Source organism: Paenibacillus antri (assembly GCF_005765165.1).
Classification (GTDB): Bacteria; Bacillota; Bacilli; order Paenibacillales; family YIM-B00363; genus Paenibacillus_AE; species Paenibacillus_AE antri.
Genome location: NZ_VCIW01000006.1, coordinates 1 through 115343, shown reverse-complemented (window position 1 = coordinate 115343; position 115343 = coordinate 1). Strand labels below are relative to the sequence as shown.

General features: G+C 54.8%; 104 protein-coding genes and 1 riboswitch. Of the genes, 20 read left to right on the top strand and 84 right to left on the bottom strand.

All coding sequences use genetic code 11. From position 1 onward, the window contains the following. Window positions 1–247 precede the first annotated feature (247 nt). The 9 genes from FE782_RS11715 to FE782_RS11675 form a co-directional block, all read right to left on the bottom strand. Window positions 248–2488, bottom strand: a complete 2241-nt coding sequence (locus FE782_RS11715; RefSeq protein WP_138194281.1) for a Tex family protein — start codon at window positions 2486–2488, stop codon at window positions 248–250. A gap of 67 nt (window positions 2489–2555) precedes the next feature. Then, on the bottom strand, window positions 2556–2906 hold the full coding sequence (locus FE782_RS11710) for a type II toxin-antitoxin system PemK/MazF family toxin (protein ID WP_138194280.1): 351 nt from the start codon (window positions 2904–2906) through the stop codon (window positions 2556–2558). 3 nt (window positions 2907–2909) lie between these two features. Then, the gene (locus tag FE782_RS11705; RefSeq protein ID WP_138194279.1) at window positions 2910–3191 is read right to left on the bottom strand and encodes a CopG family ribbon-helix-helix protein; all 282 of its coding nucleotides are present in this window, start codon (window positions 3189–3191) and stop codon (window positions 2910–2912) included. A 180-nt stretch (window positions 3192–3371) separates the two neighbouring features. Beyond that, on the bottom strand, window positions 3372–4559 hold the full coding sequence (alr, locus tag FE782_RS11700; protein ID WP_138194278.1) for an alanine racemase: 1188 nt from the start codon (window positions 4557–4559) through the stop codon (window positions 3372–3374). Window positions 4560–4682: 123 nt separating this feature from the next. Continuing rightward, a complete protein-coding gene (locus FE782_RS11695) occupies window positions 4683–5744 on the bottom strand; it encodes an outer membrane lipoprotein-sorting protein (protein ID WP_138194277.1) in 1062 nt (353 codons plus the stop codon). A gap of 334 nt (window positions 5745–6078) precedes the next feature. Then, complete coding sequence (locus FE782_RS11690) at window positions 6079–6780, bottom strand: hypothetical protein (RefSeq protein ID WP_138194276.1); 702 nt, start codon at window positions 6778–6780, stop codon at window positions 6079–6081. An 88-nt stretch (window positions 6781–6868) separates the two neighbouring features. Further along, window positions 6869–7135 (bottom strand): hypothetical protein, encoded by a 267-nt coding sequence (locus tag FE782_RS11685; RefSeq protein ID WP_138194275.1) that lies wholly within the window; start codon window positions 7133–7135, stop codon window positions 6869–6871. Window positions 7136–7233: 98 nt separating this feature from the next. Then, a riboswitch (cyclic di-GMP riboswitch) is annotated at window positions 7234–7320 on the bottom strand. 32 nt (window positions 7321–7352) lie between these two features. Next, window positions 7353–7760 (bottom strand): O-methyltransferase, encoded by a 408-nt coding sequence (locus tag FE782_RS11680; protein ID WP_138194274.1) that lies wholly within the window; start codon window positions 7758–7760, stop codon window positions 7353–7355. Window positions 7761–7974: 214 nt separating this feature from the next. Beyond that, entirely contained in the window at window positions 7975–8766 is a 792-nt protein-coding gene (locus tag FE782_RS11675; protein WP_158299354.1) for a copper amine oxidase N-terminal domain-containing protein, read from the bottom strand. Between the two features lie 134 nt (window positions 8767–8900). Here FE782_RS11675 and FE782_RS11670 point away from each other — a divergent pair, with 134 nt between their 5' ends. Together FE782_RS11670 and FE782_RS11665 are read left to right on the top strand one after the other, a co-directional pair. Further along, entirely contained in the window at window positions 8901–9851 is a 951-nt protein-coding gene (locus FE782_RS11670) for a carbohydrate kinase family protein (protein ID WP_138194272.1), read from the top strand. Window positions 9852–9866: 15 nt separating this feature from the next. Beyond that, on the top strand, window positions 9867–11228 hold the full coding sequence (locus FE782_RS11665; RefSeq protein ID WP_138194271.1) for an SEC-C metal-binding domain-containing protein: 1362 nt from the start codon (window positions 9867–9869) through the stop codon (window positions 11226–11228). 48 nt (window positions 11229–11276) lie between these two features. Here the strand turns inward: FE782_RS11665 and FE782_RS11660 are convergent, their stop codons facing one another. The 18 genes from FE782_RS11660 to FE782_RS11580 form a co-directional block, all read right to left on the bottom strand. Then, a complete protein-coding gene (locus FE782_RS11660; protein WP_138194270.1) occupies window positions 11277–13022 on the bottom strand; it encodes an S-layer homology domain-containing protein in 1746 nt (581 codons plus the stop codon). 22 nt (window positions 13023–13044) lie between these two features. Beyond that, a complete protein-coding gene (locus FE782_RS11655; protein WP_158299353.1) occupies window positions 13045–13710 on the bottom strand; it encodes a cohesin domain-containing protein in 666 nt (221 codons plus the stop codon). A 92-nt stretch (window positions 13711–13802) separates the two neighbouring features. Continuing rightward, a complete protein-coding gene (locus FE782_RS11650; RefSeq protein ID WP_158299352.1) occupies window positions 13803–17735 on the bottom strand; it encodes a leucine-rich repeat domain-containing protein in 3933 nt (1310 codons plus the stop codon). A gap of 259 nt (window positions 17736–17994) precedes the next feature. Beyond that, window positions 17995–24825: an OmpL47-type beta-barrel domain-containing protein gene (locus FE782_RS11645; RefSeq protein WP_138194267.1), complete on the bottom strand. Its 6831-nt coding sequence runs from the start codon at window positions 24823–24825 to the stop codon at window positions 17995–17997. Window positions 24826–25069: 244 nt separating this feature from the next. Continuing rightward, window positions 25070–25198 carry a hypothetical protein gene (locus FE782_RS33100; RefSeq protein ID WP_274388711.1) on the bottom strand — a complete coding sequence of 43 codons (129 nt, stop codon included), beginning with the start codon at window positions 25196–25198 and terminating at the stop codon, window positions 25070–25072. Between the two features lie 67 nt (window positions 25199–25265). Further along, window positions 25266–25883 carry a YdcF family protein gene (locus FE782_RS11640; RefSeq protein ID WP_138194266.1) on the bottom strand — a complete coding sequence of 206 codons (618 nt, stop codon included), beginning with the start codon at window positions 25881–25883 and terminating at the stop codon, window positions 25266–25268. A 397-nt stretch (window positions 25884–26280) separates the two neighbouring features. After that, window positions 26281–27426: a hypothetical protein gene (locus FE782_RS32835; RefSeq protein ID WP_238392441.1), complete on the bottom strand. Its 1146-nt coding sequence runs from the start codon at window positions 27424–27426 to the stop codon at window positions 26281–26283. Window positions 27427–27823: 397 nt separating this feature from the next. Continuing rightward, a complete protein-coding gene (locus FE782_RS11630) occupies window positions 27824–28651 on the bottom strand; it encodes a glycosyltransferase (RefSeq protein ID WP_138194265.1) in 828 nt (275 codons plus the stop codon). Next, the gene (locus FE782_RS11625) at window positions 28633–29802 is read right to left on the bottom strand and encodes a glycosyltransferase family 4 protein (RefSeq protein ID WP_158299351.1); all 1170 of its coding nucleotides are present in this window, start codon (window positions 29800–29802) and stop codon (window positions 28633–28635) included. Before FE782_RS11625 ends, FE782_RS11630 begins: the two co-directional genes overlap by 19 nt. Window positions 29803–29804: 2 nt before the next feature. Next, complete coding sequence (locus FE782_RS11620) at window positions 29805–30698, bottom strand: glycosyltransferase family 2 protein (protein ID WP_138194263.1); 894 nt, start codon at window positions 30696–30698, stop codon at window positions 29805–29807. 11 nt (window positions 30699–30709) lie between these two features. Then, complete coding sequence (locus FE782_RS11615; protein WP_138194262.1) at window positions 30710–32311, bottom strand: glycosyltransferase family 4 protein; 1602 nt, start codon at window positions 32309–32311, stop codon at window positions 30710–30712. A 42-nt stretch (window positions 32312–32353) separates the two neighbouring features. After that, entirely contained in the window at window positions 32354–33766 is a 1413-nt protein-coding gene (locus tag FE782_RS11610; RefSeq protein ID WP_158299350.1) for a class I SAM-dependent methyltransferase, read from the bottom strand. Between the two features lie 25 nt (window positions 33767–33791). Further along, on the bottom strand, window positions 33792–35117 hold the full coding sequence (locus tag FE782_RS11605) for an ABC transporter ATP-binding protein (RefSeq protein WP_138194260.1): 1326 nt from the start codon (window positions 35115–35117) through the stop codon (window positions 33792–33794). Continuing rightward, window positions 35118–35903, bottom strand: a complete 786-nt coding sequence (locus FE782_RS11600; protein WP_138194259.1) for an ABC transporter permease — start codon at window positions 35901–35903, stop codon at window positions 35118–35120. 11 nt (window positions 35904–35914) lie between these two features. Further along, the gene (locus tag FE782_RS11595) at window positions 35915–36850 is read right to left on the bottom strand and encodes a GDP-L-fucose synthase family protein (RefSeq protein WP_238392440.1); all 936 of its coding nucleotides are present in this window, start codon (window positions 36848–36850) and stop codon (window positions 35915–35917) included. Next, complete coding sequence (locus FE782_RS11590) at window positions 36831–37775, bottom strand: GDP-mannose 4,6-dehydratase (RefSeq protein ID WP_138194257.1); 945 nt, start codon at window positions 37773–37775, stop codon at window positions 36831–36833. Before FE782_RS11590 ends, FE782_RS11595 begins: the two co-directional genes overlap by 20 nt. Window positions 37776–37796: 21 nt before the next feature. Next, window positions 37797–38774 (bottom strand): GDP-mannose 4,6-dehydratase, encoded by a 978-nt coding sequence (gmd, locus tag FE782_RS11585; protein WP_138194256.1) that lies wholly within the window; start codon window positions 38772–38774, stop codon window positions 37797–37799. 17 nt (window positions 38775–38791) lie between these two features. Beyond that, window positions 38792–39868 carry a mannose-1-phosphate guanylyltransferase gene (locus FE782_RS11580; protein ID WP_202914517.1) on the bottom strand — a complete coding sequence of 359 codons (1077 nt, stop codon included), beginning with the start codon at window positions 39866–39868 and terminating at the stop codon, window positions 38792–38794. A gap of 258 nt (window positions 39869–40126) precedes the next feature. On the opposite strand from FE782_RS11580, the gene FE782_RS11575 reads away from it, so the two are divergent. The 4 genes from FE782_RS11575 to FE782_RS11560 are packed head-to-tail and all read left to right on the top strand — an operon-like array spanning window position 40127 to window position 46308. Continuing rightward, a complete protein-coding gene (locus tag FE782_RS11575) occupies window positions 40127–41608 on the top strand; it encodes a sugar transferase (protein ID WP_238392456.1) in 1482 nt (493 codons plus the stop codon). 2 nt (window positions 41609–41610) lie between these two features. After that, window positions 41611–42741 (top strand): glycosyltransferase family 4 protein, encoded by a 1131-nt coding sequence (locus tag FE782_RS11570; protein ID WP_138194255.1) that lies wholly within the window; start codon window positions 41611–41613, stop codon window positions 42739–42741. Further along, window positions 42738–43868, top strand: a complete 1131-nt coding sequence (locus FE782_RS11565; RefSeq protein ID WP_138194254.1) for a glycosyltransferase — start codon at window positions 42738–42740, stop codon at window positions 43866–43868. Before FE782_RS11570 ends, FE782_RS11565 begins: the two co-directional genes overlap by 4 nt. Further along, on the top strand, window positions 43843–46308 hold the full coding sequence (locus tag FE782_RS11560) for an O-antigen ligase family protein (RefSeq protein WP_138194253.1): 2466 nt from the start codon (window positions 43843–43845) through the stop codon (window positions 46306–46308). Before FE782_RS11565 ends, FE782_RS11560 begins: the two co-directional genes overlap by 26 nt. A gap of 133 nt (window positions 46309–46441) precedes the next feature. On the opposite strand, the gene FE782_RS11555 is transcribed toward FE782_RS11560, so the two are convergent. From FE782_RS11555 to FE782_RS11465, 19 genes are all read right to left on the bottom strand, one after another. Continuing rightward, window positions 46442–47455, bottom strand: a complete 1014-nt coding sequence (locus FE782_RS11555) for a stalk domain-containing protein (protein WP_138194252.1) — start codon at window positions 47453–47455, stop codon at window positions 46442–46444. A gap of 3 nt (window positions 47456–47458) precedes the next feature. Then, a complete protein-coding gene (locus FE782_RS11550) occupies window positions 47459–48112 on the bottom strand; it encodes a hypothetical protein (protein ID WP_138194251.1) in 654 nt (217 codons plus the stop codon). Between the two features lie 15 nt (window positions 48113–48127). Continuing rightward, a complete protein-coding gene (locus FE782_RS11545) occupies window positions 48128–49951 on the bottom strand; it encodes a nucleoside-diphosphate sugar epimerase/dehydratase (RefSeq protein ID WP_138194250.1) in 1824 nt (607 codons plus the stop codon). Window positions 49952–50053: 102 nt separating this feature from the next. Next, entirely contained in the window at window positions 50054–50743 is a 690-nt protein-coding gene (locus tag FE782_RS11540) for a CpsD/CapB family tyrosine-protein kinase (protein ID WP_138194249.1), read from the bottom strand. Then, complete coding sequence (locus tag FE782_RS11535; protein WP_138194248.1) at window positions 50724–51482, bottom strand: YveK family protein; 759 nt, start codon at window positions 51480–51482, stop codon at window positions 50724–50726. The genes FE782_RS11540 and FE782_RS11535 overlap by 20 nt, the downstream gene beginning before the upstream one ends. Before the next feature lie 136 nt (window positions 51483–51618). Continuing rightward, window positions 51619–54057 (bottom strand): S-layer homology domain-containing protein, encoded by a 2439-nt coding sequence (locus FE782_RS11530; RefSeq protein ID WP_138194247.1) that lies wholly within the window; start codon window positions 54055–54057, stop codon window positions 51619–51621. A gap of 120 nt (window positions 54058–54177) precedes the next feature. After that, entirely contained in the window at window positions 54178–54948 is a 771-nt protein-coding gene (locus FE782_RS11525) for a tyrosine-protein phosphatase (RefSeq protein WP_138194246.1), read from the bottom strand. A gap of 4 nt (window positions 54949–54952) precedes the next feature. Further along, window positions 54953–56287: a UDP-glucose dehydrogenase family protein gene (locus tag FE782_RS11520; RefSeq protein WP_138194245.1), complete on the bottom strand. Its 1335-nt coding sequence runs from the start codon at window positions 56285–56287 to the stop codon at window positions 54953–54955. 160 nt (window positions 56288–56447) lie between these two features. Beyond that, the gene (locus FE782_RS11515) at window positions 56448–57869 is read right to left on the bottom strand and encodes a lipopolysaccharide biosynthesis protein (RefSeq protein WP_138194244.1); all 1422 of its coding nucleotides are present in this window, start codon (window positions 57867–57869) and stop codon (window positions 56448–56450) included. After that, the gene (locus FE782_RS11510; RefSeq protein ID WP_138194243.1) at window positions 57866–58936 is read right to left on the bottom strand and encodes a glycosyltransferase family A protein; all 1071 of its coding nucleotides are present in this window, start codon (window positions 58934–58936) and stop codon (window positions 57866–57868) included. Before FE782_RS11510 ends, FE782_RS11515 begins: the two co-directional genes overlap by 4 nt. A 66-nt stretch (window positions 58937–59002) precedes the next feature. Next, window positions 59003–60211, bottom strand: a complete 1209-nt coding sequence (locus FE782_RS11505) for an O-antigen ligase family protein (RefSeq protein WP_138194242.1) — start codon at window positions 60209–60211, stop codon at window positions 59003–59005. 59 nt (window positions 60212–60270) lie between these two features. Continuing rightward, a complete protein-coding gene (locus FE782_RS11500; protein WP_138194241.1) occupies window positions 60271–61050 on the bottom strand; it encodes a glycosyltransferase family 2 protein in 780 nt (259 codons plus the stop codon). 48 nt (window positions 61051–61098) lie between these two features. Further along, a complete protein-coding gene (locus FE782_RS11495; protein WP_238392439.1) occupies window positions 61099–61854 on the bottom strand; it encodes a glycosyltransferase family 2 protein in 756 nt (251 codons plus the stop codon). A gap of 70 nt (window positions 61855–61924) precedes the next feature. Beyond that, window positions 61925–62779: an NAD-dependent epimerase/dehydratase family protein gene (locus tag FE782_RS11490; RefSeq protein WP_138194240.1), complete on the bottom strand. Its 855-nt coding sequence runs from the start codon at window positions 62777–62779 to the stop codon at window positions 61925–61927. Window positions 62780–62785: 6 nt separating this feature from the next. Further along, window positions 62786–63406 (bottom strand): sugar transferase, encoded by a 621-nt coding sequence (locus FE782_RS11485; protein ID WP_138194239.1) that lies wholly within the window; start codon window positions 63404–63406, stop codon window positions 62786–62788. Window positions 63407–63449: 43 nt separating this feature from the next. Further along, window positions 63450–64334 carry a UTP--glucose-1-phosphate uridylyltransferase GalU gene (galU, locus tag FE782_RS11480; protein ID WP_138194238.1) on the bottom strand — a complete coding sequence of 295 codons (885 nt, stop codon included), beginning with the start codon at window positions 64332–64334 and terminating at the stop codon, window positions 63450–63452. 15 nt (window positions 64335–64349) lie between these two features. Further along, the gene (locus tag FE782_RS11475) at window positions 64350–66176 is read right to left on the bottom strand and encodes a polysaccharide biosynthesis protein (protein WP_138194237.1); all 1827 of its coding nucleotides are present in this window, start codon (window positions 66174–66176) and stop codon (window positions 64350–64352) included. A 620-nt stretch (window positions 66177–66796) separates the two neighbouring features. After that, the gene (galE, locus tag FE782_RS11470) at window positions 66797–67810 is read right to left on the bottom strand and encodes a UDP-glucose 4-epimerase GalE (protein ID WP_138194236.1); all 1014 of its coding nucleotides are present in this window, start codon (window positions 67808–67810) and stop codon (window positions 66797–66799) included. An 18-nt stretch (window positions 67811–67828) separates the two neighbouring features. Further along, on the bottom strand, window positions 67829–68482 hold the full coding sequence (locus tag FE782_RS11465) for a hypothetical protein (protein WP_138194235.1): 654 nt from the start codon (window positions 68480–68482) through the stop codon (window positions 67829–67831). A gap of 203 nt (window positions 68483–68685) precedes the next feature. On the opposite strand from FE782_RS11465, the gene FE782_RS11460 reads away from it, so the two are divergent. Continuing rightward, complete coding sequence (locus tag FE782_RS11460) at window positions 68686–70335, top strand: S-layer homology domain-containing protein (RefSeq protein ID WP_238392455.1); 1650 nt, start codon at window positions 68686–68688, stop codon at window positions 70333–70335. Window positions 70336–70366: 31 nt separating this feature from the next. Here FE782_RS11460 and FE782_RS11455 read toward each other — a convergent pair whose 3' ends face one another. Together FE782_RS11455 and FE782_RS11450 are read right to left on the bottom strand one after the other, a co-directional pair. After that, complete coding sequence (locus FE782_RS11455) at window positions 70367–70798, bottom strand: VanZ family protein (RefSeq protein ID WP_158299349.1); 432 nt, start codon at window positions 70796–70798, stop codon at window positions 70367–70369. A gap of 14 nt (window positions 70799–70812) precedes the next feature. Continuing rightward, the gene (locus FE782_RS11450; protein WP_138194232.1) at window positions 70813–71358 is read right to left on the bottom strand and encodes an NUDIX domain-containing protein; all 546 of its coding nucleotides are present in this window, start codon (window positions 71356–71358) and stop codon (window positions 70813–70815) included. Between the two features lie 165 nt (window positions 71359–71523). Between FE782_RS11450 and FE782_RS11445 the strand changes: the two genes are divergently transcribed. Both FE782_RS11445 and FE782_RS11440 read left to right on the top strand, forming a co-directional pair. Continuing rightward, complete coding sequence (locus FE782_RS11445) at window positions 71524–71958, top strand: hypothetical protein (RefSeq protein ID WP_138194231.1); 435 nt, start codon at window positions 71524–71526, stop codon at window positions 71956–71958. Window positions 71959–72045: 87 nt separating this feature from the next. Then, window positions 72046–72333, top strand: coding sequence for a hypothetical protein (locus tag FE782_RS11440; RefSeq protein ID WP_138194230.1), 288 nt, complete (start codon window positions 72046–72048; stop codon window positions 72331–72333). A 76-nt stretch (window positions 72334–72409) separates the two neighbouring features. Here FE782_RS11440 and FE782_RS11435 read toward each other — a convergent pair whose 3' ends face one another. The 3 genes from FE782_RS11435 to FE782_RS11425 form a co-directional block, all read right to left on the bottom strand. Beyond that, on the bottom strand, window positions 72410–72622 hold the full coding sequence (locus tag FE782_RS11435; RefSeq protein WP_138194229.1) for a hypothetical protein: 213 nt from the start codon (window positions 72620–72622) through the stop codon (window positions 72410–72412). A gap of 75 nt (window positions 72623–72697) precedes the next feature. Next, on the bottom strand, window positions 72698–73756 hold the full coding sequence (locus tag FE782_RS11430; protein WP_158299348.1) for a copper amine oxidase N-terminal domain-containing protein: 1059 nt from the start codon (window positions 73754–73756) through the stop codon (window positions 72698–72700). Window positions 73757–73782: 26 nt separating this feature from the next. Continuing rightward, complete coding sequence (locus FE782_RS11425; RefSeq protein WP_138194227.1) at window positions 73783–74877, bottom strand: copper amine oxidase N-terminal domain-containing protein; 1095 nt, start codon at window positions 74875–74877, stop codon at window positions 73783–73785. Window positions 74878–75173: 296 nt separating this feature from the next. Here FE782_RS11425 and FE782_RS11420 point away from each other — a divergent pair, with 296 nt between their 5' ends. Further along, window positions 75174–75614, top strand: a complete 441-nt coding sequence (locus FE782_RS11420) for a hypothetical protein (protein ID WP_138194226.1) — start codon at window positions 75174–75176, stop codon at window positions 75612–75614. Between the two features lie 63 nt (window positions 75615–75677). Then, window positions 75678–75875, top strand: coding sequence for a hypothetical protein (locus FE782_RS11415; protein ID WP_138194225.1), 198 nt, complete (start codon window positions 75678–75680; stop codon window positions 75873–75875). 61 nt (window positions 75876–75936) lie between these two features. Here FE782_RS11415 and FE782_RS11410 read toward each other — a convergent pair whose 3' ends face one another. From FE782_RS11410 to FE782_RS11390, 5 genes are all read right to left on the bottom strand, one after another. Further along, on the bottom strand, window positions 75937–78309 hold the full coding sequence (locus FE782_RS11410; protein WP_138194224.1) for a heavy metal translocating P-type ATPase: 2373 nt from the start codon (window positions 78307–78309) through the stop codon (window positions 75937–75939). Window positions 78310–78324: 15 nt separating this feature from the next. Continuing rightward, on the bottom strand, window positions 78325–78687 hold the full coding sequence (locus FE782_RS11405; RefSeq protein WP_138194223.1) for an ArsR/SmtB family transcription factor: 363 nt from the start codon (window positions 78685–78687) through the stop codon (window positions 78325–78327). 222 nt (window positions 78688–78909) lie between these two features. Next, window positions 78910–80547 (bottom strand): chaperonin GroEL, encoded by a 1638-nt coding sequence (gene groL, locus FE782_RS11400; RefSeq protein WP_138194222.1) that lies wholly within the window; start codon window positions 80545–80547, stop codon window positions 78910–78912. 62 nt (window positions 80548–80609) lie between these two features. After that, on the bottom strand, window positions 80610–80891 hold the full coding sequence (gene groES / locus FE782_RS11395) for a co-chaperone GroES (RefSeq protein ID WP_138194221.1): 282 nt from the start codon (window positions 80889–80891) through the stop codon (window positions 80610–80612). Between the two features lie 184 nt (window positions 80892–81075). After that, window positions 81076–83451, bottom strand: a complete 2376-nt coding sequence (locus FE782_RS11390; RefSeq protein ID WP_138194220.1) for a PAS domain S-box protein — start codon at window positions 83449–83451, stop codon at window positions 81076–81078. A gap of 290 nt (window positions 83452–83741) precedes the next feature. On the opposite strand from FE782_RS11390, the gene FE782_RS11385 reads away from it, so the two are divergent. After that, window positions 83742–84434: a replication-relaxation family protein gene (locus FE782_RS11385; RefSeq protein ID WP_158299347.1), complete on the top strand. Its 693-nt coding sequence runs from the start codon at window positions 83742–83744 to the stop codon at window positions 84432–84434. Here the strand turns inward: FE782_RS11385 and FE782_RS11380 are convergent. The 11 genes from FE782_RS11380 to FE782_RS11330 all read right to left on the bottom strand — a co-directional run bounded on the left by FE782_RS11380 (window position 84408) and on the right by FE782_RS11330 (window position 94139). Next, the gene (locus FE782_RS11380) at window positions 84408–85991 is read right to left on the bottom strand and encodes a glycosyltransferase family 2 protein (protein ID WP_138194218.1); all 1584 of its coding nucleotides are present in this window, start codon (window positions 85989–85991) and stop codon (window positions 84408–84410) included. The genes FE782_RS11385 and FE782_RS11380 overlap by 27 nt on opposite strands. A gap of 5 nt (window positions 85992–85996) precedes the next feature. After that, the gene (locus tag FE782_RS11375) at window positions 85997–86962 is read right to left on the bottom strand and encodes an NAD-dependent epimerase/dehydratase family protein (RefSeq protein ID WP_138194217.1); all 966 of its coding nucleotides are present in this window, start codon (window positions 86960–86962) and stop codon (window positions 85997–85999) included. Next, window positions 86959–88251 (bottom strand): nucleotide sugar dehydrogenase, encoded by a 1293-nt coding sequence (locus tag FE782_RS11370; RefSeq protein ID WP_274388710.1) that lies wholly within the window; start codon window positions 88249–88251, stop codon window positions 86959–86961. The genes FE782_RS11375 and FE782_RS11370 overlap by 4 nt, the downstream gene beginning before the upstream one ends. Beyond that, window positions 88248–89789, bottom strand: a complete 1542-nt coding sequence (locus FE782_RS11365) for a glycosyltransferase family 2 protein (protein ID WP_138194216.1) — start codon at window positions 89787–89789, stop codon at window positions 88248–88250. The genes FE782_RS11370 and FE782_RS11365 overlap by 4 nt, the downstream gene beginning before the upstream one ends. Beyond that, on the bottom strand, window positions 89786–89983 hold the full coding sequence (locus FE782_RS11360; protein ID WP_439116432.1) for a hypothetical protein: 198 nt from the start codon (window positions 89981–89983) through the stop codon (window positions 89786–89788). The genes FE782_RS11365 and FE782_RS11360 overlap by 4 nt, the downstream gene beginning before the upstream one ends. Window positions 89984–90010: 27 nt before the next feature. After that, window positions 90011–90460: a DUF2642 domain-containing protein gene (locus FE782_RS11355; protein WP_138194214.1), complete on the bottom strand. Its 450-nt coding sequence runs from the start codon at window positions 90458–90460 to the stop codon at window positions 90011–90013. Between the two features lie 724 nt (window positions 90461–91184). Next, entirely contained in the window at window positions 91185–91460 is a 276-nt protein-coding gene (gene tatA / locus FE782_RS11350) for a twin-arginine translocase TatA/TatE family subunit (protein ID WP_138194213.1), read from the bottom strand. A gap of 16 nt (window positions 91461–91476) precedes the next feature. Next, window positions 91477–92493, bottom strand: coding sequence for a molybdopterin-binding protein (locus FE782_RS11345; protein ID WP_138194212.1), 1017 nt, complete (start codon window positions 92491–92493; stop codon window positions 91477–91479). Beyond that, window positions 92490–92984, bottom strand: a complete 495-nt coding sequence (locus FE782_RS11340) for a MogA/MoaB family molybdenum cofactor biosynthesis protein (RefSeq protein WP_138194211.1) — start codon at window positions 92982–92984, stop codon at window positions 92490–92492. The genes FE782_RS11345 and FE782_RS11340 overlap by 4 nt, the downstream gene beginning before the upstream one ends. A gap of 46 nt (window positions 92985–93030) precedes the next feature. Continuing rightward, window positions 93031–93462 (bottom strand): cyclic pyranopterin monophosphate synthase MoaC, encoded by a 432-nt coding sequence (gene moaC / locus FE782_RS11335; protein ID WP_238392453.1) that lies wholly within the window; start codon window positions 93460–93462, stop codon window positions 93031–93033. A gap of 29 nt (window positions 93463–93491) precedes the next feature. After that, window positions 93492–94139, bottom strand: coding sequence for a 5-formyltetrahydrofolate cyclo-ligase (locus FE782_RS11330; RefSeq protein WP_158299346.1), 648 nt, complete (start codon window positions 94137–94139; stop codon window positions 93492–93494). A gap of 177 nt (window positions 94140–94316) precedes the next feature. Between FE782_RS11330 and FE782_RS11325 the strand changes: the two genes are divergently transcribed. After that, a complete protein-coding gene (locus FE782_RS11325) occupies window positions 94317–96248 on the top strand; it encodes an ABC-F family ATP-binding cassette domain-containing protein (RefSeq protein ID WP_138194209.1) in 1932 nt (643 codons plus the stop codon). Window positions 96249–97159: 911 nt separating this feature from the next. Here the strand turns inward: FE782_RS11325 and FE782_RS11320 are convergent. From FE782_RS11320 to thiL, 16 genes are all read right to left on the bottom strand, one after another. Then, window positions 97160–97711, bottom strand: a complete 552-nt coding sequence (locus FE782_RS11320) for a hypothetical protein (RefSeq protein ID WP_138194208.1) — start codon at window positions 97709–97711, stop codon at window positions 97160–97162. Then, a complete protein-coding gene (locus tag FE782_RS11315; RefSeq protein WP_238392437.1) occupies window positions 97704–98141 on the bottom strand; it encodes a hypothetical protein in 438 nt (145 codons plus the stop codon). Before FE782_RS11315 ends, FE782_RS11320 begins: the two co-directional genes overlap by 8 nt. 15 nt (window positions 98142–98156) lie before the next feature. Further along, on the bottom strand, window positions 98157–98312 hold the full coding sequence (locus FE782_RS32590) for a hypothetical protein (RefSeq protein WP_202914516.1): 156 nt from the start codon (window positions 98310–98312) through the stop codon (window positions 98157–98159). Then, window positions 98312–98488, bottom strand: coding sequence for a hypothetical protein (locus FE782_RS32270; protein ID WP_158299345.1), 177 nt, complete (start codon window positions 98486–98488; stop codon window positions 98312–98314). The genes FE782_RS32590 and FE782_RS32270 overlap by 1 nt, the downstream gene beginning before the upstream one ends. A 37-nt stretch (window positions 98489–98525) precedes the next feature. Beyond that, window positions 98526–98705 carry a hypothetical protein gene (locus tag FE782_RS11310; protein WP_138194207.1) on the bottom strand — a complete coding sequence of 60 codons (180 nt, stop codon included), beginning with the start codon at window positions 98703–98705 and terminating at the stop codon, window positions 98526–98528. A 62-nt stretch (window positions 98706–98767) separates the two neighbouring features. After that, entirely contained in the window at window positions 98768–98905 is a 138-nt protein-coding gene (locus FE782_RS32265) for a hypothetical protein (protein ID WP_158299344.1), read from the bottom strand. A 45-nt stretch (window positions 98906–98950) separates the two neighbouring features. Then, window positions 98951–99817: a hypothetical protein gene (locus FE782_RS11305; RefSeq protein WP_138194206.1), complete on the bottom strand. Its 867-nt coding sequence runs from the start codon at window positions 99815–99817 to the stop codon at window positions 98951–98953. 18 nt (window positions 99818–99835) lie between these two features. Next, on the bottom strand, window positions 99836–100807 hold the full coding sequence (locus FE782_RS11300) for a type II secretion system F family protein (RefSeq protein WP_238392436.1): 972 nt from the start codon (window positions 100805–100807) through the stop codon (window positions 99836–99838). Next, on the bottom strand, window positions 100804–102207 hold the full coding sequence (locus FE782_RS11295; protein WP_138194205.1) for an ATPase, T2SS/T4P/T4SS family: 1404 nt from the start codon (window positions 102205–102207) through the stop codon (window positions 100804–100806). The genes FE782_RS11300 and FE782_RS11295 overlap by 4 nt, the downstream gene beginning before the upstream one ends. A gap of 18 nt (window positions 102208–102225) precedes the next feature. Next, window positions 102226–103455: a CpaE/TadZ family protein gene (locus tag FE782_RS11290; RefSeq protein WP_138194204.1), complete on the bottom strand. Its 1230-nt coding sequence runs from the start codon at window positions 103453–103455 to the stop codon at window positions 102226–102228. Then, window positions 103452–104225, bottom strand: a complete 774-nt coding sequence (locus FE782_RS11285; RefSeq protein ID WP_138194203.1) for a CpaB family protein — start codon at window positions 104223–104225, stop codon at window positions 103452–103454. Before FE782_RS11285 ends, FE782_RS11290 begins: the two co-directional genes overlap by 4 nt. A 211-nt stretch (window positions 104226–104436) precedes the next feature. Then, window positions 104437–105468 (bottom strand): tRNA (adenosine(37)-N6)-threonylcarbamoyltransferase complex transferase subunit TsaD, encoded by a 1032-nt coding sequence (tsaD, locus tag FE782_RS11280; RefSeq protein WP_138194202.1) that lies wholly within the window; start codon window positions 105466–105468, stop codon window positions 104437–104439. Beyond that, entirely contained in the window at window positions 105465–105962 is a 498-nt protein-coding gene (rimI, locus tag FE782_RS11275; protein ID WP_138194201.1) for a ribosomal protein S18-alanine N-acetyltransferase, read from the bottom strand. Before rimI ends, tsaD begins: the two co-directional genes overlap by 4 nt. A 21-nt stretch (window positions 105963–105983) precedes the next feature. Continuing rightward, on the bottom strand, window positions 105984–106823 hold the full coding sequence (gene tsaB / locus FE782_RS11270; protein ID WP_238392435.1) for a tRNA (adenosine(37)-N6)-threonylcarbamoyltransferase complex dimerization subunit type 1 TsaB: 840 nt from the start codon (window positions 106821–106823) through the stop codon (window positions 105984–105986). After that, window positions 106816–107316: a tRNA (adenosine(37)-N6)-threonylcarbamoyltransferase complex ATPase subunit type 1 TsaE gene (gene tsaE, locus FE782_RS11265; RefSeq protein WP_138194200.1), complete on the bottom strand. Its 501-nt coding sequence runs from the start codon at window positions 107314–107316 to the stop codon at window positions 106816–106818. Before tsaE ends, tsaB begins: the two co-directional genes overlap by 8 nt. 27 nt (window positions 107317–107343) lie before the next feature. Beyond that, complete coding sequence (gene thiL, locus FE782_RS11260; RefSeq protein ID WP_138194199.1) at window positions 107344–108339, bottom strand: thiamine-phosphate kinase; 996 nt, start codon at window positions 108337–108339, stop codon at window positions 107344–107346. Between the two features lie 145 nt (window positions 108340–108484). On the opposite strand from thiL, the gene FE782_RS11255 reads away from it, so the two are divergent. Further along, window positions 108485–109414 (top strand): GNAT family N-acetyltransferase, encoded by a 930-nt coding sequence (locus tag FE782_RS11255; protein WP_138194198.1) that lies wholly within the window; start codon window positions 108485–108487, stop codon window positions 109412–109414. A gap of 95 nt (window positions 109415–109509) precedes the next feature. On the opposite strand, the gene FE782_RS11250 is transcribed toward FE782_RS11255, so the two are convergent. Then, window positions 109510–109713 (bottom strand): H-type small acid-soluble spore protein, encoded by a 204-nt coding sequence (locus FE782_RS11250; protein WP_138194197.1) that lies wholly within the window; start codon window positions 109711–109713, stop codon window positions 109510–109512. A gap of 237 nt (window positions 109714–109950) precedes the next feature. Between FE782_RS11250 and FE782_RS11245 the strand changes: the two genes are divergently transcribed. The 6 genes from FE782_RS11245 to FE782_RS33285 form a co-directional block, all read left to right on the top strand. Beyond that, window positions 109951–110499: a DoxX family protein gene (locus FE782_RS11245; RefSeq protein ID WP_138194196.1), complete on the top strand. Its 549-nt coding sequence runs from the start codon at window positions 109951–109953 to the stop codon at window positions 110497–110499. Window positions 110500–110672: 173 nt separating this feature from the next. After that, window positions 110673–111608, top strand: a complete 936-nt coding sequence (locus tag FE782_RS11240; protein ID WP_138194195.1) for an FMN-binding protein — start codon at window positions 110673–110675, stop codon at window positions 111606–111608. A 30-nt stretch (window positions 111609–111638) separates the two neighbouring features. Further along, complete coding sequence (locus tag FE782_RS11235; RefSeq protein WP_138194194.1) at window positions 111639–113474, top strand: NAD(P)/FAD-dependent oxidoreductase; 1836 nt, start codon at window positions 111639–111641, stop codon at window positions 113472–113474. Window positions 113475–113501: 27 nt separating this feature from the next. Continuing rightward, a complete protein-coding gene (locus FE782_RS11230; protein ID WP_138194193.1) occupies window positions 113502–113963 on the top strand; it encodes a hypothetical protein in 462 nt (153 codons plus the stop codon). Further along, window positions 113950–114936: a polyprenyl synthetase family protein gene (locus FE782_RS11225; protein ID WP_138194192.1), complete on the top strand. Its 987-nt coding sequence runs from the start codon at window positions 113950–113952 to the stop codon at window positions 114934–114936. Before FE782_RS11230 ends, FE782_RS11225 begins: the two co-directional genes overlap by 14 nt. 144 nt (window positions 114937–115080) lie before the next feature. After that, window positions 115081–115343: transposase (locus FE782_RS33285; protein WP_138194191.1), on the top strand; the 263-nt coding region annotated here is incomplete at its 3' end.

Sequence of the window (115343 nt, the reverse complement as noted above, 5' to 3'; positions counted from 1 at the left end):
GGGTTATAAGACTTACGTCGGTCTACCCATCCGTCAGGAAGGAATCAAGGCATGATAGAAAGAAGCAGAAAAAGAAGAAGCTGTCCCAAAAGTCGTTCAAGACTTTGGGACAGCTTCTTCTCTTCCTATAACAGATAGGCCGCATCGCGAATCAGAATGTCCGCTTCCTCGACGGCGATGCGTTTTCCTCTTACAATAAAGCGCACGAACTCATCGAAGTTCGTGCGCTCCATCTTCCCTCTTTCCGTTATCCCCGCGGCTTCTTCATCGTGAGCGACACGCGCCCCTTGTTCGCGTCGACGCCGAGCACCCATACCGTCACGTTGTCGCCGACGGAGACGACGTCCATCGGGTGCTTCACGAACTTGTCCGCCAGCTGCGAGATGTGGACGAGGCCGTCGTTCTTCAGGCCGATGTCCACGAACGCGCCGAAGTCGATGACGTTCCGCACCGTGCCCTGCAGCTCCATCCCGACGCGCAGATCCTCGAGCTGCAGCACGTCGGTCTTGAAGATCGGCGGCGGCAGCTCCTCGCGCGGGTCGCGCCCCGGACGCTTCAGCGAGTCCAGGATGTCGCGCAGCGTCGGCACGCCGACGTCGAGCCGCTCGGCGACCGCCGACGGATCGACGGCGTCCAGCCGCGCGCGCAGCTCCGCGGAGCCGAGCGACGCCAGCTCCAAGCGCAGCTCGCGGAACAGCTTGTCCACGACGCCGTACGACTCGGGGTGGATCGGCGTGTTGTCGAGCGGGTGGCGCGACTCCGGCACGCGGATGAAGCCGATGCACTGCTCGTACGTCTTCGCGCCGAGCCGCGGCACCTTGGACAACTCCTTGCGCGACGTGAACTTGCCGTTCTCCTCGCGATACTTGACGATATTGCGGGCGGTCGTCGCGTTCACGCCCGCGACGTACGACAGCAGCGACGGCGACGCCGTGTTGACGTCGACGCCGACGTGGTTGACCGCCGACTCGACGACGGCGCCGAGCGACGCTTCCAGCCGCTTCGGCGATACGTCGTGCTGGTACTGCCCGACGCCGATCGCCTTCGGCTCGATCTTGACGAGCTCCGCGAGCGGATCCTGCACCCGCCGCGCGATCGAGACGGCGCTGCGCTCCGCCACGTCGAAGTCCGGGAACTCCTCCTGCGCCACCTTGGAGGCGGAATACACCGAGGCGCCCGCCTCGTTGACGATCAAATATTGCAGCTTCTTCCCGCCGTCGGCATGAATCTTCCGAATGACCTCGGCCGTGAACTGCTCCGTCTCGCGCGAGGCGGTGCCGTTGCCGATGACGATCAGGTCGACGTCATGCTTTGCGATGAGTGCCCGAAACGTCTTCTCCGCCTCGGCCGTCTTATGATGCGGCGCCGTCGGATACGTCACCGCGATGTCGAGCACCTTGCCGGTGTCGTCGACGACCGCGAGCTTGCAGCCCGTCCGGAACGCCGGATCGACGCCGAGCACGGCCTTGCCTCGAACCGGCGGCTGAAGCAGCAGGTTTCGCAAATTTTCCGCGAAGATGACGATCGCATGTTCCTCGGCCTTCTCCGTCAGCTCGTTGCGCACCTCCCGCTCCACCGCCGGCGCGATCAGACGCTTGTAAGCGTCCTCCACGGTCGTCAGCATCGCGTCCCGCACGACGCTCCGTTCCGCGACGAATCGCTTCCCGATGTACATATGAATCGCCGCCGGATCGAGCTCGAGCGACACCTTCAGCACGTCTTCCTTCTCGCCGCGGTTGATCGCCAGCGTCCGGTGCGGCGGCAGCCGCTTCACCGGCTCGCGATACGAGTAGTACATCTCGTACACCGACTCGACCGAAGCGTCCTTCGCTTCCGTCGCGATCGTCGCATACTGGAACGTATGCTTGCGCACCCACGCCCGCACGTTCGCGTCGTCGGCGATCGTCTCCGCGATAATGTCCATGGCGCCCTGCGCCGCGTCCTCCGCCGTCGGCACGCCGCGCTCCGCGTCCACGTACCGCGCCGCCTCGCCGAGCAGCGTGCCGCTCGTCGGGCCGCTCAACATCCACAGCGCCAGCGGCTCCAGCCCGCGCTCCTTCGCGACGCTCGCGCGCGTCTTCCGCTTCTGGCGGTACGGCCGATACAGGTCTTCGACCTCCTGCAGCTTCCCCGCCCGCTCGATCGCGCCGCGCAGCTCGGCCGTCAGCTTGCCTTGCTCCGCGATGAGGCGCTGCACCTCGCGCTTCCGCTCTTCCAAGCCGCGCAAATAAGACAGCCGCTCCTCGATCGCGCGCAGCGCGTTTTCGTCGAGCTCGCCCGTCATCTCCTTGCGGTACCGCGCGATGAACGGAATCGTATTGCCTTCGTCGAGCAGACCCACTGTCGTGCCGACCTGCTTCGGGCTCGTCCCCGTCTCGGCCGCGATTTGTTTGACGATGCGGTCCTTCGCCGCGCGCTCCTGCGCGTCCGTCCACGCCAGTTCCTCCGGCGCGATCGTCGCGGCGGCCGTACCATTTTCCGAAACCATATGTATTTATTCCCCTTCCTCTCCACACAAAAAAACGAGGGCTTCGCGCTCCCCCGCTCAGGCACACCTAAAAATCGATCAAGCCCACACTGATCTGCAGCGCGTCGTCGACCTTACGCATCGTTTCTTCGTCCAGGTGCGTAATTTTGTCCGTGAGCCGCTGCTTGTCGATCGTACGGATTTGCTCCAACAAGATGACGGAATCACGGTCGAACCCGTGCGATTCCGCATCGATCTCGACGTGCGTCGGGAGCTTCGCTTTCTGAATTTGCGCCGTGACGGCGGCTACGATGACGGTCGGGCTGAACCGGTTGCCGATGTCGTTCTGAATGACCAATACCGGGCGGACCCCGCCCTGTTCCGATCCCACGACCGGAGAGAGATCCGCAAAGAAAACGTCCCCGCGTTTGACGATCAAGGGCTACACCCCGCTAACTAAGCGGCCTAAAGTGTTGTCGGCTTCTTCTTCGGCCAAGAACGCTTCGGTACACATCGAGAGATTGATCTTCGCCATCTCCATATACCCGCGCTGCATAGTCTCGCGAAGGTGTCGCTTCTTCCGCTCCGTCAAATACAGCTTCATGGCCTGACGAATGAACTCGCTGCGGTTGGAGTTTTCCTTCTCGACGATGCCGTCGACCTCCTGCAGCAGGTGATCCGGTAAGCTTATCATGATTCTCTTGGTGTTGTGAACGTTGGACACCGCGTAACGCACCCCCAGAACATTCCGACCTCTACTCCCATTATGTCGTAAAGGAAGGCAAAATATACAAAACTAAGTATATGCCGCCGGTATATCAATTATGTTGCACCTTCGTAATGTGTAATTGATGGAACCTTTTCTGCGGCTTTATACATATTCGGCAAACGACGGAAAACTCCTCTAAGACCTTATGCTTTTCTCGTTGGTAAAATGCAGCAGCGGGTTATCGAACTCCGTCACCCGACCGCCCTTCACATATACGCGCGGCACGCGGTGCGACACCATACAAGTAATCTCGTAATTGATCGTCCCGAGCTTCGCCGCCAATTCCTCTACCGGAACCGTCTCCTCGCCTTGCGTTCCGAACAACACGACCTCTTCGCCGACCTCGACCTCGCCGTCGTCCACCCGGACCATGCACTGGTCCATGCAGATGTTGCCGACGACCGGCACCCGCTTGCCGCGAATGAGCGCCTCCGCCTTCCCGGTCAGCAGCCGGGAATACCCGTCCGCGTAGCCGATGGGCAGCGTGGCGATCGTCTCGCCGTCCTGCGCCGTCGCGTAATTCGCGCCGTAGCTGACGGTGCTGCCTTGCGGCAGCCGCTTCACCATCACGACGCCCGACTTCAGCGACATGACCGGCTTCAGCCGCACCCGCTCATGGTTGACCTCTTCCGACGGATACAACCCGTACATGCTCACCCCGAGGCGCAGCATATTCCGCGTGTAGTCCGGCGTGTCGATCCCCGTCGCGCTGTTGCCGGCATGCACGTACTTTAACGAAATTCCTTGCTTTTGAAAATGATCCGCGATCCGCGCAAACTTCCGATACTGCTCCGTCACATGCGTCTTGTCGCATTCGTCGGCGCACGCGTAATGCGTGAACAGCCCTTCGACCGCGACGCCGGGCGTCTTGAGCGCCTTCTCGACGAAGCGAATCGCGTCTTGCTCGTCGGTCAGGCCGATGCGGCCCATGCCGGTGTCCACCTTCACGTGGATGTTTAACGTTTTCGTCGGGTGTTGCGACGCTGCGGCTTCCAGCACGTCGTCGTCGAACACCGTAAGCGTAATGCCGCGGTTTCTCGCGACTTCGACGCCGGCCGCCGGCGTATAGCCGAGCACCAGAATCGGCGCTTCGATGCCGAAATGCCTTAGCTCGAGCGCCTCGTCCAGGAAGGCGACCGCCAAATATTCGACGCCGTGGCGGATCGCCTCTTCGGCGACCTTCACCGCGCCATGGCCGTACGCATTCGCTTTCACGACGGCCATAATCTTTATATCGGGGCCGAGGGCGATTCGGAACTGCTCCAAATTGTGGTGCAGCGCATCCAAGTCGACCTCGGCCCGCGTCCATCGGTACGTATCCACAGGGAAGTCACATCCGCAAACAAGTTTTCTCAGAACCTAAGTAGAATCTAAGGGTCTGCCACTGTACTATCTTAGAATCTAAGAATGGCCGTGTCAACGAACCGTGTCATTGGTCCCCCCTGCTTACTTCCCGCTCTGATCGAATACCGATTGCGCTACCTTCACCATCTCTTCATAAGGAAGATTGCCGGTGGAGAGGCGGTAATCGACGCCGTCGTGCGTCCACAGAAGCGTCCGCTGCTCGTTCTCGCCGATCAGGACGCCGACCGTGCGGCCGAGGTCGAGCTCGATGACCGTGCCGATCGAGCTGGACGCCATCCGCTCTTCCGCCGCCTTGGACTCGACGAGCGTGTAGTCGTATTCGCCGACGTACCGGATCATGATCGCGTCGCGCTCGCCGAGCTTGAAGTCCGCCGCCGACCGCTCCTCGACGCCTTCCGGCACGTAGCCCGGATAGATGATGCCGAAGTGTTCGTTCGCTTCCGCCGTTTGTTCGCCTTGGCCTTCGCCTTCGGTCGCCAGCACCGGCACCGACTGGATCGACACGCTCGTCATATTCCGGTTCATATCGAACCAGTTGTCCTCGAAGCTCTTGTCGAACTCGAAGGAGCTGAACGTCACCGTGACCATCTCGTTCGCGTCCGCATCCGTCACGACGACGCGCTGCGGCTTGTAGTCTTCCTTGCTCAGCCAGATTTTCTGGCGGACGAGCGAGGCGTTCTGGTAGTTGGCCAGGACGTCGAAGACGTACGCATTTTCCTCCGCGGTGAATTGGCGCTCGTCGTCGTGGATGATCGATTGCGCCAGCGTCTCGAACAAGTACGCCTGCCCTTGATTGTTCGGCCAGTCGCTCTTGAAGCGGAAGCTCTTATTGAGGTGCGGCGTCAGAACGAACACGCCTTCGTCGTTGCGCAGCACGATCTGCGTAATGTCGTTCGCCTCGTTCGTAAGCGCGATGCGGTAGTACTCCGGCTTCTGATAGCTGACGACGACGCCGTACTCTTGGGGCTCCTGCCCCGTATTCAACACCATGGTGCCTTCCGCGTGATAACTCTCCAGCTTGCCCGTCAACTTCTCGATGTCGCTTACGACACCCGCCGCATCCTTCGCGCCTCCGCACGCCGCCAACAGCAGCGCCACCGCCAACGTCAGCGCCAAGGTCATGACCCACTTGCTACGTCTCATGAGGTCCACCCCTCCGATCGATTTCTTGTACTCGATAACATGTCTATGAGGGGGGTTGGCCATTTATGCAGACTAGCATGACGAGCATGACAAGCGATGGCGGTTGGCGGCGGCGGGCGGGCTCTTCCGTCGGTTTTCCCCAGGACTTGCGCAAAAAGTCATATATTTGTTATGCGGTAGACTCGATTCAAAATCATATCGGCAAAAGTTCTTATATTCCTCCCCCTTCCCACCGGAATCCGGTGGGATTTATGAAGTTTTGCGCATATCGAGGAGATATCGACTCATTCGGATTAAAATATACGCACGATTGCGCAAAAACCCGAACAGGAGACTATCCCTCGTCCCATTGCCACAGTCCGAGCAGCCCCTGCTTCTCCTTGATGACTCGATATTCCGTCACTCGCTCCCCCTTCGCACCGTTTCGCAATGCCTCTAGCACTCCTTTCTCACAGAGCCGTTGCAAATACCGTACCGCCGTCCGATGACTAACGTCTAAGTGCGTTGCAACATCGACGCCTCGCAATACACCCGCGCAACTGAAGGCTAGGAGCATAATTTCCCTCTCGATGAGGGACGGACGAGCCCTAGACTTACGGATCGGTTGAAATCGGCTCAGCACCATGCGCAGCAACGACTGCACGACATCCGGGCGGCTCGCCACGTCGTCGTGCGGAATCGAGATGACGCGGTAGCCGAGCCCTTGCAGGAACGTCTCGCGGTTCAACTCTTCGCAATAACCTCTTCGATCCATCTCCGTCACGTGCGGTCCGAAGCCCTTCACCTCGAAGACGAGCTTCTCCCCCGATCCCGGCAGCCAGACGAAGTCCGCGAAATACGACCTCCCTCGCCAATCCGCCACCTCATACTCCGGGTGAAGCGCATCGAAGCTTCCGAACAACGGCCACCACACCTGCCGCAAGAACAACGTCTCCGCATACCTCTTCCGTGTAAGCCGCCCCCGCCGCTCTCCCGTTCGTCCCTCCAGATGCGACTGCAGCCAGCGTTCGTGCGCGCTCTCGAACGGTTCCGCCACCCCTCGCCCCTCCTCCCCCGGAAAACAAGAAAAGCGCCCCGCCGTCCCGAAAGACGAACGAGGGCGCGCTTCGCCACTCCATAGAAATCTATCGCTTGAACTTCAACATTAATAAATGCGTATTCAGCCGGGACCGCAGCCGGAAGCTGCGCTCCAACACGCCCTTGCCTATCGCGTTCTCCCGCCGGTTCCGCTCCGAGGCGGACTCCGCTTGGTCCGTCGACGACGGCGCCTCGACCGCCTTGAGCCACGCCAACCGCTCTACCGCATGTTCCAGTTCGCCCGGTTGTCCGAAGCGCGTAAGCATCGCCGTCAAAAGCAGGACACACAACATCTTGAATACCATACGCTGCATACCTACCTCCCCAAAGAGACATAGAAAAAGCCCACTCCACAGCTGCTGCTGCAAGTGAGCCGGTACGTGCTTCGTCCGTCACGATGACTGGCCCGGTTTGCGGCAGCTGGCTGGCATGCTTACTCGTAAGCGTAGCCCCTATAGCTTTGCGTCCCCACCTTTCGATGGGTTTGCCTTGAATCAACAAATCGGATATGTAGTTGGTTTCCAAATATCGTTATGCCCCTTCGATCTCGCCGGCGCCGCCCCATCCGCCGCCGAGATCGAACTTCGGCAACAAGTTGGACATATTGTAATTCGATTCGAAGGTGATGCTCAATCTCAGCTTTCCTTGCCTGACGGCGAACTCGAACTGGATCTCGCCGTGCGTCCATCCGACCTTATGGCCCAACGCTTGGATCGCCATTCGGCGGAAATCGTTCCGCTGCGACTCCGTCAACCCGCTCGTGCCTTGGAACGGCCGAGTCTTGCTCGTCTCGAACGGATCGTGCCGGATGCCGAACTTCCCGATCACGTTGCTGCGTATTTGTACGAACACAATGCCGGACGAAAGATTCGCGAGCTCCTCGCTCAGCTTCCCGAACACCATGTTTAACTGCTTCGTTAACGACTCGGTCATCTCCATACATTACATACCCCCTTTCTGTCAACAATAGTTTGCGCGTGTCAACTCTAGTGGGTCGTGTGTCCTATTATAGTAGAATCACCAGTTTGTGACAATAGTAATTTGGCGAAATTGCGAAAAAATTCTACACGATGCGACATCCCTCGGGAAAATGGACCCAGAAACGCAAACGACCGTTCCCGGATTCCCGGGAACGGTCGATCGTCTCGTTCTATTATTCCGTAATAATGACGCTTTGCGTCTCGACATCGAATTCAACGTTCGCATCGAACGCTTCGGCCAAGAAGCGCAGCGGAATGACCGTACGGCCCTCCACCGACTCCGCCGCCACGTCGAGCTTCACGGCAACGTCGTTCACGTATGCCGTGTCGCTGCCGAGCGTCAGCTTCACCGTGACGTCGCCGCGGACGACCGTCACCGTCTGCGTCGCGGCGTCGAACGACACATCGGCCTTCAGCGATGCGGCGATCGCGCGGAACGGCACGAGCGTGCGTCCGTTTTTCGCGAACGGCTTCACGTCAAATTCCGGCTGCTTGCCGTTGACGAACGCCTTGATCCCCTTGTGGCCGGCCTTGTCCAGCAGCTTCGCGAGCTTCTTCACGAGCTTCGCATCGGTCGGGTTTTGCACCGCCGCTTCCTGTTGAGCGACGACCGCCGCTTCGATCTCGCCGTCCGCCTCGAGTTCGAGCGCAAGCGCCTCGGCGTCGACGGTCCGGTCCGCGAGAATCTCGAGAATGACCTCGGCCGCCGGCTTGCCTTCGAGCTTGGAAAGCGCGTTTTCCAACCCATGGGTGTTGCCTTTCCCGTGGTTGCCGTTATTTCCGCCGCCATAGACGTCCGCCGTTACGCTCGTCTCCGCTTGCACGCTCGCCTCGGCCTTCTTCTCAGCGCCTTTGCCCTTGTTGCCATCCGCCGCGCCGACGACCGCGGAGCCGATGCTCATGCTCGCCACCACCGTCGCAAGCGCGAGCAGCGTTACCTTCTTCGAACCTGTCTTCTGATTCATAGAACCCATCCTCCTAAAAAGTATGTAGTCTTGTCTTGATGTCCATATCGTTCGGAAAGGATGGACGGTTTCAGGGGGTCGCGATTTTGGTACAATAAATCAGAACATTATCCAAGGGAGCTTGTCGACCGAAAATGACCCCCACCCTCGTAGTTATCGGCAATGTATTTTTAGATTTGAAGGGGTATGCGTCGCATGCCTACGACCCCATCGGGAAAAACGTCGGCGACGTTCGCTTCGTTCACGGCGGCGTCGGGCGGAACGTCGCCGCCAATCTCGCCGCGCTCGGCGGCGAGACGCGGCTCCTCGCAACGGTCGACGACGGCGCGCCCAGCCGGGAAATCGTCGAGCGGTTGGACGCCCTCGGCGCGGATACCCGCTTTATCCGTCCTGCGGACCGCGGCATGGGCATGTGGATGGCCATTGTGGACGCCGACGGGAATCTGGCCGGTTCGATCTCGCGGCAGCCCGACTTCGCGGGTCTCGCCCGCCTGCTCGAGGACGCCGGCGAGGAGGCGCTTCGGGATGCCACGCACCTCGTCCTGTCGGTCGATCTTACCGAAGCGATCACCCGCCGGGCGATCGAGCTGGCGAAGCGCTTCGGCATCCCCGTCTACGGACTGCCGAACAACCTGCAGGTGATCGGAGAGCATCCCGCGTTGCTCGGCGCGCTCGACTGCTTCGTCTGCAATCATGTCGAAGCCGAGCGGCTCAGCGGCCGCCCCTGGGGCTCGATCTCGAACGAGGAGCGGCTGGCGTCGCTCCGCGCCTTCGTCGACGAACGCGAGCTTCGCGCCATGGTCGTCACCTTGGGAGCCGAAGGCTCCGTGTATTACGACCGCGCCGCCGGCCGCTCCGGCTTCCAGCCCGCGTTCCCCGCGCGGCTCGTCGACTCCAGCGGCGCGGGAGACGCCTTCGCCGCCGGGACGGCGTTCGCCTTGTCGCGCGGACTGCCGCTCGATCGCGCCGTCGTCTGCGGCGCGAAGGTCGCCGGTTGGGTCGTCGAATCCGACCGGAACGAGTGCGCGGACGCGCGGGAGCGGATGGGGCGGGATGACATTTTCGAGAAAATGGGTTTGATATAAGAGGAGGAGAACGGCTTGGCTCTGCCAGGAAGGAACGACCCGTGCCCATGCGGCAGCGGGAAAAAATTCAAGAAGTGTTGCATCGACACGTATCAAGAGGAACGTCCGGAGCGACAGGAGGCGTCGGGGACGACCCGGATCACGCGGGACAAGCTGCCCGGCTGGATCGACCGCGAGCTGAAGTGGGACAACGAGCTGTACCGGCTTCAGGCGCAGCATTACGTCGAGCATGCGGATGCGGCCTTCGACCCGGAGGATTTGCGCGCATTGGTGGGATTTTGGCATGATTTCGCGCATACGACCCGGCCGGTCTTCCAGAAGTTCGGCGCGTTCAGCGCGGCGCTCGAGTACTTCACCCCGGGCGACGAAGGGCGAGGCGTGACGCAGTCTCGACTGGCCGCCAAATACGGAGTCTCTTCGGGGACCGTCTCCAAGCGGTATGCCGAGCTGGCCGAATACGCGGAGACGTTGGACGCGCCTCCCGAAACGGCCGGCGCCTCGCAGCCGAACCTGGAGCGTATGTACCGCGATATCGACCTGCTCTTGAAAGAGCGGCAGATCGAATCGATCGAAGAGGCGGAGGCGTTCGTCCGCGATTACATGGATCGGGCCATGGCCGGGAAGCCGGTGCCGACGCCTCAGGGCGTCTCCGCGCGCGAGCGGGCGCAGGACTTGCTGTTCGACGCGGCCGACGCCGCGACCTCCGCGGAGCGCGTACGTCTCGCTCGGGAAGCGATCGCGTTGTACCCGGACTCGGCGGACGCGTACGTCATCCTCGGCGAGGAAAGCTCGGACCTGGAGCAAGCGCGGGCTTACTTCCGCCAAGGCATAGAGGCCGGCGAGCGGGATCTGGGAGCGGCGTTTTTCGCGGAAAACGAAGGGCATTTCTGGGGCCTCAGCGAAACGCGGCCCTACATGCGGGCGAAATACAACTACGCCGAGTTCAGCTGGTACGCCGACGACGTCGCGGAAGCGGAGCGGCATCTCGAAGAGATGCTGCGGCTGAACGCCGGGGACAACATGGGCGCGCGGTATTTGTTGGCGGCCGCGTATTTGCGGCTCGGGAAGCTCGACGAAGCGGAGGCGTTGTTCGAACGATTCGAGGGCGAAGCGTCCGCCTCCTTCGCGTACGACCGCCTCGTATTAGAATTCTTAAAGAACGGCGCCACTTCTCGCTTGCAGCTGCTGTATCGGGCCGCGACGCAGGCGAACAAACATGTACTTACGTACTTGCTCGGGAAGGAAAAGCTGCCTAAGAGGCTTCCGGAGCACTACGTCGTCGGCGGCCCCGACGAAGCGGTGCACTACGTCACGACGCACGCCTCCCTCTGGGCGCAGCAGCCGAAGCTGCTTCATTGGCTGATGGAGCAGCAATAACGCAAACAAGGTCGTCCGGCGATGTCTCGCTCGGACGACCTTGTTTGTTTATAAGAAATCTACCCATTGCAGCATCCGCTTCAAGACGACGGCCGCCTGCGCCCGCGTGGTCGATTGCTCCCCGCCGAAGCGATCCGCCGCAACCGCGCTCATGATGCCGGCGGACGAAGCTTCCGCGACCGCGCCGCTCGCCCACTCCGGTATGCCGGCCGCATCCGAGTAACGAAGGGTCGGCCCCGACTCCGGCGCCGGCTTGTCGACGAAAGCGAGCGCCCGGGACACGATCACCGCCATCTCCTGCCTCGTGATCGTCCGGTCGGGCTGGAACGTGCCGTCCGCGTACCCGGCGATCAGAACGGCCTTCGCGGCGGCGCCGACCGCGCCGGCATGCCAATCGCCGGGGCGTACGTCGCTGAACGCCGCATGGGCCGGCGCCTCGGACAGGCTTAGCGCCTGCATCAGCATCGCGGCGAATTGCGCCCGGGTGACGGACGCTTCCGGTTCGAACGTCGACGCCGACATCCCCTTGAGGATGAACTTCGACGCGAGCAGCTCGATATCCGCCTTCGCCCAATGGTTCGTCAAATCCTCAAACGATTTCGACATCGAGGCGACGGCATACACGCTGTTGCCGGGGCGTCGCAGCGTCGCCGTCGTCGTGCCGCCTTCGCGGTCGAAGCGTGTCGGGACGAAGCGATAGGAAGCAGTCGCCTCGTCGTACCATACGCCGACCGCGTTCGCGTCGATCTCGCCTGAAGGCAGCGGTAAAGATCGTTCTACGTATTCATTGCCGAAGTCGGCGACCGGCGTCGTTATGCCGCCGGAGGCGACCGCAACCTGGAATTGTACGCCGCCGGTTAGAAGACTCGCTCCGATGCCGTCCGCCGCCTCCCGCATCGAAAGATCCTTATCTGCTTCCACGGCCTCCATCGAGAGGATCAACTCCGTATCCGCCCCGGCTCCGACGCCGAACGTCGACAGCAGGCTCAACGGCAACCGATACGACCCCAGCGGGCTTACGACGTATACGTTCCCTCGGTCGCTCCCGGACGACAGCGCTCCTAACGGCAACCGGACCTCGAGCCGGCTCTCGGCCTCCGGGACCCGCACCGTGATCGTCTCCCCTGCCTTCCGCTGCTCCGCGAACCAGTCTTTATCCACCATCACGCTTGCGGCGGCGTCCTGGCCACCTGTCTCTAGTCCTGCAGGGGGAAGCGCCCCGCCTCCCGGACCTCCCGGAGCGCCGCCCGCCCCTGGCGCAGGTCCGCCCGGTCCCGGCGCGGTCCCGCTCGCGACCGTAATCGTACGCCCTACCTCGGCGTCGGACTGGAACAAGGTCGAGTCGGAATCGGAGTACGAAGCACCCGCGGTCAAGCGGACACGAGCTTCCCCGCTTCCGGACTTCGCCTTCAGTCGAACCGTGAACAGGGGAACGTCGCCGGATACACCTTCGGATTTCCCGAGCCGTACAGCGACGACCCGCAGCTCGCCGCCGGCATCGAATTGCAGGAACGAAGCATTGGAACCGACCGTGCCGAATTCGGACCGCAGCGTCGCATCGACGACTTCCAGGCGATCGGCGTCATACGCTAGCGATGCACTGAAACCTTGTACGTCTTCCCCGCCTTGAACGCCGACGGAAACCGTCACGGTTCCGCCCGGCGCCAGTCGCTCGGCGGATACCCCCATTGTAAATCGGGCAGGTTCGGATGCGGCTGCGCCAACACTCCCGGACGCAATGGTTGCCGACGCGAGAAGGAGGCAGAACGATAACAACATTTTCCTAATAGCCATCGTCTACGATTAATTCCTTTCCTCAGTTGAATCCTCGAGGTTCGACTTGCTGCAGCACGTACACCATGTCCGACTTATCGGCGGTTCCGTCTCCATTAAAATCGACCAAAGCTCCGCCGGTCCCCCGAATAAGACTCATAGCGCTCTTGATCGAAAATTTCGGTTCGTCCGGGGATTTCGGCAGCGCCGGTCCGACCCATACCGAGGCGCTCGCTTGCGTATTTTTTTGAATCGAGCTGGACAAATAATTCATGACCGAAATGTGCTCCAATTGCACCTGCACGCGCTCCGACGTCAAGGGAACGAACGTCACCGTCATGACTCTCGAGTTCACGGGCGCGGAAGCCGTCGGCTTATCGTATAACAATGGATACGCCAACGTCCCCGTCGTTTCGTTGACCGTGCTGCCGCCGAAGAATTGGAAGCCCGACGCGAACTGCACCATCGGTTCGCCGTTCGTCCTCTTCGCAAGCTGCAGCTTCGCGGGGTCATACCGTAGCCGGAAGGAAATCCCTGCAAGATTCGCCGCATCGCTTATCGCAATATGCACGTCGAACGGTTTGCCGACGGTTTGCTGTTGCGCTGCGACGGAGATCCCGACCGTCGCCGTCGACTCGGCGGCGAGCGCCGGAGCGGCTGGCAGCGCCGCTAGACAGAGGGTGACAAGCAGCAGGATCCAATTTTTCATGAATGGAACTCCCCTCCATAAGTTACTGTAAGAAACGACAGCCCACATGCCGTTCGTCGGTGTGGGCTGTCGCAGCTGCACAAGCTATGAAATTATACCGTTTCGGGAACCGGGAACGGGACGACGCTTTCGTCCGGGCGATCCGGGTCGATCTCTCTGAAATGAGCATTAGAAATCAGCACGCGAATATGAACGAAGGTCAGATCCTTCAAGTCGACGATTCCGTCTTCATTGAAATCGAGAAGCTGTTCCGGCGTATATCCGCCGTCTTCCCCGCTTATCTCCCAATCGACGACGGTTCCGAACGCTTTCGCCACTTTCACGAGGTCGGTCACCTCGACGCCGGGATTCTGATCGACATCCGGCCATACGATCGGCACGTAGAAGTCCGCCGGTTCCGCAAGAAGGTGAACGATGCCTTCGACGTCCGTCGTTTGCGCTGCCGTAATCCCGAAGTACAACGGCAAACGCCCGCCCGGTTCGGACGTCGGCTCCGATTCGATCGAAAAACCTCCGAAATCCGGTCCGTCCGAAAATATGTCCCCGGCCTCCGCGTAGATCGTGAAAAGATTCGCCGCGCCTTGGATCGACTGTCCCTCCGCCAGCTCGCCGGAGACGATATACGTATCTCCGAACCAGAAGTAGCCGGGTTCCACATCCAAAACGAGCGAGCCGTCCAACTTCGATGCGATGTCCGCATGAGGTTTGACGCCCAACACATTCCAAAACGGCGCGACTTCGAGTTCGATCCGGAAGCTCCTGGCGTCGTGCTCGAGCGACAGCTTCGACACGGTCGCTTTCACGAATTCGCCCGGTCCGACCATCTCCTTGCTGAACTGAATGTCGAAAGCTTCGTCAATAGCCGCAACTTCGATTAGAATCGAATCCGAAACCGTGCTGATCTGATTCGAACTGACCGTCACTCGGGCCGTTCCCGGTCCGACCGCGGTCAGCCGTCCGTCGGCATCGACCGTGACGACCGATTCGTTATCGGAGGACCACGTCACGGCTTGGTTCGTCGTATCCGCCGGCGTAAACGCGTATCCTAGAGCCATACCGGCGTCACCCTGCTTCATGTTCAAGACATCGACGTTCGGTTCGATCGCGATGGTTGTCGGGAACACCGTAGGCAGTATCGTCTGTACCACGTCGCTAACAGCGACGTAGCGCGCCGACTCCGAATCCGAGAACTTCGCCTTGCCGTGCAAGAGCGCGATGTTTGTGTGCGGCTGGAACGGCTGCAACACATTAAAGTAAACGTCGACGAGCTTCACGCTCTCCCCGTTCGGCGCAAGCCCCGCTTCGGCGTCCTGCAAGGAGCCGACAACGCGGACCGTGCTCTCCGGCGTGATGATATCCATTAGGGCGATCTCCGAGGAGCCGGCTCTAAATTCCGAATTCGCCTGGACGCTCGCCAATTCCAACACGTTCTTGTCGTACGCCAGCTCGAATTCAAAGCCGTACAAGTCCGGTACGTCTTCCACGCTGACCGTCACCGAGAATTGATCTCCTGCCGCGACATGCGTCTTTGATGCTTCGATCGCCGGTGCCGCGCTCCCCGTGAACGGGACTATCGGATCATGGCGAACGTCGATTCCGTACCCCTTAAGCGTTGCGATATCGGCGACCGCTTGGCTGCCTTCCATGAGATCCAAGGGATTGTCGTACATATAAATGAGTGCATACTCCCCTTGGAACGCGCCTGCGCCGTACATATCCAACAAATCGCCAAGATCCGCGATCAGGTTGTTATCTAAATCCAACCCATTCAACGGCATGCCGACCAACGGGCTTAAATCGGAAATCGCGTTATTATACAATCGCAAGTCCGTGACGCTATACGCATACTGCATCCCTTCGAGATTTACGATTTTACTGCCTTCTCCTCCGTACATATACGCGGTCGCTGGAAGGTTCATCATATCCGCGGACGTCAATTCGCCGCTTTCCTTCCCGGTAATCATTCGAATGCGATCGATGAACGCCGGATCCGTATTATTGATCGCGACCGGCAGGTGAGCTTTGAAAATGCCCGTCGGCGCGTTCCGCGACCAATTGTTCGCGGCGTCGACCGCTTCCACCGTATATTTATGCTTCACGCCCGGCGTGGCCGCAGCATCCGTAAACTCCCGTGCCGTGCCAGGCAGCGACGCGATCGGACTGCCGTCGCGCGACACTCGGTATTCGACTACGCCGTTGAAGTCATACGCGCCTTCCCAGTGAATCGTCAGTTGATTCTCGGCGACGCCGGATACGCGAAGCGTCTGTTGATTAAAGAGAGGCGGTTCGGTATCCGCCGGCGGAGCCGGTGCGATGGCGTCGTGACGCACGTCGACGCCTCGGTCTTTCAACGTCTGGATATGATTCGCGTTTCCGGTCCCTTCCACCAAATCCAGGCCGGGAATGTTTTGAATGAATAAGACGTCTCCCGAATTCATGCCCGTATTCGTAACAAGCGGGCTCAAATCCGTGATATGCGTAGAATCCAGATCGACTCTCTCCAGCTTGTTCAAACCGGTTAATGCTTCGATGTTCGTAATCGGGTTTCCGTCCAACATCGCGCCTCTAAGCATCGTCATGCCGCTTAACGCACTGATGTCCGAAATTTCGTTATTCGAGAGATATAAGTAATCCATCGCGGTCATTCCGCTTAACGCGCCGATATCGGCGATCATGTTTCCGGATACATTCAAGGTCCGAATACTCGTCATGCCGCTCAATGAAGCTATGGAGCTTATGCCGTTCCCGCTTACGTTGAGGTCCATCAACATCGGGAAGCTCAGCGGCGTTATGGAAGAGATGTCGGTAATGTAGTTATTATCGAGCGAAAGCTGGCTGATTCGATTTTTGCTGGTCTCCGATAAACCGGTCAGCAACGCCTGCAGTCCGCTGTCCCCCATGTCCAAATCTCTTAGCATGAGGGAACCGATCGTCATCCGATTCACCGCATCGGCCACCAACGACATATCGGTCACATTCGTTCCGGTGAGCTCTAAGAGATAGGTTAAATTAGGCAAATTCCCCAGGTCTCCGGCATCGATCGGAGAACCGAAGGCGTTGAAGCTTTGCAAATTCGCCATCCCGGTCATATCCGGGAGGTCCGCTATCGGATTCGCCGATAACGAGATTGAACTTAGATTGGCAGCGTACTGAATGCCTTCAATATCCGTAATTCCTACTCCCCACGGAAGATGGAAGTTCTGGAGCGCCGATAAATCCGTTACCGTTATGTTAGCTGCCGGGTAAACGCCAATTGCGTGCAATGCGTCGCGTACCGCCGACTCCATGTTGGAGTCGGGGAACGTAACAGCGTCCATCGGCGGCTCTTCACCGGAGTTGAAAGAATGAATCGGACCGTCCGTCGATTCGAGGAACGTGCCCGCCGACGTCTCCCTATAAACCGCCTCGACGCGGTAGTCCGTCACGCCGGGGACGGGATCAGTTATGTACGCTTCTGGGAACTTGTAGAAATCAAGATAAGTCCAACTCGCTTGGTAGTTCGTAGAGTAGTACACATTGTAGCCTATCAAAATCATCCCGCTTGGATCCGCGTTCAACGTCGCGCCGTACCAATCCAAGACGACATGCAACCCCGCTTCGTCTTCGCCGGGACCCATGTTAAGCGCCGTCTCGTCCGGCCATACTTCGCCGCTGTACGTCGCGAACGTCGGCAGGAACATTACCGAGGTCGATTGCGAATACTCCGTCGCCCCATTATCCAAATGAGCCACAACGTAAATGGAGTACTCCCCCGGCTCCGGCGGGAAATAATCGAATGAAGTTTCCGTAACGGTCCCGATTACAGCCCCACTGCCGTACACCGCGTACGAAACGACCGTCGGTTCCCCGATATACGGGCCCCAAGTTACAGCCAGACGATCGCTAGTCGCATTCACGGAGACGCTGTTCTCCCACGCCCCTTCGGCGTTAGCCGCGTCGGGAGCGACCGGGATCGTAAGCCCACTAACAAGCAGCGTAAAGATCAGCATCCGATTGATCCAGTTGTACCATGTCCTTCTTCGCATCAACGTTCCTCTCGCCTCCATCAAACTATTCATATATAAGAAAATGAATAAATCCGCCACATGACCCATCTTCTAGTTCAAAAGTGGCAATTCTTAGTTATTATACATGACTATGGTTAGAAATGGGTTAAAAAAATTCGCCTGAACCGCATTTATCTGTTTCTTTTTTCGACATTTTTCCTGCTTTGAATGAATTAGTTGGAACCTATGGTCGCAACAGAAAGCGGAGCCCCGCATAGGAGCTCCGCCAAGAAAAACATTATTGTACGAAACGCGGATCGATCAGCTTCAACACGAACTCGATGTCGCTCTTATCCATGAGGCCGTCCTGGTTGACGTCGACCAAGACGCCCGTCATCAAGAACGCATACATCTTGCTCATCTCGATTCGGCCGCCGCCGGAGGCCGGGTTGATCGCTTCGATCAGCGCCGCCCGCTTCGCCGGGGTCACGACCCCCAGGCTTTCGACCGCCGGATTGCCGATCCCCGCCGAGGAGTAGACCGCACCGCTCTGAATGAACAGCGCAGCATCTGCCGACCATACGATGCTCGCGTCGTTCCCGTTCGGCGCCAGCGTCAGAACGACCGTCCGTCCGCTGTCGTCCGACGCATCGACCGTCGCCGAAGCGATCAAGGCGTTCGCCCCGCTCAAGACGAAGCCGTTCGCCGGAATCGCTCCCTCGCGATCGAGCGGCGTCGTGAAGACGACCGTTACCTTCGTTCCGCTCGCATCGACCGCGGCGTATTTCGCCCGCGGCACGAGAGCGCCCGGTACGGGCATAATGTTGCCGACGGTAACCGTTCGTACCGCCCGATTGCCGGCGGCGTCTTCCGCGTACACCGTATAGGCGCCGTTCGCCGTCACCTCGAAGTAGCTGCCGAACACCGCTTCTCCGACCGTAGGGAACGCATCGACCGTAAGCTCTCCGGGAGCCCACAATACGCTCGTGAGCATATTCCCCGAGCCGATCGCCTCCGCGGCGACGATCACCTTCACCGCCCCGTAGGTCTGTCCGTCCGGGGAGAGCGCGAGAGCGATAGACGGAGGATTTCGGAAAATGTTACCGATGCCCACCGACTGACTCATCGTATTGCCTGCAGCATCGGTCACTACGATCGTGTACATGCCGTTCTCCTGAACGACCACTTGCTGCTCCGCCACCGCCGGCAGCGCCGTGATTTGATCGCCGACGATCCATTGGATCGATTGAATCGCATTGTCCGCCCCGTACACCGATACGGTTACGCTCACCGTCACATCGCCCGATGTCGGCGCATCCGGGTTTCTAGCGATCGTAATGGTCGGCGACGTCGTGTAAATATTATCCACCGTCGTATATGCGACCGTCTCGTTCCCCGCCCGATCCTTGGCATACACCGTATACGTCCCGTTGGCGCTGACGTCGAAGGCGCGCGTCGTCAAATCGATCGAAGCGCCCGCCGCTGCGAAATGTTCCTTAGGCAGCGCCCCGTAATCCCATTTCAACGTCTCCAGCGCGTTGCCGATGTCCGTCCCGTACACGAATTCGGACACCGACAAAGTTACGCTCTGATTCGTCGGCGCTTCCGTACCCGCACTCAGCGCGAGAACCGGGGATCTCCGTTCGATGTTGCCGATCTCGATCGTCTGCACCGCCTTGTTGCCGGCCAGGTCGGACAAATACACCGTGTACGTCCCGTTCTCCGTCGCCTCGAAGTCGAAGGCGTTGTCCTCGTACGACAGCGTCTCGCCGGCCGAAGCGAAATATTCGATCGCGCGTTCGCCGTACGCCCACTTCAGCGCGCCGAGCCCGTTGCCGGAGCCGATCGCTTGGCCGACGCCGAGCACCGCGACATTGCCGTTCGTAACCGCCGTCGGCGAAACCGTGAACGATGCGGTAGGATTCTCGCGGAAGATGTTATGAATGCCGATGGTTTTAAGCGTCGCGAGTCCCGACGCGTTCGTCGCATAAATCGTATACGTGCCGTTCTCGGTCGCATCGAACGCATACGCTCCGTCCGATCCAAGCGTCAGCGTCGTGCCGCCGGTCGCGAAATCGTCGGCATTCCGGACGCCCGCGGCCCATTTCACGATCGTCTCGTCCGCAGCGGTTACTTGAATCTTCACGTTCCCATTGGTCGGGGCTAGCGTACTCGCCGTCCAAGACAGCTCCGGCGCAGTCGCCGCGACTCGGATGAGGAACGTCTCGATTGTCTCGTTCCCTACGCTGTCCGTCGCGCGGAGCCGAAGCTCGTACTCCCCGGTGGCGCTGAACGGCTGCAGCTCGTTAATCGGCTGCCAGTCTCCCCCGTTAACGGAGAAGTCCGCCATCGGAGCTGCCCCGTTGTTGTCGCTGTAGCGCATCTCCTTCAGCAGCACGGTTTGGTTCGCCAGCTGCCCAGGCGTGTAGTCGGAACCGTCGGCGGTCTTGAAGGAGACGGTCATCGTCGGTCCCGTCCGGTCGATCCGAACCCAAAATGGTATCTCGTCGACGTTGCCCGCCTCGTCAATCGCCCGGAGCGTCACGAGATGCTCGCCTTCTTCGTCGATCTCCAACGCCCCATCGAGCGGAGCCGGAACCGCACCATCGACGGAATACTCCGTCCGCACAGGCGATCCGGCGCCGCCCCCGGCGGAGGCCTCGAGCCGCACGCGCTGCGCCGTCCATTCGCCGCTCTCGTACGGCAATCCGTCTTCCGTCGTCGCCGTCGCCGTCAGCACCGGCGCGATCGTATCGATCCGCACATCGAAGGATGCGGTTTCGGTGACATTTTCCGATTGGTCGTAGGCTCTGAACTTCAACTTATATTCGCCGTCGGCGGACAAGACGATCGACGTGCGCTCCTCCCAAGTCGCCCCGTCATCCACGGACGCCTCGACGCGAGCGATCTCGCTCTCCCCGTCCGTCGGCTCGAACGTCGCTTGGACCGGATGCTTCGTCCAGGCGCCCGGACTATACCCCGTCCCTCCGCTTAGGAAAAACACCGAGTACGTCGGCGGCGTCGCGTCGACCCGGAACGCCTCCGTAACGACATGCGCCGTGTTGCCGCGGTCGTCCCTCGCCTGTAGATGCAAGTACCAGACGCCGTCCGCCGTCCGTTCGATCGTATCTCCGCTGGCGAATGCCGTCCATCCCGACGCCGGCGTCTCCGGCGATGAAGACCAAGCGTACATGAAGCTGTTGGGGGTCAGCGGTCTTCCGTACGTCGTTCGCGCGACCTCGACGATCGCGGAAGCCTTCTTCAGCCAAGCGCCACCGGAGTGATTCGTGGTCGCGGCGATGCGCGGAAGGTCGTACAAACTTGTCGTAAACCAAGCGCTATTGTCTTCCGTCGTTCCGTCATTGCCTCCGGACAACGATGCCGACAGAATGCCCGAGCCCGTCGTCAGTTCGGCCGGCACGTCGACGGAAGCGATGATTGTCTCATAAGCCTCTCCCGCTTCAATCGAATCCGAGCGGGTACAAGCATCGGCAGTACAAGTCCAGCCCTCGCCCGTAAGCGTTAGTCCTTGGAATGCCGACATCGCTTGGAAGCTCACCCGTACCTCGCCCGCCGACGGTCCGCCTTCCACGTTCGACACGGTGAACGCAATGTCTCTGCGTTGACCGGCCAGGAAGTCGCTCGGCTCGGCCGCTGCCGCCGTTATCGTAAGCTGCGGGGCGTATGCCACGTTCACCTCGGCCGCGGACGCGATTTCGAAGCCATCCATCTCCAGCGCGAACGCGAAGGGGCCTTCCTCCGCATACGACGGATTGTAAATCTCCGCCGTCTCCGGGAATTCGACGACGACTTCTTGACCGTACTCGACGTCGGTCGGCAGCAGGATCGCGACCGTACTTTCCATCGGCATGATCTCGGCGGCATAAGGAACGCCGTCCACCTTCACCGTCACGCCCGATTCCGGCGTAAGCGCGCCGGCGTAGAACTCGCTTGGGAACGTCAACCGAACGATTTCCCCTTCGCCCAAGCTGCGGCTCGGCGCGAACGCGATCGACACGCTCGTATTCGCCGATGTATACGGCGTCCCCAACGCGACGCTCATCGACTCCGCGGGCGCTTCCGGGAACGCAAGCTGGTAGGGCTCCGAGATCGTCCCGCTTCCGCCCGCGATCCGGATATTGTCCTGGAGCCGGATGACCGGCTTCGCCGCGAACGGCGTATGGAACAACTCGACCTCGCCGGATCCGTAGTTTTGTACGAAAGCATGGTACTGGTACCAGTCCGGGTTCGATTCCGGCGCGTTCGCGATCGGATTCATGAGGAACCATCGCTCGTCCCATCCCGTCACCGGATCGTCCGGATGCAGCCATCCGCCCGATTGCAGTGCCTTATACTCCGCATACGTGAGTAAGGCGACCTTTTCCCTTGCTATATACGGTTCAATCGATTCGTCGACCTCGACGACGCTTCCCGTCTTGAGCAGGTACGGCGCCTCGATGTCCATCGAGACGAGCCAATATTTCCGGTACGCTTCGCCGTCCAACAAGTTCAAGTAGTTGGTGTTCAGGCGATAGGCGAGCGACGATTCATGCGTCGAGTCGAAGCGGTAGCCGGCATCCGTCCGCGACGACGCCGCGTTATAATCGAACGCGTCATCCCACTCCGTCGGCTCCCCGTAAGGCTCCAGCGCGAGCAGCTTCCCGCTCCCGTCGCCTACCGTCATCCATTCCCGGTCCGCGAACGTAACGATCTCCCCGGCCGGAAGCGCGGCGAAGGCGTCGCCTGACACCGCCAGCTCGGGAAGGATACGAACCGAATACGTCCTCGCTTCGTCGTCGGCATTCACGACCCTTAGTTCCAACTGCGTCTCCGTCCCCGGTTCCAACGGAACCTCCAGCGGAGCCGAACCATCCTCCTGCAGCGCCCCGTTCACGTACAGCCTTGCTCGAGGGTCGTTGAGCGAAGGAAGCAGCTCCACCGTCTCCGCGTTCCTCGGCACCATGAGTACATGGTTCGGCTCTTGCGGCAGGAAGTCCGATAGGAAATACCCGACGTCGGCATGGAGCCCGCTCAACCGGTTCTCGTATTCTAAATCCATACGAAGGACGCGATGGCTGTTCTTATCCGCGACGATCAGATCTCCGGCGGCATCCGTCGCCAGACCGTAAGGATAATCCTCCGCGTCCGGCAAGAAGTGTTGCAAGCCGCCGGCATACGCGCCGTCGGGGGTGAAGGCGTGCAACGTTTGGTTTTCCGAATCTCCCACGAACACTTGCCCGGCCGCGTTCACCGCCAGCCCTGTTATGTAGTCCAATCGGTCGTACGCTCCTGGGTAAACGCCAAGCTCGTAAGCGAACGTTCCGTCCGCCGAGAACACCTGAATCGAGTTGATTCCACTGGACACATAGATGAACCCTTTGCGGTCGGCGGCGATCAGCCGCGGCTGATCCGCCTCGAACAAGTTTGTTTGTTCCAGCGAAGCCCCGCTGTATTCCACTACGTATCCGACCGGCGTCCCCACGTCGTACCGCGTCTCCGTCGCAAGCACATTGCCGTGCTTCGAGAGCGCGATGCCGTGCAGCTCGTTCGGCACCGTAATGTCCGCGTCCTTGGTGCCGTCGGCGAGAAACTTCACGATGCGTCCCGCCCACGCCTCAGCCGCGTACACGACGCCTGTCGGACTGACGGCGACGAGATCCGGGTTGAAGTTCTCGAGTCGGTATGCGGCCATCTTCGTTCCGGCGGCGTCGTACTTCTCGATCTCCCCTTGACCGGAATCGGCTACATATACATTCCCCGCGGCGTCCACGGCCACGTTCGTCGGGTAATCGAAGTAGCCTCGCGCTTCGCCGAAGGCGTTCGCCTTCACGATCGTGCCGTGACCCGTATCCGTCACGTACAGCGTCCCTTGCACGCCGTACAAGAAGTCGTCGCTGACCGCTAGTCCCGCAGGCTGATTCCCGATCCCGCTCCACTCGTCCAACAGCTCGCCGCTCGCTGGATCGAACACCTGAATCTTGTTCTTTGTCTCGTCCAGCAGCAAGAGATTTCCGCCAGCGTCGATCGCGAGGTCTCTCGGCGTCGAACTATTTTCGAAAGGATCTATCATTTCGCCTTGCCCGTCTTCGCTCGTCTCCGGCGGTGCCGGCGTCGTCGGAAACTCGGCCAAGTATTCGCCGTTCGCGCTCACCTTGTAGACGGTGCCGACGCCGATATCGCCGCCCATCATCGGGAATCGCTCGGTCACGTATACGTTGCCCGCCGCATCGACCGCCGCGCCCATCGGATCCGCAAGGGTCCCGTCATTGTCCCAAAACCACGTGCCGCCGCCCACAAGCAGCGCGACAAGTCGGTCGCTCCCGCTGTTCGCTACGTACAGGTTGCCGGCGGCGTCGATCGCGAAGCCTTCGGGCTCGTTCAGCAACCCGACGCCTCGGAATTCCAAGAACGCCCCGTCGGCTCCGAAGACCGCGATCCGGTCGTTCGCCGAGTCCGAGACATAAATCCTGCCTTCGTCGTCCACCCTCACCGCAGTCGGATAGTACAACGACTCCGTGATGCCATTGTTGTCGAACGCGCCGATGGTCAGCAGAACCTCCCCCGTCGGAGACAGCTTGACGACTCGATGACTGCCGAAATCCGCGACATACGTATTCCCGACCGCATCCACATCCATCCCGATCGGGTAATCGAGATCGTACGCGACCGCCGGAATCGACGACATCCCGTTCACGTCGAACGGCCTCCGGATCGCCTTGAGGTAATACGTATTCGCATACTCCTCGCCGATGACGTCGATCTCGATCCAGGTTTCCCCGTACCGGAGAGGTACGGTATACGGTTCTCCATCCGTCGCCTTATGCCCGTTAATTTTCAGCTTTCCGACAAATGGCACGTTCAGCTGCGGCGAAACTTCCAGCGTGTCCGCCGAGCCGGTCATCACCTCGTAGTGATACACGTAAGGGCTGAAGGAAGGCTCCCAGCTTCCATCGACATATCCCATGAGCTCAAGCTCCACGCCATCCGCTCTCACTGTCAGCCCACCGAGCAAATCGTCCCCTTCCGCCGCTTGCGCGACAGGGATGCCTGCCAGAGGGATGCACGACATCAAGGCGATCAGCCCGGCCAGCAGCCACCTGTAAGCCCCCTTGCGAAAATGCTTCCTCACATTCCCACTCTCCCGCTAGTTCTATTAAACTATGATGTTTACTAATATAGGTAATTAAGTATATGAACTGCAGGTAGATTATACCCTCCCAGCCATCTCTTGTATATATTTTTCCAACTCGAAAACGAAGAAAAAAAACCGGTCCCGGGAGTGTCCCGAAACCGGCCGAACGCCGCGGCCCAATGAACAAAAAAACGCCGAGCCGGCTTTCGCCGCGCTCAGCGCATCGGTGCTGCACCTTGAATCAAAACAACCAGAGCCACAACAGCCACAAAATAGCCGCCCACATGCTCGCCCCAAGCAAAATACCGAAGAAGATGCCGCGCCACACGGATAAATCCGTCTCCCGCAAACCTCGATGTTTGTCCCTCATGGCGTTCCCTCCTGATAACCAGTATATGCTATCAGTATGGGAAACTTGCTGAGGCGCTAAACCTGCGTCAGAAGGCGTATTTCGCCCAATAGACGAGCGTCTTCGCCCACTCCATCATCACGACCTGCTGCTTCTCGCCGTCCTTCCACCACTCGTCGAAGTCGCTTCGATCGTCCGGCGTCCCGCAATACGCCAGTTCAATGCCAGAACCCTTATACACCTTCTCGAAAATGAACCGCGACCGCTTCGCATGCCAGTCCGACGTGACGACGACCGCCGAGTCATAGCCGAGTTGCTCCATAAGCTCTCTTGTATACACGGCGTTCTCGTACGTGCTCCGGGACTTCTCCTCTTGCAGGATCGCCTCGGGCGGAACCCCCTCTTGCACCGCGAGCGCGTGCATCTCCTCGTTCGCCGTCGTCCGCCATGACATCTTCGTCCCGTCGGACAGCATCACCTTCGGCGCCACGCCCTCGCGGTACAGCTCCGCGCCCTTGCGCGTCCGCTCGCCGTTCATCTCGCCGCCGAGGACGATGATCGCGTCGCTCGCGGGCGGTGCGGTGCAGGGGAGCTTGAGATAGCCGCCCGCCGCGGACAGAAGCGGTACATGCATCGCGACAAGACATACGACGACGGCAAGTAAGAGCAACAGCAGCTTTGCTTTCCAGTTCAGCAGCTTTAACATAATGGTACTCTCTTCTCGCGAACCCAAGCCGCAAGTTCCTGAGGTTCGCATAACGACGCGTCCATAGCTTGATCGCACAGCATAAGGCCATAATCAAACTCCCACGTGACCGCTGCTTCCAGCACCCCGGGTCTTTTCCAAGCCTTCATGTCTCTCCGCTCGGAGATATACAATAGCTCTCTTTGGGCTAATCCGCCTTTACGCATAAGATTACGTATGCTCCTACTTCGGAATCTTGTGGATGTCAAAAGTGATGGATCTGATCATAATCTCGCTCACATATCTGAAATATGCCGCAGTACTAATCCAAGTCATTCAAAGGGATGCAAAAGTGGCTCACCTAATCGTTGCGCCGCTCTGGATTCGGCAGCCGACTGATCTTCGATGACATAAATAATCACTCTACAACAATCTTTACTTCAGCAGTTTTTGATCCAAAATCACGAAACCACGCAACGGATTCGATCACCAGGTCAAATTCAAGGTAATACACTCCGGGTTTGATCGGGCAAGTGAACGGAAAAATAAGTTTTGTCCCCGCACTTGGTCTAATTTTCCCTGGAATTGAAATTCTTGCGTCATTAAAGAGTACAGTCTGTTTCTTATCGTCTAACCAATGATTCCCCAGATGGAAGGGGTAATCATGTATGAACGGCCAAGAATAATTTCCGATATTCTTTATGTTAATTTCTATCGCATGCATTGATCCGGGAGGACCCGTAACCTCTACTACATCCGTTTGGATTTCCGCTTGGAATGCCGAGGCAGGTAGGTTCTCGGTCTTGGTTCGTTTTGGGTGACCTCCAAAGAAAACACCATATTTCGGTGGATGATAGCATTCCTCTGGCGTTCTTGCACTAAGTGTTTCCGTAAGGAGGTCCGTACGTACAAAAAAAGCATTAACGCCTTGCGATTCAGTACATATCAAAGAATATCCCATTTCGTTAGCTAACTTTGTGTATGATGTTAAACTAGCGCCAAAGTGATCAGTACCGTCCCATACATGATAATCATTGTATTCCATTATCCACTCTATTGGAGGAGCATACGATGCATTATACTCCACAATGACAACGCGAGGTCGATATTCCTCCAAAGATTTCCACACCCAATAGTCATTTCCGTCGATGTCAATACTTAATAAATCAATTTCAACCGGTACCTCATTCTCTTTAAATATTGAAACAATGTTATCCCTCGTAATAAAACTGTTAACTATCGAGACTGGTTTGCCCTGGTAATTAAAAAGGGCTCGTTCATACATATCTCTGTCGCCTTCAATAAGAAGGCCGTTCCAGTGGTTATAGACAGACAAATAAGCTGAGTTACACTGCATGCCGTCCTGCACCCCAAATTCAACGAAGAATTTATTCGTGGTACCTATTCTCCTAAATATCTCCTCTATTATTCCGTCCTCACCATTTTGGGAAGTGATACTTTTTTCATATAAGTTTAGATTATTTCGTTTGCTTATCAAGTCATTATAAAGGTCATTTACTTGTTTAATGAGTCTATTAATTTCAAAACTACTATATATGTTCAATGCTTAGTCCTCCTAATCCAAATCATCTTTAGAAGTATAGCAATCTTTATCTTAAATAAAAAGCGCCGAAGCGGAAGTCCCCACCCTCGACGCTTTACGAAATAATCGATTGCCGATTCCAAAACAAAAATTTAGCTTTTACCAGTAAAGACGTTAGAAATTTCCGCAGTGACTTCCTAATTTCACACTGAAATTCATTCCACAGTCATTAAGATATATTTGCGAAGTGTTCGCTAAAAAAGCCCGGAAAGTGAGTTTTATAATCAGGCTTTGAATTCGATTAATCCATCGGCCATATCAGCTGAGCATATCGGCACAAACCATGAAACAAAGCTATAACCTGCTAAAAAAGATTATAAATATAGTACTAATAAAGGAAATGTTTGGGTCGTCATTCTTAGCCTCTTTTTCCTTTTCTCATCTTCAAATAAAGTATTGATGCTAGAATCCTCTGAAATAACTTGCCGTATAGACTCCCACTTGGGTGTATAATTTCCTTAACTCGACTTATACACCAGTGCCAAGGCACTTGCCCATAATGATTTCTTAAGAGCTCGAACGCCTCTTCAAAATGAGCTTTCTGATTATTCCTTGTTTTCGTTTCATCATGGTCCCGGGAACATGCCACCGGATACTCGAAATAGGCAATATCACCTTGAGCAGCTATTCGCCACCATAGCTCGTAATCCATGCACATATGATATCTTGAGTCAACCCCCTTAACTTTCTGCCAGATATCAGCCCTTACTAAGGTAGCAGGCTGACAAATGATGCATCGCATCGCAAGCGTCTCCCTGCTGAACGGTTCAGTTGGGTATTCGCCAATCTTTTGATTAATCTCATTTGTAATATGTGCTTTCCCGTAAACAGCGACATACTGTTTATTTTTCTCAAGGAATTCGGCCATTTTCGACAAACCGTTGGTCAAAAAAGTATCGTCAGCATTCAACCAACAAACATAATCAACTCTAGGAAAGGCAGCAATCCCCTCGTTGATTGCAGCTGCCTGGCCTTCGTCTTTATGTGAGCGCCAATACTGAATAATATCAATATTTTCGCGAATTATCTCTAAGGAGTTATCCGTGGATCCTGCATCAAGAACAGCGACGTAAATGTCAATGCCCTCTTGTCTCCTGATGCTTTCTAATGCATCCAATAAATACCTTCCTTGATTTAAGTTTGGGACAGCGATTGCGATCTTCGGATTTATTTGCTTCGGTGCCATGGTTCCTGCTCCATAACTTTTTTGTAAACATCTAGGGTTTGTCGTGCTGCACGTTCCCATGAGAATTTCCCAGCCTGTTCTATCGACTTCTCCGCCATTTTCTTTCTTTGATCCTGTTGTTGTACCATTGTTATCATAGCTTTTGTTAAGCTGTCCGAACTGTTTGGATCCATTAAGATTCCCGCATCACCAATTACTTCTGGAATGCTGGTTACATTGCTTGTAATAACCGGAGCTCCAAAGCTCATCGCTTCAAGTACCGGTAATCCAAATCCCTCGTAATGGGAAGGGTAAACAAAAGCAAAACACAAATTGTATAGAACCGAAAGCTCTTCGTCTGAAACATAACCAAGAAAGTTTACTTTGTCCTGGATTCCTAGTTCCTGTACTCTAGCTTGTATGTCATTTTCCAACCAGCCCTTGCCACCTGCGATAAATAATGGACGCGTCTCAGAATATTCTCTTACTATTTTGGCATACGCCTCCAATAAAAGACGGTAATTTTTCCTTGGCTCGACAGTACCGACACCTAACCAAAAACCACTATCTTGAATATTAAATTTTTGAATAACCTTCTTTTTGACCGATTCGCTCAAGTGACTGGTTAGAGTTGGGCGACTACCTAAGTAAATAACCGAAATACGTTCTTCCGGGTAATGAGGGAAATATTTAAGAAAAGACTGTTTTGAGCTTTCCGAGATGGTAACTATATGATCAGCATAGATACTCGACTCGAAAGCCCCGTTGAAACAAACGATCCGGTTTGCTTCGGTTGAAAACTCTGGACGATCTAGATAAACCATGTCATATATCGTAACAATCTTTTTCGCTCGAACATCGATTGGGCAACAAAAATTGTTTGAATGTATAATATCCGGGTGACCGAGAAGTTCATCCCTTTGAAACTCAGAACTATCCCATAATTGGTTTAGTTTAGCCCAAGAAACTTCATGGAAATAATTCTTCGCATTTGGTCTGTCACTTTGGTAAGCCTTTTTGTATTCGGGATGTCTGTAATTGTAAAAGACAGGATAAAGCAAATACTCATTACTAGTATCTACGTCCAGGAGATGACTTATGATTTGCTTTGCAAAGAAAGCGCACCCCGCCATATCCTCTGCGGTTTGACTCACGTCAAAGCCAATTTTCATTGTCATCCCCCTCCTTTAGCTGGCTTTTTTGCCTCACGATACCAGCCGAACATATTTCGAATTTCGTTCAATGGAACTTTTTTGTTATACTTAAGAAAGCACTTCGCAGAAGTCCGGATGAGCGACTTAACGAAACGCAAATTACGTTCTACGTTTTCTCTACTTTCGCCCGACTCTTCAACGATAACATGCGCTAAATTGTATATCCACCTTGCAGGTACTGTTCCGAATTTATCGTTTAACATCGAACAAATTTCTTCATGCACTTTTCTACGGCTGCCTAATGTTTTATTTTCCGCGTAAAGACGAGACCCGGCTACCTTTTGATCAAGAAAATAAAAACCCTTCTTTTGTCCGATCCGTAACCAAAATTCATAGTCCATGCAAAATCGTAATGCAGCATTTAATACACCGTACTTCTCCAATACGCTTCGTCTAAAAAACACAGCGGGTTGGCAAATAAAGCAGATTTCTTTTAATTTTCCATAGTCCCATGATTCTGTGTAATAATCTTCAATATAACCGTCTTCTTCGTCAATGTGGTCGGCTTTTCCATATATCACGTCAACTTCTGGATACTTAGCGAATATCTCTAGAACTGCAGAAATTGAACCCGGGTAATACACATCATCCGAGTTTAACCATCCGATGACATCTCCTCTTGCTTTCAAAAAACCCTTATTAATGGCATCAGATTGACCCTTATCTTTTTCAGAAACATAAAATAGTCGGTCACCGTAGCTTTCCAAAACCTCAACCGTTTCATCCGTACTGCCTCCATCAAATACAATCATTTCTAAACCTTCAATCTCCTGATCAAAGACACTATCAATAGTTCTCTTAATAAACTTCCCTTGGTTATATGAAGGAGTTACAATTGATATTCTAGGATTCAAATATACCGCTCCTAAGGAGTTGAAATAGTATGGAAATTATTGAGGATATTATCTGTGTTTTTATCAACGACGCTTGCATTTAAAACTTGAATACCTAGGATTCTAGAATCTGGAATGCCTATATCTTGTGGAGAAAATAATGATTTCACATGAAAACCTAGCTTTGTAAGTCCTCTATCAATTTCCTCGTTAATCTGAAGTGGCACACCGCTATCAATAGTATAATTCTTTCGTTTCCTTCCGTTAGTAACTATAAGGATTGACGACTTAACTGGCGACACGGGCGGTAAAAGTAAGGATAACCGAACAATCCGCGAACAATCGCTCGGTCCGCAAGTAAACTCAAAGGTCTCCTCAGTCCAATGATCGGGATAAATTCCCCGTGATGAGTAAGCTTCTCTCGCTTGAATTCCGTAGATGGATTCTATTGCTAACGAGTACTCTTCAACCATCCGTTCGCTGTTAAATCTTTTAACGTATTCCAATCCTCTCTTTACACACGTTTGTTGTAATTCAAGGTTAGTAAGAATTTGAAACATTCGTTCTACCATCGTATCCGGCTTTTTCGGATCGAAGTATAGTGCCGCATCGCCGCCTACTTCTGGAAGACTCGTCGTTTCGCTGCAAAGTACCGGTACGCCAAGCGACATCGCTTCGGCCACTGGAATGCCAAATCCTTCAAACAAACTAGGAAAAATAACAAATGCGCTACGGGACATAACGACCGATAATTCCTCATCCGGAACGTATCCTAGGTAATGTACTTTATCTTTAAGACCAAGGACATCAATTGCATCATGCAAGACTTTTTGTTCTTTCCACAAACTCCCTGTTAGACATAAATGAAGGTCGAATTCGGGGTGGTTATGACGAAACATGGAAAGTGCGGTTAGTAACATCTTATGATTCTTATGTGCCCAAAAGTTTGCAGGGTAAAATGCATAGATTTTGCTTCTTATCCCGTACTTATCCAAGACAGCATTGGCTATATTTTCGGACTTAGCAGACATTCGATCCTGGATCGAGATATACACCACTTTTGCTTTTTCCGACGGATACCCATACTTTTCTACAATGGACTGTTTCGTAAACTCCGAAATACATACAACTGAATCAGCTACTTTACAAACCTTTTCATAGAAAGAATTACGGTGAGCCAACTCATCCTGTGAAAAGAATTGCGGGTAGTACTCATGTTGGATATCGTAAATTAAGCTCAGTGTGGGAATTCCCACCTCGGCGTAAGTAACCGCCGTCATTGGGCAAAACAATACATCGACGCCAAGGTCTGAAAGCAAAGATGAATTGGAACGACTTCCGAGATATGGCTTCAGCTTGGATTTCATTTTTGAAATTATCTTGGAAATCAGTGCGTTTGAAGTAATCGAAACATTCCGGTCGTCTGAACTTCCTTGACGAAGAACACAAAACCTCTTCATCCCAAGATCTTCAAAACGTTCGAAGTATTGATGATTCCACTCAGCGGTTAAGAGTAAATATTCATGGTTACGGTTACGTCTCGCCATTCCTTGAAGGAGTTCGAGTACTAGATGGTGAGCCCCACCGTTCTCACCAGTACCCCGTATAGGAACCACATCGATTGCAACTTTCATCAAAGTTTCACCACCAAATGAGTTTCTCTTTCAGTGCTAGTTTTATTTATGTTCAGAGTTTTTCTTTTTTAGTTGTCTTTCTAACTCATGGATGAGTTCCAAACGATTGGATCGATCTTTTTCACTTTCCACAAGTTTCTTCTCAAGTTCTTGAATAATGGAAAGCCGTGCAGCTCGGTCTTCCTCACTTTCAATCAAGCGTTCCTGTATTTCTTGTATGATTCCCAATCGCGCTTGGCGATCGCCCTCGCACTCGGCAATTTGCCTCTGTAAATCATTAATTTTCGCCAAGCTAGCCTGATGGTCTTTTTCGCATACTTCAAGCTTATTTTGAAGCTCTTGAATAATTGATAATCTTGCATTCCGGTCGGATTCACTCTCTTGGAGTCGCTTCTCCAATTCTTTAATAATTCCCAACCGCGCTTCCCGATCGGACTCACTCTCAAGAAGGCGTTTCTCCAAAGCATTAATAATAACTAAACGAGCCTCTCGGTCGGTTTCGCTCTCTTTCAACCATGCTTCTAACTTCTGAACCGATTCCAGACGCAATATCGCTTCTTTTTCCGTATGGACTTGTTTCTTATACAGATCTAACATAGCTAGTACGATCCTACTGTTGGGATTTCCTTCTAAATGAGTAATCACATCATCGTCAGAATTTATCAGAGGTTCTTTCTTTGACGCGACTAGGAACATATCATAACCAAACAAAGGTTCATAAAATTTCACATACTGGAACCCAACAGAACTTATTAACCTCTCGACGCTCTCCTGAGTAAACAAAAACAGATGCTCTTGATCCTTGAATTGCTTTAAAAACATATCATTCGTTTCAAGCAATTCTTCATAACTAAAATGATTAAATCGCGGGGTCTGGATAACAACGATTCCGTTTTCCTTCAATTTATCTGCTACGACCGTCATTGTATGAACGGGATCGGTGAAATGCTCAAGGACGTCCATCATAATAATAAGATCTTGTGATTCGTCAGGGATGGTAGCATCTTCAATTTTCCCATGAATAATATTAACGCCATGGGTGGATTTCCCGTACTCAACCACCCAACGACTAAGTTCCAACCCAGTTGCGTCAAATCCGCATTGCTTCATTAGATGGACAAGCGTTCCTGGTCCACATCCAAGCTCTAAAGAACGTGTAGGAGGCATCTTATATTTTAAAATGGTGTTCAACCAGTATAGACACCTTTGCGTTAGGTCCTCTCGAGATCTTTTTCGAATATCGGGATGACCAAATGATTCTGTCTGATGCTGCAACCAATAGTTTTTTCCGTAAAAATCGTTATTATCATTCTCAACTTCAAAATACTCGGAAACGAATCGTGGACTGTTCAACAGTGTAGAGCAGCTCATACACTTCACATACTGTTCATTATACTTTTGTAAGTCTGTGGAACCACACCAACACTTATCAATCGTAATAACTTGTTTGCCCATGATACCCCTCCTTTTCATCAAGCAATTAGTTCGCTGCGGGTTTTATTAAAGAGGATTCCTCGGCATAGGTGATATTAAAGTGCGTGTCAAGCTGCGCAATGCCATGGAATTCTCGCCGTACAGGTCTCATAATTTCCAGTAGTATTGCACCCTCGATCCAATCATATACATGATTAGTTATATCTGTGTCGCAATCCGTAGCCGCAATAGCAAAAGTGTATAATCCCTGAAACAAACGCATATCGATATCGAATGTCGCCTTCATTATCTGGTTCTTCGTAGCCCTTAGTCTTAATTGATTAACCATGTAGGAATTTTGACCAAAGACTACTGTATTATGCCGATCAGTGATCTGATAACCGAATGTCAGATCTTCAACATCTTCATGAGCGACGGCATATATGTTTAACCGCAGCTTATCTCCCGTCATTGCGGTGTTGATTTCTTGTTGGTCTAAACTGACGATTTCTACACCCAATAACTCGACCTTCTTGTCCCCTCTTCGAATACCTGTTGCTTGGCTAATATTCAGTTTTGCCTGAAGTGGAATAGAGACTTTTTCCTGGACATCCCCATCGAGGATTGTAACTTCATTAGCAACAGACCTTTCTCCCGTTTTCCCCATCGAATAGAATAAGTTAACCATATCGACAGGCGATCCAGAGTGGACGATCCGACCTTTGTCGAAAATCAATACCTTATCGCAAAATTTCATTACAGTTTGCATGTCATGTGTCACTAAAATGATTCCGGTCCCTTTTTCCTTTAAGTCTTTTAAAAAAGAAAAACATTTTTGTTGGAAGAAGATATCCCCTACTGATAACGCTTCGTCAACGATATATATGTCCGGCTTTAGGTTTGCAAATAACGAAAAAGCAAGTCGGACGAACATTCCTGAAGAGTAGGTTTTCACCGGCTGCTTAATAAAATCGCCTAACTCGGCGAAATTTAAAATATCATCGATCTTCTCATTTAAATAGTGTTTATCAAATCCCAGTAACTTCCCACTGTTATATATGTTATCTAATCCAGACAACTCGGGATGAAACCCAGTTCCAAGTTCAAGAAGGGAAACCATGTTTCCCGATACTTTGATTTCCCCTGTCGTTGGCCATAACGCCTTAGACAATATTTTAAGAAGAGTACTCTTGCCGGCACCGTTATGCCCGATAATCCCCAAACATTCCCCTTTATGCAGCTCGAAACTTATGTCTTGAAGCGCCCAAAATTGCTCATGTTTACCTAATGTACCAAAGGTGGCCCATTCTATTAGTCGATGATAAGGATTTTTATAGATTTTATATTTTTTTGAAACATTATGCGCCTGAACCAACAGTTCCTCATTCATCATTTAAATAACATCCCTTATTTCGGCTCTTAATGCTCTAAGAACTAGAGCTCCCAATATAATGGAGACCAACGAACATATTACCATACTAGTCCATAACTGAAGATCGGGTACTTTGGAATACACGATAATTTCGTGAAGGGACGAAATATACCAATAAACCGGATTAATGTCCACAGCCTGTTGGAACCCTTCGGGAAGAATGTCCTTAAAGTACACGATCGGAGTCATCCACATCCAAATTTGCATGGCTGTACCGAGGATTTGACCGATATCCCTGAAAAAAACGTTGATACAACCAAACAATAAAGCTAGTCCAAAAGCAAAGGCCTGGAAGAGTAACAGCATTAACGGAAGTAGGAGCCACGTCACGCTCACTGCCCCGCCCAAAAACGTGACAACAATAAGCAAAATCGAAACAGAAACAAATAATACAATGGTTGATGCAACGACGGATTGACAAATAAAAACGTACTCAGGGACGGGCAATTTCTTCAGAAACGAAGCGTTCTCAAGGAAGGAATTGCTACCCCTTATTACAGTTTCTGAGAATATCCCCCAAGGAATCAACCCGGCGCATAAATATATCGCAAAAGCAGATGTGGACTCCAACCCTGGGATTCTCGCAACCATAATTTGCGAAAAGACGAATGTGAAAATTAATATTTGGAACAATGGCTGAAGCACATTCCACAAAACACCAAAAGAGGAACCGGCGTATCGGTTCCTGAGATCCATAATTGCGTTATTCCATATATAGCCTCGATAGCGCCAAAGCTCAAAGTTCATTGAAATTCCACCTATTTATGAGTTACATACCAATCAATTGTCTTCATCAAGCCTTCTTCGAAAGCCGTTTTCGCTTTGAATCCGAACTCTTCATAGGCCTTAGTTGTATCCAAGCATCTCCGAGGTTGACCATCGGGCTTCGTTTCATCCCATCTGATTTCCCCATCGAAACCTGTTAATTCAGCAATTTTTTCCACTAGGTGCTTGATGCTGATTTCCGTCCCCGCGCCCAAATTCACAGGCTCGCTCTTGTTATATCTTTCGGTAGCCAACAGAATCCCTTCGGCTGCATCCTCTACAAATAAAAACTCGCGAGTTGCTTGTCCTGTACCCCAAACATCAATGTAAGGTAATCCTTGCTCCTTTGCATCAACGCATTTCTTAATAAGTGCAGGAATCACATGAGAGGTTTTTGGGTCGAAATTGTCACGTGGTCCATACAAGTTTACAGGCAACAAGTAAACAGAATTATAGCCATACTGATCTCTGTAGGCTTGGGATTGAACAAGCATCATTTTCTTAGCTAATCCGTACGGAGCGTTCGTTTCTTCAGGGTACCCAATCCAGATATCAGATTCCTTAAATGGTACGGGAGTATATTTAGGGTACGCACAGATCGTACCGATGGCCACAAACTTTTCAACGTTGTGTAGTCTAGATTGCTCTATTAACTGTGTCCCCATCATTAAGTTTTCATAGAAATATTTACCTGGGTTCTCGCGATTTGCTCCAATTCCCCCGACAACCGCGGCCAAATGAATAATAACATCCGGTTTCCAATCCTTCATCATCTGTACGATGCCTTGTTCGGTTCTAAGGTCATAATCCTTACTTCTTGGAACGAAGACATATTCACAATTGCTCCGCTTTAACTTATCCACAACATGAGATCCAAGAAAACCCGCACCACCGGTTACAATAATCCTTTTATTTTTCAAGCTTTTCAAGATTGTCCCTCCAATATTGAAGAAGTTCATGCATTGTATCTTTAATTTTGTACTTCGGGAACCAGCGGGTATCACGAACTAGTGCGTCATGATTACCAACACGGACTGGTGCGTCGACTTTTCTAAGCTTCTCAGGGGCAACAAAGATCTGATGCTGTTGGATCGATGAATTCATAAACAACCAAGATATAATATTTTTTAACGAAGTACATGTTCCCGAGCAAACATTATATACTTCCCCTGGCGTCCCGCACTGCATAAGCAAGTAATAAGCATCCACTACATCACGTACATCTAAGAAGTCCCGTTCCACTTCGATATTCCCAACAGACAATGTGCTTTCTCCATTTTTTTCCATTAGGGCAATCTGCTTTGCAAAATTTGAACAAACAAAATCGACTGATTGATAAGGTCCCGTGTGGTTAAACGGCCTTGCACTAACAATTTGAATGCCGTAGGTATGGTAGAATTGTTTACTGATAATCTCAGCACAAGCTTTTGCACCCGCATAGGGATTCATAGGAACAATAGGGCTCCCCTCGTGAAGAGGGGTCCCATCGCCATGTCCGTACACGTCCGCAGAACCAACATAAAGCACTTTGCACGACAAACGATGTTTTCGGATAATCTCATAAAGATTTAGAGTCCCGTCCACTATCGTTCCATATGCAATATTCGGTTTCTCATAAGACAAGGGTATGAATGCCGGTCCTGCAAGGTGATAAACATGGTCAGGTCGTGAATCCGTAATAATCTTCTCCATCTTACCCCGATCGTTTATATCACATAGAATGTACTCGACACCCGTTGCTTTTCGTTTTGGCTCCGCTCTAGAAATCCCCAGAACGTCATACCCTTCACTTACTAACTTATTGGCCAGGTAATATCCGACAAACCCGCTTATCCCTGTAATAAATGCTTTCACGGCATCACTTCCTAGTAAGAGTTATCGCGGAAGCGTCTTCTCAACTCTCGCCAGGTCGGAATCAACCATCAGTTGTACAAGTTGTTTGAAAGACGTCTTTTGCGGGACCCACCCTAACTGTGAAATGGCTTTCGTCGGGTCGCCTAACAGAAGGTCAACTTCAGCTGCTCTATAAAATTTCGGATCGACCTTTACATAATCTTCATAGTTTAAACCAACATGTCTAAATGCAATTTCACAGAACTCTCTAACGGAGTGCGTTTCGCCTGTCGCAATGACATAATCATCCGGTTTGTCCTGCTGCAGCATCAACCACATGCATTCGACATAATCCTTAGCGTAGCCCCAATCTCGCTTCGCGTCTAAATTCCCTAAACGTAGTTCATCCATTAAGCCAAGTTTGATTCTAGCAACGGCATCTGAAATTTTCCGGGTGACGAACTCAATTCCTCGTCTTGGGGATTCGTGGTTAAATAAGATCCCCGAACAGCCAAAGAAATCGTAACTTTCTCTGTAGTTAACCGTAATCCAATGACCATAAACCTTCGCTACCCCGTAAGGACTTCGCGGGTAGAATGACGTCGTTTCCTTTTGCGGAACCTCTACAACTTTGCCGAACATTTCGCTGCTTGATGCTTGGTAAAATTTAGCCTCGGGCTTTACCAAGCGTACTGCATCCAGCATATTCGTTACGCCGATACCGGTTGCCTGCCCGGTTAAAACGGCTTGATCCCATGAAGTACCTACAAAGGATTGGGCCGCAAGGTTATATACTTCGTCTGGATTGGAGATTTTTACAGCGCGAATTAAAGAATTGACATCCAATAAATCACCGTCAATGAACTCGACTTCGTTCATAAAGTGTTGAATATTTACATAATTTGGCGTGCTCGTCCGACGCTTCAACCCAAATACCTTATATCCCTTTTCTAACAATAATTCCGCTAAGTAAGAGCCATCTTGTCCCGTAATCCCCGTTACTAATGCGTGCTTTGCCATTCCCTCTACTCCCTTATTTATAAGTATTGTTCCAATTTCTGGAGTCTTAATTCTTTAAGTAACTTTTTAACTTCCTGAGCTTTATCTTTAGCGCATATTAACGTTACATCTTCAGTATCCACGATTATTAAGTCCTCCACGCCAAGCGTTGCAATTAATTTCCCATTACTTTCAATAATGCTTCGCTTCGTATCTAAGTTCAAAATGTTACCTCTAATAACATTCCCGTTTTCATCTAATTCGTCAATTCGTTCTAATGCCGTCCAACTGCCTACATCATCCCAACCGAAAATACACGGAATGACATATATGTCGTTGGCCTTCTCCATAATCCCGTAGTCAATGGATTGGTCCGGCATCTTAGGAAATTCATTTCGAATCACTTCAGCCTGAACCTCGGTTTTAAATGCAGCTCTCATCGTTTCGAGGACATCGTCCATCTCCGGCATCAGTTCTTTAATATATTGCCGGATGACACTTGTTTTCCAAATAAAAATACCGCTATTCCAATAAAATCTGCCGCTCGCGACATATTCTTCAGCAAGCTCGTAATTCGGTTTCTCCACGAATCGATTTACCTTGTATACGGAAGCGTCCTTAACTTTCCGTACGTCTTCACCGCTCTCAATATAGCCATAACCTGTTTCTGGATACGTCGGCGAGATCCCCAAAGTGACTAAATTATTCCCTTCCGCACTTATTTGTATAGCCGCTTTCAACACATGTACGAATTCTTTCTCGTCCTTAATGATATGATCCGAGGGCAATACTACCATGGTGCTGTCCGGGAACCGTTCCTCAATAAGAATCGAAGCGACCCCGACGCAAGGCGCAGTGTTCCGTCCAACCGGTTCGATTATAATATTATCAATTGGCAAATTAGGGATTTGAGCATGAATCAGTTCTGCGTATAGTTCATTTGTAACTACGAATATCTGGTTAATATTAATGATGTGTTCAAGGCGTTGTACCGTTTGTTGAATCATCGATTTTGAACCGGAGATATTTAAGAATTGTTTCGGTAAATTGGTACGGCTTTTGGGCCAGAACCGTTCACCTTTTCCCCCAGCCATAATCACTGCTGTTAATGTCACCCCTATACCCTCCCGTTACACTGTACTGCAAGATAATACAGCATTCGACATTATCATAACTATACTATTATATCCTTAGCAAGTTGCGATGCCAACAATAAATGGAAACCAATGAAACCCTTATGTTATAATTCATAGGTAATTTTTTCGCGCTACTAAACGAAACTTAATCGAACTATAATGGTAATTATAATGGAATGAGTATGTGTTCTCTATCAGCATTTCTTCCCACGAGAGGGGTTCCTAAGGTTGCGGCCGATGTTCGTAAATTTGGGGAATTTGTCGTCCCAAACAATAGAAGTCAATCAAAAAATCGAAAAAAAGAAAAATTTGTCGTTATGGCTAGGATTCACATTTACCGCAGTAGAGATGGCATGCCTTGCCTTCATATTTTTAAGCTTATACCAATTACGAATGGCATACGAATTTCAAGCCGACTTTACACTCTTGCAATGGCACGGCCCTAGATTTTTTCAGTACGGTTTGTTTTTTATTGCTTTCGCCGTTTTCTACCTTTTCTTTGTCTACAAAAACAAAATATTCAATTTCAGGGCAAGCCTTGGGTTGATGGATGAGTTATTTAAGACACTCCAAGCCCACTCTTATGCCCTATTGATTTCAATAGGGATTAGCTTCTTATTAAATTTCGACGAGTATTCGAGACTTGTCATCGTGAGTTTTTGGGTTACGGCGCTTATGGGATCGTTTTTGTTGAGAGGATCGAAAAGAATGATCTATTTCTCGCTGGCGCGGAAAGGATATCTCACCAAAAATGTGATTATCGTCGGTGCAGGGAAAATCGGCAAATTAATTATGGACGAATTCGGGGCTCACCCTTGGTTAGGATATCGCGTACTCGGATATGTGGACGATCAAGAAACGAGTTTGTACGATTCACACCAATGTTTAGGTACCACCTCGAGCCTAAAGAGTCTCGTCACTACTAATCATGTAGATGAGATTATCATTACGATCCCTTCGCAAAGAACTCTAGTCGATAGCATCATTAAAGATCTAAGGAAAATCTCAATAAATATTAAAATCGTACCCGATATGTTCAATTTAATGTTCAGTACGGTTCAGATTGGCAATATTAATGCACTGCCTGTAATGACGCTGATACGTACTCCCATGCAAGGACTAGGGTATGCGCTAAAAAGAATATTCGATGTAGTCTTATCCTCCATCGGGTTACTCATTATGTCCCCATTGCTCGGTTTAGTCGCCATATTAATAAAGTTAGAGGATGGCGGCCCTGTTCTTTATAAACAAATACGAATCGGGAAGAACGGGAAAATGTTCGGAATGTACAAGTTTCGTTCTATGGTTCGAAATGCCGAGCAACTGTTACCCCAACTTAGCGACAAGAACGAGATGGACGGGGCCGCTTTCAAAATTAAAAACGATCCAAGGGTAACTCGTATCGGGAGAATTCTGAGAAAATATTCGATCGATGAGCTTCCGCAGTTATTGAACGTTTTGAAGGGCAACATGAGTTTAGTCGGGCCGCGCCCTCCGCTTCCGAACGAAGTCGATTTGTACGGGGATTGGGAATGGAGACGACTCGAAGTCCTTCCCGGAATCACAGGGTTATGGCAAGTCAGCGGCCGGAGCGACCTCTCGTTCCAACAATGGATTAATTTAGACATTTATTATATAGAAAACTGGAGTCTAGGCCTGGATGTCAAAATTATGTTAAAGACGATCCCCGTGGTAATCAAGGGAGAGGGAGCATACTAACCATGAACATACTGGTCGATGCGCAACCGCTCCTCGGTCCTGCTACCGGCATCGCTCGATACGTGAAGAGCATCGGTGAACTCATGCAGGAAGATCCACATATTCAAGCTACGTTTTGGATCAATCGACTGGTGAAGAGCATCCACTTAGATGCGGGATGGCCTGTGCATAACAACCGATATCCATACAAATTAATAAGAAGGTTTATGAAACCGAATTTGCTTTACGATCTTCCAGTCGATGCGTTCGCCCGAACGAAATACGATTTATTTCACGGGACGAACTTTACGATCCAGCCGATCCGGAAGCGTTGCTCCGTCGTCTCGATTCACGACTTAGCATTTTTGAGAAATCCGAATACTACAAGCGCAAAAATATACGCCCATCACTCGAAATGGGTTCCCTACTCGGCACAGCGTGCGGAACGGGTTATCGCGATTTCGGAACAAACGAAAGAGGACATTGTCGAATTGCTTCATATTCCCGAAAGCAAAGTGGATGTGATTCACCTTGCGGCCGATAAAAAATTTAAGCCTGTTCCATCGGAAGCGGTCAGGGACACAATATGCAAATATAATTTGCCTGAAAGTTACTTCTTATTCGTGGGTACTCTGGAACCGAGGAAAAACCTGCTCGGTCTCCTTCAAAGCTTTAACCAATTGAAGAAAACATTCCATTCGGAAGCGAAACTGGTTATTGTCGGAGCGAAGGGCTGGAAGTTTGATCCTATATTTCAGTACGTCCAAGAACATGGGTTGCAACAAGAAATTTGTTTTACCGGATTCATTGCCGACGAGGATCTGCCTGCGATTTACACCGGGGCTCTGGCATTCGTCTTCCCCTCATGGTATGAGGGCTTTGGGATTCCACTCCTAGAAGCCATGGGTTGCGGGGTGCCGGTGATTGCTTCCAACGCCTCGTCGATTCCGGAGGTGGTCGGCGACAACGGGATCTTATTGCCGCCCGATGCATTCGAAGAATGGGCGGATGCTATGCGCCAATTCGAAATCGATTCCCGGCATAGGGATTCATATATCGAAAAATCATTGGAGAGAGCAACGCGATTCGGCTGGGAGCAAACGTACGAAAAGACGAAAAGTACTTATCGAAAGGCATTGGGGGGAAACCGGTGAAGGTCGCGATCGTACATGATTATTTAACGCAATATGGCGGGGCCGAGCGTGTGTTGGAATGCTTTATGGATTTGTTTCCTGACGCGCCTGTCTATACACTAATATGCGACAAGACTAAGATACCTGCACGGTTACAAAACGCCGATGTCCGCACCTCCTTCCTCCAGAAGATCCCGGGAGCAAGACATCATTACAAGAAAATGCTTTCCCTTCTTCCGTTAGCGATCGAGAACTTGGATCTTGGCAACTACGACTTAATCCTAAGTACCTCCAGCGCATTCGCCAAAGGGATCATTACGAACCCAAATCAACTTCATATTTGCTATTGCCATACGCCTATGAGGTATGTTTGGGATCTGTATCACGACTATTTGAAGGAGATTGGGACAAACCCGATCTACCGTTATGTTCTCCCGTTCGTGCTGCACCGTCTTCGGTTGTGGGATCAACTCTCTTCTACGAGAGTTGATCATTACATTGCGAATTCGAACAATGTCGCGAATCGTATTCAGAAATATTACCGCAGAGCGTCCGAGGTCATTCATCCTCCCGTCAATTTCAGCCAATTTACGATTTCGGACAAGCAGGAAGATTATTACTTGATCGTCTCTAGGCTCTTACCTTACAAAAGAGTTGACATTGTCATCGAGTCGATGAATCTCTCGCGTCAGCCTCTGATCATTATCGGCGACGGATACGACCGACAACGTTTGGAAAAGCTGGCCGGTCCGACGGTTACATTCCTTGGGGCACGTTCCGACGAAGAAATTGCGGATTACTATTCCCGTTGTAAAGCCTTTATCATGCCGGGCAACGAGGATTTCGGAATTACTCCGCTCGAGGCGCAAGCCAGCGGGCGACCGGTCATCGCATTCGGGAAAGGCGGAGCCCTCGAGACGGTCAAAGAAGGGGTTACAGGTACTTTCTTTTCGGAACAAACCGCCTCAAGCCTGTCTCAAGCCGTCGAGAAGCTCGATACGATGTCTTTTGACCCGGTAGAAATTCGCAGACATGCCGAATCTTTCGCGGATTATCGTTTTAAACAAAAAATACATGAGTATGTTCGCGGACATTATGAGGCCTTTATAAAAGGAGAAAGCTATGAATTTACAAGCAAACGGTCGTAAAGCGGATGCCAATCCAGAGAAATCATCGATTATCTATTGGCTTAGTTATGGGGTTATGTTTTTATTCTTGTTTTTTATGCCCTATCAGCGAGCACTTTTCAACGGTGCAAGCTCGGAGTTCGACGTCGACATCTTCTTTTCCCAATTGATCACTTGGACGTTGCTCTTACTGTTCAGCGTTTCTCTCTTTTACAACGTGCGAAAGAGAGGGAATGATTTCATAGTTTACTTGTTTCTTTTATTTCCACCATTAGCGTATACAATTTCGCATGTTCTCGGCGTGTCCGATTACTATTCCGGGGCTAGCTTATGGATCAACGTTCAGTATAGCACTATTTTTCTTGTAGGCATGTACCTGTCCCGACCCCATTGGGGGGCTGGACTATTGGAGAAGACGTTCCTACTTTCCGGTTCGGCCATTGTCCTGTTCGGATTTGCTAACTGGTTCGGCGATGCTTCGTTCTGGGGGTTATTTCGCTGGACGAACGAAAACCCGACGCTTTATCGAGATGCCGTGATGTTTACGGAGAACGGGTATCGTCTTACTTCCGCATTCCAATATGCCAACAGCTACGCTGCCTATTTGATCGCTCTCATGATCGGTGCTCTGCTCGTAACCGTACTTTCGAATAAGAGGGCTTGGACCATCTTCAGCTCATTGTTGTTGGTTCCTGCCGCTTTATCGTTCGTATTAACTTTATCGCGCGGAGGATTTATTGTCCTGCCGTTCGTCATTATTCTCGTACTTCCTTTGCTTTCCCTAAAGAAACAGATCATATCGATCATCTTGCTCATCGTTACGTCTATCGCATCGTTCTCCATTGTCCAACCCGTTACTCGGTTGGGAACGGAACTGCAGGCACAGTTCATAGCCCTGGAAGCGACCAAGGGGTGGCTTTTCTTATTGGCTGCTTCCATTGTCGTGATGGTTATCAGCTTATCCATAAGGAAATTTCTCGAACCTAAGCTGGATGTGGTTCTTCAGCGCCTTCATGAACGCAGAAGTTCCCGCATTTATCTACCAGTTCTCGGTGTCGTCGCGGGCATGATCGGTGTGTATTTACTTTTTGGTAACTCCGGATTTTCCTCCTTGCTTCCCGAGAATATCGGAGATCGGATCGAAAACATTAATTTAAATCAACACAGCGTGTTGGAACGGGGGACATTTTACCAAAACGCAGTTTCGCTTTGGAAAGATTATCCGGCATTCGGGGCAGGCGGCGGCGCCTGGCAATCCTTATATGAAAAATATCAATCGAATCCATATGTCAGCCGTCAAGCCCACAACTTTTTCCTACAAACACTTGTGGAAGTTGGAATCGTCGGACTGATTACGGTCTTGATCCTGTTCCTAGGTGTCGTCTACTTTTTCCTCCGGTCTCACTTTAAGAAGAACGAAGAGGAACAAGGAACATATCTGATTTTTTATGTCATCGTCGTCTCGATTCTCGCGCATAGCTTTATTGATTTTAATATGAGCTATGTTTATTTAGGCGCTCTCGTTTATTTATCCCTTGGCGCAATGGTTTCCGGGAGCGATCTCCCCTCCTTCCCGGTTCAGAAAAAGCTGGCGGAAAGCAAGTGGGCTTTCTTCCTGCCCAGTGCTTTGTTAGTGTCGTCGTTACTTTTCATCGTTCTTTCATTTAATGACCTATCAGGAAATCGATTGTACGAGTCTGCTCGCGCTAATGCCTCCTCCGGAACAGGCACTCTGCAGGAAATTTTAAACCCGTTGGATATGGCCATCAATAAGACCGGTCACCCGGAATACGTGGATCTCAAGCTGGCCTTGATGAACCAACTTTACAGTCAAACGAAAGACGAGAACTTCGCTGAACAGGCCGAGAAGCTACTTTCGGAAATGAAGCAAAAAGAGCCGTTCTATAAACCTTTTGTTTTTCGCGAGCTTCAGCTTCAGTTGCTTAAAGGAAAATACGAAGACGGTATCGCATTACTGGAGGCTTCCATCCCTCACTATCCATGGGACATGAGCTTATATGAGCAACTGGCTGCGGTTCACTTTCAATATGGCGTAACTCTCTTGAACGCTCAATCCGTAACCGAAGCCCAAGCACACTGGGATGCCGTGTTCGCAGTTCGGGACCGGGTGGAAGATAAAGCGAAAGAGCTTGAACATTTGCCCGAGGCCCAGCTTCAAGGCCGCGCGTTCGGGATCACCCCGGGGTTAGCATTATCGATGGGGCAAGTATACTTGTACCGAGGCGACGATGCGCAAGCAGAGCAGTATTTAGCAACCGCTCTCGATAAAACTTTTGATCAACAAGAAGATTTCACGGCCGCTATCTATTATTTAGGTTTGTTAAAGAAACAGGGCCGAACGGACCATGAGCTATTATCCGAACTGTTGATGAGAGTCCAAGACCCGCAACAAATCAATCAACAGATCGATGACATTTCAAAACAAGCGCCTATAAACTAGAATATTAGGAAACCCTATACGGTGATCAAACTCGGACTACTACCATAATTGATGACGCTAAGCTCGGCGTACACATACAAGAAAACCCGGAATACCGATTCATCGGCATTCCGGGTTTTCTTGTATGAGGGCTTTATATTCCATATTCAGCTTTCTTATCAGCAACGAGCGCCTCGTACAGAACTATATACGTATCAACAGCGGCTGTATCGTACTGATTGTCTTGAAGCGACTTCCTTAGGTTATCCATAAGGGAGTAGAAGGAGCTATCGCAGGCTGTAAACTCTGCCTCCCCTTGCGCGCGGAGCCTATCCTTTTCGGACTGTTCCGTAGCTGCCTCATATTGATCTTTGATGGTCGTAAGTTTAGCCATACACCCAGCCTGTAAAGCGATGATTTTGCTCTCCGCCTCGGATATGATGGAATCGTAGCTCGGCTTTACGACCCCTGTGCCGCCCCCACCACCGCCTCCGCCCCCGACTACTGGCGTCGGCGTCGGTTGTGTTGGAGCTATCGCTGGCTTCTTATCGCTCGTCTCCGGCTGATTCGTGGTATCCGGCGTCTTGCTCGCCTGCGCCTTCACAGTGACCTTAATCGCGTATGTCTTCGGGTCGAATTGGACCGTCTGACCTACCGAGTCGCTGAAGAAGCGCAACGGTACATAGACTTTGTTGTTATAGATAAACCCGGATTTGTCAGCGGCAGGCGTCTTCTTCACACCGTCGAACACATAAGTAATCGGCTTGGAGAATACTCCAATGGATTGAGTAACGACCGATTCTTGCGTCGGTGCGGTCGAAGACTCTACGGCATAAGCGGCGTTCGATTTCCGGATCGCTTCTTTCTCATTCTTCGACGGCTCGGTAACGTAGACCGTCATCGTGTTGCCATCCCAGGCTACGGATTTCTCGACGGCATTGGACATGAAGCGCAGCGGCACGTAGGTCGTGCCCTCATGGATAAAACCCTCTTCCCCTTTCGCGGGGGCTAATGCTTGTCCATTGAAAGTAAAGCTGATCGGAGCCTTGGCAATGGATATCGATAATTGACCTTCTGCGGCGTCATTCGCTTGTGCGACAGCGAACGCGCTTCCCATAACGATGGCGCTGGCAAGAACCAGCACGCCTCTCTTCAGATGATTCTTCATAATCTACTCCTTCATCGGTTCTGTGCTTTCTTTTACCTCGACATAGCTCTTTCCCTGGCTTAATCCGTATTTGGCGGCGATCGCGATGAGCTCGTTATACTCCTCTTCGCTTAAACGCGATAAAAAGGTGTCTCGAGCGGCTTTCTTCTCTTCGACTGTAATGCCGCCGGCAGCGATCGACGCGAATTCTCGCAGCTCCGCCGCGCTAAAATTGTCCATCAACACGCCTGCTACGGTCAGTTTCTCCCTAGCCGTTACGTTTTCCTGTACGCTTGCCGCCTGTTCCGAGCTGATATTCGGATCATAACCGACAGCCTCCTGCGGCTTGTCATTGTCCGACTTCCCTTGGGCCGGCTCAGGAGCTTGCGTCGCCGGTGAGGCCGCACCAGCCCCCGCCTCTGACTCCGAATCAGCGACGTTACTGGACGATGCCTCCAGGGGCATATCAGACGACTCTTCTTGCGAGACAACAGAGTCCGCCGTTCCCGGCTCCTCCAATGCCCCCTCTGTTGCGATCGGATCCGAAGGGACGACAGCAGTCATCTGCTTCAACGTATACGACACGGCCATATCCATGGCAACATACGCGCCGACGCCAACAATGAGCAAGGAGCCCGAGAGGATCCACACCCATCGGAATCTGCGCTTCCTTTTCATCGCTTCCCCTCCTGATTAAGATACATTCCCATAAGTCGGGACAATCGTCTTCAACAGCGAACGGATACTCTGTTGATCCTCCCCGAGCACTTGCTCTAATCGCTTTAGCTCGAACTCCATCTCGGTGCGACTAATGTTCGCGGGCCGACCGATAAATATCCGGTTATGCTTCGTCGAAGTAAGACCCTCTTCATCGGTTAACAACTCTTCGAATAACTTCTCTCCCGGACGAATGCCCGTAAACTCGATCTTAATATCCACATGAGGCTCCAAACCGGAGAAGCGAATGAGATCCTCCGCCAACGTGACGATCTTCACCGGCTTCCCCATGTCGAGAATAAACACCTCGCCACCCTCGGCGTAAGCGCCAGCTTGGATCACCAGTTGTACAGCTTCCGGGATCGTCATGAAGTAACGAACCATATCCGGGTGCGTTACTGTGACCGGCCCGCCTGCCGCGATCTGCTCCTTAAACCTTGGGATGACGCTCCCCCGACTGCCTAACACATTCCCAAACCGTACAGCGGAAAACTTCGTCTTGCTATGTACATTCATACACTGGATGACCATCTCAGCGATCCGCTTCGTGACCCCCATGATGCTCGTCGGGTTTACGGCTTTATCGGAAGAGATAAGAACGAATCGTTCGACACTGTAGAGATCGGCATACTCCGCAACGTTCCTCGTACCGAAGACATTGTTCTTAATGGATTCCGACGGGTTGCGTTCCATTAACGGAACGTGCTTATGGGCAGCTGCATGGAAAACAACCTGTGGGCGAAATTGGTTGAAGATCGTGTCGAGTCTCTTTCGATCTTGAACGTCCGCGATGATCGTCTCAATCGGACAGGCGACTTTCAGCCGCAAGAGCTCCGACTCGATCTGATAGATGCTATTTTCCCCGTGACCAAGGAGAAGGAGCTTCTTTGGTTGGAAGAAGGCGATCTGACGGCACAACTCCGACCCGATCGAGCCCCCGGCTCCGGTAACGAGTACCGTCTTATCCCGTATATAATCCGTAATTCCTGCCAGATCCACACTGACCGGATCCCTGCCCAATAGGTCCTCGACCTGAACATCTCTAATCGAGCTTAAGCTTACCTTCCCGGCCAAAATAGCGGAGAGTGCCGGAAGCATTTTCAACCGTACTCCTGTGTTTTTACATACCTCAATGACATCGGAGATTTGAGACTTAGATATCGAAGGCATCGCAATAATAATTTCTTCGACATGATATTTCTCGACGGTTGAGACAATAAGCTCACGACCGCCTAGGACCTGAATCCCTTGGACCTGCAAGCCTTTCTTCTTCGGGTCGTCGTCAATGAAGGCAACGGGGTATACCTCAGAAGCCAGGTTATTTTTCAGCTCCTTGACGATCGATGCTCCTCCATCGCCAGCGCCTATAATGAGCGCCGGCTTCTTCATCCGCCTCTGCTTAACGAAGTATGTATCTCGAAACATCCTCCATACAAACCTCGAGCCACCGACGAGAATCAGAACCGTCTGGAACGTACGCGTCAATACAGGGAAGTCTACAACTTCATGCATCGTAACCATCGTTGCAAGATAAGCTAGCAGAATCCCTATCGCTGTTGCCTTGACAATAGAAACGATTTCCCCAATGCTAGCATATCTCCAGGCCCGGTGATAAAGCTTAAAGTAGTAAAAGGATAGTCCCAGGGCGAGTATTGCCGTCATGCTAAACCCTACGACTTCTCCCCACAATGCAATCGGAATGCTCCCGTTGTTTCGAATCAAGTAGGATGAAACTACGGAGCTCCCAACAAAAATGCAGTCCAATGCAACGAGCAGCATAACCCTTACATTGTTATTCATAGGTATTTCGCCGTCCCATCTCTCTTTATGTCCGGACTATTGTACCACAACGGGACTCATTTTTGTTAATAAATAGAAGCAAGTAAAAAAGAGCAGCCGGAGCTACTCTTCTGTTGCACCATAGTAGTAATAGTATGCATCCGCATTTTTCCGGTCCATGTTATTTAAGACGACGCCTAGAATCCGTGCCTTCGCATGTTCCAAGCTGGCCTTCGCCTTCAGTGCCAAATCTCGCTTCGTATTTCCGGAGCTCAGGACTAACAGCACACCATCCGTTAATGTAGAGATGATCTGAGCATCCGCGACCGCCAAGGTCGGAGGCGAATCGATAATGATCGTATCGTATTGACTACGCAGTTCTTCGATCAAGTGGCTCATCCGCTTGGAAGACAACAACTCCGAAGGATTCGGCGGAATCGGGCCCGACGTGAGCACTTGCAAATTCGGCGTAGAGGTATCTCGAACCACGGACTCAAACCTGCTCTGGTTTGTTAAGACACTCGTAAGCCCGCCTCGATTGCTCAACATAAAGTAGTGGTGCATCGTCGGCTTTCGAAGGTCGGCATCGATAATCAGCGTCTTCTTCTCAGCCTGCGCGTATACGACTCCCAAGTTCGATGCTGTCGTCGACTTACCGTCCCCAGGATTGGCCGAAGTCGTCATGATGACTTGGATCGGACTATCCACCGCGGACAATTCGATATTCGTTCTTAGTTTGACATAAGCTTCAGAGATCGGAGACCTCGGGTTGTGTTGGGCAATGATTTTCCGTTTACTGCTCAAGGACGGCACGTTTGTCAGTCACCTTTCGTTTAGAACTTTTCGCCCCGTGGGTGAAATCTTCGTCTGTCGTCTTCGCGATCGCGGTCAAGGTCGGCAATCCGATTACCGTCTCGACATCGCGTTCCGTCTTAATCGTATCGTCCAAATATTCTAACAAGAAGGCGATCCCTAGCATAACCATCAAGGATACTACGAACGCTATCGCGATGTTCAACTTCACGTTGGGCTTCACCGGGGAAGGCGATGCATTCGATGGCGCTTCATTCAAGATGGAGACGTTGTCCACGTTCATGATCGAGGGGATTTCTCTTTGGAACACGATCGAGATTGCATTGACAATGGCTGCCGCGCGTTCATAGGAGCCATCCTCTACAACCAGGGTCATGACCTGCGTGTTATTCACCGAGCTAACACGCACCTTGTCGCTCAACTCGCCCGCGGTAAGTCCGAACTTGGGATGCTCGGACATCACCTTATCCATGATCGCTGGCGTCTTAATGATTTCCTTATATGTATCGATCAAGCGCAAGTTTAAGTTAACGGCATTCAGATCAAGCTGCTGCATTCCGGTCGCGGCTTCGTTCGACTGATTCACGATCAGCTTCGTCGATGCTTCATACACAGGCTTCAAGACATACATGCTTACGACTCCGGCCGCGATGCTGGCCAATACAACGACCGTCAGGATAAGCCACAATCGCTTCCGTACAATCTTTACATAATCCTTCAGTTCTAACTCCAGTTCCATGATGAAATTAACTCCCTTAACAGTCTTGTCCTCTCATTTTACACGATTATCAGATGAATGGATACGGGAATGAATAGGAAAATGCAAGGCCCGTCTCTCTCCGAGAAGAAAGACGGGCCCTCATGTTGGGTTCTACTTATTGTTGCAGCAGGCGATAGATCATAACCGCCGCTTGCGCTCGAGTCGTGTGGGCGTTCGGTGCGAATTCCTCCGTCGGAAGCCCTTGAACGATACCCAGATCAGCCGCGAACGCGACTCCATCCTCGAGCGTTGCAAGGATCTGATCCGCATCCTTGAACTGCGCCAATACGTCTTCATTCGCGATGAAGCTTTGTTCGCCGCGCACTTGCTGCAGTCCGCGAGCGATCATCGTCGCCATCTCCGCACGCGTAATCGGCGCGTTCGGATCGAAGCTCGAAGGCGTTCTGCCGTTCGTAATGCCCCACTTCGAGACAGCCGCGACATACGGTTGGAACCAATCGTCTGCGGACACGTCGGAGAAGCTCTCCTTCGCGCTGCCGCCGGCGATGCCGAGCGCCTTGGAAATCATCTTCGCGAATTCGGCACGCGTCACGTTGGCGTTCGGGTCGAAGTCGCCGGCGCCGCGGCCTTCTACGATGCCCTTCGCCGCAACGACTTTGATTTCCTTACCGGCCCACGCGCCTACCGATGCCGTATCCGCAAATTCGACGTCATTCTCAATGACCGTATACGTCGACAACGTCGAGCGAGGGGCCGTCACCGTACCGTCCTCGTAGGTGCCTCCTACAATCTCAAGACCGTCTTCCGTTACCTTCGCAGCCGTCAGAAGCTCTTCGTCGAAGTCCGCTTCCGGATCCACCGACAGCGTCAGGGATACCGGACGATCGAACTCGTCGATTTCGCCACCTGCCGGGGAGACGAACGTGAACGTTACTACATCGGCAATTTCGCTGACGGAATCATCCGAGGCGTTGCTAATCGTCAGCGTCGTTCCGGCTGCGACCTCCGAAGGAGCGAAGTTGATGCCCGCACCGTTCACCGTAACGTTGATGGATGTTGCGCCTGCCCCAGTTACAGCCGTGAGAAGCGCGCCAACCAACTGAAGGCTGACTTCGTCCGCATCGACGTCGCCAAGGTCAAGCGTCAGCGCCATGTTTACGTTGGCATTGGCGTCGAGCTCCTTCAACGACGCTTTCAACGCTTCTACTTCCGATTTAATTGCGGCAAGCTGCTGCTGCAACTGCCCAACATTCACGTTGGCTGTCGCCTTGCCGTTCGTTACCGTCACCGCGTTGGACAAGGAAACCTTGCCAATCTCCTTAATTGCCTCTTTCACGTTCTTGAGGGCTTCCTTCATAATCTTGCTCTTCTCTTGCGGAGAAGCTTCCGCGAGCTTTGCCTTCGCCTCTTCTACTGCTTTCTTCGCAGCTTGAGCTTGTTCAGCCGCTTGCGGAGGAAGCCCCGTGCTCGGTGCTGGGCCGCCGCCAACCGGACCGGATTCGGAGGCTCTGCGGAGAGTAATATCACCTTTGAAAACCAACTCATCAAATAACTTATCCTTCGCGTATACCGAAGCTGTAACGTTCGTATCCGCCGGTGCGGAGCTGCTCAAGACGAACTTGCCGCCGGTAAAGCTAATAAAGCTATTTGGCGTCTCGACTCCCCAAGTAACCAAGTCCGAGATATCCTTATCAAAGATCGTAAGCCGCGGCGTCAACTCTACGCCTCCCGAGGTAGACGCAAGCTTCGCTTCGGAACGGACGATTCCCTTCAGAATCGCGGTGGTAGCCTTCGTATCGCTGTCGAACTTGTCCAAGTAATTCAGTGCAGTATCCGCAAGCGCTTCAGCCAAGGCCGTTTTCTCGCCAGGCAGGGACGTGTAGTAAGTGAGTGCTTGGGAAAGCTTCAGGCTTGTATTACCAATCACAGTTTCGTAGGCCGCTTTCAGGTCAGCCTTCAAGGCAGCCCGCTGCGTCGTCAACAGTGTCCCGTCTTTATGCGCGTTCAAGTAGGTCAGCGCTTTTGTCAACGTAAATTGGTTGGCAACAGCCGACTGAGATGCATTCAAGAAGGCTACAAAGTCGGAGACTTGGAGTTGATTCTCTCCATCCAGACTCACGCCACTGCCGGCTAAGATCTTGGAGACCCATGTGCGAACGTGTTCGCTTTCGCGGAGCCCGTTTAAGCCCTTGCTAAGCGTCTCTTGATCGCTCGAAAGCGCGATGGAGAATGCCGCGATTATTGGCAGAGTGTCCTGTGCATTAATCTCGTTCTCGCCTTCTTGCTTCGCATTAACGAAATTGATGATCGGTTCTACAAGATATTCATTCTCCGGTACTACGCTTCCACTCAGATCAATACTTAACTGCTTGACTTCCGCTTGTTCTTCCGGAGTCAGTTGGTTGTAGACACGAATCATCCGCTGCAACAATTCATTCGCTTCTACCGGGAGCGGATTTTCCGAGGTTATCGATGCACTTGCAACCGGAGTTCCGAACAGCTCTTGAATTCCCTTATTGCTCAACGGAATCCCAGCAATGGACCCGAAAACCAAGCTTGCTGCCACAGTAGTCTTTAATACTTTCTTCTTCATGGTTTCACCTCGTATGTACTTTATAAGCGACGAACAATTATACCAAATTTAGTAAGGCAGTTAGGGCTAGTCTACCACAGAAATGCTTCTTTTATCAATGATATTAATAGGTTTAAAGATTTACTTGCGCCAAAAGAATAGGGATTTTTTCTTTGTTCTCACGGTTCCCATTCTCCTAATCGGAAGATCCGACAATACATGTTTAGCGTTAGTCTCGTAGTACTGGCGATATGTATCCCCTTGTTCTCTCATAACCCATTCCATTGCTTCCCTCATTAGAAAAGGTCGTGTCGTGATGTTATGCGCATCTGTAGCGATCAGATGAACTAAATTTCTTCGGCAGAGTTCTTCAGCCGTTCTCTGGACCTTCGGACCGAAGCGACCTACAAGAGATTGGGAGGTCACTTGGGCTAGTGCCCCCCACTCGATCAGTTCTTCCATCAAATCCGGCTTCGATGCTATAGCACGATTTCGTTCCGGGTGGGCAATAATTGGAGTGATCCCTAGGATCCCAAGTTCATGAAGCGTATCCTGAATGTTTGACGGTACATCCCCTGAAGGAAACTCCAGCAGCAAATACTTTGAGTTATTGATCGTAAGCAATCGTGACCCATCATACAAATCTTCAATTAAGGACTCATAGTGACGAACTTCTTGGCCTGGAACCACCATTAATGGGATATCCGCTTGTCGAAGAGCATCATTTAATTGTTCCACGGCCTTAAGAATAGCAATTTTCTCATTCACAAAATATCCGTCTTTATGGTGAGGCGTAGCAGCAATTATCTGAATCCCATCTGATACTGCAGCCCGCGCCATCTCCAATGAACCCTCTAAGGAAGGTGATCCGTCGTCGGCGCCGGGGAGAATATGGGAGTGTATGTCAATCATGCAATCACCTCCACTTTATGGTACTCCCAGGTCTGCCAATGGAATAATACTCTACACCAGCGAGTTTCATATCTTTAAGATTGTATATATTCCTTCCATCGTACACCAATGGAGTCCTCATAAGTTTCTTATATAGTTTTGGGGAAACTGCCTTAATCTCCCCCCACTCGGTAAAGATGAAGCATACATTTGCTCCATCCAATGCCGCCTCAATGTTTCCGACGTATGTGATACTTCCTTTTCCATTTGCGCCTTGTGGGTGAACCTTAGCAAAGTTGTTTGACCCAACTGGATCAAAAGCGAAAATTTCCGCACCTTGCTCCAATAATAAAGGTACATTTTCCAACGAGGCCGCTTCGCGTAAATCATCTGTGCCCGGTTTAAAAGTTAAGCCGAGTACAGCTACCTTAAGACCGTGAAACGTAATAAGGCGCTTGCTAGCCTTCCTAAATAAAACTGTTTTTTGATCCTTATTCACATCGATCGCTGATTTTACCGTCCTTAGCTCATAACCATGTTGCTTCGCCAAATATTCCAATGCCTTCGTGTCTTTTGGAAAACAAGAGCCACCAAAACCGATGCCCGCATTCAAAAACTTGCTGCCGATGCGATCATCGAAGCTCATTCCTTTGGCTACGTCTTGAATATCCGCCCCAACAAGCTCACATAAATTAGCAATATCATTCATGTAGGAGATCTTAAGGGCAAGAAAATCATTCGAAGCATATTTTATCATCTCCGCAGACCTTCTACTTACAGAGACGATCGGCAAGTTGAATGGTTCATATATTTTTCTAAGAATCTCCTCTGCCCACTTGCTTTCCGTCCCAATAACGATACGTGCTGCGTGTAATGTATCATTGACAGCCGAGCCTTGGGCTAGAAACTCCGGGTTTGACGCCACCTCAACCCTGACGTCATGGACCAAAAAATCATGAATGAACTGCTCCACCTTATCATTCGTTCCCACAGGAACAGTCGATTTCACTACAACGAGGCAATCTTTCTCAATTGACTCCGCAATTTGCCTAGCGACTGTTGCGATGTACGAGAGGTTCGCAGAACCGTCGGGATGCTCTGGAGTACCGACACCTATAAAGATTGCATCTGCATTCCTGTAGGCTGATTGGAAATCAGTTGTATAGTCGACTCTTCCACATAAGTAATTTTTTTTCATTAACAATTCTAGATCTTTCTCGAAAATAGGCGATACACCTGACTTTAAAAGATTAATTTTATTCTCATCGACATCTACACAGGTTACGCAATGTCCCATTTCGGCAAAGCAAACACCTGCAACTAATCCAACATAGCCAGTACCTGCAACAGAGATATTCATCGCAGCATTTTCCTTATCTTTAAATGATATACTTAATTTTGCCCCTACAAAAAATATCAATTATATTTCAGTGCTTAACTAAGAGAAATTCCAACCGCTTGTTGTACTGCGAATGTACAATAATCTTACAAAAATACAAAAATAGTCAAAATTATAACCACTAATTTGTAATTCTCTTATTCAAACTTGAAGACCATAGTAGTAAAAGATCATCCTTTTTAAGGAAAAAGTATAATGAAATCATTCCAGTATAAACTAGAAATCCAATAAAATTACTTAGTTTCAAAGCAATTATTATAAAAAATACTGAAATCACTAACTCAAAAATAGTGTCTCTATTAAATTTTAATTTTAATAGCCTGCATAATAACTCTTCAGCAAGGACGCATCTGATTGCCAATAACGCTACAATAGAGAATATAGAAAAATAAAGGTTCTTAATTATTAAAGCGTTAGCTAATGTAATAATTAGTGAAGCTACAACAACAATCAAGTTTATAATCAGTATATGTTTTTCTTTCCGAAGTGCTTTAAGAAATGTAGCTATGAGCATATTCATTTTGCTCTCGTAGATGAACATCGGAAAAAGTATGGCCATGAATACTAAACTTTCCCTATATTCTGGCAACCATTGATACAATATACCCTTCAGTGGGAAATATAAAGTTAAGAATGCTGTTAATGGTATCCCTATTAATGGTCTTATTTTCCCATAAAGAGTAGGTAATGAATCATACGCTAACCGACGCAACGTTGGAAATAGAACCAATCCGATTGAATTGATGAACAAAAGCGCCATGCTAGATATACTTAAGGTAAACGAGATTTTTCCAAAGGTTTCAATGCTCCAGCTTCTTTCTATGTATAAACGTACTATCCCTATAATTAACATGCTTGCTAGATTAGCAATCATCAATTTACTTCCCGCGGAAATGTTGACTGCAATTTCCTTTACACTATTTTTAAAGGATTCATACCTTCCGAACACCAAATCCTTACAAACAACGTATGAAAACAATAGTGAGGAAATTTTACCAACGAGATCCGAATATATTAATAACTCAAACCTTTTGTTTCCTGAAGCAAGAATGATTATTATCATCGCGAAATAAACCACTTTCTCAATGATAATAATTATTGAAGATTCTTTTACCTTATTTGTTGTCTGCAACGTAAAAATCAATAATGAACGTGGAACTATTATTACACCATTAAGGCATGCAAGGAAAATTACATTCTTTTTTGAAATATCCAATGCAGAGTAGCTAATAAAAAGCATTATTAAAAACAGTGCAACAACATCAAGAGCCACCAAAAACCAGTACTGGGAAACAAACACCGGTTTATGAAGCTTATGATACTCATATCCTCCGTACCTCAAATAAGCACCGTCTGTCAAGCCAAAGGATAAGTATGCAATAAATGATGTATAAAACATATACAATTGCCAATAGCCATAATCCAATAAACCAATATAAGAGGGCACGACTAGAATTAATATTGTGGATATAAGTAATGAAATCAGATTTGCGCTAAAAGAATAGGATAAATTTTTGATGAAAACCTTGGATTTAACTTTCATTTAGATAAACCTTCTCTAGGTTTTAATAATCTCCTTCCGCTCCTTGTGACGGCGTCCAAAACACTTAATACTGTGTGTAAAAGAAGTGGTGAAACTAAATAACATAAAATTAATAATTTTAATTTTTTATTCCCACCGCTATATTGCTCCATTTTTTTACGGATTTCAAGCAATAGTCCAGGATACGACATTTCTAACTCGGCTTGAATAATCATCTTTTTACCTTTTTGGGGATCTAAATTAGATAATCCCTTTAAACTAGCAGTATAATTGTTAAGAAAATTTATAATGATATGATCGTTGGATAAGTAGTTAGCAATTTCGTTCAGGGATACTGTTTCCATATGTAAAGCGGTTCTTTCAATTGCATTAATTGCATCAAACCGGTTAATATTAAAACTGTTTGATGCTGAACCCGGCCTTCTTACATAGTTTGTAAGAATTCTTTTAGTAAAAAACACACCTTTCGCTTGAGATAATACTTTGAAAGTGAACTCTTGATCTTCTCCATTACTGCAGCCTTCAGTGTAACGTAGACCACTCATTAATAAGTACGTTCGTCTAATTGCAATATTTCCAGTACAAACCCATAGCCTTTTTTCAATAAGTATATTCTTCAAAGCTTCTGGCCCGGTCATTATTTTAACAGGTGGATTATTGTACTTATCGAAGTAGTACTGAAATACCTCTCCATCAGTTGAAACGGTATTATATCCCCAAGAAACAACATCAATCTCGCCATATTCTTTTGTTATACTATTAATACCCTCAAGAAAATTTTCTGAAACAAAATCATCACCATCTAAAAAAACAACGTACTTTCCCTTCGCCTCTTCCAAGCCTTTGTTTCTAGCAACACTTACACCTCCATTCCTAACTTTTATAATCTTATAATCGATTTTACTATTGAACATTATTTGAGAGGCTATGTTGTATGAATTATCAGACGAGCCATCATCTATTATGATTACTTCAAGATTGTATCCATTTTGGTAGATTAACGATGTTAGAGTTTTTCCCACGTATTTCTCGACATTGTACATAGGCACTATAACACTTAATAACACCTATAGTTTCCCCCTATGTTTAAATAGAATCTTTCTCTCCAGTACCTTTTCTAAAGAGCCACATCATTAACGATGTTTAAGGTACGTCTTGTAATACTTAAATAAAACCAGTAACGCAATATAAAAAGATTCGTTGTAAAGGATGGACAAAGAGTTTAACTGTATAAACATCGCAATAAATGTAACTATTAAAAACTTAGAATTTGAATTAATCCTTAGAAGTCTTACGCAACAATGTAGTATGGAGACCCAGAAAGTTAAGTATAACAAAAATCCAATTATTCCAGATTCCGACAACACCTCAAGGAAAGTGTTATGGACATACCCTTCATGGGAATAATGTTCTGTACTGTACTCGATCGTTCCATTTATGCCTATTCCAAAAAGTGGGTTGTCCCAAAAGGTCTTCAAAGCGTTTTCCCATAAGTATAACCTTCCGCTTCCGCCATCATCCTGAATTGAATTAAACCTTTGTTGTATTATCTCAACAGGATTAATATTAAGTCCATCGCTAAAATAATTCCCGGCACCTAAGACTATCGCTGTAAAACCCGAGACGAGAAATAATACTTTTACCTTTCTCTTAAGATTTCCACTAATAAAAAGAGAAACCACCAAACCAAATAATATAGCCAAATATGCCCCTCTTGAAAAGCTTAAAAGGATACAGAGCGAACTTAAAATGAACCCTAATATATTTAGCTTTGATTTAAGATTAAAGAGTGTATAGAAAAAATAGAGTGTTATAAAGTAAACAAAGATATTGGGGTCATTTGATGTAGTACCAATCAATCTTGGCAGGGACCTATCTATTCTTAATCCGTAAACGATACTATTGCCGATAAATGAACCTCCTACTGACAAAACACCTATAGAATAATACGTTAGGGAAGCTAGACATCCCACCAACCCAGAGACCGACAATATTTTCTTTAGGGATTCTATATCACACCACTCAAGTAACCCTCTAGTTATAAAATAGAAGCACAAAATTATTATAAGTGCAAAGATAAATCTTAGGTGAGCTTCTGGGTAGTTGAACTGAAGCGCTGTTGAAGAATAATAGATTATGAAAAATACCATAAACAACTCATACTGAAGGGGATTGCTAAATTTTATATACCTAAAAAATAGCAATAAATTAACAGCAGTAATTATCATGTATGGCTTCAGAGAAAACCCCACATAAAAATTGAAAACACCAAAATATAGCGATATCATTAACATCAGTAAAAAAAAATTTGAAGAAATTATTTTCTTTTGATTTAACTCCATAATTTCAACTCTTCTTCATTTAAGGTTGGGGAGAATGCAGTTGTCGGGGGCATTTTCGATTAGTTGGTGCTCCTCTTATATAAAGAGTATCCCTTCATAAAAGCTTTTAAATTATTCTCCCTTTTTAATAATAAATCTCTAGCCACAACTAGGAATCCGATGAACCAGTTAAAGTGTTTTGCATAAATTGCACCTTTAGCAATCACTCTTTCTTGTCTGTTTTCAATCCTTTTTTTCGGGTGGAATACGGTCACCTCAGGTACATAAAAAAAAGTTTTATTATTATCGAAATTTGTAATTAAAAAATCAATCTCTTCGCAACACGAGAATGTAGCCCCGAGGCCAAACTTTTCGTCAAATAAAAAAGCATCATACCCTTTCTTATAAGCAATTTCTATTGACGATTTTGACAACAAAGAATATTTACTTTTAATTTTTGTTTTTTTGTAACTATATTTTTTGTAAGGAATATCTTGGTCGAAGTCATGGATTTTTGTCAACAAGATATCCAATTCAACGTTTTTTAAAAACTCAGTTACGATAATCTCGAGTGATTTACTATGGTACCAACAATCATCATCTGATAGAAGAATTATCTCTCCGTTTGCTTGAGCAATTCCATGGTTTCTTGCGTAAGATAAACCTCTCTTATCCAATCGAAGATGAACTATTCTTAACTCCCTGAATGCTTTTAAAATTTCACTGACAATCTCGTGATTTTCTTGTGAGATAACTACTACCTCAAAATTCTTATATTGCTGCATTGTCAATGAATTGATAAGCCTTCGGATCTCATCTAACCTGTTACCGAGGGTAGGGACAACGATTGACACCTTCATATTTTGTTATACCCCCACTTTTTTTAGATAATAGTACCATATCAAATGTTATCTCAATTTAAGAACGGTAAAAATAACCCAGTAAAAAACAAGAAAACAGGACTTGAAAAAAGAGAGTTTCTCTATTTCCCTGTATACCTTCCAGTGATATGAAACTAAATCTATTTTTTTACTAGAAATAGAACCGGATCTAACCCTGTGACTTGCCAACGTTTCTTGCAGGCCGTACAACATATTTGCCCGCTTAATCACACTTAACCACATAACATAATCGTTCCTTTTTCTGATATTTGGAATAAAAAACTTTCCAATTTTAACAGCATCGTAAATGACTGTTGAATTTCCAGGACACGTCTTTAAAAGACCATCGTAATCACTACTTACTTTCGCGATAATTTCCCGGTTGAGTTTAACACCATTCTCGTCAATCTTATCGTAGCTTGTACACGTAAATGTATATTGATTCTCTCTCATGAAGTTAATTTGTTTTTCTAGTTTGTAAGTTGACCATACATCATCACTATCGAGAAATGCTATGTATTGTCCTACAGCCATCTCAATTCCCTTGTTACGTGCTTTTGCTGCACCTGAGTTTTCATGGAGTCTATAGTACTTTATTCTATTATCTACTTCAGCATATCTTCTTACTACATCACTTGTGGAATCTTGGGAACAATCATCTACAATTATTACTTCCCATTTCAAATAGGTTTGAGCAAGAATAGATCTGAGTGCATCACCAATATATGCCTCACAATTGTACGCGGGCATAATAATTGAAACTAAACCAAGTTGTTGTTCCACGGTTATTCAATCCTTCCAAAAATCAGAATATTATTATGTAAATACCAATATTAAGAGAAAACCTAACTTACTACTTTTCGGTCAAATAAATGGATTCATAAAAATCTCTGAGTTGATAGTTTTCTTTGTAGTGACTCATTCCCGGATCGTACACCAAGTCACCAAATACTTTATTGAAAATACTGATTTTTCTTATTAACACCCTAATTAAAGGGTTAAATAACCTAGTCAACAGTATTTCTCTTTTATGTGTCTTAGCTATTGAAAGGACAATATCGCATGTACGCACACTCACGCTATTTTGCGGATAAAAGAAACCTCTTTCTTCATTTGCAATAATTAATCTGATAATCTCACAAAGATTATCGATGTGGAGAATACTACGTTTGTTCTCAAATTGCGGAAAAAAAGGGATAATTCTCGCTAATTTGGATAATCTTAGATAATTTCCATTGGAGCCTTTACCATACACCATTGGTGGCCTTAAGACAACTATCTTAAAATCATTATCTTCCAGCGGCAGAATTCCGTATTCAGCTTGAAGCTTGCTGTCTCCGTAAAAATCAAGAGGTTTAGGAACCGTGTCTCTATCTATATCCAAACCTGTTATTGAGTTTCCATAAACAATAATACTACTCATGAAAATAAACTGCTTTACACCTTCAGCCTTTGCTTTTTTCGCAACGTCAATGGTTAGGTCACGATTTACCCTGTAGTATAAATCTTTAAGCCGTTCACTTGACGACGCATGCGCAATACCAGCTAAATGAAGAACAACATCATATTCGGAGAAATCTTTACTTTTCCAAGTCCCTTCCCGAAGACTAATGAAATTAATCGAAAGTTCTCCGGTGTTTTCATTAATCCACTTTTCAAAACTACGACCTATGTAACTATTTGATCCTGTGACAAGTATCTTCTTCATTAACAATCAGTCCTTTTGACTAAAGCCTAATTTTTTCTTGACTCCTAGTCCACCTTCATGAACTCCCTCGCCTTTAATTACTTTAACAATTGTGAACACAAAACACTTGAGATCAAAAAGAACACCAATTTTCGCAACATACTCCCCGTCAAACCTAGCCTTTAGTTCATTGGGAAGCTCATCACGCCCATTTATTTGCGCCCAACCTGTTAGACCTGGCAGAACATTATTTGCACAATATTTATCGCGTTCTGCAATCAAGTCATATTGATTCCACAAAGCTGGTCTCGGACCAATAATGCTCATCTGACCAACGAAAATGTTCCAAATTTGTGGAAGCTCGTCTAATGAGGTCTTCCTTAATATTCTCCCTACTTTTGTAATATATTGTTCCGGATTCTTTAACAGATGCGTCGGCGTGTCCTTAGGTGTATCGACCCTCATAGTACGAAACTTCAATATATTGAAATGAGTTTTATGTATCCCTACCCGTTTTTGCTTAAATAACACTGGGCCTCTGGACTCAAGTTTGATAGCAATGATGATAAAAAGAAAGACCGGCGATAAGACAATGAGTCCAATAAAAGAAAGAACGATATCTATTAATCTTTTTACCTTCAAATACATAATCTTTACTCCCCTTCTCCTGATAACTGCAGCCGAAGGAAACTTACAAAATCCCCGTCATTTCACCTTTCATTAATTCCCTAAGGTAAACCAACAAATCTCCTTTAAGTTTCTCACGCTGCAGCGCAAATTCTAGCGTCGTCTTAATAAACCCAAGCTTCTCGCCTACATCGTATCGAACGCCTTCGAAGTCATAGGCGTACACCGCTTCTCTCTGATTCAGCGCGGCAATCGCATCCGTCAACTGGATCTCCCCGCCGGCGCCAGGCGATTGATTGTCAAGAATTTCAAAAATTTTCGGTGTTAAAATGTAACGCCCCATGATCGCGAGATCGGATGGGGCATGTTCCTTCTTCGGCTTCTCTACTAAGTTGGTGACACTAAACAGACGGTCGTGGAGTTCCTTTCCGTCCACAATGCCGTATCTGGAAACCTCGTCGGTCGGGACGCGCTGCACCCCGATGACGGACGCCCGGTATCGTTCGTATTGCTCGATCATTTGCTTGAGGCACGGCTTCTCGGCCTTCACGATATCATCGCCCAGCAGGACGGCGAACGGCTCGTCCCCGACGAACTTTCGAGCGCACCATACCGCATGGCCGAGGCCTCTCGCTTCCTTTTGTCGTATATAATGTATATCGACCATTTTCGAGGATTTCTGAACCTCGTTGAGAAGGTCGATTTTCCCTTTTTCCAACAAGTTCTGTTCCAGCTCGAAGGAGTTGTCGAAATGATCCTCGATCGCTCGCTTCCCCTTGCCGGTGACGATGATGATGTCCTCGATCCCGGATTCGACGGCTTCTTCGACGATATATTGGATGGTCGGCTTGTCGACGATCGGCAGCATCTCTTTCGGCATCGCCTTCGTCGCCGGTAGAAATCTGGTTCCCAGTCCTGCCGCTGGAATAATCGCTTTACGTACTTTCATTTCTTTTTCTCTCCCTTAACGGACCATAGCCATCTTCTTAACTACGCGGTTATTCGCTAGATCAAGCAATTTTTCGCGCAGTTGCTCGCGATCCATGTTCGGATGGTTGATAAGCTCATGAATTTCTTCCATATATAAGGCTGCGGTTTTCCCGATATAGATCTTGGGATACACCTGCCGTTCCTGGACTTCGTTATCGTTGAGCAGCTCTTCGAACAACTTCTCTCCCGGCCGGATCCCGGTAAACCGAATGCCGATCTGCTCCTCCGTAAATCCGGATAAGCGAATGAGATTCCGAGCGAGGTCCACGATCTTCACCGGTTCGCCCATGTCCAGCACAAAAATTTCGCCGCCTCGAGCGAGCGCCCCCGCTTGGAGCACCAGTCGCGATGCTTCCGGGATCGTCATGAAGTAGCGCGTCATCTCCGGGTGGGTAACGGTCACCGGCCCGCCTTTCTCGATCTGCTGCTTGAAGAGCGGAATGACGCTGCCTCGGCTGCCGAGGACGTTGCCGAACCGGACCGCGACGAATCGTGTTCGGCTTCTCCGGCTTAGATCCTGAATGACCATCTCCGCCACCCGCTTCGTCGCTCCCATGACGTTCGTCGGGTTGACGGCCTTGTCGGAGGAAATCATGACGAACGTCTCGACCCCGCAAGCGTCGGCGGCTTCGGCCACGTTCTTCGTGCCGATGACGTTGTTCTTGACCGCTTCCTCCGGATTATGCTCCATGAGGGGAACATGCTTATGCGCAGCCGCGTGAAAGACGACCTTCGGACGGTGGAGCTCAAGGACTTGAACCATCTTGTTCCGGTCTTGAATGTCGGCGATTTCCGTGATGTACTGAATCTGATTCGGATTATCGCCATTGAGCTCCATGTGGATGGAATAGATGCTGTTCTCCCCGTGCCCTAAGAGTACCACGCTCCGAGGTGCGAACCGGGAAATTTGCCGGCAGATTTCCGAACCGATCGAACCGCCGGCCCCTGTCACTAGAACGACGCTGCCCGTTATGTATTCCGATATGGAAGCTACGTCGAGCTCCACCGGGTCTCTTCCTAATAAATCCTCTACTTGAACGTCGCGTACCGCGCTTAAAGACACCTTGCCGTTCAGGAAGTCTTCGATCATCGGGACGATCTGCGTCTTCGCCTGCGTCTTGCTGCATTCCGCTACGATGCCATTCAATTCCCGCTTGTTCAACTTAGGAATCGCGATGATGATGTTACACACGTCGTGGACTTTCACCGCTTCCTCAATCGTTCCCCTTCCGCCGAGAACCGGGAGTCCCAGCACTTCGAGGTGGTGTTTCGCCGGATCGTCGTCGATGAAGCCGACCGGCCACAATTCCTGCTCGGGGTTGAGTCGAAGCTGCTTCGCGACCATCATGCCTGCCGCGCCGGCGCCGACGATCAGCGTGCGTTTCTTCTCCGAAGCGTTCCCCTTCGGCTTCCCGTGGTAGGAATCCCGGTATAACCTCCAGGCGAAGCGCGTGCCGCCGATGAGGAGAATATGCATCATCCAGGTGACCGTTAACGTCGGGAACAGAACATCATGGATGGCGACGAGTTGAACGACCGCCGTAAATCCAATGGACAAGGAAACCGCTCTGACGATGGAGACTAATTCCCCGACACTCGCGTACTTCCATACTTGTTGATAGAGTCTAAAAAAATAGGCTAATGCGTGGTGACTGACAAGCAGCGCCGCTGAACTTAACAGGATGGCGGCATAGAAAGGATTTTTCGCCGGCATTAAGATAAAGTTACAGATGAAAATGGATGCAAGCACGATGATCGAATCAATTAGAATGAGATAGGCAATTCTCTTGCGGTACGTCAACTTCTACTCCCCCAAGAAACATCGAAACTTTCTAACTATCCAAAGGTTAAAACCTATAATTTTAAAAATCAGTAATTATTTTACATCAACGCAAATCTTACATCAATTATCATTTTATTCTACCAATCGACACACGATCTGTATACAAATATTAGGATTAGGAGACTATTGGAGGGAAGACATTTGGAACGCGTAAAAAAACGATAGGTCCAGACTACTAGGTATTGACATTTCCATTCATGTCTTTCCCATAAATGCGTTCCTAATAACCATTCTCTTTGCCTATTCCAGTCGTTAAAGCGGCATTTCATTAGTTCGTTATGCCTACAAATCGAAAAAAGTCTAGATTTTCAAACTTTTGTTAATATTTTTTATTCAAACTACATATTTTGACAACGTTTTCTGTTTTTCTTTGCTATAATCGGCTGAAGAAGAACATTCTGGGAGGGTGAACGGAGTGCCTTACTATCATTTCGAGGAGAAATGGACGCCATTAAAGTTGATCGGGATACGCAAATTCGTCGATGATGAAGGCAGACTCTGGATTAAAGTGTGGGGTTTCAAGAGAAGAAGAATCGGATGAAACCGGGGCGCTGATGCGCCCCGTTCTTTCTGCTAGATTACCCTTCGTAGCCATTCGGATTTTGGCTTTGCCAACGCCATGAATCGCGGCACATGTCGTCGATCCCCTTTTCCGCGCGCCAACCGAGGGCTTCTTCCGCCTTCGACGAATCCGCGTAACAGGCGGCGACGTCTCCCGGCCTGCGATCGACGATGCGATACGGCACCCGGACCCCTGAAGCCTTCTCGAAGGCGCTAACCAGCTCAAGGACGCTGTACCCACGGCCGGTTCCGAGATTGAACGCTTCGACGCCGGACGCCTCCATCACATAGCGAAGCGCCGCAAGGTGCCCGCGCGCCAAGTCCACGACATGAATGTAATCCCGCACGCCGGTGCCGTCGACGGTTTCGTAATCGTCGCCGTACACCTGCAGCTCCGCGCGTCTCCCTACGGCCACTTGCGTAATGTAAGGCATCAAGTTGTTCGGAATGCCCTTCGGGTCCTCGCCGATCGTCCCGCTCTCGTGCGCCCCGATCGGGTTGAAATACCGCAGCAGCGCGATGCTCCATTGCGGATCGGACCCATGGATATCGCGCAGCACCTGCTCCAGCATCAGCTTCGTCTGCCCGTACGGATTCGTCGCGCTGAGCGGCATATCCTCGGTGATCGGAATCCGCTCCGGCACGCCGTACACGGTCGCGGAGGAACTGAAGACGAATCGCTTGATGCCGCGCCCGCGCATCACATCGCATAAAATCAAGGTTCCGGTAATGTTGTTATGATAGTAAGCGATCGGCATGGCGACCGATTCGCCCACTGACTTCAGCCCGGCCAGGTGGATGACCGCTTCGATCGAATGCTCCTCGAACACGGCCTCGACGGCAGGTCGATCCAACAAATCGACGCGATATGCGATGAGCGGCTTACCGGCGATCCGTTCGATCCGCCTTAATACTTCTTCCCGGCTGTTGGAATAATTGTCGATCACGACGACCTCGTAGCCGGCCGCCAGCAACTCTACGCATACATGGGCGCCGATATATCCGGCTCCTCCCGTGACAAGTATCGCCATGATCCCGTCTCCTTCTGTTTAAGGCTGCGTTTGCTTCTTCGCCAGTTCGATGACGGCCAGCCGCTTCAGGGCTTCGAATTCCTCCGGCGAAATCTTCTCGAGTACTTTCGTCTTGATCTCCTGTTTCTCCTCCGCCGTTAACCCGCCGCCGGCCATCGAGGCGAAGCCGTTCAGTTCCGACATGGAAAACCGGGTAAGCAAAAATTTCGTCGCCTCTTCCCTCGAACCGAAGGTCGCCTTGCTTCCTTCATCGCTCGTCTTGGCGTCAGGTGCCGACTCCGCAGGCGATGTTACCTCGGACACCGCTTCAGCCCCCGCATCGGCTTCCTCGTTAGGCGCCGCCGCCACCGGAACGACCGGGGCTTCCTTGAGCTGCTCCGCCACGATTCGCTGAATCTCAGGCTCCTGAAGAAGATTATTCACTTCCTCCGCCGTTAGCAGCTTATCCGACACCTGTTCCATCACGAGAGAAGATATATAATTCATAGCAGGTTTATATGCGATCATACCCGCAACGGCGAGGAGGAACACCGTGGCGATCGTTCTTCTGGCCCATCTCGGGACGGGAAACCGTCGAATGTCCGAATCGCGGAAGCGGTAATGCAGTACGCCGTTATCGGAACGGTACAAACTGATGATTTTCGTAGACAGAGTTTTCTTTAATTTCGGCATGAACATTCCCCTCCACATTTGCCTTCATTATATATAAATCTCTCTACCCCCACAAACCATTTTGCACTAGCGAAAATTATATGGAAGGAGGTGGATGCCGCGGAAGATCACTGGGATTCAACAGAACACATAGAGACGCCGGCCATCCGGCAAAGGAGATGTAATAAAGGGAAAATCAAGGAGGGAACCTGCACTTGAAACGGATGAAGTTCCATTGGACGGCCAAGCTGTCCGGCGCTACGGCATTGCTGCTCGCGGTTTCCATGGCATTGCCGCTGCTCGCGTTCGCGCAATCGTATATTTATAAAGTTTCGTACAACAAGTCGACCGGGACGGTGACCGCCAGCGTCTACACGGACGAGACGGTGACCGGTAACGTCTATCTGGACATCATGGACGAGCACTCGACCGTCATCGACAGCGTCTATCTGGACAAGCGGAGCGGCACCTATACGGTGGGCGACAGCGTCTACGACCGATATGACTTTACGTACACGGTGACGGCCAACGTCTATGATCGCCTGAAGCTCGCGAGCTGGTATATGGATGCGGAAGACACCGTCACCAGCGACGTGTATGACGTCGAGAGCACAGCGGCGGTAACGCCTCCACCGGTCTACGGCGGCGGCGGCGGCGGGTACGTCCCGACGCCTCCGACGAGCGACGACGCGATTCAAGCGCAGGCGGACGGAACGGTCCCGGCGGACGAGCTGAAGGAGAAGCTGGCCGAGCAGGACGTCGTTAGAATCGTATTCGCAAGCGATATCGCCCTGCTTCCCGCGTCAGTACTAGCGGAAGTATCGAACAAGAAGAAGACGCTCATTCTCGAAAAGGACGGCATCACCCTAGAACTCCCTCTGTCCGTTCTGAACCTGGGGCGACTCGCGGAGCAGTTGGACACCGAACTCGAAGCTCTCGTCATCAAAGCGGAAATCGCGCCGCTTAAGGGTGAAGCGCTCGAAGCCGTCAAGCAAGCCGCGAGCCGCATCGGAGCGGAGCTCCGATCCGACGCCGTCTCGTTCGAACTGACGGCGATCGGCGAGGACGACCGAACGGCACCGATCGACGACTTCGGCGGCGTCTATGTATCCCGCACGCTGCCGGTAGACGCGACGGCCAATCCGTCGTTGCTTACGGGCGCGACGTTCGAGCCGGCGAACGGGACGTTCTCGTTCGCGCCGATGCAGCTTGCGTTCAACGAAGAGAACGGCGACGTCGAAGCCGCCGTCCTCAAGCGACCTAGCAACAGCGTCTACGTCGTGATGGAGCGCTCGAAGTCGTTCGCGGACATCGTCGACCATTGGGCGCAGGCGGACATCGAGAAGATGGCGGGCAAGCTCATCGTCGAGGGCGTTTCGGCGCAGGCGTTCGAGCCGGAGCGATCGATCACGCGCGCGGAGTTCGCTGCGTTGCTGGTGAGAGCTTTAGGCCTCCCAACGAAGGAGCGGAGCGCGGCTGACTTTACCGATGTGGCATCGAGCGATTGGTTCGCGGACGTCGTAGCCACGGCGGCCGAAGCCGAGCTCATCGAAGGTTACCCGGACGGCGCGTTCCGTCCGAACGATACCGTAACGCGCGCGGAGATGGCGGCGATGCTCGTGCGGGCGACCGCCTTCGCGACGGGAACGACGCCGCAGATGACGATCACCCCGGGTCAGATCGAAGCGGCTCTCTCGGGCTTCGCGGATAAGCATCTGCTCGCTTGGGAGAAGACGTACATGGCGATCGTCGTGAAGAACGGCATCGTGGAAGGGATGACGGAGACGACGTTAGCGCCGGACGGCCTGGCCACCCGCGCCCAAGCCGCCGTCATGCTGAAGCGATGGCTGACGAGCGTCGGCTTCTCCTCGTAAGGCAATCCAAAAAAGGGCTCTTCCTTAGAACTTAGGGAAGGGCCCTCTTTTTGCTATTAGCGATCCCCGCGCGCACGGCTTGTACCGCCAGCAAGACGAGTACCGCGGCTCCGGTGCCGGCGCAGTCCACGACGACGTCGAGCGCCCGGCCGCCGCGGGAAAACAACGGCTGCGCAAGCTCCGTCAGCAGCGCCAACGAGACGGCTGCGCCGACGGAAGCGGACCACCTTTTCCAATAATAAAAGAACAATATCTGCAGCACCCCGAAGCCGATGAAATGTCCGACCTTCCTAAGAAACATCTCCCCGAAGAGCGAGTACCCGTTGAAGAAAGCCGTCCAATCGGGCGCCGTCGCCCAAACCGGCGGAGACAACCGCGAGGAGTCCGTAAGCTCCGTCAAATCCCAGATACATGTACATACCACGAGCAGGCATGCCCAACCGAAACACAGAAATCCTCGCATGCCATCCCCCCAATTTATTTCCCCGACCCCATCGCCCACCATCGCGCGACACAAGCGAGCGCCGCGCCGTGGCGCAGCTCGCCGCTCGCGACCATCTCGCGGAACGTCTCCATCGGCACCTCGACTACGTCGAGCTCCTCCCCCGCTTCCAGCCGCTGCTGACCCGAGCGCAAGCCTTCGGCGACGAACAGGTGGATCAGCTGATCCGTAGAGCCGAAGGACGGGTAGAACGACCCAAGCGACGTCCACGCAGCCGCCGAGTAGCCGGTCTCCTCCTCGAGCTCCCTCTTCGCCATCTCGAGCGGCTCCACGCCCGCATCCACCCCGCCGGCCGGCAGCTCCCACTGCCAGGAGCGGATCGCATGCCGGTACTGCCGGATGCACGCGACGGCACGGCCGCCGTCCAGCAGCGGCAGCACGCACACGCCTTCGGGCATGCGGGCGTACTCCATCTCGACGGTGCGGCCTTGGAACGTCTTCACTTCTTCCTGTACAATCTCGAAAAATCGATAACGCGTGCGGCGGCTGCCCAGCACGGTCCAGTTCTCATCGCGTGTCATCGGTACGCTTCCTTCCGCTCATGGAATGAATGTACCTATTGTAACGATTAGACGCCCGAGTTACAAAAATTGTTTCCAATCTGATTCTATCGATTCGTTGATGATTAATATGCCTTATTTTATAATATGCATATCAACATTTTCCATACTGACAGGAGGGTAATAATGTTAACGTATAACGTGCGAGACGCGTTCCAAGTGCTGAAGGAGCGCGGTATCGCCCGAGACAAACAAGAGGTTCGCAAATGGCTCAACGAGGGCTATATCGAAGCGGAACCGCCGGAAAATCGGAGGATCGGTTGGAAGATTCGAGCCGATGCGCTTCAGCGATTCATCGAACGCTATGAGGTCGGCGATTTCCAAGGGCTGATGCAGCGGCGGAAGACGACGATCCCCGCGTTATCGCTCGAAGCGCGCCCGTTGTCGGAAGGAGAGCCTAAGGGCTCGGAGTCGCAGCTGTTTCGGCTCGAGGAGGAGATGACCTCGCTTCGCCAGCAAGTCCGGGCGCTGCGACGGGAGATGAACGACTTGAAGAAGGTGCTCGGCTTCCCCGTGCTGGCGGCGGCGCAGACGAGCGACGAGAAAGCCGCGGATTCCTGACATTCGGATTCATTTTTGACTTTATGGGGTGAAAATGAGTAAACTTATGTAACGGCTATATTTTCTAAGGCAAAGGGGCTATCCGTATTGAGAACAAAGCTTGTGATCGATAACGTCGCGCTGTCGGATCATAACGAGGAGCTCGGCCTGTACCAGTTCATCGTTACGTTCACGGACCGCTCGAAGGCTCGCGTATTTATGCGTCGGGACCCGGAGTGGAAGGTGTCCAGCGTGAACCGGCTCTTGAACATTCCGTGCACGATCTGCCGGAAGGATTACTATTGCAAGTGCTTCGAGAAGCACGCGCCGGACATCGAGAACCAGTTGGTGGAAGGCGAGCATATCCAAGGAGCGTTGGCATCGAAAGCGCAATAACATACGGAATCGAACGGAAGCCCCTCGGATCGAGCGATCCTTGGGGCTTCTTCTTTCGATGTATTAGGGAACGGGATTACGATTCGGACGCTTCCTCCTCGTCATCCTCCGTTGCTTCCTCCGCCGCCTCCTCCTGCGTAATGACGGCCGGTTCCCCGTCCTTCACCTCGATGACGACGACGGGAGAACCGTTGTTTCGGTCCATCGTGATTTTGTTCCCTTCCACGTCGATCGCGGCCCCAGGATTGCAGAGACCTAACAATAGTACGATGAGCGCAATCTTACCCACGCAATTCACATCCTCCTCTATGTATTTCCGCGGTGCGGAGTACATTATATGAGGCGAATGACGAGCGTATACGAATTATTTCTTATACAGCTCCGATTCGAATAACCAGCTCGAACTGCCGTCCGCCCAGGCGCCCCAGCTGGAGAGCAGGCGAATCTTCCCGTTCTGTCCCGGAGCGACCGCCCAATCGTAGTCGCCCGACCCTTGTTGAAGCACGATGGCGAGGATGCGCTCCCCGTTGATTTCCGCCGGGAACGAGAGTCTCCATTCCCCTTCCGCATCGCCCCAGAGCGCATGCTGCATTGCGAACGTTCCGTCGGCGTTGATGGTGACGGTGCCTTGCTCCGCGCCCGCATCGTATATATGGGTCGCATAGTTACCCGTATCCGTATAATACAAGTTCGTCGCGCCGCCCGGCGTCCAGAGATGCCAAGTGCCGTACAGCTGCTCGAAGTCGGTGATGGGCTCTTGGACATGGGCCGCAGGAGCAGACGGTTCATTCCCTGCGCTACCGCCGCCTGTCGGCGAATTCCCGATTTCGATCGTATTCGTCGACGCCGTATGCGTGACCGACAGGTCCAGATTTTCCGCGATGAACCGCAGCGGGACGAGCGTCCGGCCCCCGGAGATGACAGGCGGGGCATCCATCGGTACCGTCCGGCCGTTCACCAAGGCGGAAGACTGGTTCATCTTCAGGACGACGGTGTTGTCCCGCAGCGACAGCGTAATCTGCTCCTTCGCCGCATCCCAGTCGACGGTAGCCCGAAGAGCTTCCCCTAGAAAACGAAACGGCACCATCGTTCGCCCATTGACGGCGGTCGGGGGGGCGTCGAGCGTTACATTTTCGTTCTGGATGACGGCTTGCTTGCTGTCGAGCTTGAGACGAATGTAGATCGAGTCGTCCGACGACTTCGGCGCGGCGGCGGGCGCAGGCGCGGCCTCTTTCGCAGGCGCAGGCGTCGGCGCCTTCTCCTCCGGCTCCACGCTCCATTGCTCCGTATACGTCGGCGACGACCACTGCTCGGTATACGTCGGCGACGTCCATACTTCCGTTGCGCCGGCCGTTGCGGAGCTAACCAATGCGAGCGCAGGAACCGCAAAGAAAACCTTCCTCCAGTGATCCTTCCTCATCATCCCGCTTCCTCTCCCTCTCTGGAAAATTACTCGTCGACTCGGATGCCGAGCGAGTATTCGAACCAAATCTTCAACTCGCCCGTATAGCCATAGTGATATCTGACGCTGACGAGACCGTCCGGCTTCGGGATCAACACCCAATCGACGCCGGTAGGGCCGTCCTCCAAGATCAGCGCATGGTCCTGACCGATCACTTCGTCTTTCGCGGCCCATCGCCACGTCCCCGTAACGACGCCGTTCCCGGCGCTGGCGATCCCGTAGACGCCGTCCTCGCTCACGATCAGCTTCCCCATCGCGATCCCCTTATCGCGTCCTTCCGCTCGAAGCTCCCATGTACCGAAATAATCGAAGCCGATATCTCCGGGCTTCGGCTTCGGCTGCTCCGGATCGGGCGCCGGCTCAGGCGCGGGCTTCGTCGGGTCGACGATCGTGATCTTCTCGGTCGCGCCGTCGTACTCCACCCGATAACCGAAAAATTCGCCCACGAACCGCAGCGGCACTAACGTCGTCCCGTTCAGCACCATCGGCGGAAAATCCAATGCGGCCGTCTTGCCGTCCAAGATCGCCTCCGTCCGGTTGACCCAAAGCTGCGCCTTCTTCCCTTGCAGCTCGAGGGTAACCTTCTGCTCCGCCTCCGACCAAGCGACATCGGCTTGCAGCGCCTCGCCGATGAAGCGCAGCGGAATCATCGCGCGTCCGTTGATCGTGAACGGAGGGACGCTCAGCGCCGTCTCCTTGCCTCGGACGATCGCCGTCGAAGAACCGATCTGCATCGTAATCGTATTCGAGACGTCCGATGGCGCCGGTTGCGGCGGTTCCGCAGGGTCCGGCTTCTCTTCGGGCTCCGCAGGCCGTTGAGGCTCAGGCGCCGGCGCCGGCTTCGGTTCAGGCACCGGCTTCGGGTCGGGCGCCGTCGGCGAAGGCTCGCGCGGCCAGCTCCCGGCGGGCGGCTCCGACCAGAGATCGTCGGACCAGAGCCCCGATCCCGAAGGACTTCCTCCCGCGGGGCCTCCTCCGGGCGATTCTTCCGTCTCCTCCGACCATAACTCCGTAGACCACAGCTCAGCGGCAGATGCCCCGGAGGCAAAGAACAATGACCCCGCAAGCAATACGTTACTCATCGCGAATCCTTTTCCGAAGCGCATACCTTTCCCCTTCCCTACGTGGCGATCCGATAATTCGATCTAACCACGCGGGCCTTACAGAAAACTTACAAAATGCAAGCTTCATGCCTCTTGTTATTGCCTGTTCTTTCTAACCTGATGTCTTTTGCTCAGACGGAAGAGTTGCTCCTGAGCAGAGGAAATCAAATTAGAATAGGCCTGCCGATGAATGCTGTAGAGAATAAAAATCCAACGTAAAGACATATTAAGCAGTAATAGTAAGCTAAATCGAATAAGGAAGGAACCGGCCGACGATGTGGTATCCATATGCATGTATGGGGGTTCTACTCCTGATCTTGTTAGTTATGCCGAAACACCTTACGGCTAAAGAAATGTATTATAGCGCCGGAATCATCGGATTCGGCACTTGGGTTGGAGACGTATTGGTCGGAGACGTGTTCAAAGCCTTTCAAATCGGTCCATCCCCGAAGACGTATCTGATCGACCTTATTTTCGTTTCCATCGTTCCGCCGGCGATCGGTTTAGTGTACCTCAACTTTCTGGCCGTAAAAAAGACCCTCTTATATCGATGGATATGGGTTGTTGTCGCTTTTCTTGGCGAATGGGGAGCAGTTGCATCGGGCTATATGGAAAACAAAGGATGGAGGACATGGTACTCCATCCCTGTATTTATTTTCGTATTCGTCGTCTTTCTACCGTGGCACTTAAGGCTGATGAGAAACGAGCAAGGATAATCCCCCGTCTCGCGGCGAAAGCTAAACGGGATAACTTGCACTCGGAGAGGAGGAAGGAAATCAATGAGCAATCGACTTGAAACGCTGAAGGCCGATCAAGCGAACTTTCTCGACAAGACGGAAGACGAAGTAAAAACCGTAGCTTCGACTGTAAGTTCCGAAGCCATGAACGAGAATCCAGATCTGGAAGCGGTGGCGGCCTTTACGGCTCACGTCAATAAATACGACGTACGCGAGGAAGACGAAGCTTCGCCTGAATGAAACCAGGCTAGCGTGGACACGAAAAAAACCCTTGATTTCTCACGAAATCAGGGGTTTTCTGTCATTTAAGAGAAGGAAGTTTCGCCAACAGCCTCATGCTGTTCAGGATCACAAGGATTGCCGCCCCGGTGTCGCTTAGTACGGCAAGCCACAGCGTGAGCCAACCCGGGAAGATCAATGCGAGCGCAATGAATTTAATGAACAGCGAAAACACGATGTTTTGCTTGATAATGGTCATCGCCTGCCGACTCAGACGAATCGTATGCGGAAGCTTCTCCAGATTATCGGCCATAAGGACAATGTCGGCGGTTTCCATGGCGGTATCGGTGCCCGCCCCTCCCATCGCGATCCCAAGATCTGCCGTTGCAAGCGCGGGAGCATCGTTAATCCCGTCGCCGACCATTGCGATCTTATAGCCTTCCTGCTGCATTTGCTTTACGGCATCCACCTTTTGCTCCGGGAGCAAATCGGCGAAGTACCGGGTAACCCCGGCCTGCCCGGAAATTTTCTTTGCAGTCCCTTCATTATCGCCGGTAAGCATAATGAGCTCCCGGACGCCCGCCCCTTTCAGCTTCGTAACCGCGTTTACCGCAACGTCGCGAATGGTATCCGCAACGGCGATCATACCGAGCAGCGAATCGCGCGTACCGACCAGCACAATCGAATTGCCGTCGGTCTGCAGCTGAGCTGCTTTCTGTTGTATGGACTGGATCTGTACATTCATGTCTTGAAACAACTTCAGGTTGCCGGCGAAATATTCCTTCCCTTCGATCGTAGCTTGCACGCCCTTCCCGACGATGGCTCGAAAACCTTCTCCTTCCCGAAGGGGAACGTTCTTCTCGGCTGCATACTTTACGACCGCTTGCGCGATCGGGTGCTTCGATTCTTCCTCCAGCGTCCGAGCGATCGACATAACCGTTTCCACAGGCGCGCCGTACGCTTCGACGAAGGTCACTTTCGGCTTCCCTTCCGTTAAGGTGCCTGTTTTATCGAACGCGATCGCATCGATCTTGCCTGCAATCTCCAAGAAGGCGCCGCCTTTGATCAATACGCCGTTCCTCGCGGCGTTGCCGATCGCCGACACGATCGCTACAGGCGTAGAAATCACGAGAGCGCATGGGCAGGCAACGACCAGAAGCTCCAAGCCCCGATAAAACCATTCCGCCCACGTCCCCCAACCGATCAATGGAGGAAACACGATGACGAGCAGCGCGACGATAAAGACGACGGGAGTATAGATTCTCGCAAACCGATCGACGAACGCCTCCGTAGGCGCCTTCTTCTCTTGCGCCTCTTCGACAAGCCGAATGATCTTCGCGACCGTCGTATCCTCGACCAGCTTCGTCACTCTGATTTCTAAGGAACCCTCTTCGTTGATCGTACCGGCATACACGGGGTCGCCAGGTTCCTTATCGACAGGAACGGACTCCCCTGTAATCGGCGCCTGGTTTACGGTTGAAGTTCCTTTCCGAACTTCTCCATCCAACGGAATTCTCTCGCCCGGCTTCACGACGACCGCGTGGCCGATGACGACTTCCTCCACCGGGACGCGAACCAACCCTTCCGGCTTGACCAACCAAGCCTCCGGCGGCGTCAAATCCATCAACTTTCGGATGGAGTCCCTTGTTTTATCGATCGATCGGTTTTGCAATACATTCCCGATTGCGAATAACCATACGACCGTAGCGCCCTCGAACCATTCTCCAATCAGCGCCGCCCCGATCGCCGCGGCGCTCATCAAGACGTTCATATCCAAGGATCGGCTCTTCAGCGCATAATAAGCGCTCTTTACCGGCTTATATCCGCCTGCGATCATTGAAACAATATACAGGAATGTCGTAAGGCCGGAGGATACGCCGGTTAGAGATCCGACGAAACCCAAGAGAAGCGTGACGCCAGACCATGCGACCAACCAATTCCCGGATAAACCCGGCGTGTCGGCTTCCGCCGCCGTTTTCCGCTTCCTAGAGGCGGGCGCTGCCTTATAACCGACTTTCGCAACTTCGTTTACGATATCCTCCACCGAATTATCGTGTTCGATGCGCATCTTCCCCGTCGAAAAGTTGACCTCGACTCGTTTTACGTCCGGCAGCTTCTTCAGATGATTCTCGATGGTGAGCGCGCAAGAGCCGCAGTCCATCCCTTCAATCTCGTAGGTCTTCAATGTCGATCCCTGAATACCGGACGAAGACGCCAGCGGATGCTCCGCCTTGCTTCCCGCGTCGCCTGAACAGCAAGACTCCGTCTCTTGTTTCTCTACAGCGCAGCAGGAGCCCTCCCCGGTTTCATCCGAGCAACAAGATGATGCCTGCTTCGCGGACGCATCTTGGGATTGAGAAACCATTGTAAAATCCAAACTTTTATATTTAGGTTTGCTGCTTGCTTCCTTACTCGGAGCGCTGCAGCAATGATCTATCCGATCTTCGCGACTCATTGGACACCGCTCCTTTTACGCAAGCGCTTTTCTCTCTTTACTATGCTCTAAAGCCATCGAAATCAGCTGTTTTATAGGCTCGTCATCCATAGAGTAAAAAACGAGTTTGCCTTCCTTTCGGTATTTCGCTAATCCAAGATTCCGCAGCAATCGTAAATGATGCGATGCATTCGGAATCGTTGTTCCGATGACGTTCGCAACATCGCAAACGCACAGTTCATCCGTTCGACAAAGCATAAGTGCAATTTTCGCGCGCGTATCATCCGCTAAAGCCTTAAAGATCTTCGTCATACTTACCGTATCGTAGGAGGCGAGTTCCAGCTTCAGCTTCGAAACCTTCTCTTCGTCGTAACAAAACACATCGCAAATATCGCTCATGCTTGGCACCACTCATTCTCATATTGATTTGAATATAGGATAGCATACCCCTATACATTATTCAAATATGTATTTAAATGTTCAAACGAAAGAGCTTTCTTATTAAGCGCATTTCTAATGCTTAATAAGAAAGCTCCCATAAAGAAGAGACCTCTCAGCTCAGAGAGGTCTCTTCTTCGCATATGTGGAAACCCATGATGTAATAAGGGCTAGTCGCCCTTATTACATCATGCCGCCCATACCGCCCATGCCGCCCATGTCCGGCATGCCGCCGCCAGCGCCCTTCGGCTCCGGCTTGTCGGCGACGACCGCTTCGGTCGTCAGGAACATTGCTGCAACGGAGGCTGCGTTTTGCAATGCCGAACGCGTAACCTTCGTCGGGTCGACGATGCCGGCTTCGAACATGTTGACCCACTCGCCCGTAGCGGCGTTGAAGCCTACGCCGAGCGCTTCCTTCTTCAGACGCTCGACGATAACGGAGCCTTCGAGGCCCGCGTTGAACGCGATCGTGCGAACCGGCTCTTCCAACGCGCGAAGCACGATGTTGACGCCCGTTTGCTCGTCGACGTTGTCGCCCTTAACGGCTGCTACTGCGTTGTATACGTTCACGAGCGCCGTACCGCCGCCGGACACGATGCCTTCTTCTACCGCTGCGCGAGTAGAGTTCAGGGCGTCCTCGATGCGGAGCTTACGCTCTTTCAATTCGGTTTCCGTCGCCGCGCCGACTTTGATGACGGCTACGCCGCCGGCGAGCTTCGCGAGACGCTCTTGGAGCTTCTCCTTGTCGAACTCGGAAGTCGTCTCTTCCAGTTGCGCGCGGATTTGGTTCACGCGAGCTTGGATGTCGCTCTTGTCGCCTGCGCCGTCGACGATGATCGTGTTTTCCTTGGACACGCGAACTTGACGAGCGGAGCCGAGCTGATCGACGCGAGTGGACTTCAGGTCGAGACCGAGCTCTTCCGTGATCACTTGCGCGCCCGTCAGAGCGGCGATGTCTTGCAGCATCGCCTTGCGGCGGTCGCCGAAGCCAGGCGCCTTAACGGCTACGCAAGTGAACGTACCGCGGAGCTTGTTGACGATGAGCGTCGCTTGCGCTTCGCCTTCGACGTCTTCCGCGATGATGAGCAATTGCTTGCCGGATTGAACGACCTTCTCGAGCACCGGAAGGATCTCTTGGATGTTGGAGATCTTCTTGTCGGTGATCAAGATGTACGGGTTGTCGAGCACGGATTCCATCTTGTCCGTATCCGTGATCATGTACGGCGAGACGTAGCCGCGGTCGAACTGCATGCCTTCTACGACTTCAAGCTCCGTCGTGAAGCCCTTGGACTCTTCGACCGTGATGACGCCGTCGTTGCCGACCTTCTCCATCGCGTCCGCGATCAATTGGCCGACTTCTTCGTCCGCCGAGGAGATCGCCGCGACTTGCGCGATCGATTGCTTGCCTTCGACGCCCTTGGAGATCGCCTTCAACTCTTCTACGGCCGCGCGTACGGCCTTCTCGATGCCCTTGCGAACGACCATCGGGTTTGCGCCCGCGGTAACGTTCTTCAGACCTTCGCGGATCATCGCTTGCGCGAGAACCGTCGCCGTCGTCGTACCGTCGCCCGCGACGTCGTTCGTCTTCGTAGCGACTTCCTTCACGAGCTGCGCGCCCATGTTCTCGAATGCGTCTTCGAGCTCGATTTCCTTCGCGATCGACACGCCGTCGTTCGTGATGAGCGGGCTGCCGAACTTCTTCTCGAGCACGACGTTGCGGCCCTTCGGTCCGAGCGTGACTTTCACTGCGTTCGCAAGCGCGTCCACGCCGCGGAGCATCGAGCGGCGGGCTTCTTCGCTAAACTTGATTTCCTTAGCCATCGTAAATTCTACCTCCTAGATTGTCTTGAAAATGCTTGTCCGTGCGTATGTGTAAACTGCGATCAGCCGAGGACGGCGAGAATGTCGCTCTCCCGCATGATCAACAATTCGCGGCCTTCGAATTTCACTTCCGTGCCTGCGTATTTCGAGAAAATCACACGGTCGCCTTCCTTCACGTCGAGCGGAATGCGCTCGCCGTCTTTGTAGGCGCCAGCGCCGACGGCGACGACTTTGCCTTCTTGCGGCTTCTCTTTCGCCGTCTCCGGCAATACGATTCCGCTAGCCGTCGTCTCTTCTTTCGCGATGGCTTCGATGACTACGCGATCTCCCAAAGGTTTGATCATGACAAAATGGCCTCCTTCAAATATGGTTCTCCAAGGTTTCCCTTTTTGTTAGCACTCGCATGTGGTTAGTGCTAACACTCACGATTCAAATTTTACTCATTTCCCGGACCGATTTCAAGGGGACAGAGCAAAATTTTTTCCCGTCTTTTGACACCTTCACCATTGTATCCTTCCGTTCTATGCTTTAGTCCCGATCGGAAGGACAATCCGGCGGCAGCATCGGCACTTGATTGCGGTCGCTGATGCTGAGCTTCGCGAAAATATTGCTGATATGATTTTTCACCGTGTTTTCGCTGATCGCGAGCTCCGTCGCGATCTCCTTGTTGCTCATCCCGTAGTTGATGAGCCGGATGACTTCCTTTTCCCGCTTCGTCATCTTCGCCGCTTGATCGTCCGCCGCCTCTCCGTCATCTCCCTCCTTCTCGCCGTTCTCCGCCGCGCCTCGGCCGAGGCTGGTCGCATCGATCGAGATGCCGAATACGCCCATCACCTCCGCGCCCTCGACCGCGGGGAAATTCGTCACCTGGAGCGGTACCACTCTCCCGTCCTTCCGTCGAATCCGAATTTCGTAAGACGACGCGCCCCCGTTCGCCGCTTTCTCGACATGAGCTCTCGTCTTCTCTATGTCTCCGGCCCATACGACCTTCTCGAACGATTCCCCCAACAATTCGTCCGAGCGGTATCCCGTCAGGCTCTCCAGCTCCCGGTTCACCTTCAGGAACCGCCCGTCCAATCCGATGCAAACGACGGGGCCCGGATGATGATCGAAGAGGAAGTCGTACTTCTCGTTCTCGTCGTATCGGAAGCCGAACGCCCGCTTCTCCGCCGTCCGCTGCGCCATAAAGACGATTTTCGCATGCTCCTGTCTTACGCTCGCGGCGATGATCATATGAAAGTCGACCCAACTTCCTTCCTTATGCCGCAATCGGACTTGATGCCGGTACGGCGTCTTCAAGTCCTCGGAGCGGCGCACGCGGAGGAGGAACATTTTCAAATCGTCCGGATGATACAGCTCTAGCAGCGAACCGTTCTCCAGTTCTTCCGGTTCATACCCCAGCAGCCTTCCCGCCGTATGGCCGACGTATTCGAACTTCAATTCCTCGTTTACTACCCCCGTTAAGGTGTCGAGGCCGTTGTCCGCCGATTGCGCTCCGTTCTCGCCGGAGATCGAAATCTCGAGCAAATCCGCGCACTTGTCGAGCCATACCTCTTCCATCCCGTCCGGATCGGGCCCTTGTTCGGATTTCCTAGTCAGGGTCAGACGCCCTAGAAGGGTCCCATCCCACAGGATGATCTCTCTGGTTCTTGGGACCGCGCTAGGAATCGGCTCGAACGTTTGCGCCGCCGGCGCCGGGTCGAAGCGAATCGCCGTATGCGGGAACAACGTCGGCGTCAGATGCTGAAGAATAGGGAGCAGCATATCGGAGGGCATGCCGGATATCGTCAGCAGCGACAGCGGCCGGAAGACGCCTGTAATCATCCGCGTCATCCGCAGGCTAGTAATATCCCTAAGGAACGTAACCCGGTATCGGGTAAACTCGTCGATCTCCACTAGGCCGGTAATCGCCTGGGCCAGACGGACGCCGCCTTCCGCCGAAGTCAGATCCCACTCCTCCTCCCTCCCGTGCGGCCCATCGTTCACAAAGCGCCGGGCGTGCTCCGGAACGACTTGTCCCAGCGGCGCTTCCGACAGCTCTTGCTTGGATTTCCCCAGCAGTTTGCATGCTTGGTCGTTGACGTCCGCAATGGTTAACGCGGGATCCGGCCTTAGCACCAAGATCGCATTCATCGCCCCGGCGAAAATGCTGCTGTACAACGTTTCGCTCTCCAACAACGCTTCCAGCCGAATCCCGGCGCGCCTCGCGAAATGGTAGGCCGCGAGCGTCAACGTGAACATGACGCATAACACCACGACGACGGTTCTGAATAAGTTCCCTTCGTCGATTCCCGTCGGCGCCTCGGCGCCCATCGCCCCGATCGGGATCGCCGTAGAGCCCGCGATCGCGAGGAAGTGCATGCCGACCATCGACCCGCCTAACCAGAGGGAGCTCCACGCAATGCGAAACCTCGTGCGACGGAACCGTTCGTAATTGAACAGCCGGAACCCGACATGGCTGGCCGTAAGCGCGAACAAGATGGCGGCCAGCAGCAGCGTGTGGTCGTAAGCCAAGACCGCGTTCATCTGCAAGGCGGACATGCCGATCAAATGCAAGGAGCTGACCCCCATCGTGACGACCACCGTACCGATGAAGCTCCGCACCCCTTCCGACAGCGGCAGCGAGACCGGCACTAACGCAGCGTACGCGGACAGAATGGGGACGAACAAGGAAATAAAGACCAGAGGCGCGCTGTACGTCATCTCCAACCCTTCGAAGCGAACGGTAAGCATCGCTACATAATGCATCGCCCAGCTGCCCGTCCCCATCACCACGGACGCGATCAACATCAGGCCTAAGTTGACGCTGGCCAGCTTGAATGTGCTTTTCGCCGTAATCGAGAGCGCGAAGTACGAGCAGCCGACGGCGAATGCGAAAGAAGCAACGATCATGAGGATCTCCATCGATGTAAGTTCCCTCCCCCGGTAACTACACTATATTTTGATTGACCAGGGGTTATAACAAGGACTTGGCACCATTTTCCGCCGGACGACCCGATGAAAAATGGACCACACGTAGCCTAGCTATGCGGCATATATGTATAGTGTCATCATGAATTTCCTAGGAACACCGGAAGGCGTACTAGGAAATCGCCGATCCGCTTCGCGAATTTCAAGTAGGACGACAGGTGTCGTGGGGTGTGGAAATGGATAAACTATATGCTTCCTCCGGAATACCGGCTGGGAGCTCTCCGATGAGCGAACGCGAGAGCAATATCATGCTCGCCTTGGCGCGGCTTAGGTTTATGACCACCCGCCAAATCCACCAGCTATACGGCTACGCCGGCAGCCACGGCCTCAGCGTGACCCGCAGAAGGCTGCACGAGATGGAGTCGGCCGGTTGGGTGAAATCTTGGCAGCCGTCGAAATACGAACAGAAAATCTATTATTTATCCCGCGGCGGCGCGCTTGAACTGGAATACCGGAATGGTGCGGAAGGCGTGCGGACGTTTCGGAAATCGGAGAGGTCCATTCACTACTCCCTTATCGCCGAAGTGTTCGTCCGGTTGCGGACGGCGGATCCGGGAATCCTCCGCGCGTTCGACGTGGAGCCGAAATTCGAGAAGATCGTTCCCGACGCGTACGTCGAACTCGCGTTGGATTCCCGTCCCTTCGCCCTCTTCCTGGAGCTGGACCGCAATACCGAGAGCGCCGGTTATTTGCGGGATGTGAAGATGGAGAAATACCGGAACTGGTATGCGACGAAAGCCGCGTCCTCCGCGCTCCCTTCGCTCCTGGTCGTAACCAGCACCGAATACCGGAAGACGTTGTTCGACCGGATCATAGAGCACTACGGCTTACCGGCAGCCTGTTATACGATCGATGAATTCGTCCTCTCCCCGGTGCCGTGCGTGAGAAGCTTATCGCGGCTTCGTTCCGAATCCTGACCATCCGGCAGCCCGGAAATTCCGCTCCTGACGAGCGAATAACCCCCGTTCGCCGACCGTCTCCGTCAAATAACGAATGCCTTCCGCATGATCGCCCACGATGCGCTCCACCGCCGGCGGATGACCGCTCGCCGCGAAATGCTCTTCCGGCCGGATCCGATTCATCCGATCCACGTCCGTACGCGCGACGTTGCCCGCGGAACAACCGAGCAGCAGTCCCTTAACCTGCGCCTTCACCGGGGAGAGGAACGTCTCCCGTCCGATCCGGTCGGCCGCCCGTCGATGCACCGCGTGAGGCACCGCGATGAACGAACCGACGCCGAGGTCTTTCCGATTCAGCGTGAGATTGACCCCGTATTTGCAGGCCGTCACGAGGTTATACGGAAATCGGATATCCAAATAATGGTTCAGGTCGTTCAATGCGAGATCGACGCCCGACGACACCGCCTTCGCGTACCGATACAGATGCGCGGCCGGCACCGCGAAGTCGCCGTCGATGAACAACAGAATGTCGCCCGTCGCGGCGAAAGCTCCGACCGCCCTGCCGACATCGTTCCCGAGCCTCTCCGGAAAATGAAGTGTCGTCGCTCCTTCCTCCGCCGCGATGGAAAGCGTTCGGTCGCTCGAGCCGTTGACCACGACGATGATTTCGTAAGGCTCGATCTTCTTCGCCTCGCGGATACACGAACGAATCGTCGCTTCTTCGTTCTGCGCCGGAACGATAACCGACAGACGCTCTCCCCCGTACAGCGCGGAAGAGGGGCGGGGCCGCGGGCGCGACACAATCGGCAGGGGCATGGCGCCCATGCAGAGCCGCTCCGCGATGTCCCTTCTTCTGCCGCCGTCGCCGAAGCCGCCCCGCGGATCCTTCCATACGGCCGACAACGCCGCTAAGTGGTCGCCGATCATTCGCTGCTCGGAGACCGACAGCAGGCCCGGAGGCGCGTCGTGCTCCGCCGGCCGATGCCGGTTGCGCGCGATGACGTCGATGGAACGGGAACGGTCGATGCGGAGCGGGGAGCCGGCCGCCAATAGATGCGCATGGATCGGATTCGCAAGGGTCTCGTAGCCGACGGCGCGGGCCGCCTCCCTCGTCATCGCGTGCGGGACCGAGAGCAGGGAGTCGATCCGGAGATCGTCTCTCCGGATCATGGCGTTCGCCATCTGTCTCCATATCGTCGTGCTGTGCGGCCGCCGCGGGCGAACGAACAACGGATCCATATTATTTAATGCGACATCCGCCTTGCCCGACACGACCGGTTCGAGGAACGCGCGCAGCTCATTGGATGCGATCGGCACGTCGGCGTCGAGAAATAGCAGCGCCTCCCCGCGCGACGCCCCGGCGCCGACCGCTCGCCCGACGTCGTGCCCGAGCGCATGCTCGAACTCCAACACTCGGCAGCCTAATTTCCGCGCGATCGCCGCCGTGTCGTCGGTGCAGCCGTTGGCGACGACGACGATCTCGAGCGGCCGCAGGTTGCTCGCGGCCGTGACGACGTCGTGAATCGTGCCGGCTTCGTTCCTCGCGGGAATGATGACGGATAAGGTTCGCCGCATTTCGATCATCCTCCCTGCTTCCGATTCCCTTGATACCACTGCAAGGTGAGCCCCAAGCCGATGCCTAGATCCACCTTCGGCCGATACCCGAGCAGCGACTTCATTTTGTCGGTCGTCGGCAGACGTCTCGGAATCTCCTCGAAGCCGTGAGGGTATACCGACGCATAGGGGACCCTAACGATCTTCGAGACGCTCTTCGAGATCGACTTCACCAATCGGGCCACTTCCATGATCGGAATTTCGTGCTCCGTGCCGATGTTGACGATCTCGTTGTCGGCTTCCGGACGCAAGGCGCGAATCGTCGCCTCCGCCGCGTCTTCGACGTACGTGAAGCAGCGGGTTTGCGTGCCGTCGCCGTACACCGTGATATCGTCCCCGGCGAGCGCCGCCCGGATGAACTTCGGAATGACGCCTCCGTACGGACCGTCCTTCTGCCCCGGACCGTATACGTTGAAATACCGAACGACGGTCACCGGCAGCCCCTTCCGGCCGTACCCGAGACAGAGGAACTCCTCGAGCAGCTTCGCCGTCGCGTAGCTCCAGCGCAGCCTCTTCGTCGGGCCGTACAGCAGGTCGTCGTCCTCGGAGAACGGCGGGCGGCCTTTGCCGTACACCTCCGAGGAGGATGCGAACACGACCTTCCTGCGAAATTTCAGCGCCGATCGCAGCACGTTCACGGTGCCCTGCACATTGTTCTCGATCATCTCCGCGGGCGCGTCCATCGTCGTCTTCACCCCGAGCATGGCGGCTAAGTGAAACACGGCGTCGTGCTCCGCAACGAGCCGATCGACCAATTCGGCGTTCGTCGCGTTGCCCTTCACATAGCGGACTCCTTCGACCGCGCCGCCGCCGCCGGCGTTCGTATCCAACACCGTGACGTCGCAGCCCGCTTCGAACAGCCGCTTCGCGACGTGGGAGCCGATAAAGCCGGCTCCGCCCGTCACTAAACATCTTCCGGCCGTCAGCGTCATATCGCATCCCTCCGCATCTGGCGGCGCAGGACGCCGCGCGTGTCTACGACCCGCTTCGCGTAACTCTGCACCATCTCCCAATCGATGTCGGAATGGTCCGTCAGAATGACGACCGCATCCGCGGTACGAAGCAGCTCCGGCGTAAGCTTCTTGGAGACGTATTTTTTGCCGCCCGCGGTAACCGACGACACATGCGGATCGCTAAACTCCAACTCGTACCCTTGCGCCGCGAGCAGCGTAAAGACGTCGACCGCCGCCGATTCCCGGATGTCGTTCACGTCCTTCTTGTACGCCAGCCCGATCGCAAGCACCTTCCCCTGGCCCTTGCGCCAATCGGCTTTGCCGTCGCCGACGGCCCGCGCGACCCGTTCGGCGACGCGTCGCGGCATCTCGTCGTTGATCCGGCTGGCCGCGCCGATCAGCTTGCTGGCCGCGCCGAATTGCTTCGCCTTCCATTGGAAGTACAGCGGATCGACCGGGATGCAGTGTCCGCCGATGCCCGGACCCGGCCAATACGGCGTAAACCCGAACGGCTTCGTCGAAGCCGCCTGCAGCGTCTCCCAGAAGTCGATGCCCATCTTCTCGCAGATGCCGTCCAGCTCGTTGACGAGCGAGATGTTGACGAGACGCTGAATGTTCTCGAACAGCTTGCACATCTCGGCGACCCGCGGCCGGCTGACCGGCACCGTCCGACGGAATAAGCGCGAGTAGAGCGCGTTCACCCGTTCCAGGCACGCCTCCGTCAACCCGCTGACGACCTTCGGAATCGATTCGATCGGGAATCGGTCGTTCCCCGGGTCGATGCGTTCCGGCGAATAGCCGAGATAGTAATCGGTCCCCGCTTCCATTCCGCTCTCCTCCATGATCGGCCGGATGACTTCCTCCAGCGTGCCGGGATACGTGGAGCTCTCGAACACGACCGTCTGTCCCCGGCGCAGATGGCGAGCGACGAACGAAGCGGCCCGCTTCATGGCGGTCAGATCGGGGTCTCCCCGCCGATCGAGCGGCGTCGGCACGCTCACGATAATATAGTCGGCCCCGGCGATGACGCCCGTCGGCTCATCCGCCCAGAACGTCTCGGATCGCATCGCATGGCGTACCGCGGATGACGGAACGTCCGGAATATAGCTCTTCCCGGCGCGGAGCATCCGAATTTTTCGTACGTCTTTATCGAATCCCATGACGGGAAATCCCTTCTCGTGAATGTGCATGGCGAGCGGCAGGCCGACGTAGCCTAACCCCACCACGGCAACCTTCCAAGCCGAAGCCGGCTGCGAAGTTGGTTTCAAAGTCGCTCCCCCCCAAGTCGTTCTATAATGTCTCGATTCCGATCCCCGTCGAAGAAGCCGCCTCGAGGGTCGGTCATGCGAAGCACATAATCGATCGCCTCGACATGGTCCCCGACGATGCGCTCGAACGCCGGCACGGTCCCGTTCCGCAACACGTGATCCGGTCGAATGCGGTTCGGCGTCACGACGTCCGTATAATGGACGTTGCGCACGACGAATCCGCCCCGGATCGCCTTCGCCTGCGCGAGCGGCGGAATCATCAGGCTGCGGAAGCCGATCGCGTCGATCACCCGGCGGCGCACCGCGTGGGGCACGGCCGTCATCGAGCCGTTCAGCAGCTCCGGCCGACGCAAGCAGCAATTCAGGATATATTTCGCCGCGCTCACCGCGTCCAGCGGCATGCCTTCGCGGTAACAAAGCGTCGTTAAATCGTTCAGCGCTACGTCCGTCCCGGCTTCCGCCGCCCGGATATACGCTTGTAAATCGTTCGCGGGAACGACGAAGTCGCCGTCGATGAACAGCAAGACGTCTCCCGTGCTGAAGGCGGCGCCGACGGCTCTGCCGACGTTATGCCCCAGCCGCTGCCGGAACGCGAGGACGTTGGCGCCGACGCGCATCGCCTTGTCGACCGTCTCGTCGTCCGCTCCGTTCGCGACGACGATAATTTCGTCGACGCCCGCCCGTCTCGCCTCCCGCACGACCTCTTGGATCGTGCTTCGCTCCTCGCCGACCGGGATGATCGCGCTTCGCTTCGCCTTCCGCGGCCGATCCGGCGCTTCGTACGCCCGAAGGAAGTCGCGGTTGCGGGCGCCGTCCGTCAACCCGGCCCGGGGGCCGAATCGGCGGATCGCATAATGCAGCGCCTCCAGGTGGTCGCCGAGGATGCGCTCCGTCGACTCGGGGAACGGCGAGTTCCCCTGTCTTCGGATGTGCATCGTACGCGGCTTATTCGCATGCACGACGTCGACGGAGCCGGCCATGACGATCGAGAGTCCCCGCTCGATCGCGATCGCCTGTGCGACGACCGGGGCGGCCAGCCGCTTCCAGCCGATCGTCTCGAGCGCCTTCCGGCTCATCGCGTGCGGAATCGCGAGCAGCGAATTGCCGGCTAGATCGATGCGCCGCATGACGCGATTGAACACTTTCTTCGCCAGCGTCGTATAATGCGGTAATCCCGTGGCGTTCAACCACGCCAAGTTATTGAGCGCGATGTCGTGGCCGTTCTCGATCGCCTCGACGAACGGACGCAGCTGCTCGCTTCGGACCGGAATGTCGCCGTCCAGGAACAGCAGCGCGTCGCCGCGGGCGTAGTACGCCCCGACGGCCCGCCCGATGTCGTTGCCGAGCGCGCGCTTGAATTCGTGAACCGTGCAGCCCAGCTCCCTGCACGCCTCGGCCGTTCCGTCCGTCGAACCGTTCGCGACGACGATGATTTCGAGCGGCGACAGCTTCCGGACCTCCCGGATGACGGCGCCGATCGAAGACGCCTCGTTTTGCGCGGGAATGACGACGGATAGCTTCCTGTGCCGGCGGCTCATACGAACAATCTGACGTACGCGATCGCGTCCATCCGCACGGTGACGTCCTCCGCCCCGCCGTAGCCCGGGTATTGGGCGACGCGAACCGTGACGGCCGCGCTCGCGACGCCGACCAGAACGCCGGACACCGTCTCCGCGGACGTGACGACTTGAACGCGTTCGTTCAGGCGGGCGCGCAATTCGTTTTCGAACATAACGATCATCCTCTCCTTAGAAAATGGTTACAGCGGCCGAATCGAGACGACGTTCGCGAACGGCACGAGCAGGATCGTGTTCGCCGACTCCCGAATGACCATATAGTCCTCGCCGACCTCCACCAGCGTCCCGCTCACGGGTCCCGCCGTCGTCTCCGTCCGAACCGCTTCGTTGAGCAGCCCTTGGGCGATCTCGCGGAACGGCTCGCCGCCGGCGGCGGCGGCGCGGAGGAATCTTGCGAACCGATCGGAATACAGCTCCCGATGGATGTCGCGGCGGATGTCGCGGCGCAGCTCCCGGCGGACCTCCCGCAGCTCGCGACGGTGTTTCTTCAGCTCGCGCCGGATGCGGCGGGCGCTTCGGCGGATGTCCTTGCGAAGCGCGCGAACCGTCCGGCCGGGCGGCCGAGAAGTCCCTCTCCCGGCTCCGCGGACGTTCGCTTCGCCGTTCACCTTGCCTTCGAATGTGACTTTCATGCGGCCTCTACTCCTTTACATGCTTGGATTTCGAAGGATCGAGAGCGGCGCGTTCGACGTCTCTCTCGCCTTTCGATAGTCCACCCTATGTCGGGAGAAGCGTTGCGGTATGGGTAAGCGTCGGAGTGCGGAGGAAAATGGGGAAAAGCCCCGGGGAAAATGCCCGACGGACAAGCATTTCACGTGCCGCCGCGGGAGGCGGAACGAGTTGCGGCGGGGATGCGCGACAGGCATGCGAACCGTGAGGAAAATGTGCTGTCGTGCAGCGAACGGTAAAGCTTCTTAACGGTAGCTGCCGCCGAGATGGCTGAGCCGAGAGCGAAGTACGCAAGGCAGGCGGCGGGACGCAGACGGGGTGCGGCGAGGATGTGTGGCAGGCATGCGAACCGTAAAGAAAATATGCTGTCGAGCGGCGAAGGGTAAAGTTTCTTAACGGTAGCTGCCGCCGAGACGGCTGAGCCGAGAGCGAGGTACATAAGGCAGGCGACGGGACGCAGAACGGGTGCGGCGGGATGCGCGGCAGGCATGCGAACCGTAAAGAAAATGTGCTGTCGAGCGGCGAACGGTTAGGCTTCTTAGCTGTAGCTGCCGCTGCTGAGCGAAGGTCAATCCAGGAGAAGGAGCACGGGAACCAGCCCCCCTCCCACGGGTATGCCCTGTGCGCACAATACCTGCCAAAAAAGAAAGACGAGCCTCCGCGGCTCGTCTTCCCATAGAACGACTATTATTCGGGCAATCGTTTGTCTTCCTTCTTCGGCTCCGCGACGATCTCGCCTTCGACGACGTTGCGCGGCGCGGCGGCGGTCGAGGACGCGACGCGGGAATCCTTCCCCGAATCCGTCTTGTCGTCGTCGTCCTTCAGCAGCTCCTTCGTGCCTTCCTTGAACTCGCGCAGCGTCCGTCCGAACGCGCGGCCGAGCTCCGGCAGCTTCTTCGGGCCGAACAGAATGAGCGCGATCAGCACGATCAAGATGATGCCTGGCAATCCTATGCTTTGCATGGCGATACCGCCTCCTCTATTTAATCAACCCGCCGTAGCCGAGCCGGACGATGTCGGATCGCTCGATTCGCTCGCCGGCGCACACGCGGGGCAGCAGGACGTCGAACGACGTGAACGGCTCGTAGATGACGGCGCCGGGCAAGCCGAAGATCGGCGTGCCGCCCGGCAAGTAACCGAACAGCATCATCGAGCCCGGCAGCATCGGGGTGCCGTACGAGACGATGTCGGCGCCGGCTTTCTTGATCGCGCCCGGCGTCCGGTCGTCCGGATCGACGGACATGCCGCCGGTCACGAGGATCAGATCGACGCCGCTCGCCTGATAGTAGCGGATATGTTCGACGATGCTGTCCGTGTCGTCCGGCGAGAAGCGCTGCTCCGCGACCTCCGAGCCGAGCGCCGCCAGCTTGTCCCTCAGCACGGGGCCGAACTTGTCGTCGATGCGGCCGGTGAACACTTCGCCGCCCGTCGTAACGATGCCTGCCTTCAGGCGGCGGAACGGTTTCACCGCGACGATCGGCGCCCCGTTCGTTCGGTAACGATGCTGCTGCGCCGTCGTTTCGAATCGGGAGACGGTCGCCTCCTCCACGACGAGGGGCACGACTCTCGCCGCGGCGAGCGCCTTGCCGGGCTGAACGACCGCGTCGTTCACGATCGTGCTGAACACGACGTGTTCGATGTCGTTGGCCAGGTGGACGAACGTTTCGTCGATTTTCGCCAACCCTAGAATCGTAGATTTCAAGCTGACCTTGCCTTCGCTCGGCTCGGTCGTCTCGATATAATCTCCCGCGGTCGCGCGAGCCATTCGGATCGCGGCGTCCTCCTCGTGCACCCAGCCCTCGGGTACGTCGAGAATGTAAATATGCTCCTTGCCGATATCGAGCAAGAGCGGGATGTCTTCTTCGGCGATCGTATGCCCTTTGCGGAAGGCCCGTCCCTTGAATTCGCCCGGAACGATGCGCGTCAGATCGTGGCCGAGCCGCAGCCCGACCGCGTCCTGCACGCGCACTTCCTTCATCAGATGCTCGGGTTTCATTCCTCCGGCGCCTCCTCTTGTCCCGACAGGCTTCTCATCGCCGCTTCGAGGTCCGCCATGATCGCCATCATCGCCATGCTGACGCCCTTCGGTCGGCTCGGCAGATTGACGATGAGCGTGCTGCCGCGAAGGCCCGCCGTGCCGCGGAACAGCGCGGACGGGATGCGGCGCGACGCCTGGTTCCCGCGTATGAGCTCGCCGAAGCCGGGAATTTCCCGGTCGACGACCTGCCGCGTCGCCTCCGGCGTCACGTCGCGCACCTGCAATCCGGACCCGCCGGTCGTCAAGATGAGGTCGGCTTGATGATATTCGGACATCTCGATCAAGGCGGCCATCACCTCGTCCATCTCGTCGGGCACGACTCGATCCTCGATGATGTCCCCGTGCAGTTCCTCCTCCACCAGCTCCCGGATGACGAGCGCGCTCGTGGACTCCCGCTCCCCTCGGGCGCCGCGGTCGCTGGCGGTCAGAATCGCCACTTTCCATCGCATGGTCTCTCTCCCCCTCGTTCTTGCAGCCCAAAGATGCCGCCGCCGGTCATTCGCGGACGAAATCTCCGCTCTTGCCGCCGGTTTTCCGTTCGAGCCGCGTCGGCCCGATCGTCATCGCCTTGTCCATCGCCTTGCACATATCGTAGACCGTCAGCGCGGCGACGGAGACGGCCGTCAGCGCCTCCATCTCGACGCCCGTGCCGCCCGTCGTCCGCACCGTCGCTTCGATCCGGAGCGTCTCCGCCCCGTCGTCGTCGAAAGCGATGTCGACGCCGGTAATCCGGATCGGGTGGCACATCGGAATGACGTCCGACGTCTTCTTCGCCGCCATGATGCCGGCGACCTGGGCGACCGCGAGCACGTCGCCTTTGGCCGTCTTGCCGGCCTTAATCGCCTGCAGCGTCTCCGGCCGCATGACGACGGCCGACGTCGCCGTCGCCGTCCGTTCGGTGTCGGCTTTACCGGATATATCGACCATCCGGGCGCGGCCTTGTTCGTTGAAATGCGTCAGCTCCACTGATAAGCTCCTCCCGTCTTGCAATCGATGATGCCTTCCTCCGTCAGCAGGAAGCGGACGCGGACGTCGTGCGGCTCCGTCGGCACGACGTCGACGATCTGCGCCGCGAACGCGGGCGCGGCGAGAAGGATCGCGCCGGCGTCGATCGCGGCGCGGTGCGGCGCAAGGAGGCGATCGTAGTAGCCTCCGCCGTAGCCGAGACGCCCGCCGCGGGCGTCGAAGGCAAGCCCGGGGACGAGCGTCAGCGTCCCCGGGGTCAGCGCCGCCAGGGGCGCGTGCGGCGCGGGTTCGAGGATGCCGTACGTCCCCGGCATCAGCTCTTGTTCCCCTGCCACGTCGTGCAGGGTCATCGCCTTCGCGGCGGCGTCCACGCGCGGCGCCGCCACGGGGATGCCGCGCGCCCAGCACCAGCGCGCGAGCCCCGCGGCGTCCGCCTCCGAGCGGAACGCGGCGTACCACGCGAGCCGGCGCGGCCGCTCGCCGTCCGGCGGGGCGCCCCAGGCGAACGCGCCCGCCTCCCAAGCGGCGATCGCGTGCCGCGCGAGCCGCTCGGATCGCGCCGCGCGCTCCTTCGGCGGAATCGCGTCCCGCGCCGCGGTCATCCGCTCGCGCAGCTCGCGTTTGGATTCCGTACTCATTCCCCGCGGACCTCCCGATGACGACAGTCGTCCTGTTCTTTCTACATATTGTAACATACTTGGGGACAGGGACTGCAATCGAACGAGAGTCGCGTTTCTTGCGACTGGCGCGTTCGCGGCGATTCCGATACACTGAAAGTATTGGGTTTTCGCTTATTTTCGCGGAGGGACGTCATCATGTTATTGCAAGCTTCCGGCATCGGGAAACAATACGGCGCCACGGTCATCTTATCGAATATACATCTCCAGGTCGGCGAACGAGAGCGCATCGGGCTCGTCGGCGCCAACGGCGCGGGCAAGTCCACGCTGCTGCGCATCTTGGCCGGCGAGACGTCCTACGACGGCGGCCAGCTGTTCTACGCCAAGGGCGCGACGCTCGGCTACCTCGCGCAGGACAGCGGCTTGCAGTCCGACCGGTCGATCGCGCACGAGATGCGCGCCGTCTTCGCCGACCTACTCGCCGTCGAACGAGAGCTGCGCGACCTCGAAGCGCGCATGGCCGATCCCCGGCTCGCGGACGACGCCGCCGCTTACGAGCAAGTGCTGGCGCGGTACGCTTCGTTGTCCGAGACGTTCCGCGAGCGCGACGGCTACGCGATCGAAGCGACGATCCGCGGCGTCCTCCACGGCATGGGCTTCGGCGACACGCCGCCGGAGACGATCGTCTCCACCCTGAGCGGCGGCCAGAAGACGCGGCTCGCGTTGGCTCGGCTGCTGCTGCAGAAGCCGGATCTGCTCATGCTGGACGAGCCGACCAACTACCTCGACATCGAAACGCTGACGTGGCTCGAACAATACCTGCGCGGCTATCCCGGCGCGGTGCTCGTCGTCTCGCACGACCGGTACTTCCTGGACGCGCTCGTCGACATCATTTACGAAATCGAACGCACTTCTTCCAAGCGCTACGTCGGCAATTACTCCAAATTCGTAGAGCTGAAAGCCGCCGACTACGAACGGAACATGAAATTATACGAGAAGCAGCAGGACGAAATCGCAAGGCTCGAAGACTTCGTCCGCCGCAACATCGTCCGAGCGTCCACGACCAAGCGAGCGCAGAGCCGGCGCAAACAGCTCGAACGCATGGATCGGATCGACCGTCCGGGCGGCGAGCTGAAGCGAGCGTCTTTCAGCTTCGAGGTCGATCGCATCTCAGGCAAGGACGTGCTCGAAGTGCGCGATCTCGCCATGTCGTACGACGGCGGCGAGACGAAGCTGTTCCGCGGCGTCAGCTTCGAGGTGCGGCGCGGCGACTCCGTCGCGATCATCGGACCGAACGGAATCGGCAAGTCGACGCTGCTCAAGGCGCTCGTCGGCGACATGAAGCCGGCCGCCGGCTCGCTGTATTGGGGCGCCAACGTCTCCATCGGGTATTACGACCAGGAGCAAACCGGACTGACGCCGAGCAACACCGTTATGGAGGAGCTCTGGAACGACTACCCGGGTCTCGAGGAAGTTCGCATCCGGACCGTGTTGGGCAACTTTCTGTTCAGCGGCGAGGACGTGACGAAGCGAATTTCCTCCTTAAGCGGCGGGGAAAAGGCTCGCGTCGCCTTAGCGAAGCTCATGCTTAAGAACGCCAACGTGCTGATCCTCGACGAGCCGACGAACCATCTCGACCTCGTGAGCAAGGAAGTGTTAGAGTCCGCCCTGCTCGATTACGAAGGAACGCTGCTGTTCATTTCCCACGACCGTTACTTCCTGAATCGGATGGCGGATCAAGTCGTGGAGCTGCGTCCGGACGGCATTCGACATTTCCTGGGAAATTACGACGATTATCTCGAAAAGCTGCAGGAACTGGCGGAAATCAACAACGCGAAATCCGCCGTTTCGACAAAGTCGAACGCCGCTGTCGTCGAGCCGCCGCCGGCCGCTTCTTACGAAGCCGAGAAGCAAAACAAACGCGAAGAGCGCAACCGCCAACGGCGCATCGAACAGCTCGAAGCGGACATCGCCGCCGCGGAAACCGACATCGCGTCGATGGAAGAGCGCTTGACCGACCCGGCCGTCTATAACGACTATCTGGCGGTACAGCAGCTGCAAGCGGAGATCGACGCCCGGAAGACGCAGCTCTCCGCCAGGTATGCCGAGTGGGAAACGTTAATGCAATAAGTTGCACACGTTATCCACAAATTCGGGGTAACTGCCTGTGGATAATGTGCATAACATATAATTCACGGCGTTAAATTAACAAATTTTCATGTGGATAGATTCGGGGAGAAACTTTCTTTTCCACGTCGGAAAAGAACAACCCCCACGCGCGGGGCGACCGCCAAGGCCGGCTTGCCGACCCGGTGAGTTCCCTTCGGGGCCGTTTAGTCGGACTTTCTCCGACTATCCGCCCCAGCCGGGGGCCCCGAGCTCACGTAGTCGGACATTCTCCGACTATCCGCCCCATCCGGGGGCCCTGAGGTCACATAGTCGGACTTCCTCCGACTATCCGCCCCATCCGGGGGGCCCCGAGCTCACGTAGTCGGACTTCCTCCGACTATCCACCCCATCCGGGGGGCCCCGAGCTCACGTAGTCGGACTTCCTCCGACTATCCGCCCCATCCGGGGGCCCTGAGGTCACGTAGTCGGACTTTCTCCGACTATCCGCCCCATCCGGAGGACCCGAGGTCACGTAGTCGGACATTCTCCGACTATCCACCCAATCCGAGGGCCCCGAGGTCACGTAGTCGGACTTTCTCCGACTATCCGCCCCATCCGGGGAGCCCCGAGGTCACGTAGTCGGACTTTCTCCGACTATCCACCCCATCCGGGGGCCCCGAGGTCACGTAGTCGGACTTTCTCCGACTATCCGCCCCATCCGGGGAGCCCCGAGGTCACGTAGTCGGACTTTCTCCGACTATCCGCCCCATCCGGGGAGCCCCGAGCTCACGTAGTCGGACTTCCTCCGACTATCCGCCCCATCCGGGGGGCCCCGAGGTCACGTAGTCGGACTTCCTCCGACTGCACGCTCCACAGCTACACCATCACAAAGACATCGCCCCTTCCGTCCGCCGGGAGGGGCGATGTCTTTGTCAGCGAAACCGTACGCTTGCGACGCTGGAGAGCACGATCGGCTCCAGGACGCCGCGGACGCGCTGATGCACTTCGACGACGGCCACGACGGACGGTCCGTATACGGTGACGTCCACCCGCCGCGTCGTCTCTTGGCTCGTGCCTTCGCGCGCGACCACCGTTCGCCGCACCGTCGCGGGGTAGGCCGGCGCCGTCACGAACTCTAACCGATGAACGACGGGCGCGGCCTCCAAGCGGCCGCCTTCCGCCGGCTCCCCCGCCTCGTCCAACCCGAAGTTCAAGCGCAGAAATCGCGCGAACTCCGCCCGCCCGGCCGATTCGTCCCAGACCAGCCGACCGAAGGCGGCCTCCTGCATGTCCACGTGCAGCGCCGCCGCATGCGTCGCCCGGTCGAGCGCCAGCTTCGACTTCGTCTTATTCGCGGACTGCAGCATCCAATCGACCGACGTCGCCAGCAGCAGGACGGCGCAGAGCACGCTCAGCAGCGCGAACAATAGCACATGCGCGCCGCCTCGTTCGTCCCGAAGCAACGACGGCGGACGCTTACTCATACGCCTCGCTCTTCCCGTGCAGCACGACGCGGTACAAGCCTTCCTCACCGCCCGTCCCTCCGCCTAACAAGCCCAACAGTCGCGTGACGTTCGGGGCGGGATACGAGATCGTCACCGTCACGACGCCGTCCGGATCGTCGCGCAGCACCTTGCTTACCGTACTGCCGGCGAACGACGGATAGGCGACGCCGTCCCGCGTCGTAGGCTCGAGCCCCAGCTCCGCGAGCCGCGTCGCGGTCGCCGTCATCACTTCCGGACTGACGTAGCCGACCGCTTCCGCTTCTTTCAACGCGTGGTTCGCTACGACGTTCAGGTGGGTGCCCTTCATCAAATACACGAAAAACGGAACGCCCGCAAAGCAAACGAACAACAGCAGCGGAAATACGAATAAGGTCACCAGCAGCGTATCCGCGCCGCCTCTCTCGTTCATGCGCATAGCCTTCTCCTAGTTCGAAACGTAATCGAAGCTTCGTACGCTCTCCAATATCGAATCGTGGCCTTCTCGAACCGCATCGTTCACGCCTGCGCCGCCTTGAAAGACGTACAAGGCGAGACCGAAAATTAACACGAGCATCGACAACGCAACCATCAGCTTCGACATTACGGCGTCGTCGAACGGACGGCGCCGGACGAGTCGACGCCTAGACTGCCGTTCGTCAATGCGGTGCCGATATCTCCTCCTCGATCGACCGCCACCGTCGCGACGCCGTCGCCAACGATCAATACCGCTCCCAACAACAAAACGCATAACGCCAATGCTACGCCGATCTTACTCATTTCCTGTTCCTCCTTCGGTAGGTTGTCCCTCGCGACATTACGGCGTCGTCGAATTCACGGCGCCGGTCGCGTTGTCCACGCCCAGATTGCCGTTCGTCAACGCCGTGCCGATATCCCGTCCCCGGTCGACGACCTGCGTCGCGACGCCGTCGCCCACGATCAGCACCGCCCCTAGCAACAGTACGCATAACGCCAATGCCACGCCGATTTTACTCATATCATGTTCCTCCTTCGATGGGTTGTCCCGCTCCTTGGCGAGAGAAATAAAGTCCTTAGCCTTCAAAACGCCGCCTCGATTTGCGTCGCCGTCGAGCGCCCCGCGCCGCCGGCCGCCGGCACGATCAACTCTCCGAACGTATAGATGGCCGCGCCTAGGATCAACACCGTGAGCGCCAACGTCGTCACCAGCTTCCCCATGATTTCGCCCCCTCTCCGGCTTCGTCGCGATGTCGACCCGAATCCTTACGCCGTAAAGCTAACGGTCAACTGCTCCAACACGGTCAGCATCCACGGATATACGAATAACACCAAACAAACGAGAAACGGGATCATAATGTAGAAGCTAATCCAGATCGGAGCGTTTTCGATCCGTTTGGACAACTCGGCTTCCAGCGTCGCGTCGATGCTCTTCGAATGCTCGGTCAGCAGCCGCTTCACGTCTTTGGATTTCGCCCGGCTGACCGCGGCGAACGCGTTGACGAGCGGGTACGCCTCCGAGATGCCGACCGCGTCTTTGAACGCGAGGATCGCCTCCCGCTGATCGTTCCCCCACTGCGCGGCGAGCTGCTGCAACGCGGGCTTTAACAACCGCATCGGCCGCCCCGCTCGAAGGATCAGCTCCCGCATGTCCGTCTGATCCGTCATGCAGATCGACAGCCGGTGCGCGAACTTCGAGATTTCCCCGAGCACCAGAGCGCGCCTTCGCGCGGCCAAAATCGCGATCGCCGCAGCGGGCGCCAACCATCCGAGCCCGGCGACGGCCGCGCCCCCGAGCATCGCTCGGACCGTCCCCGCGAAGCCGGCGGCGTTCGGCAGCGCCGCCGCGAGCCATAAGTACGCTCCGGCCAACGCCGCGCCGCGCCTCCCCCAACGATAACCGCGATACGTCCAGCCGACGCCCGCGAGACGCGCCTTCTCGAGGAACGCCCGCTCGTCCGCGGACAGCTCCGGGAACGACGGCGCCTCGCCTTCCTGCTCCTTCTCCTTTCGCCAGTACCGCTCGATCAACGCCTTGACCGTATTCGAGCGGCTCCGCGCCAGCGGCTTCAGCAGGGCGCCCCAAGCGAGGGCCGCGCCGACGGCGAAGAGCGACATCCACAGCCATTTCATCCCCGTTCATCCGCCTCCTCAGAACGTTCTCCGACCCGATCTTACGACGAGCACCATCGACGCGAACAGAACGACGCCGGAGAACAGCATGATCCAACGCCCGCCCGGATCGACGAAATAATGCCGGTAATTCGCCCCGTCGGCATACACGTTGAAGAACACGATCCCGAAGGCGAAGGCGACCATCACCGCCGTTCCGATCCGGTAGGCGGTCACCATGGCCAGGCGGCGTTCTTCGTTTTTCCGTGCGCGCTGCATATCGACGACAAGCTTATGCAACGCTTCGATCACGTCGTGTCCGAATTTATGCTTGATCGACAAGATGTCCGCCACGTCTTCGGCCCACTCGTTGTCCGCGCGCCGCGCGAATTCGTATAACGCCTCCTCCAGCGAGCCACCCATATGCGACCGCAGCTCGAGCCGCCTCCACTCCTCCCGGACGTGATCCGGCATCGTCGCGGCCGACCGGCTGATCAGCTCCTGCACGGTGCGGTTGTCGCCGTAGTGACCGACGACGTTCTGCACGAGCTTGATCATATCCAGCGCGATGCGATGGCGCTTCCGCTGCAGCCGGAATTTGACGTAAAAATACGGCAGCGAGCCGAGCAGCCCGCCGGCGACGGTATTGAGCAGCCACGTATCGGCGCCGATCATGCGGTCCGCGTCGAGCGCGTACCGTACCCGCATGGCGTCGACGGAGGCGTCGACCGCGAACCAGCCGACCGCGCCGATGAACAGCATCGCGCCGACGACCGCTTCCACGGGCCACCGCACGTCCGCGATCTCCATATCGTCCGCGAGCCCCCTCACGAACGCCAACTCGCGGAACGCTCCGCTTCGTTCGAGGCGGATCGGTCCGAGCAGCGACGCGCGGAGACGCTTGTCCCGCCACCAAGCGGACAGTCTCGACATCCATGCGACGACGACGATCCCGCTTCCGGCGATCCACATCCCCGCGAAAGCGGCCTCGGCGATCCAGCTCGCCGTCACGACCACACCCCCAATCGGCGAAAAGGCTCCGCTTCCGCCCCCCGCGAAAGCAAATGGTTTCTTAACGGCGCGCTGAACGCCGCGCCGGTGAACGACCACGTCTTCGCTTCGTAATCCCACGACACGAGCGGGCTGGCGACGGGGTCGCCGCATTCATTGACGTACAGCTCCGTCACTTCCGTAACGACGCGCCGCATCCGTTCCCCGTCCCTCACGAGCCGCAGAAACACCAAAATGTTAAACGCCCGCGCCACCCGTCTCTCCGCGGCGGCGACTTCATGCTGACGACCGTCCTGCTTCATCATGTCCACGACGTCCGACAAAAACGACTCGCGATACTTCGTGTGCATCGTGCCCATGACATCGTGACCCCTCAGCGCGCCTTGCACCATCTGAGATACCTCGGCTCCCTTGGCTTCCCCGACGACGATCCATTCCGGGCTCATGACGAGCAGCGGCTTGAAGGCGTCCTCCATCGTCAAATCCGATTCGACCGCCTCCCGGGCCGCCAAGATGTTCCGTCGCTCGCCGAGCCGTTCGCGGAGCGCGATTTCGAACTCCTTCTCCAACGTACGGATGCGTTCTTCCTCCGGAATTTCGGAGACGAGCGCGAACAGGAACGTCGTCTTTCCCGTGTTCGTCCCTCCTCCGATCAGGAAGCTGGCGTGATACCGAACGAGCAATGACAGCAGCTCGGCCGTCGGAGCATCGATGGTGCCGAGCTCGACGAGCCGCTCCAGCGTGACGTCCCGCACGATGAAGTTGCGGATATGAATGCTCGGCACGTCCGTATACGGTTCGCGGGTCATCACGAGACGGGAGCGATTCCATAAATACGATTGCACGAACGGCTGCCGTTCGCTGATCGGCTTCTTCCCGCACAACGCGAGCCGATCTTGGACGAGCCGAACCTCCTCCAGGCTGGTAAACGACCGATGATGCAGCGTCTGCTTCCCGCCGCGGATGACGTAGATCGATCGCCCGATCACTTGCACTTCCTCCACGTCCGGCTGCTGCTTCAAGTCTTCGATGAGCCCGGCGCCGCACGCGGTCGCGAACACGCAGTCGGTCGGGGACAAATCGTCGATCATCGTTCTCGGGTCGATGTCGAGGCGGAACTCCGTTAAGAGCGTGTCGATCATCGCCTTCATGCGGGTCTGCGCCCCGGGTTCTCCTAGCCCGGCGTTCAAAATATCCCGGTACAACGATTCGTCCTGCTTGGATCGCTCCATGAGGTGCTCGTATACGACGCGCGACGCGTCGCGCAAAGACACCCTCCGAAGCTCGCTCCCCTCGCTTCCGGTCCCGGTCCGCGCGACGGCCGAAGCGTCCCTCCGGTATTTGGCCGGATCGAAGCGTCTGCGCGGCAGCGTCGGCACCGCTCTCGGCACAGCGTCCATGCCCTTCTCCTCCTTCCGTCAGAACAATCCGGACAACAACGACACGAGCCCCGATCGGCGGCGCGGCGTCTCCCGCTCCGCGAACGGCTCCCGGCCGGACGCGACGCGAAGCCGGCTCGCGAGCCGATAGACGGCGGCGGCGAATTCGTCCGCCTGCGCCGCGTCGACGAGCGGACGCCCTTCTTCGGCCATCCGAAGGCCGAGGCCGCCCGGCACGTTCGGTACGACCGCGGCCAGCGCCATCCCGAGCGCCGCGGCGGCTTTCTCCGGGGACTCCCCCGCCGGATCGAACCGGTTGCACACGAGCTCGATGTCGGAGGCGGCGAGTCCGCAAAGCTTCCAGTAGCAGGCATACCATTCGGTCCAGCTCCACAAGTACGAATGCGATCGATTGCCCGCCACGAGCCAGCGCACGTCCGCCCCTCTCACCGCGCAGACGGTCGCCGCGTTGTCCGGGAACGACGATACGTCGACGATCGTCGCGTCGAACGTCTGCCGGCACGCCGACAGCAGCGTCTCCATCATCTCGGGGCTGACGTCGGCCGCCGTGTCCCGGCGATGCGTCCCGTACAGAATGCGTAAATTCGGCGTCTTCCGGTACGGAACCGCTGCCTCGCGCAGCTCCGCCGGCGAGAGCGCCCCGGTCTGGAGCTTCGGCCGCAGCGCCGCGTTCGTCCGCCCGACGTCGGGTACGCTGAGGGCGACGCGAAGCTCCGGATTTTTCAAATTCAAATCCAACAATCCGACGCGCAGCGCAGGAGACTCCCGCGCCAGCGTCAACGCGACGTTCCCCGCGATCGTCGTAGCGCCGTCCTTGGCGGCCGCGGACCATACCGTCGCGACGATGCCGCGGTCCGAAGGCGCTTCCTCGCGATCGCGCTCGCCCCCTTGGAGCGCGATCGCGGCGAGCTCCTCCGTTCCCGCCCCCAGCGGAACCCATTCCATCCCGGCCTCCGACGCGAGCCGCTGCGCCGCCTCCAACCAGAGCGTGTCGTACGCCGACTCGCTCGGGATGACGACGATCCTCGCGTCCGGCCGAACGGCCCGCAGCGGACCGATCCATTCCCACGGATACGCGTCCGCGACGAGATCCATATGCAGCACGATCGTCTCGAACGGCTCTCGCGCCGCATGCTGGAACAACGTCTCCTTCTCATGCGCCAACACCCGCCCCCGCGGCCGCTGCGGCATCATGGCCAGCAAGCGGGCCAACGGTTCGCCTTCTTTCATGCCGATCAACAAGCTCATGGCAACGTCGCCTCCTCTTCGACCAACGCTCCCGCGTACGTCGCGAAATCGTCCGTCACGCGCGCTTCTTCCGCTTCCTGCAGCGATGGCTCCGGCAGCGCCAGCTTAATCGAGCCGACGAGCGAGGCGAGCGCATACGCTTCGTAGATCTCTGCGTCCATAATGAATGTGTTCATTCCGGGCTTCCCGTTGGCGCTTGCCCGGACTCGATCTCTCTGGCGGGCCGCGGACTGGAACGGGGCGTCATACGCGGCGGCGTCCGCGACTTCCGCCCCTTCCGCCGACCGGACGCTGGCGACGCGGAGCCCCTCGATCACCTTCAGCGCTCCTCGCGGAGCGCCGCCGAGCGCCACCGGAGCGTCGAACTCGACCCAGACGTCGACGACGTCCCCGCGCCGCAGCATATTCCCCACGTTCGTCACGTCGTCGGTCGGGAAGCTGACGTACCGCTCCCCGGCCCCCGGCGTCAGCTGCCGGTCCGCCAGCTTCCACGACGCGAACGTCTCGTTCGGGCCGATCGGCGCGACCGCCGATCTTCCGACGATGTCGGCTTCGTCCCGCAGCGCGTCGGCCGCGAGCGCGGCTTCCGCGATCCGCACCCGCCGCACCATCGCGGCGTCCACCGTCTCCCCGCTCGCGATGAGCCGCGTCGGCATGATCGCCTCCACCGTCCGCGCGTCCAGCTCCGCTTGTTCGGCGTAACGAGCGAAGCCGTACACCGACGCCGCCATCAGCAGAACGCCGAGCCCCGTCACCAACCATCTCCTCACCTGCTTCTCTCCCCCCGTCGGAAAACAAAAAAACGCCCAGCTGCCGCTTATGTCCTAAGCGGTAACCGGGCGATGCTTTCGCTCCGTAAACGATTCGATTAGTTAAAATTTAGCACGGCGAACGTTCAGCGTCAACAGCCTTTTCGCAAAAGTCGATCGCAGTAGCCCCGCGCCCGCACCAGGCCAACGCCCATGCCATCGCCCGCTTCCGCTACACCGTCCCTGCGCCCCAATCTTCCAACGAAAACAGCGGCTCCGCCTTCAGCCCCAGCCCGGCGAACTCCCCGCGCTTCCACTTCAAGTGGCCGGCCGCCGCGATCATCGCCGCGTTGTCGGTGCACAGCGACATCGGCGGCACGACGAGCGGCACGCCGGCAGCCGCGCACGCCTCGCCGAGCGCTTCGCGCAGCCCGCGGTTCGCCGCCACGCCGCCGCACAGCAACAGCTGACGCGAGCCGAACTCGCGCACCGCGCGCATCGCCTTCGTCACGAGCACGTCGACCGTCGAGCGCTGGAAGCCTAACGCAAGGCCGGCGCGGTTGACGACGTCGCCTTTCATTTTCGCCTGGTTGACCTGCGCCAGCACCGCCGACTTGAGGCCGCTGAAGCTGAAGTCGTACGAATCGTCCTCGAGCCAGGCGCGGGGCAGGACGATTTCCTCGTCCGCCTGCGACGCCAGCTTATCCACGTGCGGACCGCCCGGGTACGGCAGCCCCATCGCGCGCGCGACCTTGTCGTACGCTTCGCCGACCGCGTCGTCCCGCGTGCGGCCGATGATGCGGAATTCGCCCTCGGACGCCACGTGCACAAGCTCCGTATGGCCGCCCGAAGCGACGAGCGCCATCAGCGGATACGTCAGCTCCTGCACGAGCGCGTTCGCGTATATATGGCCCGCGATATGATGCACGCCGATAAGCGGAATTTCCAGCGCGTACGCGAGCGACTTCGCGGCGATGACGCCGACGAGCAGCGAGCCGACGAGGCCCGGCCCTTGCGTGACGGCGATCGCCGACAACTCCCGCAGCTCGACCCCCGCCTCGCGGACCGCCTCCTCGAGAATGCGCGTCATCGATTCCACGTGCTTTCTCGAAGCGATCTCGGGCACGACGCCGCCGAATTTCTTGTGCGTTTCGATTTGGCTGGAGACGACGTTGGATAGAATCGTTACGCCGTTCTCGACGACGGCCGCCGACGTTTCGTCGCAGCTCGTCTCGACCGCGAGAAGGAGCTCCCTTTTCATCATGCCCGCCCCCCTTCGCTCCGCGCGGATCCGAACGGCAGCTCCACCCACATAATAATGGCGTCCTCGCCGTTATCCGAGTAATAACCGGGCCGCAGGCCGACCGCCTCGAAGCCGAACTTCTCGTACATGCGCCGAGCCACCGCGTTGCTGGGGCGCACCTCGAGCGTCATCCGCTGCGCCCCGAGCCGGACCGCGCGGGAGCCGAGCTCCGCCAGCAGCCGCTCGCCGAGCCGCCGGCCGCGGAAATCGCCCGTCACGGCGATATTCGTCACATGCGCCTCGTCGATAATGATCCACATGCCGCCGTAGCCGATCAGCCGGCCCTCGTATTCCATGACGATATATTGAGCGAACTGATTTTGCGTCAGCTCGCTGATGAACGCTTGCTCCGACCAAGGCGTCGCGAACGATTCGACCTCGATCGCGCTGACCTCCGGGATATCCTCGTACCGCATCATGCGGAAAATCACTTCCGGCGCCGTCGCCGCACTCATGCCACCCAAGCCCCTTTCGCGTCAGTTCCGCTCCCGCGCCTTCTCCCGCGCCTCCGCGGCGCTGGCTGCGACGAGCTTCGCCTCCGCCTCCGCCAGCTGGGCGTAGTTCGGAAGCGCGTCGTGCGGGTCCCGCACGCGGATCGTCTCCCCGCGCTGCCGCGCGATGGCCGCGACGTCCAGCGCGGACATCGACCACGGCCGGCGCAGCACGACCGCGTTCGCGCCGGCCGCGGCGGCGTCCAGCATGTCGGCGAAGCCGCCGTCGACCTCGCCGACGAACACGACCGTTCCCGGCCGATCCGCCGCGCGCAGCCACGCCTCCGCCTGCTCGCGGAACATCGTTACCGCATCCGCGCCGACCCGGCGCCAAGCGCCGGCGGCAGGGCCGTCCGCGTCAGCGGAGAACAGCGCCGTGTACGCCTGCCCGCGCCGCGCGTCCAGCGCCGGCACGATCCAAGCCGGCGCGCGCACCGCGTTCGTGCCGGCGCAAGCGTCCCGCCAGCCGCCGAAGGCCAGCGCCTCCAGCGACGACACCGCGTACACGGGCAGCCCGAGCGCCCAGGCGAACGTCTTCGCCATCGTGACGCCGATCCGCACGCCCGTATACGACCCCGGTCCGCAGCCGACCGCCACCGCCCGCACGTCGCGCGGCCGAAGCCCCGCCGATCGCACGAGCTCGTCGATCTCCGGCAGCAGCTTCACCGAATGGTTTCGTTCGGCGTTCGTCGTCCGTTCGGCCAGCACCGTCTCGCCGTCCGTCAGCGCCATCGTCATCGACGCCGTCGACGTGTCGATCGAGAGCAGCGGCCCTTCCGGAATGCCGGCGCCCGCCGCGCCCGTCTCGTTCCCTGTGTCACTCACGCGCCAGCACCCCCTCGTCCGCCATCGCCGCGCAGAACGACGCGTACGGCTCGCCGTGCGGACGGACCGCGAAGACGCGCTCCGACGCGCCCGCCACGCCGATATACAGCTCCAGCCGCTCCGCCGGCAGCAAGTCGGCGATCAAGCTCGCCCACTCCACCGCGCACACCCCGGCGCCGAAAAAATACTCCTCCAGCCCGAGCTCGTCGGCTTCCTCCTGCGAAATCCGATAGACGTCCATATGATAGAAGGGCATGTCCCGCCCCTCGTACTCTTTGATAATCGTAAACGTCGGCGAATTGACCGTCCCCCGCACGCCGAGCGCACGGGCGAGCGCCTGCGAGAACCGCGTCTTCCCCGCTCCCAAATCGCCGTCCAGCGCCAGCACCGCGCCCGGTCCGAGACGCGCGGCGAGCTGGGACGCCAATCGTTCCGTATCCGCCTCGTCCCGCGCCTCGAATCGATATTCCGTCAACCTCGGCAACCCCTTCATATGTAGAAAATGTCCCCAACTCCCCGCTCACTCGAAGTGCGTATACCCCCGGCGCTCGAGCGGCTCCGTCGTCCCGTCCGGCCGCGCCAGATCGACGCCCGGCTCGCCGGCGGCGACGACGCCGACGAGCGCCGGCGACGCGCCGGCCGCCCGCAGCGCGGCGAGCAGCTCGTCCGCCTTCGCCGCCGGCGCCGTGCCGACGAGCTCGTAATCCTCGCCGCCGCCGAGGATGAACTCGAGCGCGTCGCGCCCCGCGAAGGCGGCGTACGCGGCGAGCGCGGCGTCGACCGGGATCGCCGCGCCGTCCAAGACGAGGCGCACGCCGGACGCCTCGGCGATTTCCCGCGCTTCGCCGGCGAGCCCGTCGCTCACGTCGTTGAGCGACGTCGCGAGCCCGAGCAGCGCGCGTCCCGCGGCCGGCCTCGGCCGCGGCCGCCGATGCGCCGCAATGAGCGGCGCCCACGGCTCGCCGCCGCCCGCCTCGCGGCGCAGCAGCCAATCGAGGCCTGCCGCGGACAGGCCGAGCGGCCCCGTCACGAAGACGACGTCGCCGGGGCGCGCGCCCGAGCGCAGCAGCGCTCGGCCCGCCTCGACCTCGCCGATCGCCGTCACCGTGACGCTGACCCGCTCCGGCGACGTCGACATGTCGCCGCCGACGATCGCGACGCCGTATGCGTCCGCACAGGCGTACAACCCCGCGTACAGCGCCTCGAGACGCTCCGCCGGAAACCCCTTCGGCGCGGCCAGCGCGCATAGAGCGTATCGCGGCTCGGCGCCCATCGCCGCCAGATCGCTGACGTTCTGCGCCATCGCCTTCCAGCCGATCGACGCGTCGTCCATCGTCCACGGCAGGAAATCGACGATTTCCACCATCGAATCGCAGGTCAGCACCATCTGCCGGCCCGGCGTCGGCTCCACCACCGCGGCGTCGTCCCCGATCCCTACGACGACGCTCCGGCCGACGGCGCCTTCCTTCCCCGTTCGGCCGCCCGTCAACCGCCGGATCAACGCAAACTCGTCCACACCTACCGCCCGCTTCCGACCAAACTTTTCCCCTCATTATAGCGACCCGATGAGGATACTAGCAAGCTAACCGAACCGAAGGAGGACTTCAAGGCGGCCGCGTAGAAATCTTTAGCAACTTACCTATTAAGGAGAACAATCTTTCATGGCAACAACGAACTTCCGACTCCGCCCCCCGACGATGGACGACGCGCAAGCCGTCTGCGATCTCGTCGCGGCTTGCGACACCGAAGATTTGGGCGCACCCGACATCGTGCTGGACGACGTATTGGACATGTGGTCCCGCTTCGATCTCGACCGCAACGTCTGGGTCGTCGAAGACGACGCCGCCTCATTGATCGGGTACGTTTTCTTGGAAGAAGACAGCGAAGAGAAGCTGTTCAGCTGCGGCTGCGTGCTGCCGTCGGCTCGAGGCCGGGGCGTCGGCTCCGCCCTCGTCGAAGCGCTCGAAGCGCGCGCGGCGGCGCTCCGGAGCGAGTCCGGCGTCGCGAAGCGGCTCCAGAGCATGATTCCGACGCTTTGCGAAGACGCCGTTCGCCTGATGGAGTCCCGCGGATTCTCTCCCGTGCGATACTTCAAGCGCATGAGCGTCCGCTTGGACGAAGCGCCGCCGGAGACGCCGCCCCTCGAAGGCTTCTCGATCGAGACGTTCACCGTCGATCGCGACGAACGAGCCGTGTACGACGCTTACGTTGAATCGTTCGCGGATCATTGGGACTTCGCCTCGCCCCCGTTCGAGAAGTGGGTCGAGAAGACGCGGCTCCCCTCCTTCGATGCCCGATGGTGGTGGATCGCCCGCAACCGGGAAGGCGAGATCGCCGGCTTCGCGCTCGGCCGCATGCGCGAGGACCTGCTGTTCATCGAGCAGGTCGGCGTGCGCCGGCCGTACCGCGGCCGCGGCCTCGCCCTCGCGCTGCTGCGCCGCGCGTTCGAAGCGTCGTACCGGGCCGGCCAGCCGCTCGTGTCGCTCGGCGTCGACGCCGCGAACCCTTCAGGAGCGTACCGCCTGTACGAGAAGGCCGGCATGACGCCCGACCACGAAATCACCATCTACGAGAAGCGTTTCGAAGCGTAACCCGCCGACCGACGCGTTCCCCCAACGCAACGACGAAAGCCCGACAGAAGCGCCCGGCAGGGCGCCCTGTCGGGCCTTTTCGTTGTAGAAACGGTCTACATGCGGTTGTCCGCTTCTCCCAACTCTTTCAGTTGATCTACGCGGACCGTCTTCGATGCCTGATAGTCCCCGCTCCGCTCATGCACGGTCGCCGTCTTCGTCGTCGAATCGACGCTGTCGATCCAGACTTCCTTATTGTTCAGCTGCACGACGAATTCCTTCGGGCTGTCGACGATTTCTTGAGCGCGGTTTACGTCCATATGGAATGTTCCCTCCGTCACGCAATGGTTTCGCCATTAGCTTTCCCTTCGGAGTCGGAATCATTCCATGCGTGGATAGCAGCGATAAAGTTGTTTTTATCACTTTTACAGGTCGTTTCGAAGATGTGATAAACCGCACATCGTCGGTGTGTCCCCGGAGGTAAGATGAAGTCAAGAGGAAGACGACATCGATAACCGATTCGCTCCTCGCAAGTGACAAATTTGGAGGGATTCCACATGTTCAACACGTTCCTCAGAACAAACCGCTACGCAGCCGCAGCGCTCTTCTTCCTTAGATTCTACCTCGGCTATCAATGGTTCACGCACGGTCTCGAGAAGCTGAACGCGCCCGAGCCGTTCAACGCGGCCGGCTTCCTCGCCGGCGCCGTCGGCAAAGCGACCGGCGACCACCCGGCCGTCCAAGGCTGGTGGGCGGACTTCTTGACCGCCTTCGCCATCCCGAACGCCGACGTCTTCTCGTTCCTCGTCCTCTGGGGCGAAATTCTCGCCGGTCTCGGTCTCATGCTCGGCTGCTTCACCACCGTCGCCGCTCTCGGCGCGCTGGCCATGAACTTCGCGTTCCTGCTCTCGGGCACGACGTCGACCAACCCGCAAATGGCGATCATGGGTTTCTTCGTCCTCGTCGCCGGCGCCAACGCAGGCCGCTACGGCGCGGACCGTTGGGTGCTCCCGTACCTCAAGGCCGCCGTCGGCAGCCTGTTCGGCCGCAAGCCGAAGAACGACGGCCGCGGCGAGACGCCTACCCGCGGCGCCTTCGTCGGCTAACCCCAATCGCTTCGACTCTACTGCCCCGCGGCGGGTGTTGCCCGGGGCAGTTCTTTTTTTCTTAAAATGCCGTCCCATATGTATGAAAAATCACAGTCAGTCTCCTCCGCACCGACTATGATAAAATCATAGGTTGTGAATTGTTTCACAATTATAATCGGGAGGAATTGACTATGAAACTCAGAAGTTGGGCCATCTTTACCGCTATTACGTTGCTCGCCGGCGCGCTAACAGCCTGCGGAGGAGGCAATGCGGCAGATCCGGCCGAAGACGCTGTACAAGGCAGCGGAGGAGCCGCCGTCGAACAGCCGGTCGAGGAGCCCGCTCCTGCGGAGCCGGCCGTGGAGGAAGCCAAATACGCCGACGGCGTCTACTACGCCGAAGCGGCGGAATTCGCAGAGAAATCCGGGTGGAAGGAAATCGTCGGACTCAAAGTCGAAGGCGGCAAGATCGTAAGCGTCACCTGGAACGGCTTGCATCGGGACGGCGGTCTCGATAAGAAAACCTCCTCGGAAGAAGGACTATACGGGTTGGTCGCCAAAGGCGGCGCCATCGCCGAGTGGCATGAACAAGCGGCCAAAGCCGAGCAGTTCTTGATCGAGACGCAAGACCCGGCGGCGATCGCGGTGAAAGACGACGGCACGACGGATGCCGTATCCGGCGTCACGGTCGGCGTCGACGAATTCGTAACGCTCGTTACCGAAGCGCTCGAAGCCGGACCGGTCGAAGCAGGTCCTTACAAAGACGGCTCCTACCACACGGAACAAGCCGAATTCGACGCCAATTCCGGCTGGAAGTACATGGTTCACGTCACGGTCCTGAACGGGAAGATCATCGCGGTCAATTGGAACGGCGTTCATAAAGACGGCGGCGACGACAAGAAAACCCAGTCGAAGAACGGCGTATACGCGATGGTCGAGAAAGCCGGCGCTCAGGCCGAGTGGCACGAGCAAGCATTGAAGATGGAGCAATATCTGCTCGAAACGCAAGACCCCGCGAAGATTAACCTAACGGACGAAGAAGGCCATACGGACGCGGTTTCGGGCGTGTCGATCAAAGTCGGCGAGTTCCAGCGACTCGTCGCCGAGGCGCTCGAGCAAGCGAAATAACAATAACAGCAAACCTATGAGGTGATTCGCGTGAAACAGATTATCGTACTGGGCGGCGGATATGGCGGCGTATTGACCGCTAAGAAGCTTGCGATCCGGTTAAAGAACGAACGGGACGTCCGCATTACGCTCATCGACAGAAAGCCGTATCATACCCTGCTGACGGAGCTCCACGAGGTGGCCGCGAAGCGGGTGGACGAAGACTCCATCAAGGTCGACCTGAAGAAAATCTTCGCAGGCATGAAAAACGTCGAAGTCGTATTGGACGAAATCACCGAATTCGACTTCCCGCAACGCCTGCTGCGTTCGGAAGCCCGGACGTACCGGTACGATTACCTGGTCATCGGCACGGGCAGCAAGCCGGCTTTCTTCGGTACGCCCGGCGCCGAGGAGCACGCCTTCACCCTATGGTCTTATGAAGATGCGGTGCTCCTTCGCGAGCGGTTTACGGAGATGTTCCGCCGAGCCGTGAAGGAGCGCGATCCAATCGCCCGCGCCGAGATGCTCAGCTTCGTCGTCGTCGGCGCCGGCTTCACCGGCGTCGAGATGATCGGCGAGCTGGCCGAGCACGTCGAAGAATTGTGCAAGGCATTCTACGTCGACCGCGCGGACGTCCAACTGCATGTCGTCGATATGGCGCCGAAAATTCTCCCGATCCTTCCTGACAGGCTCATTCAGAAGGCGCAGCGCCATCTGGAGAAGCTCGGGGTGAACATCTCGACCGGGCTGAAAATTACCGGCGTGAAGCCGAACGCCGTCTGCCTCGGCGACAAAGAAATCGCCTCCCGCACCGTCATCTGGACGGCCGGCGTCGAAGGCTCCGAGCTCGCGGGCAAGGCCGACGTCGCGCAGCAAGGCCGCAAGCGGCTGCTGACGAACGATAAGCTGCAATCCGTCGATCGTCCGGAAGTCTACGTCGTCGGCGACAACATCTTCTACATCCCGGAAGGCGAGAAGAACCCGGTACCTCAGATGGTGGAAAATGCCGAGCAAGCCGCTCCGATCATCGCGCACAACATCGAAGCGGACATCCGCAACAGGCCGAAGAAGCCGTATAAGCCATCGTTCCACGGCACGATGGTCAGCATCGGCAGCCGCTACGGCGTCGCCAACGTAGGCGTCCCGGGACGCATGTTCCAGATGACCGGATTTTTCGCGATGTTCGTCAAGCACTTCATCAACTTGTTCTACTTGTTCCAAGTCGCGGGCTTCAATAAGTGCTATAGCTATCTCTTGCACGAAATCTTCCACATCGAGCACCGCAGAAGCTTCTTAGGTGGACACTTCTCCAAGCGTTCGCCGAACTTCTGGCTCGTACCGCTGCGCGTCTTCGTCGGCGTCATGTGGTTGATCGAAGGCTGGGAGAAGCTGCTGAAAATTATCGAAGATCCGAACAAAATCTTCCTCATTCCGGCTCCGTGGACCGACGGAACGTCGGGCGCGTCCGTGGCCGCGGACGGCGCGGGGGAAGCGGCGGCCGCCGTACAGGCGCTGCCGGTGCCGGGCTTCATCGACAGCATCGTCAAGGGCTCCATGGACATGATGTTCTACACGAGCGACGGCGGATTCACGGCGCTCGCGTCGATTTTCCAAACCGGCATGGTGCTCGCGGAGCTCGCGTTCGGCCTGATGCTCATCGTCGGATTGTTCACCGCTCCCGCCGCCGTCGCGACCGTCGCCATGGGCGTCATGATCTGGTCGTCCGGCATGGCCGCGCCGGAGATGCTGTGGTACATGTTCGCGGGCGTCGCCCTGATCGGCGGCTCGGGAAGCACGTTCGGTCTCGATTATTATGCGTACCCGATGCTGAAGAAGGTTTGGAAAAGGATTCCGTTCATTCGCCGTTGGTACTTGTACGCCGATTAATTTCACCCGCTCGAAGGAGGAATCGCCATGGTCACCCGTCTCGTGCAAGACACGGTACGCATGCTGCAGCAGCAAATCTCGCCGGATGCCGACATCAGTCTGGAACGCGAACAATCGTTGCTTGAAGAGATGGCCTCCCTCCTTCGCGCGTACGAGCTGGAACGGTCGAGGAAGCTCGCCGTTCTCGGCTGCTACGGCCTGCTCCGACTCGCGCTCGCGAGGCACCGCGAACTCGCGGAGCTCGACGGCAAGACGCTCGCGAAGCGGATTCTCGACGGGGATTATTTGACCGGGGTATACTTCCGCTTCGTCCTCCAATGCAACGAACGGCAGCTTCTGACCTACCTGGCGCCGATCCATAAGAAGCTGCAGATCGGCATCGTGCACGGCGCAACGGCGAACCAGACGATCGCCGAGCTGTTCGAGGCGGTTAAACGATATCTGGACGAACAATGTAAGTCGGGCGGTGACTCCGATGAAGCTGCATGAAGCGCTCGGGATTGATCTCGCCGCCGTCGACGCCGCCATGGTACGCGTCGTAACGGAGGACGCCGATTTGCCGAAGGACTCCCCGATCGCGAACGGCGTATTGGAGCTCGTTCGTTCGGGAGGCAAGCGCCTCCGCCCGATGCTCGTCTTGACGGGCGGCCGCTTCGGCCCTGCGGTGAATGCGCCTGACGCCGCCGACAAGCTGCTGCGACTCGCCGTACTCATGGAGTACCTTCATACGGCCTCCCTCGTGCACGACGACATCATCGACGAAGCCGAGACGCGCCGGGGCGTCATGACGCTTCATCGCAAGACGGACGTAATGACCGCCGTGCACACGGCTAACTACATGACGGCGCGCGCGATCGAGTGGGCCGGCGATGGCGGCGTCGACGCCGCCCATTCGGCCGAGCTGACGTCGCTCGCGGCCCAGCTGTGCATCGGCGAATACGGTCAGCTTCGCAATCGGTTCAACTTCGATGTAACGATGGATGCTTACCTGGAGAAAACCCGGAACAAAACAGCGCTGTTGATCGCCTCCTGCCTGCAAGCGGGAGCCGCGGCCGCCGGCGCGACTCCGGAAGTCGCGAAGACGCTGTACGCCTTCGGCGATGCGCTCGGCATGTCGTTCCAGATCCAGGACGACATCCTCGACTTCTCCGCCTCCGCCGAAGCGCTCGGCAAGCCGGCCGGCGCCGACCTGCGAAGCGGCAATGTCACGCTGCCGACGCTGTTCGCGCTTGACGTGCCGGGCCTCGGCGACGCGATTCGCGGGCTGCGCGAGGATGCGCCGGAATCGGCGTTCCAGGACGTCGTCCGACGCATCGCGGAGAGCGAAGCCATGGAACGCGCCGCCGCCCTGCGCGACGAATACGCGGACCGCGCCCGCCGGCTCGCAGATCGGCTGCGCCGCTTCCCGGCGCACGATTCGCTGCTCGCCATCCTGCGCCACTTCACCGACCGCCGCTCGTAGACGTTAAGGACCGCCAGCCCCCGCCGGCGGTCCTTTCCCTGCGTTCCCCGGTCCCGGTATTCCCTCCCCAGCGCCTTTCTAAGGAGATTCCCTCTGCTCAGGTCCTCCGTGGCGGAGCTCTGTTGACTACCCCTTTCTAACGTGATGTCCCCTAGTCAGGACCAAGGGGCGCCCCCTCTTCGCCGCCTCCTTTCCAAGCTGATTTCCTTTGATCAGGCACCCTGCGAGTTGGAATTTTTCATTGAATACGGAACATATGTTCGGTATAATGAGGAAAAGGAGGCGGCGTTCATGGACCAAGCGGAACAGGTGGCTTATTTCTTTCGGCGGCGGTGGCCGAACGGGTTTTCCTGCCCGAGCTGCGGATATGGGGCGTATTATACGATCACGACGCGGCAGCTCCCGCT

Coding starts and splice junctions, on each gene's coding strand:
- FE782_RS11715 (WP_138194281.1), bottom strand. CDS start 2,488: ATGGTTTCGGAAAATGGTACGGCCGCCGCGACGATCGCGCCGGAGGAA.
- FE782_RS11695 (WP_138194277.1), bottom strand. CDS start 5,744: ATGAGACGTAGCAAGTGGGTCATGACCTTGGCGCTGACGTTGGCGGTG.
- FE782_RS11685 (WP_138194275.1), bottom strand. CDS start 7,135: ATGCAGCGTATGGTATTCAAGATGTTGTGTGTCCTGCTTTTGACGGCG.
- FE782_RS11680 (WP_138194274.1), bottom strand. CDS start 7,760: ATGGAGATGACCGAGTCGTTAACGAAGCAGTTAAACATGGTGTTCGGG.
- FE782_RS11675 (WP_158299354.1), bottom strand. CDS start 8,766: ATGAATCAGAAGACAGGTTCGAAGAAGGTAACGCTGCTCGCGCTTGCG.
- FE782_RS11670 (WP_138194272.1), top strand. CDS start 8,901: ATGACCCCCACCCTCGTAGTTATCGGCAATGTATTTTTAGATTTGAAG.
- FE782_RS11660 (WP_138194270.1), bottom strand. CDS start 13,022: ATGGCTATTAGGAAAATGTTGTTATCGTTCTGCCTCCTTCTCGCGTCG.
- FE782_RS11655 (WP_158299353.1), bottom strand. CDS start 13,710: ATGAAAAATTGGATCCTGCTGCTTGTCACCCTCTGTCTAGCGGCGCTG.
- FE782_RS11650 (WP_158299352.1), bottom strand. CDS start 17,735: ATGCGAAGAAGGACATGGTACAACTGGATCAATCGGATGCTGATCTTT.
- FE782_RS33100 (WP_274388711.1), bottom strand. CDS start 25,198: ATGAGGGACAAACATCGAGGTTTGCGGGAGACGGATTTATCCGTGTGG.
- FE782_RS11640 (WP_138194266.1), bottom strand. CDS start 25,883: ATGTTAAAGCTGCTGAACTGGAAAGCAAAGCTGCTGTTGCTCTTACTT.
- FE782_RS11630 (WP_138194265.1), bottom strand. CDS start 28,651: ATGGCACCGAAGCAAATAAATCCGAAGATCGCAATCGCTGTCCCAAAC.
- FE782_RS11625 (WP_158299351.1), bottom strand. CDS start 29,802: ATGAAAATTGGCTTTGACGTGAGTCAAACCGCAGAGGATATGGCGGGG.
- FE782_RS11615 (WP_138194262.1), bottom strand. CDS start 32,311: ATGAAAGTTGCAATCGATGTGGTTCCTATACGGGGTACTGGTGAGAAC.
- FE782_RS11610 (WP_158299350.1), bottom strand. CDS start 33,766: ATGGGCAAACAAGTTATTACGATTGATAAGTGTTGGTGTGGTTCCACA.
- FE782_RS11605 (WP_138194260.1), bottom strand. CDS start 35,117: ATGATGAATGAGGAACTGTTGGTTCAGGCGCATAATGTTTCAAAAAAA.
- FE782_RS11600 (WP_138194259.1), bottom strand. CDS start 35,903: ATGAACTTTGAGCTTTGGCGCTATCGAGGCTATATATGGAATAACGCA.
- gmd (WP_138194256.1), bottom strand. CDS start 38,774: ATGGCAAAGCACGCATTAGTAACGGGGATTACGGGACAAGATGGCTCT.
- FE782_RS11575 (WP_238392456.1), top strand. CDS start 40,127: ATGTTCGTAAATTTGGGGAATTTGTCGTCCCAAACAATAGAAGTCAAT.
- FE782_RS11570 (WP_138194255.1), top strand. CDS start 41,611: ATGAACATACTGGTCGATGCGCAACCGCTCCTCGGTCCTGCTACCGGC.
- FE782_RS11560 (WP_138194253.1), top strand. CDS start 43,843: ATGAATTTACAAGCAAACGGTCGTAAAGCGGATGCCAATCCAGAGAAA.
- FE782_RS11555 (WP_138194252.1), bottom strand. CDS start 47,455: ATGAAGAATCATCTGAAGAGAGGCGTGCTGGTTCTTGCCAGCGCCATC.
- FE782_RS11550 (WP_138194251.1), bottom strand. CDS start 48,112: ATGAAAAGGAAGCGCAGATTCCGATGGGTGTGGATCCTCTCGGGCTCC.
- FE782_RS11545 (WP_138194250.1), bottom strand. CDS start 49,951: ATGAATAACAATGTAAGGGTTATGCTGCTCGTTGCATTGGACTGCATT.
- FE782_RS11535 (WP_138194248.1), bottom strand. CDS start 51,482: ATGGAACTGGAGTTAGAACTGAAGGATTATGTAAAGATTGTACGGAAG.
- FE782_RS11530 (WP_138194247.1), bottom strand. CDS start 54,057: ATGAAGAAGAAAGTATTAAAGACTACTGTGGCAGCAAGCTTGGTTTTC.
- FE782_RS11525 (WP_138194246.1), bottom strand. CDS start 54,948: ATGATTGACATACACTCCCATATTCTCCCCGGCGCCGACGACGGATCA.
- FE782_RS11520 (WP_138194245.1), bottom strand. CDS start 56,287: ATGAATATCTCTGTTGCAGGTACTGGCTATGTTGGATTAGTTGCAGGT.
- FE782_RS11515 (WP_138194244.1), bottom strand. CDS start 57,869: ATGAAAGTTAAATCCAAGGTTTTCATCAAAAATTTATCCTATTCTTTT.
- FE782_RS11505 (WP_138194242.1), bottom strand. CDS start 60,211: ATGGAGTTAAATCAAAAGAAAATAATTTCTTCAAATTTTTTTTTACTG.
- FE782_RS11500 (WP_138194241.1), bottom strand. CDS start 61,050: ATGAAGGTGTCAATCGTTGTCCCTACCCTCGGTAACAGGTTAGATGAG.
- FE782_RS11490 (WP_138194240.1), bottom strand. CDS start 62,779: ATGAAGAAGATACTTGTCACAGGATCAAATAGTTACATAGGTCGTAGT.
- FE782_RS11485 (WP_138194239.1), bottom strand. CDS start 63,406: ATGTATTTGAAGGTAAAAAGATTAATAGATATCGTTCTTTCTTTTATT.
- galU (WP_138194238.1), bottom strand. CDS start 64,334: ATGAAAGTACGTAAAGCGATTATTCCAGCGGCAGGACTGGGAACCAGA.
- galE (WP_138194236.1), bottom strand. CDS start 67,810: ATGGCGATACTTGTCACGGGAGGAGCCGGATATATCGGCGCCCATGTA.
- FE782_RS11465 (WP_138194235.1), bottom strand. CDS start 68,482: ATGCCGAAATTAAAGAAAACTCTGTCTACGAAAATCATCAGTTTGTAC.
- FE782_RS11460 (WP_238392455.1), top strand. CDS start 68,686: ATGAAGTTCCATTGGACGGCCAAGCTGTCCGGCGCTACGGCATTGCTG.
- FE782_RS11455 (WP_158299349.1), bottom strand. CDS start 70,798: ATGCGAGGATTTCTGTGTTTCGGTTGGGCATGCCTGCTCGTGGTATGT.
- FE782_RS11450 (WP_138194232.1), bottom strand. CDS start 71,358: ATGACACGCGATGAGAACTGGACCGTGCTGGGCAGCCGCCGCACGCGT.
- FE782_RS11445 (WP_138194231.1), top strand. CDS start 71,524: ATGTTAACGTATAACGTGCGAGACGCGTTCCAAGTGCTGAAGGAGCGC.
- FE782_RS11430 (WP_158299348.1), bottom strand. CDS start 73,756: ATGATGAGGAAGGATCACTGGAGGAAGGTTTTCTTTGCGGTTCCTGCG.
- FE782_RS11425 (WP_138194227.1), bottom strand. CDS start 74,877: ATGAGTAACGTATTGCTTGCGGGGTCATTGTTCTTTGCCTCCGGGGCA.
- FE782_RS11420 (WP_138194226.1), top strand. CDS start 75,174: ATGTGGTATCCATATGCATGTATGGGGGTTCTACTCCTGATCTTGTTA.
- FE782_RS11415 (WP_138194225.1), top strand. CDS start 75,678: ATGAGCAATCGACTTGAAACGCTGAAGGCCGATCAAGCGAACTTTCTC.
- FE782_RS11410 (WP_138194224.1), bottom strand. CDS start 78,309: ATGAGTCGCGAAGATCGGATAGATCATTGCTGCAGCGCTCCGAGTAAG.
- FE782_RS11405 (WP_138194223.1), bottom strand. CDS start 78,687: ATGAGCGATATTTGCGATGTGTTTTGTTACGACGAAGAGAAGGTTTCG.
- groL (WP_138194222.1), bottom strand. CDS start 80,547: ATGGCTAAGGAAATCAAGTTTAGCGAAGAAGCCCGCCGCTCGATGCTC.
- groES (WP_138194221.1), bottom strand. CDS start 80,891: ATGATCAAACCTTTGGGAGATCGCGTAGTCATCGAAGCCATCGCGAAA.
- FE782_RS11390 (WP_138194220.1), bottom strand. CDS start 83,451: ATGGAGATCCTCATGATCGTTGCTTCTTTCGCATTCGCCGTCGGCTGC.
- FE782_RS11385 (WP_158299347.1), top strand. CDS start 83,742: ATGAGCGAACGCGAGAGCAATATCATGCTCGCCTTGGCGCGGCTTAGG.
- FE782_RS11380 (WP_138194218.1), bottom strand. CDS start 85,991: ATGCGGCGAACCTTATCCGTCATCATTCCCGCGAGGAACGAAGCCGGC.
- FE782_RS11375 (WP_138194217.1), bottom strand. CDS start 86,962: ATGACGCTGACGGCCGGAAGATGTTTAGTGACGGGCGGAGCCGGCTTT.
- FE782_RS11365 (WP_138194216.1), bottom strand. CDS start 89,789: ATGAGCCGCCGGCACAGGAAGCTATCCGTCGTCATTCCCGCGCAAAAC.
- FE782_RS11360 (WP_439116432.1), bottom strand. CDS start 89,983: ATGTTCGAAAACGAATTGCGCGCCCGCCTGAACGAACGCGTTCAAGTC.
- FE782_RS11355 (WP_138194214.1), bottom strand. CDS start 90,460: ATGAAAGTCACATTCGAAGGCAAGGTGAACGGCGAAGCGAACGTCCGC.
- tatA (WP_138194213.1), bottom strand. CDS start 91,460: ATGCAAAGCATAGGATTGCCAGGCATCATCTTGATCGTGCTGATCGCG.
- FE782_RS11345 (WP_138194212.1), bottom strand. CDS start 92,493: ATGAAACCCGAGCATCTGATGAAGGAAGTGCGCGTGCAGGACGCGGTC.
- FE782_RS11340 (WP_138194211.1), bottom strand. CDS start 92,984: ATGCGATGGAAAGTGGCGATTCTGACCGCCAGCGACCGCGGCGCCCGA.
- moaC (WP_238392453.1), bottom strand. CDS start 93,462: ATGGTCGATATATCCGGTAAAGCCGACACCGAACGGACGGCGACGGCG.
- FE782_RS11330 (WP_158299346.1), bottom strand. CDS start 94,139: ATGAGTACGGAATCCAAACGCGAGCTGCGCGAGCGGATGACCGCGGCG.
- FE782_RS11325 (WP_138194209.1), top strand. CDS start 94,317: ATGTTATTGCAAGCTTCCGGCATCGGGAAACAATACGGCGCCACGGTC.
- FE782_RS11320 (WP_138194208.1), bottom strand. CDS start 97,711: ATGAGTAAGCGTCCGCCGTCGTTGCTTCGGGACGAACGAGGCGGCGCG.
- FE782_RS11315 (WP_238392437.1), bottom strand. CDS start 98,141: ATGAACGAGAGAGGCGGCGCGGATACGCTGCTGGTGACCTTATTCGTA.
- FE782_RS32590 (WP_202914516.1), bottom strand. CDS start 98,312: ATGTCGAAGCTGATGGTTGCGTTGTCGATGCTCGTGTTAATTTTCGGT.
- FE782_RS32270 (WP_158299345.1), bottom strand. CDS start 98,488: ATGAGTAAGATCGGCGTAGCATTGGCGTTATGCGTTTTGTTGTTGGGA.
- FE782_RS11310 (WP_138194207.1), bottom strand. CDS start 98,705: ATGAGTAAAATCGGCGTGGCATTGGCGTTATGCGTACTGTTGCTAGGG.
- FE782_RS32265 (WP_158299344.1), bottom strand. CDS start 98,905: ATGGGGAAGCTGGTGACGACGTTGGCGCTCACGGTGTTGATCCTAGGC.
- FE782_RS11305 (WP_138194206.1), bottom strand. CDS start 99,817: ATGAAATGGCTGTGGATGTCGCTCTTCGCCGTCGGCGCGGCCCTCGCT.
- FE782_RS11295 (WP_138194205.1), bottom strand. CDS start 102,207: ATGGACGCTGTGCCGAGAGCGGTGCCGACGCTGCCGCGCAGACGCTTC.
- FE782_RS11290 (WP_138194204.1), bottom strand. CDS start 103,455: ATGAGCTTGTTGATCGGCATGAAAGAAGGCGAACCGTTGGCCCGCTTG.
- tsaD (WP_138194202.1), bottom strand. CDS start 105,468: ATGATGAAAAGGGAGCTCCTTCTCGCGGTCGAGACGAGCTGCGACGAA.
- rimI (WP_138194201.1), bottom strand. CDS start 105,962: ATGAGTGCGGCGACGGCGCCGGAAGTGATTTTCCGCATGATGCGGTAC.
- tsaE (WP_138194200.1), bottom strand. CDS start 107,316: ATGAAGGGGTTGCCGAGGTTGACGGAATATCGATTCGAGGCGCGGGAC.
- FE782_RS11255 (WP_138194198.1), top strand. CDS start 108,485: ATGGCAACAACGAACTTCCGACTCCGCCCCCCGACGATGGACGACGCG.
- FE782_RS11250 (WP_138194197.1), bottom strand. CDS start 109,713: ATGGACGTAAACCGCGCTCAAGAAATCGTCGACAGCCCGAAGGAATTC.
- FE782_RS11245 (WP_138194196.1), top strand. CDS start 109,951: ATGTTCAACACGTTCCTCAGAACAAACCGCTACGCAGCCGCAGCGCTC.
- FE782_RS11240 (WP_138194195.1), top strand. CDS start 110,673: ATGAAACTCAGAAGTTGGGCCATCTTTACCGCTATTACGTTGCTCGCC.
- FE782_RS11230 (WP_138194193.1), top strand. CDS start 113,502: ATGGTCACCCGTCTCGTGCAAGACACGGTACGCATGCTGCAGCAGCAA.
- FE782_RS11225 (WP_138194192.1), top strand. CDS start 113,950: ATGAAGCTGCATGAAGCGCTCGGGATTGATCTCGCCGCCGTCGACGCC.